The organism is Caproicibacterium argilliputei (genome assembly GCF_029211325.2).
GTDB classification, from domain to species: Bacteria; Bacillota; Clostridia; order Oscillospirales; family Acutalibacteraceae; genus Caproicibacterium; species Caproicibacterium argilliputei.
Genome location: NZ_CP135996.1, coordinates 1604585 through 1719927, shown reverse-complemented (window position 1 = coordinate 1719927; position 115343 = coordinate 1604585). Strand labels below are relative to the sequence as shown.

Below are 115343 nucleotides of genomic sequence, written 5' to 3'. Positions count from 1 at the left end.
CGTCATGGGAAAAGATACGGACTGCTGTCGCGTCATTTTCGGGGAGGCGGATCAGTTTCCCGGCTTGACCGTTGATCGTTTTGGCAGCATTCTGGTTGTGCAGACACTGTCTTTGGGATTTGAAAAAATTAAGCCTATGCTGTTTGAGATACTGTATCGCGTGCTGACACAGGACGGGCAGCGCATTGACGGCATCTATGAGCGGAATGATGTGGCCATACGCGAACTGGAAGGCTTGCAGCAGGGGAAAGGCTTCTATCCTCTGCCGGGCATTGCGCAGCCGAAAAGCACGCAGACAGAAATTACGGAAAACGGAATCCGCTATCTTGTGGATTTTGAAAATGGACAGAAAACAGGTTTCTTTCTGGACCAAAAGTACAACCGACAGGCGGTTGCGCGGCTGGCGGCAGGAAAAAATGTGCTGGATTGCTTTACGCACACAGGCTCTTTTGCACTGAACGCCGCCAAAGGCGGCGCACAGCATGTGCACGCGGTAGACATCAGCGAAGAAGCGATTGCTATGACGCGTGCCAATATTCACCGCAACGGCTTTGAGAGATTGGTCGACTGCGAGCAGGCCAATGTGTTTGACCTGTTGCCGACCCTGCAGCCGGGTCAGTATGATTTTATTATTCTGGACCCGCCGGCATTTACCAAAAGCCGCCGAACCGTGGAGCGTGCGGCGCGCGGGTATAAGGAAATCAACCTGCGCGCGATGAAGTCGCTGCCGCGCGGTGGATATCTGGCGACCTGTTCGTGTTCGCACTTCATGCCGGAACCGCTGTTCTGCAAAATGCTGCACGCTGCGGCGGCAGACGCGCAGGTTTCCCTGCGGCAGATTGAGGCACGCCAGCAGGCACCGGATCACCCGATTCTTTGGAATGTGCCGGAAACGGACTATCTGAAGTTTTACTTGTTTCAGATTGTATAAAAGGAGGCGTATGAACATCATCAAAACAGGGGAACAATTTTTGACGGCAGTGGGAGACTTCCTCCCCAGACTGCTAGCGGCCGCAGTCATATTGGTTGTTGGCTGGGCACTCAGCAAATTGGGGCACCGGCTTTGCGAAAAGGCACTGGAAAAAGCAGACCGAGACGTCGGTGTGATTGCGTTTCTTGCGTCAGGCGCGGCGATTCTGATTAAAATTATTGCTATTATCATGGCACTTTCCGCTTTGGGATTGGACACGAATGTGATTGTGGGCGCATTCAGCGCCGTGGGGTTGGGCATCAGTCTGGCGCTTAAGGAGAACATGGCAAACATCGCCTGCGGGATTCAGATGCTGTTTACCAAGCCGTTCCGCATTGGGGATTATATCGCCGCAGAGGATGTGGAGGGAACAGTGGAACGCGTTGAATTGATGTTTACCTCTTTGCGGACGTTTGATAATAAAGAAGTCGTGTTTCCAAATTCCAAGTTGGCAGACAGCGTCATCACCAATTACACCGCGCAGGAAAAGCGGCGGCTGGATATGGACTTCAGCATTGCTTACAGCGATGACCTGCAGGGTGCAAAAGCCTTGCTGCAAAAGCTTGCCGAGCAGAACAGTAAGGTGCAGCAGCAGCCGGCGCCATTGATTGCCGTGAAAGCGCAGGCAGACAGCGCCGTGGTTTTGACCGTGCGGATGTGGTGTCAAACAGAGGCGTACTGGGATCTTTATTACGAAATGCAGGAATCCGTAAAATTGGCTTTCGACGCAAATGGTTACCACATCCCGTTTCCGCAGCTTGATGTGCATACGGATAAATCCCTTGTCAGCTGAAAAATGGTGACAAGGGAAAAGCCTGTACAGAGGAGAACCCCCGTTTATACAGACTTTTTTATACCGTTTGCGCGTAAATACCCTGCACGACCACTTCACCGGAGCCAACGGTCACTGTACGGCCATTCGGCAGCTCTATCAGCAACAAACCGTCCGGTGTAATGCCCTTTGCTTTCCCTTTTAGAAAATGCCGGTCATATGTAAAGCTGACGGGCTTGCCAAGAGAAACACAAAGCTGCGCATAAGTCGGGGGCAGTGTGCCGACTTCCAGAAGCGGCTCCAGATGCTCCAAAATTCGCTGCAGAACTGCCGCGCGACTTTGCTGCTTTTTTGTTTCTAAAAGCAGAGAAGTGGCGCGGAACGCAATGCTTTCCGGGAACGAAGGATTGTTGACGTTTACGCCAATGCCAACAGCCGCCCATGCAGCTTTTCCATTTGCAAAGTCTGTTTCGGCGAGAATGCCGCAGAGTTTGCGAGCACCAACCACAATGTCGTTGGGCCATTTAATGCGTGCGTCTATCCCATAAAGTTCCCGCAGTGTTGTGCAGACCGCAAGCCCGCTGAGCAGTGTTAGGTTTGTCAGATGCTGCGGCAGGTGTGCTTCCCGGAGCAACACGGTAAAGTACAAACCGCCATCTGCCGGGCTGTGCCATGCGCGACCCAGTCTCCCCTTGCCGCCAGTTTGTCGCTCTGCGGTCACCACAGTGCCGTCTGGTGCGCCGCGTCTGGCCAGACGCTTGACTTCCTCGTTGGTTGAGTCTGTTTCCGGTAGACAGTACAGCCTTTTTCCCAGCGTGCGGGTGGAAAGTGTCTGCAGAATTTCCGTTGGCGACAGGGCTTCTGTGTTCTGCATATGTATCACTCCTTTTGCTTTCTGTTGTCCATATTACACAAAAAGGGAAAAATATTCAAGGCGTCAGCCGGGAATGGCGAGAAAATCGGGAAAGGATATTGTTTCCGGTCGGCAGGAATGTTATACTAATATCATATGTGTATTACGAAAGGAGCGGGAGTATGGACGTTCGCCCGGGTGATATTCTGCTGATGAAGAAACCGCATCCGTGCGGCGGTAGTACGTTTCTGGTTCTGCGCGCGGGCATGGATTTTAAAATCCGCTGTACTTCCTGCGGCAGGGAGATCATGCTGCCGCGGCGAAAGTGTGAAAAGAATATCCGGCGGATTACTCGCTCCGCCTCCGGCGCCGCAGACGGAACGCCGCCGCCCCGAAAGGAGTTGTAATACGGAATGTTTGAAAATCTTGTGGTTTTTGAGAAACGGTTTGAAGAATTGAGTGTCCGGCTGTGCGATCCGTCTGTAACCGCCGACCAGCGTTTATATACGGACTTGATGAAAGAATACAGCGGCTTGGAGCCGATTGTTGTGCATTACCGTCAGTACCAAAAGGCACAGGCAGATCACGCCGAAGCCCAGGAATTGCTGGCTGACAGCGGCAGCCGTGACTTGCATGAACTGGCAGCGCAGCAGCTGAAGGAAGCAGACAAGGCTTTGGAAAAACTGACCGAGGAAATCAAAATCCTGCTGTTGCCGAAAGACCCGAATGATGATAAAAATGTCATCGTGGAAATCCGCGGCGGTGCCGGTGGGGAAGAAGCCGCGCTTTTTTCCGCTGTCCTGTACCGGATGTATGTGATGTATGCGCAGATGCGCGGTTGGAATACAGAGATTCTGAATGCGAATGAGACAGAACTGGGCGGCTATAAGGAAATCAGCTTTATGGTTTCAGGGCAGGGGGCATGGTCGCGCCTGAAGTATGAAAGCGGTGTGCACCGTGTGCAGCGCGTTCCGGAAACAGAGGCGCAGGGCCGTATTCACACTTCTACTGCCACAGTTGCGGTTTTGCCGGAGGCAGACGAGGTGGATGTCCAGATTGACCCGAAGGATTTGCAGATTGACACGTTTCGTTCCAGCGGCGCCGGCGGTCAGCACATTAACAAAACCAGTTCCGCCATTCGCATTACGCACTTGCCATCCGGCTTGGTGGTGGAGTGTCAGGATGAGCGCAGCCAGTTTAAAAACAAGGACAAAGCCTTGCGGGTGTTGCGCAGCCGGCTGCTGGACATTGAGCAGCGGCGGCATGATGATGCCATCGCTTCCGAGCGTCGCAGCCAGGTGGGCACCGGCGACCGCAGCGAGCGGATTCGCACATATAACTATCCGCAGAGCCGCGTGACGGACCATCGCATCGGATTGACGCTTTATAGGCTGGAGGATATCCTGAATGGCGCGTTGGATGAGGTCGTTGACCCCTTAATTTCCGCTGAGCGCTCCAGTCAGTTGGAAGATTCCATGGAAGGGCGCGCCGGTGCGTAAAGGCAAATCCGGTTTTTTATTTTGAAGGAGGGAAATTGATGCAGACAGAATCCTTAAAGACCGATGATAAGGGATTTGCACGCGCTGCGCAGATTCTGCGGCAGGGCGGCTTGGTCGGCATCCCGACAGAAACCGTTTACGGGCTTGCGGCAAATGCGTTGGACGGCAAAGCCGCCGCGAAAATTTTTGCGGCAAAAGGCCGCCCGGCAGATAACCCCTTGATTGTGCATATTGCGAAGTTCGAGCAGATTTACGATTTGGTTACGGAAGTGCCAGAGGCGGCGAAAAAACTGGCAAAGGCATTCTGGCCCGGCCCGCTGACCATGATTTTGCCCAAAGCCCCTTGTATTCCGAATGAGGTGAGCGCAGGGCTGCCAACCGTGGCCGTTCGTTTTCCGTCTCACCCGGCGGCGCAGCGAATCATTGCGGAAAGCGGTCTGCCGCTGGCGGCGCCGTCTGCCAATACATCTGGCAGACCAAGCCCCACAACTGCGCAGCACGTTCTGCACGACCTGCGCGGAAAAATCGAGGCGGTTTTGGATGGCGGTCCCTGCGGCGTGGGTGTGGAAAGCACGGTGATTACGCTTGCCACACCCACGCCGCGGCTGCTGCGTCCCGGCGGCATTACGCTGGAGCAGCTGCGCGCAGTGCTGGGCACTGTGGAGATGGACGATGCGGTGCTGCACCCGCTGAAAGAGGGCGTGCGCGCCGCCTCTCCGGGCATGAAGTACAAGCATTATTCCCCCAAGGCAGATGTCATTATCCTGCAGGGAACAGATGCGCAGTACGCGGCATATGTCAATGCGCACAAAGGCTCCGGCGTGATGGCGCTGTGCTATAATGGGGATGATGCCCATCTGGAGGTGCCGGCGATTTGTTATGGCAGCAGTTCGGACGATGCGGCCATGGCGCACGAGCTGTTTGACGCGCTGCGTGAGTTTGACGCACGCGGTGCGCAGACGGTTTATGCTCGCTGTCCAGAGCCGAAGGGCGTGGGATTGGCAGTATACAACCGCCTGATGCGTGCCGCCGGATTTGAGGTACTTGCCCTTGCGTAGCCCGGTGATAGGCCTGACAGGGCCTACGGGCGCGGGAAAATCCACTTGGTCGGCAGCGTTCCGTGCTTTGCACTGCACCGTCATTGACTGTGACCGGCTGGCCCGCCGGGCAGTGGAGCAGCCGCAGGTCAGGCAGGCGCTTGAGCAGGCTTTTGGCGCGGAGATTTATCGGGACGGCGTGCTGAACCGCAGGCTGCTTGCCACACGCGCCTTTGCGGATGCACAGTCGGTTCAGAAGCTGAACGCGGCGACGCATCCTGCCATTCGTGCGGCCATTTTGTCGGAGCTGCACGCAGCAGAGAGAAAGTCCCGCGCAGTGATTATCGACGCACCGCAGCTTTATGAAGGCGGACTGGAAACCGTATGCACGACTGTTGCCGCTGTGCTGGCGCCAGAGCCCCTGCGGCTGGCACGGATTCTGCAGCGGGACAAAATCAGCAGAGAAGAGGCGGTTCGCCGGATGGCGTCACAGTTCGGAGAGGCGTTTTTCCGGTCGCACGCGGACTGGATTCTGGATGGAACCCTGCCGCCTGCAGAAGTGCCCGCACATGCCGAAAGGCAGCTGCGGATATGGCTGGGAGAGTGTTTATGAGCAGCAAAGTATCTGACAAAGCGTGGGCGAGAACACGCCGCAATATTGTGATTCGCAACCGAACCCTGGCAGTCATGGCGGTTGTTGTTGTTGTGTCGCTGATTGTGTATGTCTGCACACTGTCTGTCCAGAAGTCCGGGCAGCAGTTGGAGTATGCGTCCTATCCGCGCACGTATTCGGAGTATGTGGAACTGGAAAGCAAAGAGTTTCATGTGGAGCCGGCTCTGGTTTATGCGGTCATCAAGCAGGAAAGCGGGTTTGACCCCAACTGCGTTTCACAGGCCGGTGCCATTGGCTTGATGCAGATTATGCCGGATACCTTTTCGTGGCTGATCGGCACCATGGACAAAAGTGATAAAAGGCAGTATACTACAGATGACCTGTATGATCCCAAGACCAACATCCGCTTTGGGTGCAAGTACCTTTCGATTCTGCTGGAAATGTTTCCAAATCAGAACACGGCGCTTGCTGCTTACAACGCAGGCATGGGCAACGTTCGGGGATGGCTGAAAAACAAGGAATACTCTTCAGATGGCAAAACCCTGCAGAAGATTCCCTTTGCGGAAACCCGTACATATACCCGGAAGGTCGCGGCGAATTATACACAGTATAAAACATTATACGGGCAAGACAGTACATCGTCAGCAAAATGAATGGAGGACTCACTATGGCGAAAAAGTCGGAAAAACCGGATACCAAAGAGCTTGCAAAAAAGCTTTTAATTGACCGGAAGAACGGATTCTTCTCAGTCAGCGATTCCAAAGTCAAGAAAGCGGATGCTTTCTGCGAGGGATACAAGGACTTTCTTGAGAATGCGAAAACCGAGCGGGAAGCAGTGAACACCGCGCTGAAAATTGTGCAGGACGCGGGCTTTGTGCCGTTCGAGGCGGACAAGCAGTATCAGGCAGGCAGCAAGGTGTATTACAACAACCGCGGAAAATCCCTGATTCTGGCGGTAATCGGCACAGAAGGCTGCAAAAACGGCGTGCACATTGCGGCGGCGCACATCGACTGCCCGCGTCTGGACTTAAAGCCCCATCCGCTGTTTGAGCAGAACGACCTGGCGCATCTCAAAACCCATTATTACGGCGGTATTAAAAAATACCAGTGGACCACCATCCCGCTGGCAATGCATGGTCGTATCTGCCGTAAGGACGGCAGTTATGTGGATCTGCGTTTGGGCGAAGAGCCGGGCGACCCGATGTTCACCATCAGCGACCTGCTCCCGCACCTTTCTGCGGAGCAGTCCCAGAAAACTCTGGGCAAAGCCATTGAGGGAGAAAAGCTGAATGTTCTGGTTGGCAGCCGCCCCGTGCGTGATGAAGACGGCGAGCGCCTGTTTAAGCTCAATGTTATGAAGCTGCTCAACGAGCAGTACGGCATTACCGAAGAGGACTTCGTTTCTGCGGACATTGCCTTTACACCTGCGTTCCATCCCTGCGACATCGGGTTTGACCGCGCGCTGGTCGGCGCATACGGGCAGGATGACCGCTCCTGCGCTTATGCGGAGCTGATGGCTGCGGTTAAGACCAAAACGCCGAAGCGTACGGCTATTACTGTGCTGGCAGACCGTGAGGAAATCGGCAGTGTGGGCAACACCGGCCTGGACTCCAATTTCCTGCACGACTTTATCGAAGACCTTGCGGATGCAGAGGGGCTGAAAGTCCGCCATGTGCTGGCAAAGTCCCGCTGCCTGTCTGCCGACGTTACAGCGGCATTTGACCCGAACTATCCGGATGCTTACGAAGCGAACAACTCCACCTATCTGAACAATGGCGTTGGTCTTTCTAAGTACACCGGTGCGCGCGGCAAATATGATACCAGCGACGCCTGTGCAGAGTTTGTCTGCGAGATTCGCCGCCTGTTTGATGAAAATGAAGTGCTTTGGCAAATTGGCGAGCTGGGTAAGGTGGATGGCGGCGGCGGCGGAACCGTTGCAATGTATATTGCCGGTATGAACGTCGACGTTATTGATGTCGGTGTGCCGGTGCTGTCCATGCATGCACCGTTTGAAGTGGTCAGCAAGCTGGATGAATACATGACCTATCAGGGCGTAAAAGTGTTCTTTGAAGCAGAATAATTTTAGAAACAGCGGGCAGCCGGTCTGCATCCCCAAAGGCCGGTAAGGCCCGTTCTTTGTGTTGAAAAGAGGTATTGGCGAATGCAGAGTTTCGTGTATCAATGTCCTACAGAAATGGTTTTCGGTAAAGATGCGGAACTGAAAACAGCGGAAGAAATTAAGAAATACGGCGGCAGCAGGGTTTTGATTCTTTACGGCGGCGGCAGCGCGGAGCGCAGCGGGCTGATTGACCGCATTGGTTCGGTTCTGCAGCGGGGCGGCCTTGCTTTCAAAAAAATGGGCGGGGTGCATCCCAATCCGCGCCTTTCCTTTGCGCGCGAGGCTTGTGCGTGTGCGCAGGCATTCAGCGCCGATTTTGTTCTGGCAGTCGGCGGCGGCAGCGTCATCGACACTGCCAAAGCTGTAGCAATCGGTCTTGCCCATCCTGGAAAGGATATTTGGGATTTTTGGACACGCAAAGAACCGGTGACCGGCGCTTATCCGGTGGGTGTGGTTTTGACCATTCCAGCCGCCGGCAGCGAAAGCAGTGATTCCGCGGTTTTAACTGATGAGGAAAGCAAGCGCAAGCGCGGCCTCAACACGGATTTCAACCGGCCGCGGTTCGCGGTTCTGAATCCGGAGCTTACCTACACGCTGCCGCGCTTTCAGCTTTCTTGCGGGATTACCGATATGCTGATGCATACACTGGATCGCTACTTCACCATCGACCGCAATAACCAGCTTACAGACGAACTTGCAGAGGCGGTCATGCGTGTGATTATCCGCAACGGGCGGGTGGCGCACTGCGACCAGACCAATTATGATGCGATGAGCGAATTGATGTGGTGCGGCAGCATTTCGCACAACAATCTGACCGGCTTAGGCAATGAAAAGGATTTTTCCGTGCACCAGCTTGGGCATGAGCTCAGTGCGATGTTTGACGTTGCGCATGGTGCCAGCCTTTCGGCAGTTTGGGACTCCTGGGCGAATTATGTGATGCCGAGTGCACCGGAGCGCTTTGCGCGCTACGCGGAAAAGGTCTGGGGGGTTTCTGGCGGTGATACCGCAGAAAAGGCCAAGTCGGGCATTATGCTGACCGTTCGCTTCTTTCGCTCATTGGATATGCCGACGTGCTTTTCGGAGTTGCGCGGCGTTGGCATCCAGCCGGATGACGTGCTGCATAAGCTTGCTTCCAACTGTATGTACGATGGTGCACGCACCGTCGGAACTTTCTGCAAGCTGGATATTCCCGCGGCATACCGCATTTATCAAAACGCCAATTACTGAAATACATAGAAAAAAGACAGTCGGCGCAGAGCCAAAACTTGCGCCGACTGTCTTTTTTATGCCTGCGGGTTTATGCATTTGCCAGTTCCAGCAGCGTCATGCTGCGAAAAATCTGTTCCACTTTTTCATCAATCACGTTCCAGACGCAGTCAGTCAGGTAGCGGCGCAGCGGTGTCATATCTGACTCCGACTCCGATTGTGTGACAGAAAGGCTGCCTTCCAGCGCCTGCAGAACATCATAAACAGAGATCTGACTGGCGGGTCGTGCCAAGCGGTATCCGCCCTGCGCGCCGGTCACGCCCACCACCAGTCCCGCACGCTTCATTTGAGAAAAAATACTTTCCAAGTAGTTCAGTGAGAGGTTTTCTTTTTGTGCGATGGTCGAGAGAGAAACCAATTCCCTGCCGTCACGAACCAGCGCAAGCATGGCGCGCAGTCCGTACCGGCCTTTGGTAGAGATTTTCACGTTTTTTCGGCCTCGCTTTCTTTTAGGAAGCCACACCGCAGGTCTTTCAGAGTAAGGGCGTCCAGCGTGCCGGAAATGGCTTCGGCAGCTTTTACCCAAAGCGGCCGCGTGGGGCAGTCTGCCATACGGTCCGGTGCGCATTCCTCTGGATTGCTCACACAGTTTACCGGAGAAATTTCTCCATCAATTGTACGGACAATCATGCCGGCTGTGATTTCCTGCAGTGGTCGTGCCGGTACAAAACCGCCGTGGCTGCCGCGGACAGTGGCAGTAAGGCCGGCCTTTTTCAGCAGGAAAAAAATTTGTTCCAAATAAGCGGTAGAAATACCCGTTTCACGGGAAATCTCCTTTACCGGCACCGGCCTGCCTTCGCCGTAAACAGCAAGGTAAAGCATGCCTTCCAGTGCATAGCGGCTTCGGGTAGACAATTTCAATCCGGTTCCTTCTTTCTGTTTCCCGGTGTATAACCGGAAATTCCAACAATTTTGGTACACCATAACTATACCGTATTTTCGTGCAGTGTGCAAGCGTTTTGCTTTTCATCAGTCTGTGCGAAACCTTTCACGGCCTGTTCACAAACGTGCATTATGGTTATAAAAAGAAAGAAAGCGTACCGCTGACAGGGAATTGCAGACTGCGCGCCAGTGCGATATAATAGAGTAAAACCGGACGCAAGCCCTGCCTGCCGGGAGGAGGAATCAAGTATGTACCGTATTTTGGTTGTTGATGATGAGGAAAAAATCCGCCTGCTGATTAAAAAGTATGCGGAGTTTGAGGGATACGCGGTGGTGGAAGCCGAGGATGGTATGCAGGCTGTGCAGACCTGCCGGGATCATCCGCGTGATTTTGACTTGATTATTATGGATGTCATGATGCCCGAACTGGACGGCTTTTCTGCAGTGAAGGAGATTCGCAAAGTCTGTGAATCACCGGTGCTGATGCTTTCAGCCCGCGGTGAGGAGTATGACAAGATTCACGGCTTTGAACTGGGTATTGATGATTACGTGGTCAAGCCTTTTTCGCCCAAGGAACTGATGATGCGTGTCGGCGCCATCATTAAGCGTGCGCAGTCCGGCAGCGGTTCGCAGAAGGAAGTTGTGGCGCTGGAGGGGCTGAATATCGACTTCACAGCGCGTATTGTTACCGTGGATGGCGAGAAAGTGGAACTTTCCCCCAAAGAGTACGACCTGCTGTTTTACATGGTCAGCAACCGGAACATTGCGCTGACACGCGAGCAGCTGATTACCAATGTGTGGGGATATGATTTTTACGGAGATGACCGTACCCTGGATACACACATCAAGCTGCTGCGGAAAAGCCTCGGTCCTTACGCCAAGTTCATTGTAACGCTCAGAGGGGTGGGGTATCGTTTTGAAGCAGAATAACCTGCAGGTGTCGCAGCCTCCGGATGTGGACGGCACAGTGCCGAAGCCGCCCTTTTCGTTCCGTATGCTGCGTGAGCATTTGAAAAACATCAGCATCAAATGGCGTATTTTTGCGGCTTTTTCGGTGTTCGCCCTACTGATTCTGGCAGTAATCTGGCTGTTTCAGAGTGTGCTGTTTGACCGGTTTTATGAGCAGACGAAGCGTGCGGAACTGACACACGCGGCAGAAACCATCCAGGATAACCTTTACAGCCCAGACTTGCGCAATATCATCGAGGAAACTGCCCGCAGCGGCCAGATTTACGCGGTCGGCGTGCGCGCCGTTACCGGTAAGTCTTTGTTCAGCATCGACTTTTCCCCAAACCGCTTTTCGGATGTGATTCGTCCATATCTGCTGGACATTCTGCAGAAAACAGTGGCAGAGGGTGGCAAGCATTACGAAGTGATTAACAGCGGCGGCAGTGCGGATCGAGCGCAGGTTTATGCGACTGTGCAGAAAGATTCCAGCGGCAGCGCTTACATGATTTTACTGTACACCATGCTGACGCCGATGGATGCGACCACCCGCACCATTCGTACGCAGATTGTCTGGATGACCATGATTTTGCTTGCCGTGGGGGCGTTTCTGGCGCTGTATCTGTCCCGCCACATCAGTTCGCCGATGATTCAGATTACAGCAACCGCAAAAGAACTTGCTACCGGCGATTATGACGTTTCCTTTGAAGAAAACGGATACCGTGAAATTGCGCAGCTGGCGCATACACTGAATTATGCGGCGCAGGAGCTGGGAAAGGTGGAACACCTGCAGCGGGATTTGGTGGCCAACATCAGCCATGACCTGCGCACGCCGCTGACCATGATTTCGGGTTATGCGGAAATCATGCGAGATCTGCCCGGCGAAAATACGCCGGAAAATGTGCAGGTGATTATTGACGAAGCAAAGCGGCTGACTTCTTTGGTCAATGACACGTTGGATCTCAGCAAGCTGCAGTCCGGCACGCAGAAAGTAGAAAAAACAGAATTTGACCTGACGGAAACGATCCGCGGAATTCTGCACCGCTACGACAAAATGACGGATTATGTTTTGACATTTGAGGCTGCGGAAGATGTGATTGTCTACGCAGATGAACTGAAAATTTCGCAGGTTGTTTATAATTTGATAAACAATGCCATTACCTACACCGGCAAAGACCGCCGTGTCATGCTGCGGCAGATTGTGGATGGGGCACAGGTGCGGGTGGAGGTCACAGACACTGGCGAGGGCATTCCACCAGACAAGCTGAAGGATATCTGGAAGCGATATTACAAAGTTGATAAAGAACACAAGCGCGCACAGATCGGTACTGGTTTGGGGCTGTCAATCGTGAAAACGATTCTGGATATGCACGACGGGGCTTACGGTGTGCGCAGCGCACTTGGCAAGGGCAGTACGTTCTGGTTTTCGCTAACGGTGAAGGAGATGGAATCGCCTTCGGAAGCACCGCAGGGACTGCCACCGTACAGCGGCAGTCCGACACAGAAAGAGGAGGAACACGAAAAATGAATGTAACGGTATGCGGCTGCGGCCGTTGGGGAAGCTTTTTGGCGTGGTACACCGCAGAAAAGTGCGGCCATGCCGTGACGCTTTACGGGCGGGAGAGTTCCGCACGGTTTCAGCAGCTGGCACAGACCCGCAGCAATGGAATGCTGACTTTTCCGGAGTCTGTGCGGTTCAGCAGTGACCTGCACGCGGCAGTCCAGTCCGCGCAGACCGTGGTAATCTCCATCGGCGCACAGAATCTGCGCAGTTTTCTGCAGGAGCTGTCAGAGGCGGAGTGCGCCGGAAAAACATTCGTCCTCTGCATGAAGGGCATCGAGGCTTCGACCGGCCTGCGCCTGACGCAGGTGGTGCGCACATTTTTGCCGAATATAGACCTTGCTGTCTGGGTGGGGCCAGGCCATGTGCAGGATTTTCAGCAGGGCATACCGAACTGCATGGTGATTGACAGTGATTCGGATGCGGTCAAGCGCCGCGTGGTGAAAATCTTTGAAAGCCCGCTGATTCGTTTTTACTTTGGCAATGACTTGCTCGGTAATGAAGTGGGTGCCGCTGCGAAAAATGTAATCGGAATTGCTGCCGGTATGCTGGACGGTTTGAATAAAACAGCACTGAAAGGGGCTTTGATGAGCCGCGGAACGCGTGAAGTCGGTCGGCTGATCAAGGCAATGGGCGGTCAGGAAATTACCGCATATGGACTGGCACATCTGGGGGATTACGAAGCAACGGTCTTCAGCCGGTACAGCCATAACCGCCAGTTCGGGGAGGATTTTGTGCGGGGAGTTCCTTACGACAAACTTGCCGAGGGCGTTCCCACGGTGACAGCACTGCTGGAATTGGGTGAGCGCTGCAAGGTGGATCTGCCCATCTGCAAGGCAGTGGATGCAGTCATTAACGGTGGGCAGGAGCCAAATCAGGTGCTCGGCAGCCTGTTCCTGCGTTCCATTAAACGAGAATTTTAAGCTGACCGTTTTACTTGGATTTGACAAAAGTACAATTCTTCATTATGATAAATATTTGTGTACTGGAAGTTTTAGAAAATAGGAGTGATGACAATGAGCGAGTGTACGCATGACTGTGGTAACTGCGGGGAAAGCTGCGGAGAGCGAAAAGATCCGCAGAGTTTTCTGCAAGCGCCTAATGCAAAAAGCAGCATTCGAAAGGTGATTGGCGTTGTCAGCGGCAAAGGCGGCGTTGGCAAGAGCTTTATCACGTCCATGATGGCAGTGCTGCTGAACCGGCGCGGCTACCACACCGGCGTGCTGGATGCAGATATAACCGGCCCTTCCATTCCAAAAGCGTTTGGAATTCACAGCCGTGCCATGATGAAGGATGGGTGTATGCTGCCGTGTAAAACCGAAAAGGGGATTGACGTGATGAGCGTCAATCTGATTTTGGAAAATGAAACCGATCCGGTGGTTTGGCGCGGCCCGATGATTGCCAATATGGTAACGCAGTTTTGGACAGACGTGCTGTGGCAGGATGTGGACTTTTTGTTTGTGGATATGCCGCCCGGCACCGGCGATGTACCGCTCACGGTTTTCCAGTCTATTCCGCTGGACGGCATTTTGGTTGTCACTTCGCCGCAGGAACTTGTGGCAATGATTGTTTCTAAAGCGGTTACCATGGCAGGTATGATGCACGTACCGATTCTCGGTGTGGTGGAGAATATGAGCTATGTGCAGTGCCCGGACTGCGGTAAAAAAATTCCGATTTTCGGTGAAAGCCATTTGGATGAAGTTGTTCAGAAATATGCGCTGAACGTTTTGGCACGCGGTCCGTTGGATCCGCAGATTGCCGCGCAGATTGATGCCGGCTGTGCGGAATCGGCAGAAGCGCCTTGGCTTGCGGCAGCGGCGGACACAGTCGAGCAGCTGCTCAAAGCATAAAATACAGACGAAAAAACAGCTATGGTGTTTGTGACGCCATAGCTGTTTTTGCAAGTTTTCGGAGCAGCCTTAGTGTGTTTTGTAACCGAGGCATTTTTCTTTTAAAAGTTTGCGCAGGTCGTCTTCTGTTCCTTTGGTAAAGGAGTGCTTGTTGACGATGTACACGTGGTTTGCACCGAGATAAAGGTAGAAGTAGCGTTCAACTTCATAAACATGGATAATCTGTGCATAGGGGTAAACGCCGGAGTAGACTCCGGAAACGCGAAAATCTTCTTCACGGAACTGGTAGTGAACCCTGCGGCTTTTGCGTTTGCGGAAATTTCCGTCTTCCGCTTGAAAGACCTTTCGCGGAATCAGCAATGGGTGGGCAATGCAGAAAGCCGCGCAAAGCACAGCAACCACTTTTGCGGCAGTGTTGGCGGCAATGACTGCTCCGATAATTAGAATCACCGCCAGTACCAGCATGGAAATCCAGGTACCCTTGCGATTCAGCAGCAGGTCCATCCAGCTGAAGCGCTTCAGCGTTTTTTTGACGCACTTTGTGGTGTTTTCGATAAGCGTTTCTGGTTCTTCCAGAGGCCCCCCCTGTTCCTGTGCCTGTGCCGCAAGCGCTTCCTGATGCTTGCGATAGGCAGTCATGCGCTCCAGCAGCAGTGCTTTGCGTTGATTTTCACGGGAGCGGCGGACGCGGCTGAAGATGTAACCGCCGAGAACCAGAACGACGATGAGCAGCAGCGGAGAAAGCAGCAAAAAGATAGCCTTGACCGGGCTGGTCGTATCTTCTGCAGGCTTTTGAGTGTATTTCGTTACCTGCAGGCTGTCTACCAGTTCTTTCAGACTTGCTGTTTGCGCGGCGGTCAGTTTGGCATTTTCTTTGTAGGTTTCAAAGGTGTAGCCTGCACCGTTAATGATGGTAAAGTATGCGACTTCCCGTACGCTCTTTCCTTCCAATGTGCCGCTCATTTCCATGTAAAAGAACGGAACGCCGGCGGCGTTCGTATAGCGCTTGGCATTGGTCTTGATGGAAGCGGCGTCACCGGTTGCCGAGGACTGCGGCTTGCTCAGGTCGTCCATCAACGATTTGAGGTCAGCGTCAGACATGGTTTTCATGTTATAGTATTTCTGTGTAGTGGAACTGGATTTCTGCCCCAGGTTAAGGGTGTACAGTCTTTGCGGGGCGCAGACCATGAGTACCGTGTTGCGGTCCTGCATGGTTTTCTTTTCGGTCAGCCAGTCTGCAATGCCGGCTTTTGCCAGGTTTTCATCCCCCACGGCCGTGTCCTGGGTAAAGGCGTACAGTCCATCTGGAATCGTCATTTTTAGGTAGGTGTCTTTTAGGGTAAAGGCGGTGCCTTTAGCGGTAGAAGCAGCGGATGCCGTCTGTGCTTGTGAAGAAGCAGACGAAGAAGATGCGGCAAACGCCGGCACAGCGCAGACGGTGCCCACGCAGAGCAGCAGGGAGAGAAGTGCTGCCGTCAGTTTTTTCATAGTTTTGAACGCTCCTTTGTTTTGCGGTCTGTGCCGCGTTGGCATAGCTGTATTATAACACAGCGGAAAGGCGGATACAATGAAACGGAAAAGAACCGCTACTGCAAGGGGTACATACCGGCAAGAAGGTACACAAATGTACTTAGCAGGCAGAAAACTGCGCAGAGTGCCGCACAAACGCCGGTGGTCGCTTTCTGCAGGCGGCGCGGAACCTGCCGCGTACGTTCCAAAATGCTGCCCATGCCTGCTGAACCGATCAGAACGGTGGGTACAATGTACCGGAAGCTTTGGGTGCAGGCATACGGTGCAGAGAAGCAGAACCAAACATAAAACAGCAGAAACGTTACATACAGCACGGCAAAGTACAGAACTTGTACCCGCGCCGCGCCTGTGTTCCAGCCGCGCGGCAGGTGCTTTCTGCCGCGCACAGCAAAAACAGCGGTCAGCACCATGCAGACAAGCGACACCGCAACGAGCAGCAGGTTTATCCAGAAGAGCGCCTGCGCACCGAACAGACCGGGCCCATTGTTGAAAAGCGTGGCTTCGTCAAAAAGCGAAGTTTTCAGCAGCGCAATCCAGAGGTTGTACTCAAAAATATGATTCTGCCAGTCCCAGTTTTCAAAAACAGAGAGATGCTGCCAGTCGATTCCCCAAAGGCGCTGTGCGGCGCTGAATCCGCCAAGGTACTGTGGGTTATCAGTTGTCAGACCGCTGAAAGAGCCAAACGGTACGCCGAAGCGGAGCTTGCCGTAAATGTTCCACCACAGACCGAGCGGAACACACACGGCAAAAAATGCAGCGTACTGCCGCCAGAGCATCTGCCGCTGTGCCTTTTCTTTTCCCAGCTTGACCAGAAAGAGAACAGCGGCGGCCGGTGCAACCAATGCCCCGGAGGATTTTGTCATCATGGCAAGACCGATGCAAACAGCGAGCAGCAGAATGTTTTTCCGTGTGGGTGTCTGGTACCACCGCAGGGTATACAAAATAGCCGAAAGGGAAAACAGAATACAGAGCATATCGTTGTTAATGCTGCCGGCCAGAAGAATCAGCGACGGATGAAAGCAAAGCACCGCAAAGGAAACGACCAGGGCGCTGCCCTCAAACCCACAGGCACGCAGAATCTTGTAGCTGACAATCACCGCCGCGCAGGAGTAAAACAGGGTCAAAAACTGAACGTTTTCCATGGCTACCGCAGTTTCAGCGCCAAACAACAGTTGTAGTTTTACCCATAGGGCGCTGGTAAAGTAGTAAAACGGCGGATGGTAGAATTCCCAGACAGAAGTGGGGGAAAAATTCGGCAGCTGAAATGCATGGTTGACGAAATACAGAATATACGCCTGATGACCATAGTCTGTGTCAATAGGAGTAACATCGTGCTGCCGTGTCAGGTAGGTAGTATAGAGGATATATACGCCGCGCAGCAGAAAAGCGGCTGCGCCGAGCAAAATGCAGACCCAGCGCGCGTTCAGCCTGTGCCCGGTGTGCAGGTGGACGCCGATTCCCAAGAGCAGCAGCAAACCGCACAGTGTCAGAATCTCCAACTGGAAGGGACTGCTGAAATACAGATAAGCCGCGCAGAGGATACAAACGGCAATGCATAGCATCATGACAAGCCGCACGGGATCCACATCGGCAGAACGGCGGCTTTGGGGCGGCGAAAGTGCTTTTTTGCGCAAAAACACGCAGACCGCGCCGCCAGCCAGCAGTGCAGCCAAACACCCGTTGGCGCGGGCATCCAGAACATTGTTGCTGTTGCCGTTGGGAAAGAGAATATACAGCAAAAGGCAGCCAAGCAGCAGCAACAGGTAAGGATGTGAAAAAACCGCTTCGCGCTTTTTGAGACCGGTCATATCGCGCCTCCTTCGCCGGATTCATTTTTTTCTTCCTGATAGGTTTTTTCTGTGTTGACATTCCAGATGGCAGCCTTGTCGTTTTTACCGGCAAGCAGATTGTCCGCCGCCAGAAAGGCGGTCATCATGGAGTGGTCCATATTGTTGTAACGGTGCTGCCCATTGCGTCCGATGCAGAAAAGGTTTTCAAACTGGTCCAGATACGCAGTCAACTGGTCAATCTGTGCGTACGTGTCAAAATAAGCGGGATAGGCCTTTTTTACCCGCTCACGGTGTGTGTCCAGAACGTCGCTTGCTGAGGTGAGAATCCCCATGCGCAGAAGTTCCTGTGTGGCAAAGTCCGTACACTGCCGGTCGGTCATGTTCCAAAAGGAATCGCCCTCTGTGCAGAAGTATTCCAGCCCGATCCACACTGTGTCTGCCGGTTTGGCAACCATGTAAGGCGACCAGTTATTGAAAATCTGCAGGCGGCCGAGGCGTACGCCGGTGTCCTGAATATAGATCCAGCAGTCCGGCACCAATCCGCTCAGCGTGCGGATTTTGGTTTCGTTTTTCAGGTTCAGTTTTTTAACCAGCAGACCTACTGTGACAAAATCCCGATAGGGAAGCCCTGCGGCAATTTCTGCGACAGAAGAGGGAACATCGTTCATGCCGCAAACCAAGTCTTTTAGAGGCATAGAAGAAAGAAAATAGTCTCCGCGGAGTTCTTCCGTACCGCTTTCTGTCTGCACAGTCACCGAGGTGACACGCCCTTGTTCCGTGTGAACTTTCTTCACGCTACAGTTCTTACGAATGACGCCGCCCATGTTTTCAATTTCTTTGGCAGCTTCTTCCCAAAGCTGGCCGGGACCAAATTTCGGATATTGAAACTGCTCAATTAAAGAGGTTTCGTCCGCTTCCTGCTTTTTTCCTGCAGCTTTTTTCAGCATATCTTTCAGCACAGCGGAGACAGACAGTCCCTTGACGCGCTGTGAGCCCCAGTCGGCGGAAATGTCGCGCGGGTGGCGGCCCCAGAGCTTTTCGGTGTAGCCTTCAAAGAACATTCCGTAAAGCGTGCGGCCGAAGCGGTTAATATAAAAATTTTCCAAGTTGGTTTCGGGCAGTTTGTGCGCGCAGGAGGCAAGGTAGCTGCAGCCCGCTTTGGCTGTGGCGGCAAGGCCAAGGTTTCGGAAAGTCTGCGGTTTCATAGTGATGGGGTAGTCAAAAAAACGGCGGTTGTAGTAGATGCGAGAAACGCGTCGGCGCGTCAGCATGACGCGATCCTCCTTTTCCGGGTCAGGACCTCCTGCAGTCAGCGAGCATTCGCGACCAAGAGCTTTGTCGTCATAAGCAGGGGCACCCTGCGGCGGCATACGCTGCGCCCACCAGCGGTTGACACGGTCTTCTTTGGAAAAGAACCGGTGACCGCCGATGTCCATTCGGTTTCCGTGCCAGCGCACTGTGCGCGAGATACCGCCAATTTCCGCACTTTCTTCCAGAATCGTTACGGCAAACATATCTTTGGCACGCGACAGAAGCTCATGTGCCGCTGTCAAACCAGCTGGTCCGGCCCCGATGATGATGACTTGTTTCATGAAAACCTCCTGCTTTATTAGGCATTTGCCTTTTATGCAAATTCGATAATTCCTGTTTGTATTATACTGGAAAAAGGTTGGTTTGTACAGTGAAAGTCCTGTGAAGAAACCCGGCGGGGCATCCAGCGGCGCCGCGCCGCGGATTCTGCGTGCGGAAACTTGACAAAATGAAAAAATTGCGGTATAATCACAGTACTTGTAAAGCACAGCACTTTACAGGAATGGAGGCGGCGGGCTTTGGCCAAAGATTTTGAAATTTCTCTGCTGCTGGATTACTATGGCTCCATGCTTACGGAAAAGCAGAGAAATGTCATTTCGTGTTATTATAATGAAGATCTTTCTCTTTCGGAAATTGCACAGAACGAGGGCATAACCCGTCAGGGCGTGCGCGATGCCATTAAGCGCGGCGAAGCGCAGCTGAAAGAGATGGAACAGAATCTGGGGCTGCTGCAAAAGTCCCGCGAGCGCGCGGCGGCTTTTACGCAGATTCGCCAGTATGCGGAACATATCCGCGATTACAACAGCCGTTTTGTTTACGACAAATCCATCACCGAGCAGATTGATCATCTGCTTAAAATTTTAGGCAAGCTGGAAACCACAGACTGACCGAAAAGGGAGGCGCATGCATGGCATTTGAAAGTCTTTCAGATAAACTGACCGCCGCGTTCCGGCGGCTGAAAAGCAAAGGCAAGCTGACACAGGATGACGTAAAAACAGCAATGCGGGAGGTGCGCCTTGCACTGCTTGAAGCAGATGTGAACTATAAAGTTGCAAAAGAGTTTACCAAAAAGGTCAGTGAGCGCGCTGTTGGCAGCGAGGTCATGGAAAGCCTCACGCCGGGGCAGATGGTTGTCAAAATCGTCAATGAAGAGCTGACGCAGCTCATGGGCGGCGGGGAATCCCGCCTGAAAATGCCTGCTTCCGGGCCGTGTGTGGTTCTGCTGTGCGGCTTGCAGGGTGCCGGTAAAACCACCCATGCGGCAAAGCTGGGTCGCCTGCTTAAACAGCAGGGGCATCGTCCGATGCTCGTCGCCTGTGACGTTTATCGCCCCGCTGCTGTGAAGCAGCTGCAGATTGTCGGGCAGCAGGCAGGCGTGCCGGTCTTTGAGGAGGGGCAGGGCGATCCGGTGCAGATTAGCCGGGATGCCATTCGCCACGCGAAAGATTACGGCAATGATTTTGTGCTGCTTGACACCGCCGGCCGTCTGCAGATTGATGACAAGCTGATGGAGGAACTGAAGAATATCAAGGAAGCCGTGCAGCCCAGTGAAATCCTTCTGGTGGTCGACAGCATGACCGGCCAGGAAGCTGTCAACGTTTCTAAGACATTTGATGAAAAGCTGGAAATTACCGGCGTGATTTTGACAAAGCTGGACGGTGACACCCGCGGCGGCGCGGCACTGTCTGTTAAGGCGGTTACCGGAAAGCCTATTAAATTTGCCGGCATTGGTGAAAAGCTGGACGACATCGAGGTGTTTCATCCCGACCGCATGGCTTCCCGCATTCTCGGTATGGGCGACGTGCTGACGCTGATTGAAGACGCACAGACCAAGCTGGATGAAAAAGAAGCGGAAAAAACCGCCCAGCGGATGCTGCAGAATAAACTGGACTTCAACGACCTGCTGGCGCAGTTTGACCAGATTAAGAAGATGGGCCCCATGCGCGGCATTTTGGAAAAAATCGGGTTGGATACGCGCAAACTCAGCGATGACCAGCTCAACGACCGCCTGATTGACCGCCAAAAAGCTCTCATCCTTTCCATGACGCCGGAAGAACGTGAAAAGCCCGATATCATCAGCCCCGCCCGCAAGCGCCGGATTGCCGCCGGCAGCGGTACCAAGGTGGAGGATGTGAACAAGCTGCTCAAATCCATGGAGCAGATGCAGAAAATGATGAAGATGATGAAGGGCAAAAAAGGCAAGCGCCGCAGGATGCCGCCCATGGGCGGCATGCCCGGTATGCCCGGTATGCCCGGTGGAATGCCGTTTTAAGTTTGATAATTCGCGGAAGCTGCGGCTGCCGGCCGGGCTTTCGGATTTATAGATTTCATTTTAATTTTGACCGTTTACTTTGGAGGTAAAAAACATGGCAGTAAAGATTCGTCTGCGCCGCATGGGCGCAAAGAAAAACCCGTTTTACCGGATTGTTGTTGCGGATTCCCGCGACCCGCGCGATGGCCGTTTCATTGAAGAAATCGGTAGTTACAATCCGCTTAAAGAGCCAGCAGAAGTGAAAGTGGACGCGGAAAAAGCACAGACCTGGATTAAAAACGGTGCACAGCCGACCGATACGGTGAAGCGCCTTTTCAAGCAGAACGGTGTGCTCTGAGTAAAAGGAGGTTTGTTCCATGGAAGAACTTTTGATTTCCATTGCACAGGGGTTAGTCGAAGATCCGACCACTGTCAATGTTACCGTGGACGAGCCTGCCGAGGACGGTACCGTCACATATCATCTGCATGTTGCGGAAAATGATATGGGACGTGTCATCGGCAAGCAGGGCAGAATTGCAAAAGCAATTCGTGTGGTTATGCGCGCAGCGGCCACCCGGCAGGACGCCAAGGTGTCTGTGGAAATAGACTGACAAATTTCAGAACTTCTGCCGCAGGCTTTGCTGCTTGCGGCATTATTTTTTCCGAAGCAAAAAATAGGATGGGAGGACGCACATGAAAACAGCGTATCTGGAGGCCGGCCGGATTGTGGGAACACATGGCGTGCGCGGAGAGCTGCGGTTGGAGCCGTGGTGTGATTCGGCAGAGTTTCTGAAACAGTTTTCCAGGCTGTACTGGGAGAAGGATCAAACACCGGTCAAGGTGCTTTCTGCCCGTGTGCACAAGTCACTGCTCCTGCTGACGCTGGAGGGAGTCACTACCGTGGAGCAGGCAGATGCCTTGCGCGGGCGTGTTCTGTGTTTTCGACGGGAAGATGTGGAACTGCCTGCGGGAACTTACTTTCAGCAGGATTTAATTGGCTTGGCGGTGCGCGATGCACGCACCGGTGCACCATATGGCAAGCTGACGGCGGTGTATGGCACAGGCGCCAACGATGTGTATGCCGTGACGGATTCTGCCGGCAGAGAAACGCTGCTGCCCGCCATTGCGCAGGTGATACGGCGCATTTCGCTGGATGAGGGTGTGCTGGAGATTACACCGATGGAGGGGTTGTTTGATGCGGATTGATCTCATTACACTGTTTCCAGAGATGTGTGAGGCGGTTTTGGCGGAAAGCATCGTTGGCCGCGGCCGCAAGCGCGGTGCTGTGCAAATTGTCCCGCACCAGTTGCGTGATTATGCATACGACCGGCACAGCACGGTGGACGATACGGTTTTCGGCGGCGGTAAAGGAATGCTTTTAAAGGCGGAGCCGATTGCCGCCTGCTTTGACGACCTGATTCGGATGCTTGGGAAAAAACCGCATATTGTATTTATGAGTCCGCAGGGACGGCCGCTGAATCAGCCGCTGCTCAAAGAACTGAGCACCTACGAAAATCTGTGCGTGCTCTGCGGGCATTACGAGGGCGTGGATGAACGGGTTCTGGAAGCGTATGTGGACGAGGAGGTTTCCCTTGGCGACTTCGTTTTGACTGGCGGGGAACTGCCCGCCCTGTGCCTGATTGATTCGCTTGCCCGGCTGCAGCCCGGAGTTTTGGCGGCAGATGAGTGCTTTGTGGAGGAAAGTCACTACAATGGCTTGTTGGAGTATCCGCAGTACAGCCGCCCGCAGATTTGGCGCGGCAAATCTGTGCCGCCGGAGCTGATGACCGGTCACCATGCAAAGATTGCTCGCTGGCGGCGGCAGCAGAGCCTGCTGCGCACGCTGCAGAAGCGTCCCGATATGCTGCGGCAAGCGGAACTGACCGAGGATGACCGGCATTTTCTTACCAGTCATGCGGTGGAAAATGCGGCGGATTTCAGCGCGAAAACATAACAGACAGGGTTGTAAGTACAGCAGAGAGTCTAAAAATTTTCAACAAATATAGCAAATTGCACGAATATGCTTCCGTGCAAACACCTTCGGCTTAGGTATAAGTCCGAATTTTCCGCGCGGTGATTGACCGCTTTTTGAAAAGTGCTATAATACTAGGTAAATACGAAAAGTTCCGTATTCTGTTTGCCATTCATCAATTTCGGAATATTGATTTGTGATTTCAAATTTAAATGGTTAGGAGCTAATCAGAATGTGTGTTAAAGAAGTTCTCGTTCAAAATCAGGTAGGCCTGCATGCTCGTCCTGCAACATTCTTCATTCAGAAAGCGAACGAGTACAAGTCTTCCATCTGGGTTGAAAAGGAAGAGCGCCGTGTAAACGCAAAAAGCCTTCTGGGCGTTCTGTCTTTAGGCATTGTTGGCGGTACGACTATCCGCATCATTGCAGACGGTCCCGATGAAGAGGACGCCGTTGACAGCCTCGTGGATCTGGTCAAGTCTGGTTTTGCTGAGTAAAACACGGCAGGCTGCTGTCCCGTGAACACGGTCCTTTCCGTGTTGGGGGACAGCTTTTTTTGTTTTACCGAAATGCGGTTTGAAAGGAGCTGGGTGAATGCTGCAGGAGGAAAAGCGCCGGGAACTGCGAAAAAAAGCGATGAATCTTCCGCTGCATCCGGGTGTTTATATTATGCACAACAAGGCCGGCGAAATTATTTATATCGGAAAGGCCAAAGCACTGAAAAACCGTGTCAGTCAGTATTTCGGCAGTGAAAAAAATCATGAAGAAAAAGTACGGCAGATGGTGGCGCACGTCGATTGGTTCGAGTACATTCTGACCGACAGCGAATTTGAGGCGCTGGTTCTGGAAGCAAGCCTGATTAAACAGCATACGCCGAAGTACAACATTCTGCTCAAGGACGACAAAGGGTATCATTATATCCGCATTACTAGAGAAGCATGGCCGCGCTTGTCACAGGCCAAGCAGATTGCGGACGACGGCGCGACCTATCTGGGGCCTTATGTCAGTTCGTGGGCCACCAAGGAAAGCGTGGATGAAGCACTGAAAATCTTTCGTCTGCCGGACTGTAACCGCCGCTTTCCGCAGGACATCGGGAAAAAGCGACCGTGCCTGAATTACTATATCAAACAGTGTTGTGCGCCGTGTCTGGGCAAAATCAGCGAAACGGAATATCGGGAATTGGTTGACGAAGCCATTGATTTCGTGCAGGGCGGCAGTGCGCAGTCAGTGAAGCAGCTGGAAAAGAAAATGCTGGAAGCAAGCGAAAAGCTGCAGTTTGAGCGTGCGGCGCGGCTGCGCGACCGTCTGCAGGCGATTCGGCGCATGGCAGACCGGCAGAAAGTGGTTGCCAATTCTGTAGAGGAGCAGGATGTCATTGCCTTAGCGCAGGGTCCTGCCGCCGCGTGCTTTCAGGTGTTTCGGTATCAGGATGCGCGTCTCTGCGACCGGGAAAGCTTTCCCATGGGGCCAGTTGGCGAACCGGAAAGCGCCCGCCGCGAATTTCTGGAACTGTATTATTCCATCCGCAGCCGGATTCCGCCGCGCGTGACGCTGGATGCACCTGCAGAAAATATGGATTTGCTGGAGCAGTGGCTGACACAGAAGTCCGGTCATGCGGTTCACCTGGTGGTGCCGCAGAAGGGGGAGCAGGCGAAGCTTGCGGAAATGGTGCGCAGCAACGCAGCGGAACAAGTAGCGCAGACCACCGGACGCACCGTGCGGGAAACCAGTGCCCTGGATGAGCTGGGCCGCCTGCTGGGACTTAAAAATCCGCCGCAGTACATTGAGTCGTATGATATTTCTAATCTGGCTGGGGAGGACAACGTTGCCGGAATGGTCGTGTTTGAAAATGGCAGACCGCTGAAATCAGCTTACCGAAAGTTTAAAATCAAAACGGTTGCGGGGCAGGATGATTACGGCTCCATGCATGAGGTGCTGACGCGCCGTTTTCAGGAATATGTGCAGCATCAGGATGAGGGAGAGGGCTTTGGCCGCCTGCCCGATTTGATTTTGCTTGACGGCGGCAAAGGGCAGGTCAGCGCTGTGCGACCGGTTTTGGAGCAGTTTGACCTGCAGATTCCACTGTTCGGCATGGTGAAAGACAACAGCCACCGCACCCGTGCGATTACCGGAGACGGCGGTGAGATTGCCATCAATTCGCACCGCGCCGCATTTACTTTGGTGTCCGGTATTCAGGATGAAGTGCACCGTTGGGCCATCGGGTACCATCGCCAAAGCCGGAAGAAGCACGCTTTTGCCTCGTCCCTGACCCAGATTGAGGGCATCGGGGAAAAGCGTGCAAAGGCGCTGCTGCACCACTTCCGTACAGTGGCAGCCATTCAGGACGCTACTTTGGAGGAACTGGCGACCGCACCGGATATGACGCGGCCTGCCGCACAAAAGGTGTATGAGCACTTTCACCCCGCGGCAGAGTGAAAAGAAATTGTAAAATTTTCGCATCCCTTTTCGTATAAGTTGACAGATGCGCTCAGGAATGCGATAATAATACCCGTGATGTAAAAAGCGATACAACGAAAGGAGGCCGAATCCATGCGTGTCATTACCGGGACAGCTCGGGGCCGCCGGCTTCTTACGCGGGAAGGTTCCGAAACGCGTCCGACGCCGGAACGTGTGAAAGAGGCCATTTTCAGCATGATTCAGTTTCAAGTGGAGGGGCGCAGGGTGTTGGACGCCTTCGCAGGCTCCGGCCAGCTTGGCATTGAAACACTCAGCCGAGGTGCGGCGCACGCGGACTTTCTGGACAACAGCAAAGAAAGCGTGGATGTGATTCATAAAAATCTCGAAGCAACCGGACTGGCAGGGCAGGCTGCTGTGTATCAGACCGATACGCTTCTGTTTTTGCAGCGCGGGGGCGCACGCTATGACCTCTGCTTTCTGGATCCGCCGTACCGTACCGGGCTGTTGGAGCAGGCGCTGCCACTCTGTGCCGCTCTTATGAATCCCGGCGGCGTGATTCTCTGTGAGCATCCGTCTGATGAGGCGCTGCCGGAAACAGCTGGTGCGTTTGTCAGGGAACGTGCGCACCGGTACGGGAAAATTATGGTCACAACATTCGTGCATAAGGATGTGTCAAAGTGAAAGAAGAAAAAGTGGCAATTTGCCCAGGCAGCTTTGACCCGGTGACACTGGGGCATCTGGATATTATCCGGCGTTCCTGCAAATTGTTTGATCGGGTGATTGTTGCGGTTTTGGACAACCCCGAAAAAAAGACAGCCTTTACAGCAGAAGAGCGCATGGATATGCTCCGCCGCTGTACCAACGGTCTGCCGCAGGTGGAAATAGACAGTTTTCACGGTTTGCTTGCCGAATACGCACGCCAGAAAAGGGCGGTTGCGGTTGTGCGGGGTCTGCGTGCGCTGTCTGACTTTGAGTATGAGTTTCAGATGTCGCTGACAAACCGGAACCTGAACCCCAATCTGGAAACCATCTTTTTCAATACGCAGGCGGAAAATATGTTTCTCAGCTCCAGTGTGGTAAAGCAGATTGCTGTTTTCGGCGGTGATATCTCCAAGTGTGTGCCACAGTGCATTATGCAGGACATCAATGACCGAATCTATGCAGGAGGGAACAGGCATGAGTGAAGCAAATACCGTAAATGCAGAAGATTTGATTGATGAACTTTATGTAATGCTGGAAAAGGCATGGAATTTACCATTGGGGCATGGCCGCGCGGTGGTTGATGCCAATGAGGCACGTCAGGTTCTGGATGAATTGCGGGAGTGTTTGCCAAATGAAATCCGGGAGGCTCGCTCCATTGTTGGAAACCGCGAAAAGGTTCTTGCCGGTGCAAAGAAAGAAGCGGAAAGCATCGTCCACGATGCGGAGGAGCGTGCAAAGGTTTTGCTGAATCAGGAAGTGATTTTGCAGCAGGCACGCAAGCAGGCTGACGAGTTGATTGTTACTACGCAAAAACAAACGCGGGATATGCGCCATGCCAGCAGCGCTTATGTAGAGGATTTAATGCAGCGCGCGGATGAAGGGCTCACTGCCAGTTTGTCCGAACTGCGGAGTACACGGCAAAACCTGAAAGCCGCGACAATGCACAAAAAGAAAGCAAAACACTAAGTGAACAAAGAAATCATACGGGCCTCCACGCACTTTTGCGGTGGGGGCTTTTTTATGTCGGAGTTGGCGATGGTTTTCTGCTGAATATCTGTGCGGTGGTATACATAGACTGAACGGAAGAAATCCATTACAATTTTATAATCTTTTTGTAAGGTCGGGAGAAAGAATGCCCGCGCAGTTCCGGCGTGGCGCGAAGGATTTTCCCCCGGGGAAAAGCCCGTTTTCCCGCAAAAAACGACGAAATACATTCCTTTTTGCATCTTTTAGGATTTGTGCAGCGGCGTGGTTTATGGTAATATACTGGTAAGTAATTGGAGGTGAAAGAAATGGATCAGCTTATGGCGGCAATGCCGTTTGTGTGGCTGGCAGTTGTGGTGGCTGCTTCAATTCTGGAGGCAGTGACTGTGCAGTTGGTCAGCATCTGGTTTGCTGTCGGCGGGATTGCGGCTGTGATTGCCGCGGCCTGTGGCGCCAGCCTTTTTGTGCAGTTGCTTGTCTTTATCGGTGTCACTGCTGCGACCCTGCTGCTGACGCGGCCTGCGGTTAAGAAAATGACGCGTTTCCGCAAGACAGAAACTAACGCCGACCGCTACATCGGTAAAACCGGTGTGGTGACAGAAGAAATCAACAACACGGCCGGACGTGGCTTGGTGAAAGTGCTTGGCAGCGTTTGGACTGCTCGCTCGCAGGACGGCGGCGTGATTGCCGCCGGAGAGAACGTAACCGTGCAGAGCATCGAGGGTGTCAAAGTGATTGTAACACACACCTGAGGCTGCCGCCCGCAGACCAATCAACAACTGACCCGTACCGTTTCTCGGTACATGAAAGAGAGGAGAACCAGAACTTATGAGTATGAATTCCATTTCCGCAGGGCTGTTTGTGCTGATTGCCATCATTGTGATTTTGCTGCTGATTCTGATTTCTAACATTAAAATCGTACCGCAGGCGCACGCCTATGTCATTGAACGGCTGGGTGCTTATCATGTTACATGGAGCACAGGTATCCATTTTAAGATTCCGTTTATTGAAAAAATCGCAAAGAAAGTGTCTATGAAAGAACAAGTCATCGACTTTCCGCCGCAGCCTGTCATTACAAAAGACAATGTTACCATGCAGATTGATACGGTGGTGTACTTTCAAATTACAGATCCGAAGCTGTATTGCTACGGCGTGGAGCGCCCGCTTTCAGCTATCGAAAACCTTTCCGCGACAACGCTGCGTAACATCATCGGCGACTTGGAGCTGGATCACACGCTGACCAGCCGGGATTATATCAATACCAAAATCCGTACTACCTTGGACGAGGCTACCGATGCATGGGGCATTAAGGTGAACCGTGTGGAGCTGAAGAATATTCTGCCGCCGGCGGAAATTCAGGACAGCATGGAGAAGCAGATGAAGGCGGAGCGCGAACGCCGTGCCCAGATTCTGGAGGCAGAAGGACAGAAGCAAAGCACCATTCTGGTGGCGGAAGGCGAAAAGGAAAGCACCATTCTGCGTGCGGAGGCACAGAAGGAAGCGGCAATTCGGCAGGCGCAGGGACAGGCACAGGCAATTCGTGAAGTGCAGAGTGCTTATGCCGATGCCCTGAAGCTGCTCAATGAAGCCAACCCCAGTGACCGTGTGATTGCACTGAAGAGCCTGGAGGCTTTCCAAAAGGCCGCAGACGGGAAAGCGACAAAAATCATTATCCCTTCAGAAATTCAAAGTCTAGCAGGTTTGGCAACTTCCTTAAAAGAAATGATTACCGATCCGAAAGACCCGAAATAAAGGCGTTTGCTGAAATTTTATCGAAATAATCTGCGAAACCTTGCATTTCTGTTTTTTTTCCCGTACAATAGATGTATCAACAACCGACGGGGGTGGAGCAGATGCATCAGATTTTCGGCTCTCCTTGTCTGTATCAATAGGCTGTACCTTTTTAGGCGCAGCCTATTTTTCTTTTGTTTCAAAATACTGCATTACAGGAGTGGTTTCAGATGGCAACAAAAAAAGCAGCAGTCATCATGGGCAGTGACAGCGACTTTCCCACAGTCAGCAAGGCGATTCAAAAGTTTAAAGAACTGGACATTCCCTTTGAAGTTCACGTGATGAGTGCGCACCGTACGCCGGAGGCGGCGGCTTCCTTTGCACGCGGCGCCAAAGACGCCGGCTTCGGTGTGATTTTGGCGGCGGCGGGTATGGCGGCGCATTTGGCAGGTGTTCTGGCTGCCGGCACGACACTGCCGGTTATCGGGATTCCTATTTCGTCCGCGAACCTTGGCGGTTTGGAATCGCTGCTTTCCACGGTGCAGATGCCCAGCGGTATTCCGGTTGCAACCGTTGCAATCAACGGCGCGCAGAACGCCGCGATTCTGGCGGCAGAGATTTTAGCACTTTCTGACGAAAAACTTGCGGCAAAGCTGGAACAGGCAAAAATCGACATGGCAGAGGGCGTTGCCAAAAAGGATGCCGCCATTCAAGAGAAGGTCAGGGAACTGTAAGGGCAGTGAATCGTTTTTGCGTAGAAGCAGGGGTAGGCGAAACACCAACATCATTCGGAGGAATCATATGAACAAGAACAGTTACAGCAACAGCTACAAAGAGGCCGGCGTGGATGTGACTGCCGGCTACCGGTCCGTGGAACTGATGAAGCAGTATGTTGCCCGTACCAAGACCGCCGGTGTCCTCTCCGGCATCGGTGGCTTCGGCGGTCTGTTTAAACCGGACTTTTCCGGTATGCAGGAACCGGTGCTGGTCAGCGGCACAGATGGTGTCGGAACCAAGCTGAAAGTTGCGTTTTTAATGGACAAGCATGATACAGTGGGCGTTGACTGTGTCGCGATGTGCGTCAATGATGTGCTCTGCTGTGGGGCGCAGCCACTGTTCTTTCTGGATTATATTGCAACCGGCCGCAACTATCCTGAAAAGACGGCAACGATTGTCAGCGGGATTGCAGAGGGCTGCGTGCAGGCGGAAAGCGCGCTGGTTGGCGGTGAAACTGCCGAGCATCCCGGGCTGATGCCGGATGAGGAATATGACCTTGCCGGCTTTTCCGTCGGCATTGTAGACCGGGCGAAAATGATTGACGGCAGCAAAGTCAAAGCCGGCGATGTCATTGTCGGTCTGCAGTCCTCCGGCGTTCATTCCAATGGCTTTTCTCTGGTGCGCAGGGTGCTGGGCGTGGATGAAACCAGTGTTCAGCGCTATGTACCGGAACTGGGGATGACACTGGGCGAAGCGTTGCTGACACCGACAAAAATTTATGTGAAATCCATGAAACAATTGATGCATACCGTAGAGGTCAAAGCAGTTTCACACGTGACCGGCGGCGGCTTTTACGAAAATGTTCCGCGGATGCTGCAACCGGGCATGACAGCGAACATCCGCCTTTCCGCCATTGAAGAACTCCCGATTTTTTCACTGATTCAGCAGACGGGAAAAATCTCCGACCGCGATATGTATAACACATTTAACATGGGGATTGGGATGTGCTGTGTCGTTTCGCCGGAAGATGCGGATACCGCAGTGCAGACGCTTTGCGCGGCAGGGGAAAAGGCATCTGTAATCGGTGAGATTGCAGCTGGAGAGGACGGCGTCGTATTATGCTGAGAATTGCGGTTCTGGTTTCTGGCGGCGGAACCAACCTGCAGGCGCTGATTGACGCACAAAACCGGGGTGAAATTCCCAATGGCAAAATCACGCTGGTCATTTCCAGCAGGCCGGACGCTTATGCCCTGAAGCGTGCCCAAAAAGCGGGCATTGGCACCAAAGTTCTGCGCCGCAGGGAGTTTGCACAGCAGGAAGCGTATGATACTGCGTTGCTGCGGCTTTTGGATGAAAACCAGACCAGCCTGGTCATTCTGGCGGGCTTCATGACCATTATTTCCGGTCGCGTTATTCGGGCGTACGAAAACCGAATTCTCAATATTCATCCGTCACTGATTCCGGCCTTCTGCGGCGAAGGGTTTTACGGTTTGCGGGTACACGAAGCAGCGCTGGCGCGCGGCGTGCGCGTCACCGGTGCAACGGTTCACTTTGTGAATGAGATTTGTGACGGCGGCCCGATTATCCTGCAAAAAGCAGTCGAGGTGAAGCCCGGCGACACGCCGGAGCTTTTGCAGCGGCGTGTTATGGAGCAGGCAGAGTGGAAAATTCTTCCGCAGGCCGTTGCGCTTTTTTGCGGGGGCAGTCTGCAGGTGCAAAACGGCAGAGTTGAAATCAAGGAGGCAGCAGAATGAACAGCAAACCATTGGCACAGGAACTTTCTTCCTGTACGTACCCGGGCCGCGGAATTCTCCTCGGCCGTAGTGCGGACAACCAAAATGCGGTGCTTGCGTATTTTATCATGGGGCGCAGCGAAAACAGCCGCAACCGCATTTTTGTTCCGACACAGGACGGTATCCAGACCAAAGCGTTTGATGAAAGCAAAATGACAGATCCCTCTCTTATCATTTATGCGCCGGTGCGGCAGTTGGACGGCAAGACGATTGTCACCAATGGTGACCAGACTGATACCATTTACACATTTATGCAGCAGGGCAAGTGTTACCGCCATGCGCTGCTGACCCGCACATTTGAGCCGGACGCGCCCAATTTTACGCCGCGCATCAGCGGTGTTGTAAAGCCGAACGGGGACTTTAATCTTTCCATTCTCAAAAGTGATAACCAAGACCCCGAAAGCACCCTGCGGTATTTCTATGAGTATGAGAATCCCAAAGCAGGGCAGGGTCGCTACCTGCACACCTACATGGGCGACGGCAACCCGCTGCCGAGCTTTGAGGGGGAGCCGACACTAGTGACGCTTTCCGGCGATTTGGCGGATTTTACCGCTGAAGTTTGGGAAAACCTAAACGAAGCCAACAAAGTTTCGCTTTACACTTGTTTTATCAATTTGCAGACAGGACGGCATGACTGGAAAATCACAAACAAAAACGTTTGAGGAGGCAATCATGAAAGAATTGGAACTCAAGTACGGATGTAATCCGAACCAGAAACCTGCGCGGGTGTTTATGCAGCAGGGGGAGCTGCCCATTACGGTTTTAAACGGCCGCCCCGGCTATATCAATCTGCTGGATGCGCTGAATTCCTGGCAGCTGGTACGGGAACTGAAACAGGCAACCGGACTGCCCAGCGCAGCTTCCTTTAAGCACGTCAGTCCGGCTGGTGCGGCTGTGGCAACGGAGCTTTCTGAAACGCTGCAAAAAATCTATTTTGTAGACGATTTGCAGCTTTCACCACTTGCAAGTGCTTATGCGGCTGCGCGCGGTGCAGACCGGATGTCCTCCTATGGTGACTGGGCGGCTTTGTCTGATGTCTGCGACAAGGAAACAGCACTGCTGCTTAAACGAGAAGTTTCCGACGGCGTGATTGCCCCCGGCTACACGGAGGAAGCGCTGGAAATCTTAAAGGCGAAGCGCCGCGGCACCTACAATATTGTGCGGATGGACGAGGCGTACACACCTGCGCCGATTGAGCACAAAGATGTGTTCGGCGTGACTTTTGAGCAAGGCCGCAATGCCTTTCAAATTGATTATGCGCTGCTCGGAAATCTTGTTACGAAGAATAAAACGCTGCCGGAAACAGCAAAGCGCGATATGCTGATTTCGCTGATTACACTGAAGTATACCCAAAGCAACTCAGTGTGCTATGTGAAAGACGGGAAAACCATCGGTGTCGGTGCCGGTCAGCAGAGCCGGATTCACTGCACTCGTCTGGCGGGAAACAAAGCGGATGTCTGGTGGCTGCGGCAGCATCCGAAAGTGCTGGCACTTTCCTTTGCAGAGGGCATTCACCGTCCGGACCGCGACAACACCATTGACACTTATATTTCAGACGAATGGGAAGACCTGCTTGAAACCGACAACTGGAAACAGTTCCTCAAAGAAAAGCCAGAGCCGCTGACACAGGCAGAGAAAAAAGCATGGCTGGCGCAGCTTTCCGGTGTTACGCTTGGCAGCGATGCGTTTTTCCCGTTTGGCGACAATATTGAGCGCGCACATAAAAGCGGTGTGCAGTATGTTGCCGAGCCGGGCGGTTCCATCCGTGACGACCATGTGATTGATACCTGTGACAAGTATGGGATGGTCATGGCGTTTACCGGTATGCGCCTGTTTCATCACTGACGGAAAGGAAGCAGAAACATGAAAATTCTCGTAATCGGCGGCGGCGGGCGAGAGCACGCAGTCATCCGCAAATTGATGGAAAGCAAACGTGCGCAGAAGATTTACTGTGCGCCGGGAAACGGCGGCATTGGCTGCGATGCGGAAAATGTTTCGATTCCAGTCAGTGATATTTCGGGTATGGTTCGCTTTGTAAAGCAGAATGACATCGGTTTGGTTTGTGTCACACCGGACGACCCGCTGGCCGCAGGGATGGTGGATGCCTTTGCACAGGCCGGGATTCCGGCGTTTGGGCCGAACCGTGCCGCGGCGCAGATTGAGGCCAGTAAGGTGTTCAGTAAAAATTTGATGAAGAAGTACCGGATTCCCACAGCGGCGTATGCAGTCTTTGACAACCCGGCAGATACGCTTGCCTATCTCACAAAGCAGAATCACTACCCGGTCGTGATAAAAGCGGACGGCCTTGCCTTGGGGAAGGGCGTAATCATCGCGCAGAATGCGGTGGAAGCGGAGAATGCGGTAAAAACCATCATGGAGGATAAGGTGTTCGGAGCCTCTGGCAACCAGGTGGTTGTGGAAGAATTTCTGACAGGGCCTGAAGTCAGCGTGCTTGCCTTTACAGACGGAAAAACGCTCAAGCCGATGGTCAGCAGTAAGGATCATAAACGTGCTTTGGATGGCAACAAAGGCAAAAACACCGGCGGCATGGGTACCATCAGCCCCAATCCGTCTTACACCGAGGCACTTGCGGAGCAGTGCATGAAAACCATTTTCCTGCCCACGCTTGCGGCGATGAATCAGGAAGGCAGGCCGTTTCAAGGCTGCCTTTATTTCGGCTTGATGCTCACACCGGACGGTCCGAAGGTAATCGAGTATAATTCTCGCTTCGGCGATCCGGAGGCGCAGGTTGTGCTTCCACGCCTGAAAACAGATTTGGTGGATATTTTTGAAGCAACTATCAACGGCACCTTGGATCAATTGGATATCGAGTGGAAAGACGATGCCTGTGCCTGCGTGGTTCTGGCAAGCGGCGGGTATCCGGAGCACTATGAAAAAGGCAAAGAAATCCACGGCCTGGACGTAAACGGTCAGGTGGAGGGCGCAACCGTTTACCATGCCGGTACGGTGAAACGGGACGGCCGTTTTTACACCAACGGCGGGCGTGTTCTGGATGTGACCTGCACCGGGCAGACACTGGACGAAGCACTTCAAAAAGCCTATGAAGCGGTCGATAAGATTTCTTGGGACGGGATGCAGTATCGCCATGATATTGGCAGAATCTAATAAAAGAAGAAAAGCAAAATAAAAAATCACTTTCCGTGTACGCCCATCGGAAAGTGATTTTTTCAGTAAAGACGCTGTCATGTTCTACAAATGAAAGTAAAGGATTGTCAAGCAAAAAGCGAGCGCAGGTCTTAGCAACCTGTGCCCGCTTTTTCAGAAACTTGTTATTCAGCCAGTGCGCGGGAAAGCCACACATCTGCAATATCCATAGCCAGGTACAGCCCTGCCTTTTCACTGGTCTTGACAATCTGCTTTTGGGCACGGATGGCGGGGTCGGTTAGCATTAACTGAATCGCAACCTTATCAGCCACTTCCATATCCTTTACTTTTTTCTTGCTTTTTACTTCCAGTCGGCAGACATATTTGTCTTTCATACTGCCGTAGTATAGGACATCGCCGCTGCGCACCAGCGGCTTGCCTTTGTACATAGGAAACTGTGGTTCTTTCGTATTGTTTTCGCTCATAGGAGTCCTCCTTTTCGGGTGGCAGCCGGGCGCTCAGGACTGCAGGTAGGATTTCACCAAAACCTGCAGCAGCTCGTCCCTGTCGATTCTGCGGATAAGGCTGCGTGCATTGTTGTGGGTTGTGATGTATGTCGGATCCTCGGAAAGAATGTAACCGACAATCTGGCTAATCGGATTATATCCCTTTTCCTGCAGAGCAGCATACACCGTGCTCATGACTTTTTTGATGTCCTCTTCCCGGTTGCCGCCAATGGAAAAGGTCATGGTCTTATCCTGCATAGGATCACCTCCTGATATAGATTCATCATACATCAGTCAAGGGTGGAATGCAAGGGAGAATTTGTGAATCCGTGGGTGCCCGCCTTAAAATGACGGGATTCTGTGCTGCTTTTTTGGGAAAATCCATCACACGCGCAGAGAAGCGCCTACATTTTCAAGTTCTTTGATGGCCTTGTTGATGGCGTTGCTGATTTGCTCGTCTGTCAGGGTTGCGTCAGCGCTGCGCAGAACCAGATTGAAAGCCACACTTTTTTTGCCGCGCGCAATCTGCTCGCCGCGGTAAACGTCAAATACCTGGATGCTTTCGAGCAGCTTTCCGGCACCGCGCTTAATGGCTTTTTCCAGATCCAGTACCGGCACTTCCGCATCGCAAATGAGCGCCAGGTCACGTGTCACTGCCGGAAATTTCGGCAGCGATTTGTAGGTGCGGTGGGTGTGGGCGTGCTGCATTAGGACGGCGACATCCAGGGTGAAGGAGTAAACACGGGTTTCAATGTCGTAGTTTTCTGCGGCAGCCGGGTGAATTTCACCGATAATTCCCAACTCCTCGTCGCCAGCATAAAGCTTGGCGCAGCGACCGGGGTGGTAGCTGTAAGCGTCCTTGCAGGCTGCAATATCCCAGTCGTCAATGCCCAGACGGAGCAACAGCGCCTCTACCATGCCTTTGGCGGTAAAGAAGTCGCAGTCCTCGCCGTACATTCCACAGATGAGCACCGGCTTTTCTAGCGGGAGTTTGTCCGGCTGGGTTGGGTGATACTCGCACGCCAGCTCATATAAGCAGGCTTTGGGGTTCCGGTTGTTGTAGTTGCGCGAAATGACTTGCAGCATGGAGGGCAGGGCTGTGGTGCGCATGATGCTGGTATCCTCGCCGAGCGGGTTACGAATGACCAGCGAATTGCGCTGCGGGTCGGCGGCGGGCATCAAAATTTTATCGTAATCCTTGGGCGAGAAGAAGGAGTAGGTCATGATTTCATCTGCGCCGAGCGCCAGCATATATCGGTGCAGTGAGCGCACGAACTGCTGCTTCTCCGTAATAATGCCTTCAGCGCCGCCGGGCAGTTTCTTGCTCGGAATTTTATTATAGCCGTAAAAACGTGCAATTTCTTCGGCAATGTCCGCCTTGTGAACTAGGTCGGGGCGGAAGGTTGGCACCAAAATTTCGTCGCCGTCAAATTCGCATTCCAGTTTCGCCAGAATCGTTTTCATTTCTTCTGTGGAAATGTTGGTATGCAGGAAGCGGTTAGTCCACTCCGGCTCCAAACGAATGCGGTGCTTTTCCTTGCTGGAATGGTCATCTTTGATGATTCCATCCATTACATCACCGGCATCCAACAGCTCCACCAGCTCGCAGGCACGGTTAATGGCTGGAATGCAATTGTTGGGGTCAAGCCCTTTTTCATAGCGCCCGGAAGCCTCGGTGCGCATCCCCTGGTCGCGCGCGGTTGTGCGCACACTGGTTCCGTTAAAGCAGGCAGATTCAAAAACAATGGTGGTGGTATCATCCTGAATCCCACTGAACTCACCGCCCATGACGCCGGCAATCGCAATTGGTTTTTGGCTGTCGGCAATAATCAGCTGCTTTTCAGTCAGCTTGTGCTCCACACCATCCAGCGTGGTGATGGCTTCCCCGGCATTTGCCCGGCGAATGCGGATGGTACTGTCTGTCACACTGCGCAGGTCAAAGGCGTGCATTGGCTGACCGTATTCCAGCATGACATAGTTCGTAATATCGACAATGTTGTTAATGGGGCGCACGCCCATGGCGCGCAGCCGCTCGCGCATCCAGCGAGGTGAGGGCTTGACACGTACATTCTTGACAATGCGGTTGGTGTAAATGGGGCACAACTCCGGTGCTTCGATTTTAACATCCAGCAGACCGGTGCAGTCACCGGCGCCGCCCTTGACCACCGGCGTGTGCAGCTTGAGCGGCAGGTCAAAGGTGGCGGCGGCTTCGCGTGCCAGACCAATGACCGAGAAGCAGTCCGGCCGGTTGGAGGTGATTTCAAATTCGACCGTTGTGTCGTTAAAACCGAGCGCCTCGTGAATGTCCAGACCCAGCTCCAGCTTACAGCCATCCGCTTCGGTTAGCACCATGATACCGTCTTCAATGGTGGAGGGGAAGTCGTGTGTGGTCAGACCCAATTCGGTAATGCCGCAGAGCATACCGTTGCTCTCCACACCGCGCAGCTTGCCTTTTTTAATTTTTTTGTCGCCGGGCAGGGTGCTGCCGTGCAGCGCAACCGGAACATAGTCGCCGACTTGCAGGTTCTGCGCACCAGTGACGATCTGCAGCGGCTCTTCCGCTTCGTTTACAGTTATTTTTGTAATCCAGAGATGGTCGCTGTCGGGGTGGTGCTCCAGAGAAAGCACCTTCCCAACCACGACTTTCGAGATTTCTTCGCCTTCCGTGCTCCAGCTTTCCACTTTGCAGCCGCTCAGTGTGATGGCTTCCGTAAAGTCACGCAGAGGCATTTCGGGCAGATCGACAAATTCTTTTAACCAACGCTTTGAAAGGTTCATTTTATGATTGCTCCCACACTTTCCAGTAATAAATCTATACGAACGCCTGCTTAGAACTGCTCTAGAAAACGCACATCGTTTTCGTAGTAAAGACGCATATCGTCCACATTAAATTGCCGCTGGGCAATGCGTTCCAGACCGATGCCAAACGCAAATCCAGCGTATTCTTCCGGGTCAATGCCGCAGTTTGAAAGCACCTTCGGGTGCACCATGCCGCAGCCGAGGATTTCAATCCAACCCTCGCCCTTGCAGATACGGCAGCCCGTTCCGTGGCAATGAAAGCACTGCATATCCACTTCCGCGCTGGGCTCGGTAAAGGGGAAGTGGTGCGGACGGAAGCGGACAACACTATCTTCGCCATAAAGGCGCTTGATGAACGTTTCCAGCGTGCCTTTTAAGTCTGCAAAAGTGATGCCTTTGTCCACAACCAAGCCTTCCACCTGATGAAACAGGGGAGAATGCGTCGCGTCCACTGCGTCGCTGCGGTAAACACGTCCCGGCGCGATAATGCGGATCGGCGGCTTCTGCTTTTCCATGGTGCGCACCTGCACCGGGCTGGTTTGTGAGCGCAGCAGGATGTTGTCTGTAATATAAAAGGTGTCCTGATCATCGCGAGCCGGGTGGTCTTTCGGAATGTTTAACGCTTCAAAATTATAGTAGTCATATTCTACTTCGGGGCCTTCTGCAATGCTGAAGCCCATACCCAAAAAAATTTCCTCCAGGTTTTCCAGAGTGACGGACAGCGGGTGCCGGTGCCCAATCTCCTGCTTGGGACCAGGCATGGTCACATCAATAGACTCTGCCTGCAGCCGGTGTTCCAGTTCCAGTTTTTTCAGTTCTTCCGCGCGGTCAGCGAGTGCCGATTCGATGTTGGTGCGCACTTCATTTGCCAGCTTGCCCACGACAGGCCGCTCTTCATTGGAAAGCGCCTTCATCTGCTTGAGAATGGAGGTCAGCGAGCCTTTTTTGCCGAGATAGCGTACGCGCAGTTCCTCCAGAAGCTTCTGCGTGTCAGCGCTGTGCAGTTCCTGCAGCGCTTTGCTGCCAATCGCCTGCAGTTCATCTTTTAACATTTACAATCTTCATCCTTTCATTTGCCAATCAAAAAGCCTCCGCCCCCATAAAAAGGGGCGAAGGCTATGACTTCGCGGTACCACCCTGTATTTTCACTTCTGCGGCTGTTAACGGAGCCCTGCCGTCTTCGCCTACTTCCCGGTCAGCACGGGTGGTTCAGCGAAGCCGCTCAGAAGGGAACTTCACAGTCCCGCTGCGGGCAAGTATGCTTTCAGCCGGTGACATACTCTCTCTGTGCCTGCGTTTGGGTGCTACTTCCTTCCTCACAGCGTTTGTATCTGTCTGGAATAGAATTTTTTTCATTATAACACGCACACAGCGGAATTGCAAGGCTCGAAATACAGAATTCGCTGCGATGGTTTTTATAAAATTCCCAATTCCCTGCAGGAATTTTGTTTGTAATTGTGCGGTTTCTATGCTACAATAAAGAAAAATCGAATTCAGGGCATCGGAGGAAACATTGGTAATGGACATTTTCTGCGAACAGATAATCAAACGAAAGATGAGCGGGAAGGATATCGCCATCATGGCGGCCGCCATGGTAGGCGCTCTGCTGGTCTTGACGCTGACCATGATGATTAAGGAACTTATTATGTTCGGTTTGCTGATTCTGGTGGGAATCTGCGTCGGCCTTTACTATATCATCACTTCGCTGGACTGGGAGTTTGAGTACAGCATTACAAACGGAGATTTCACCTGCGATAAAATCATTCACCGCCGCAAGCGCAAGCGCCAGTTTTCCATTGACCTGCATGATGTGGAGGAAGTCGGGCAGTATGACGCACAGAAGCTTGCCGGCCGCCACTTTGACGCAACCTATCAGGTGGGAGTTACCGCCGGCGGCGCAGGCGGTGAGTGGTACTTGACCGGTCATTTTGATAAGTACGGTACGGCACTGGTTGTCTTCAGTCCGGACGAGCGGGTTATGAATGCGGTCAGGACTTCCTTAAAGCGCACTGTAGATGTTTCTGCGCTTCCGAAGGTACAGCAGCACAAATGACAGCGGTTGGAATTGATCTGTGTGAAATTCCCCGCATTCGGCGTTCTATGCGAAATCCGCGTTTTTGCAGCAGAATCCTGGGCAGGCAGGAGTATGCGCAGCTGCAAAAGCGCGGATTTCCTGCACAAAGCGTAGCGGCTTCCTTTTGTGCAAAGGAGGCGTTTGCAAAAGCCATGGGTACCGGTCTGCGCGGCTTTCTTTTGTCTGAGGTGGAACTGCTCCGTGCGGAAAGCGGCGCGCCGTATCTGCACCTTTCCGGTCGAGCGGCAGTACTGGCAGCGGATTGGACGTTTTCTGTCAGTGTGACGCATACAGCCGGCTTGGCGGCGGCGGTCGTTGTGGGCGAGCAAAAGGAAGGGGAAAGGCACAGTGGAACAGATCTCTTGGGAGATGGCGGCATCGGTCGTACCCGAACGCCCGAAAGAAAGCAATAAAGGCACTTTTGGCAGACTGCTATGCGTCTGCGGCAGCACAGGAATGGCGGGGGCGGCAATGCTCTGCGCCGGTGCTGCTCTGCGCTGTGGCGCCGGTTTGGTGGATGCGGCGCTGCCGGCAGGCATTTATCCGATTGTGGCGGCGCGCCTGCCAGAGCCAGTCTACACAGTTTATCAAGAGGATTTTTCACCGGTTTTACAGGCCTTGAAGAAAGCGACTGCCTGTGTCTTCGGTTGCGGCTTTTCCACCAAACATCTGGAGTGGGTGCGGCAATTGCTTTCTCAGGTTCAGGTGCCGCTGGTTCTGGATGCGGACGCGCTGAGCTGCATTGCTGAAGATGTTTCGGTATTAGATACCCTTTCCGTACCGGCGGTTCTAACGCCACATCCCGGTGAAATGGCACGGCTGCTCGACTGTACGGTGCAGCAGGTGCAGGCAGACCGGGCGGGCACTGCTGCGCGGTTTGCCAAGCAGCACGGTGTGGTTCTGGTCTTAAAGGGTGCTGGTACGCTCGTTGCAGCGCCAGACGGAAGCATTCTGCAAAACCCAACCGGCAATCCCGGCATGGCGCGTGGCGGAAGCGGTGATTTGCTTGCGGGAATGCTGGGTGCGTTTCTTGCACAGAAAGCAGATCCGTTTGTTGCAGCCTGCGCCGCTGTTTACCTGCACGGACTTGCAGGGGACCGCTGTGCCGCGCGTCTGTCACAGCAGGCAATGCTTCCGCACGACCTGCTGGACGAACTTCCAGAGATTTTCTTGGAGATAGAGCGCTGCCGGTAGCGGTTGCTTCAATTCTGGAAGAATCGCCAAAATCCACAGAATTGCATACACTGAGGGCAAAGGATACAGATGTATAAAATCTGGTATTTGTGCCAATGATATCTGCAGAAAATCAATGCGGAGCGTGAGTGTTATGCAAGTCAAACGTGGAGACATTTTTTACGCGGATTTAAGTCCGGTCGTCGGCTCAGAGCAGGGCGGCGTAAGGCCGGTGCTGATTATTCAGAATGACGTGGGAAACCGTTTCAGCCCCACGGTGATTGCCGCGGCAATCACCAGCCAGCGCGGAAAAACGGAACTGCCCACGCATATTCACCTGAACGCCGCCGCCACAGGGCTCTCTCGGGACAGTATTGTCCTGCTGGAGCAGGTTCGTACTTTAGATAAACATCGCCTGCGCGAACATATGGGGCGTCTTGGTGAGGAGGGCATGGCGGCAGTTGACCGCGCCCTTTCTGTCAGCTTCGGATTGACAGAACAGCCGAATCACCGTACAATGGATTTGCCGTCGGCAGCAGCACAGGTTTCTCATGGAGCTGCTACATAAAGCGCTCCTGCATGTGCTGCAGGCGGCCGGTCTGCAATCAAAAAACGACCGATAGGAGGCGAGAACCTCCAATCGGTCGTTTCTTTATACACAGAAAGCTGTTAGCTTACTTTTTTGCGGTGACCGGTGCTTTTTCCACACCGTTATAAACAATGCCGCGGTCAGAGTCCAGCGTTACGGTTACGCCGCTGCGCAGAATCTTGGTCGCGTTTTCTGCGCCGACAATTACGGGTTTGTTCAGCGAAAGCCCCACAATTGCTGCATGCGAGTTCATGCCCTGCTCCTCAGTGATAATACCGGAAGCCTTCCGCATATATTTCATGATGTCGTTGCTGGTACTTGGCACAACGATGATGTCGCCGGTGTGAAAATTCTGTGCAAGCTCCGCCTGGTTTTTGCAAACGCAGAGGTTGCTGCATATGGAGCCCAGGGAAATGCCGGCGCCGGTTACCAGAACGTCACCAACCAGCTGTACCTTGACCAGATTTGTGGTGCCGGAAATGCCCAGCGGGACGCCCGCGGTAATGACGGTCAGGTCGCCGTCCTTGACCAGCCCCTGTTTGCGTGCGATGTTTACAACATGGTCGAAAAGCTCGTCTGTGTTCTTCTTTTCGTCAACCATGATCGGAATTACACCCCAGGAAAGGTTCATCTGGTACCAAACCTTGCGGCTTGTGGTGCCGCTGATGATGGGGCAGGCTGGGCGGTACTTGGAAATGGTGCGTGCTGTCCGACCGGATTTCGTAACGGTCATGATGGCGGCGGCACCGAGGTCATGTGCGGTTGTGCAGGTCGCGTGCGAAATGGCGGAAGTTACATCGCTCTTTTCCGTCCAGGTGCTGGTGCGGAAGCGGCGGGTATAGTCAATGCTACGCTCGGTGCGCTCAGCAATGCGTGCCATGGTTTTGACTGCTTCCACCGGGTATTTGCCCGCGGCTGTTTCGCCGGAGAGCATGATAGCGCTGGTGCCGTCATAAACAGCATTGGCAACGTCGGTTGCTTCCGCACGGGTCGGGCGCGGATGCTGAATCATGGAGTCCAGCATCTGGGTGGCTGTTATCGCCAACTTGCCGGCAGCAAAAACTTTGCTGATAATTTCTTTTTGCAGAACCGGTACTTCTTCCATGGGAACTTCTACACCGAGGTCGCCGCGTGCAACCATGATACCGTCGGAAACACGGATGATATCGTCAATGTTTTCTACGCCGCCGGTGCTTTCAATCTTGCTGATGACCTGCATATCGTGGTTCCCGTTTTTCTCCAATTCGCTGCGCAGGCTGATAATGTCGTCTGCACACCGGACAAAGGAAGCGGCAATCATATCAAAATCTTGCTCAACGCCAAACGCAATGTCGGACTTGTCCTGCTCGCTCAGGAAAGGCAACGAAAGGTTAACACCCGGAATGTTGATGCCCTTATGCTTGTTGATGCGGCCACCGTTCATGACTGTGCAAAACACTTCCGTGTTTGTTGCTTCGTCAACGCGCAGCTCAACCAGACCGTCGTCAATCAGGATGCGGGTGCCGGGGAACACTTCATTGGGCAGGTTTTTGAAGGTGATGCCGCAGCGGGTGTTGTCACCCGGCACATCTTCGGTTGTTAAAATGTATTTCTGACCGTCCACCAGATCAACCGGCTTGGGGAAGTCAAGCGTACGGATTTCGGGACCTTTGGTATCCAGCAGAAGTGCCACCGGAAGTCCCAGTTCTTCACGCAGTTCTTTCACCGTGTCAATCCGCACCTGATGTTCCTCATGGGAACCGTGCGAAAAGTTGACACGAGCCACATCCATTCCGGCGAGCATCAGCCCGCGCAGAACGTTTTTGTCGTCAGTGGCAGGTCCAAGCGTACAAATGATTTTTGTTTTACGCATACAATATGACCTCGATTCTAAAAAATCAATTCATCAGGCGCAAAGCAGAAACCGCGAAACAATAGGGTGACGTTCATCTGCCGCATAAACTCTTCAAATGATATGCAAATTTTCCGCACAGCGTTTCTGATCGCAATCAAGCGGAGCAGGAACGTTTGAGAGGGGGCAGCCGCAGAGGAAACGCAGATATTGTTGAGGCGCTTTCAAAATTTTGCCCATATTATATTACAGCAAAATATTCAAAAATGCAACCACTTTTTTAGCAGAATATATGTGCACCTCTCACAATCCCTTGCAATCGGGCGGGATGTGGCTTAAAATAGAAATCAAAGAGTAGATTTTGATAGATAAGGAGTCGCTTTATGCATAAACATCGTCAGGAACGTGTCCTTTCTGATACGGCGCCGCGCGGCGGCACCGCAGCGGGGCTGCAGCGGCTGCGGCGATGGATGACTGTGCTGCTGGCGGCAATCCTACTGCTTTCTGTTCTGCTGGGGATTGCTGTATGGAAAGCATGGAAACCTCTGGACGGCAGTGCTTCTTCCTCTGCTTCGGGAGCATCGACAGGCTCACAGGATTCGGGGACGCTGCCGGTGCCTGACAACAGCTGGGCGCTGACAGTGGTTTCTCCCAGTGAGAAAATCAGCAGCAGCTTTCAGCCGCAGCTGACAACTTATGGCAGTGTACAGGTAGACAAGCGGATTGTGCCGGCGCTTGAACGGATGCTGGCGGACGCGAAAGCAGCAGGTTACACGCTGCAGGTGACCGGCGGCTACGTGGATGCCCAGACGCAGGAAAAACTCTATCAGAAAAAAATACAGGCGTATATGCAGCAAGGCGGCAAAACGCGCGCAGTTGCGGAAAGCGAAGCTGCCGCTGTCACGCCGCCGGGCGGATACAGCGAAAACCAGACCGGCATGGCAGTGACGTTTCCGTCCGATGCATCCTTTCTGGCTTCTGACGGCTACCACTGGCTGCTGAACCATTGCGTCGATTACGGCTTTGTGCGCCGCTATACAGATGATAAAGAAGGACGCACCGGCTTGCAGGATGATCCGAGCCACTTCCGCTATGTGGGAACCTATAATGCGCAGACCATGCGCAAGCTGGGTCTGTGTCTGGAAGAATATGTGCTTTATCGGCACAATCAATCGGTCAGCAACTGATTGAATTCTATAAAAAACTTGCTTTTCGTCCGCGTTTGTGTTAAAATGCGAATGTTTAGAGCCCGTTTGCGCCGTACTGCGCCTTTCCGGGTGCCTGTGCAGGCGGGCTGTTATGCTGCAGCTTTTGCTGAAAGAGGTGACAACCCATGAAAAAAGGTATCCATCCTGCGTATAAGGATACAACCATCACATGTGCCTGTGGCAATGTGATTCACACTCGTTCCACGAAAGAGAACATCCGCGTTGAAATCTGCTCCAAATGCCATCCGTTCTTTACCGGCAAGCAGAAGCTGGTGGACAGCAGCGGCCGTGTTGATATGTTCAAAAAGCGTTACGGCATGTCAAAGTGATTCGCTTTTCTCTGGAATGCTGAGGACTGCTGCATAACAGGACTGGTTTTACAGCCTTGCGTTGCAGCGGCCCTTTTTCTTTATGCGGGAGGTTATGACAGAAATGAAGGAATACCTGACGCTGAAAGAGACAGGCACAGACGCATTTGTCGAGAAAAAGTCCCGCTTTCTCGGTACGGCGGCGCCGGTTCACACACGGGAAGAGGCAGAAGCCTTTGCCACACAGGTAAAAAAACAGTATTGGGACGCAAAGCACAACGTTTCCGCTTATGTTCTGCGTACAGGTGAGCAGCACTGCTCGGATGACGGCGAACCGCAGGGGACTGCGGGCGTTCCAGTGCTGAATGTCCTTTTAAAAAACAATGTGACCGACGCTGCGGTGGTGGTGACCCGTTACTTCGGTGGTGTCCTGCTGGGAACCGGCGGATTGGTGCGGGCATACTCGCACGGCGCGTCGATTGCACTGCAGCGCGCGAAAATTCTGCGTATGAAGCCGTGCCTGCTGCTGCAGGCGGCGTGCACATACAGCCAGTACGGCAGGGCAGCGGCGCTTGTGGCAGAAGCCGGAGCTGTGGTGGATGATACTCGGTTCACCGATTCCGTAACCCTGCAGTTCCACATGGAAGCCGAAAAGCTGCTGGCCTTGGAAACGGCGCTTGCCAATGCCACTGCAGGCAGCGTGCAAGTGCAACAGTATGGAGAGGATTTTTTTCCGCTGGAGGTGCCTTTTTAGGAAACAAAACTGTGAACAATTTTTGAATATTCACATTCTTTCGCCGGGTTTGCAGGGGAAACCGCTTTTTTTGCGTATAACATATAAGTAAGAAATGTTTTTCTATGCAGCTGGGAAACCGCAGAGGGCGGCTTTCAGAAAGGAGATACCTTTGAATATTCGGGAACAGACAGAAAAAATCGAGCAGACAATCCTTTCGCCCTTGGCAACGCTTGCCTGCAGAACGGCCGGCCGCCAGTATCCGGAAGAGGAGGACGACCTGCGAACAGCGTTTCAACGCGACCGCGACCGCATTATTCACTGTAAGTCCTTTCGCCGCTTAAAGCATAAGACGCAGGTGTTCCTTTCGCCAGAGGGCGACCACTACCGCACACGGTTGACACATACGCTGGAGGTTGCACAGATTGCCCGCACCATTGCCCGCTGCCTGCGGCTGAACGAAGACTTGACCGAAGCCATCTCCCTTGCGCATGATTTGGGGCACACGCCGTTCGGTCATGCCGGTGAGCACGCGCTCAATGAGATCTGCAGCGTTTCTCCGATGGAGGATGGCAGCAGCGGCTTCCGCCATTATGAGCAGAGCGTACGGATTGTGGAGCGATTGGAAAAAAACGGGCATGGCTTGAACTTGACGGCGGAAGTGCGCGACGGCATTTTGTGCCACACTTGCGGTGCGCAGGCAAAAACACCGGAAGGCCGCATTGTTCGCGTAGCAGACCGCATTGCATACATAAATCATGACATCGAAGACTCGGAACGTGCGGGGATTCTGCGAGAAGACCAGCTGCCGGAAAGCGTGACAGCTGTGCTTGGCCACTCCAAGCGAGAGCGGATTGACCGTCTGGTGCGTTCGGTTGTCCGGTGCAGCACAGATGGCGTGATGCGCATGGAGCCGGAAATTCAAAAGGCGTTTGATGATTTGCACGCTTTTATGTATGCATCGGTTTATGTCAATCCCCATGCCAAGTCGGAAGAGAAAAAAATTCCGTTGGTCATCGAAAAACTGTATGAATACGCGCAGGTTTCGGAGCATTTGCCGGAGGATATGCGCAGAATTGCGAAAGAAGACGGTGTGCGTCGCGCTGCGGTCGATTATATTGCGGGCATGACAGACCCGTATGCCGTGGAACTGTTTGAACGTGTATACGTGCCGCACGCTTGGCAGCACCGGTGAACCGGCCGCGTTGCCGCAAAAGCAGCCGCTGAAAAGGGGGAAACAGGGTTTTGCCGCTTCCGCAGGAGTTTATCGAGGAATTAAAGGCTCGCAGCAGCATTGAAGACGTCGTTTCCAGTTACGTCGGTTTAAAGCGGCGCGGGCGTACTTTCGTGGGGCTGTGCCCGTTTCACAGCGAAAAAACGCCTTCCTTTACCGTTTATCCGGACAATGGTTCTTTTTATTGCTTTGGCTGCGGTGCAGGCGGAGATGTCATTACGTTTGTGGAGAAAATTGAAAATCTGGATTACTTGGAGTCTGTGCGTTCGTTAGCGCAACGTGCCGGGATTACTGTGCCGGAGAGTGACGCGGACCGCGGCCTTGCCAAACTGCGAATGCGGCTGTATGAGATGAACCGAGAGACAGCACGCTACTACCACGGGATTTTGCTTTCACCCCAGGGAAGCGCAGGCATGGAATACTTTGCCCGGCGCGGCCTTTCACCGAAAACTATCAGCCGCTTTGGTTTGGGCTATGCACCGCCGGACCGCTTTTCGTTGGTTGACTATTTGCGGAAGAAAGGATTTTCTGAGCAGGAGATGATTCAGGGAAACGTGGCGTTTGCCAGCCGCAGCGGCCGTGCGATTGACCGCTTTCATGAGCGTGTGATGTTTCCGATTATTGACCTGCGCGGAAATGTGATTGCGTTTGGCGGACGTATCCTGGGGCAGGGGGAGCCAAAATATCTGAACACCAGTGACACGCCGGTGTTCAGTAAGGGCCGCAGCCTGTTTGCTCTGAACTTTGCAAAGGAGCACGCTCAGCCGTACTTGATTCTGTGCGAAGGGTATATGGATGTAATTGCCTTGCATCAGGCGGGCTTTCCGAATGCGGTCGCGGGGCTTGGAACAGCCCTGACGCCGGAGCAGGCGCGGCTGATCGCGCATTATACAAAGGAAGTAGTGGCTTCCTATGATGCGGACGCGGCGGGGCAGAAAGCCGCTTCTCGCAGCATTCCACTGCTGCGGGAAGCGGGACTGACTGTTCGGATTCTGGTGGTACCAGACGGAAAGGATCCTGATGAATTTATCCGTTCACACGGTGAAAGCGGACATGCCCGCTTTCAACAGCTTCTGGACAGCTGCGGCAACGATGTGGAGTATCGGCTGACGAAACTCAAGCAGGAAATTCATGTTCAGACACCAGAGGGCAAGGTGCGCTATCTGAATGAAGCCTGTGGCGTGCTGGCAGCATTGGACAGTGAACTGGAGCGGGAGGTTTATGCCGGAAAGCTTGCCGAAGAGGCGGGCGTACAGCGCACAGCTGTTTTGCAGCAGGTGCGGCGGCTCCTTGAAAAAAAGCAACGGACGCGTCGGCAGAAAGACTTCCGTACCTTTCGCCGGCAGACAGCCGGTGCACAGGATAAAGTCAACCCGGAAAAAAAGCAGAATTTGCGCGCAGCCCGTGCTGAAGAGGCAATTTTGGGGGTTATGATTGATTATCCTGAAACTTCCGCGTATATCGTTGCAAAATTACTGCCGGAAAAGTTCATAACGGCCTTCAACCGCCGTGTATATTGCATAATCATGGGTAAAATGAAAGATGGCAAGGTTGTTAGCCTTACAGATTTGGCAGACAGCCTTTCTCAAAGCGAGATGGGGCTTGTGGCCGGGTACTGCGCCCGGCACGCAGGAATGCACGCAGGCACGCAGGAAGTGGATTCCTATATCTGCGTGCTCCTGAAGGAAAATGATAAGAACAGCGCACAGAACAGCAGCGATGAGGAAATTCAGCGTTACTTCGAACAGCTGCGCGCGGAGAAAAAATAAGGGGGTTTTCAGATGGCAGCAACTGCTACACCAGATAAGAAAACAGTTTTGCGGGATTTGATTGAACAGGGAAAGACGAAGGGCTCTCTTTCTACCAAGGACATTCTGGATGCAATCGGAGAGATGGACTTTGAACCGGAGCAGATTGAAAAGTTTTATGATATGCTTGAGGGTTTGGGCATTGAGATTGTGGAGGATCTTGGTGAAGACACGCTCAACGACCTGCAGCTGACGCCCCCAAAAGAGAATGCCGACGAGGGTCTGGACGTTGCCGTAAACACCGAGGGAATCGCCATTGATGATCCGGTGAAAGTCTATCTGAAAGAAATCGGTCGTGTTCCGCTGCTGACGCCGGAAGAGGAAATTGATCTGGCTGTGCGGATTAAAGACGGCGATGAAGCCGCGAAAAAGCGTTTGGCAGAGGCAAACCTGCGTCTGGTGGTCAGCATTGCCAAGCGGTATTTGGGCCGCGGTATGCAGTTTTTGGACTTGATTCAGGAGGGAAATCTCGGCTTAATCAAAGCGGTCGAAAAGTTTGATTATACCAAAGGATTTAAATTCTCTACGTATGCAACCTGGTGGATTCGTCAGGCCATTACGCGCGCCATTGCGGATCAGGCTCGTACTATCCGCATCCCCGTGCACATGGTGGAAACAATCAATAAGGTAAAAAAAGTATCGAGCCAGCTGCTGCATACCAACGGTCATGAGCCTTCCGCTGACGAAATCAGCGATGAGTTGGGTATGCCGGTCGATAAAGTGCGCGAAATTCTGCGAGTGGCGCAGGAACCGGTTTCTTTGGAAACACCTATCGGCGAGGAGGAAGACAGCCATCTGGGTGACTTCATTCCGGATGATGACGCGCCGGCTCCGCAGGATGCGGCATCGCACACACTGCTAAAAGAGCAGCTGAACGAAGTGCTGGATACCCTGACGCCGCGCGAAGAAAAGGTGCTGCGCCTTCGCTTTGGCTTGGAGGACGGCCGCTCCCGTACGCTGGAGGAAGTGGGAAAAGAGTTTAATGTCACCCGTGAGCGAATCCGCCAGATTGAAGCAAAGGCTCTGCGCAAGCTGCGTCATCCCAGCCGCAGCAAAAAACTAAAGGATTTCTTAGACTAAGGGGCGCTTTCATGGTCATTACACTGGAAACAGATTATGCCGTGCGTATCGTGGAACTTCTGACCCGTGCAGAAGGGAAAACGGACGCCCGCACCATTGCGGAAAAAACGCTGGTGACACAGCGTTTTACTCTGAAAATTCTGCACAAGCTGGTCAATGCCGGTTTGGTCACTTCTTTTAAGGGCGCGCACGGCGGTTATATGCTGGCACGTCCACCAGAAAAAATTACGCTGCTGCAGGTCATTGAGGCGGTGGAAGGTCCGTATATGTTCAGCCGCTGTCAGCAGGAAACATACAACTGTAACCATAGCTGCACCACAAGCTGCCGGTTTCATGAGATCTATGACGAAGTGACTGTTATGGTGCGGGACAAGCTTCGTTCCTATACATTTGCCGAAACGGATGCCTGCGACTGAAAGCAGGTTTTCACAAAAAAACTCTGCCTTCCTTTCGGAAAGGGCAGAGTTTTTTTGGCGCTTAAAGGCGGATACCCTGAATTAACAGGGAAACGGTTCCGTCCGGATTGTGAATGAACTGCACGCCATCACCACTGTGGTAAACTTCAAGCGGTATTTTAATTTCAATACCGTTTTCCGCCTTAAAAGACTGCTTTTTCATGCGGTTTGCGGCAGTGGGAGAAACATGAACCGTGTCTGACATCTGCAGATTCTTCTGCGCAACAGCACGGGAAAATTCTTCTTTCACTTCTGCAGGGGGGTCTTCATAAATGGAGTCACATAAATTCTCTAAGGTTGCCGCATCGTCATTTTCCGCCTGCTCACACAGAACGGCGGCCACGTGCGCTTTGATTTCCTGTTTGTTTTCATAGAACTTTTCATTTACGGTTTCCACTGCTTTTTGCACAGCGTCCAATTTTTGCTTTTCAGAGATGCCGAAGCTGCACTCCAGAATCTGTTCCGATAAATAGCAGCGTTTTTTGCCGTCAATCTCATATCGCTTTTCCAGCAGACGGACTTCATCCTGCTTCAGGGCAATCAGCGCGCCTTCGTCCGGTTTAGCTTTTGGCTGCGGCAGGGTAATGCGCTGTCGCAGAATGGCGTTGCTGTGTTCGTTTCCATCCGGACAGCTGCAGGCGTGGATATAACTGTCCCGATAATTCAGCTTTAGCAGCACCAAATAAGGCTCCTCTTCAATTTCTGCGCAGGCAAAGAGCAGATCCCCAGCAGGAATATCCGGATTCTGTTTTAAAACGGTAAAAATGGTGCCGGCGGTTTCCCGCGAAAAGGCAAGAAACTGTTCTTCACAGTGGGCTGCGGCAGTTTGAAATTTGCTGCCGGGTATAAAATGGCACAGCTTACAGTCGTCACTGGCATAGAGGTGTTCGATATGGCTGCTCAAAAAGGCCTCCGTTTCCGGATCCAGTGTTAGCAGCGTGTCCGAAAGTACCGGAAAGTCAATGTTTGTGTCCAAAATATGCAGGACAGCTTGGGTAATTGAAACCATGGTTTTGTCCCCTTTCTCTGTTGTATTGTAACATAAAGGGGGCAAAGGTCAAGAAAAAGGTCTGTTTTTGGCGGGTGATTTTACAAAAAACCATCTCGGTTTAAAAAGAAGAAGAGGGTATAGCGACCCCATTCCGGATGAGAGGCGGTGCCGGCATAAACCTCTAAGAAGTGCGTACTGCCGTCTGCACACCGCAGATGAAATAGAAAGTGAACATTTCCACAGGACTGGTAATCCTGCTGTGCGGTCAGAAATACGGGGAAGTCATTTGGCTCTCCGAATTGCTGCATCCAGGCTTCCCAACCGGAGATGGAAAACAGGGCATCAGACGGCAGACCAGTCAGCTCCTGCAGACTGTCAGAGGCAAAAAGCAGACGACCGCTTTGCGTGTCAAACCCGGCGAGGGCACCCGGCACAACCCGGAACAGTATGTCCGTCAGCAGGGAGTCGTGCGGAATACCGGCAGTGGGAGCGGAGCTGGTTTCTACTGGGAACGTACCGTCACTTTGTTCCAGCAGTCGGTCAAATGCACAGCAAGGCAACGGCTTTGAAAAGTAATATCCCTGCACAATGTGGCAGCCCATTTTTTTAAGGTATTCACATTCCTCTTTCGTTTCTGCTCCCTCGCAGAGCACCTCCATCTGCAGCTGGTTCGCAGTGCGAATCAGATTGGGAAGCAGTGCATCGTTTCGTGGCTTAACAAATGGGTCGTGTGAAAGAAACCGCTTGTCTAACTTTAAAATATCGAAGTCCAGTTCCTGCCAAAGGTTCAAACCCGCATAGCCAGAGCCAAAGTCATCAATGGAAACTTTGTAACCATAGCTGCGCAGTTCATCAATCAAACGCTTTGCCTGCTTGAATTCATCTAAAAACAGCGTTTCGGTAAGCTCAAACTCCAGTAGTTCCGGCGGAATTCCATAGGTTTCAGCAATGGTGTGCAGCGCTTTGGCAGTACCGCTGCGCTGGGTGTGCAGGCGGGAAAGGTTGACGGAGATCGTTACAGTCGGAAGTTGCATTTTTAAGCGATGCGATAAATAGATGCATACTTTTTCGAAAATGAGAAAATCCATTTCAATAATGGAACCATTATGCTCCAGAAACGGGACAAAGCTATCCGGGTAAAGCAGGGAACCGTCAGTACGGATGCCCCGCGCCAGTGCCTCAGCGCCGACGATTCTGCCCGACTGCAGGTTTACCTTGGGCTGTAGGTAGAAGCAATATCGCTTTTCACGCAAGGCAGCCTGTGCAAGGGATGCCGCGTCTTTTTTTAGGATGATTTCCTGCTTGAAAGCAGCGTCAAACCAGACAACTGTGGTTTTGCTGTGTGATTTCAGATATTTTCTTGCCGTATTGGCACGGCTGATTGCAGCAATGAGACCTGCGCCGCTGACGCTGCAGAGTCCACAGGCAGCATGCACGCGGCAGTTTGGGTGAAAGGGCAGTTGCTCCTGCAGGAATGTTTTTAGCAAGCGGCACATCTGCTCTGTTGACGCCGTGCGCCCCTGCGGGGCAGATGACACCTGTATCAGACAGAGAAAGTGGTCGGCAAACACGCGATGCGAGCAACACACGCCGGGAAAATTTTTCCAAAAATTTGCAAAGGCGCTGAGAAAGCGATCCCCCTCCGCATAGCCGTAAAGTAAATTTACGCTTTGAAATTCCACGATGTCTGTATAAAGAACGATATAACCGTAATTTTCAGCTGTGTGGTCTAAAAACGGGCGGCTTTTTTCCAAAAACGCACGGTAATCGTCAAGACCGTGCGGCAGCTCAGCTGGTGCAAACTCTGAGAGGGATTGAGCCGGTGCAGCATCATATTCGTTTTCCATAAGTAAGCCTCGATTTATCCATCCATTGATTTTTGTATAAATTCCTTTTTTTCGAAGGCAGGGAAAGGAAGCTGTATGACAGAAAAATCTGATTCTATCCGGAAGACAAGAAAATTGAAAATTAGATTTATAATAATATAAATTTCCTATCGAATTACAGACGTCTGCGCAAACTTCCTTTACATGGGAAGTATTATAGAATATTTTTTCAGATTAGTCAATAAAGTGTAATAATAATTCAAAAAACATCGAAAAAACAAAACTGATTTCAAATAATTTGAAATTTTATTCCAAATCACGCGCCATCTGCGCTAACACAGAAACGAAAAAATATAAAATTACAGCGAAGTATCTAATCGTGTTGTAAAGGAATGCTTGCTCTATTTCTGCGTTTAAGAAACGAACACCTATCTTTTTTCATCCGGTCGGCAGGAAAAGAATCAAAAATCCGTATAAAAAGAAAAAAGCCAAGGCAAACCGTCATAATTGCCTTGACAAACCTATCAAAAAGGAATAGAATATTAAACTGCATCATCATAGAGAAGTGCACCTATCTCTTGCAGTTTCTATCATAACACATCAATTTCGAAAAGGCAAGAGGCTTTGTGCAGGGAATGTGATGAATAAGGACGTACGCGGCTAAGCGGCTCTTTAAAAAAAGGATTGGAGTGATTGAGCCAATGGTGAATGTCAAACCGGTGAAGGTGGGCAAAAACACACGCATGAGCTTTTCCAAAATCGACGAGGTACTGCAGATGCCAAACCTCATCGAAATCCAGAGGAACTCATACGAATGGTTTTTGAACGAGGGCCTCAAGGAGGTCTTTAAAGATGTCTCCGGCATTACCGACTACACAGGCAACCTGGTCCTGGACTTCGTTGACTATAAATTGGATGTGGACAAACCAAATTATTCAGTCATGGAGTGCAAGGTGCGGGATGCCACTTATGCGGCTCCCCTTCGTGTAACGGCGCGTCTGCTTAACAAAGAAAGCGGCGAAATCAAAGAATCCGAAGTTTTTATGGGGGATTTCCCGCTGATGACGGAAAGCGGCACCTTTGTCATTAACGGTGCTGAGCGCGTCATTGTATCCCAGCTCGTCCGTTCGCCGGGCGTTTATTATAAGATGGAGTATGACAAAACCGGCAAGGAACTGTACAGCGCCACCGTGATACCGAACCGCGGCGCATGGCTGGAATATGAGAACGATGCCAATGATGTTTTCTATGTTCGTATCGACAAAAACCGCAAGTTGCCAATTACCGTTTTTATCCGCGCACTCGGTCTGGGCAGCGACACGGAAATCCGCGAATACTTCGGCAGCAGCGCGCTGATTGATGCAACACTGGAAAAAGATCCTTGCAAAAACGCGGAAGAAGCACTTTTTGAGGTTTACAAAAAACTGCGCCCAAGCGAGCCACCCACCCTGGACAGCGCGCAGTCGCACATCAACGGACTGTTCTTTGACTCCCGCCGTTATGATCTTTCCCGTGTCGGCCGTTATAAATACAATAAAAAGTTAAATCTTGCAGGCCGAATTACCGGTCAGGTGCTCAGCCGCCCGGTTGTGAACCCCTCCACGGGGGAACTGATGGCGGAGGCGGGGCAGGCTGTTTCGCACGAACTGGCACGTCAGATGGACGATGCCGGTGTTTCAATTGCATATGTCACGGTCAATGAGGAAGAGGTCAAAGTAATCTCTAACGGAATGGTAGACATTCGCAATTATGTCAACTTTGACGCTGAGGCAGAGTGCGGCATTCGGGAGCGTGTGCGTTACTCGGTGCTGGTGGATATGCTCGAGAAAAACGGCGATAATGAAGAGGCTTTGAAAGAGGAAATCCGCACCCATGTTGAAGAACTGGTGCCGAAGCATATTATCATTGATGATATTTTTGCTTCTGTCAGTTATATGTGCAACCTGCAGGTTGGTCTTGGCACGATTGATGACATTGACCACCTGGGGAACCGCCGTATTCGCTCGGTCGGCGAATTGCTGCAGAACCAGTTCCGCATTGGTTTTTCGCGTTTGGAGCGTGTGATTCGCGAGCGTATGACCCTGCAGGCGCAGGACCTTGAGGTCTTGACCCCACATTCGCTGATCAATATCCGTCCGGTTGTGGCGGCCATTAAGGAATTTTTCGGTTCCTCTCCGCTGTCACAGTTTATGGATCAGACAAACCCGCTGGCAGAACTGACGCATAAGCGCCGTCTGTCTGCCTTGGGGCCGGGCGGTCTGTCCCGTGACCGTGCTGGATTTGAGGTTCGCGACGTGCACTATACGCATTACGGCCGTATGTGCCCGATTGAAACGCCGGAAGGCCCGAACATCGGTCTGATTTCGTACTTGGCTACCTTTGCGCGCATCAATGAATATGGCTTTATTGAAGCACCGTACCGCCGCGTTGATAAAGCAACCGGTGTGGTGACCCGCGATGTGGTTTACATGACAGCGGATGTGGAAGATAACTACATCGTTGCGCAGGCAAACGAGCCGCTGAATGAGGAAGGCCATTTTCAGAACGCACGTGTCAACGGCCGTCACCGTGACCAGTTTGTGGTTGTGGAACGCGAAAAAGTCGATTTCATGGATGTATCGCCACGCATGGTTGTGTCTGTTGCAACAGCCATGATTCCGTTTTTGGAAAATGACGACACGAACCGTGCATTGATGGGCTCCAATATGCAGCGGCAGGCTGTGCCGCTGATCAAAACTGAATCGCCGATTGTCGGCACCGGCATGGAGTACAAAGCAGGTGTTGACTCCGGTGCCTGCGTGCTGTGCAAGCGAGCCGGTGCTGTCAAGAGCGTCAGTGCAGATGAAGTGCGCGTCATTACGGATGACGGGGATATTGATGTTTATCCGATTATCAAGTTCCTGCGTTCGAACTCCGGCACTTGCTTTAATCAGGTTCCGGTTGTGAACCGCAACGACCGTGTCAATGTCGGTGACGTGATTGCAGATGGCCCGGCAACAAAAGACGGCGAAATTTCCCTTGGTAAAAATGCCTTGATCGGCTTTATGACTTGGGAAGGCTACAATTACGAAGATGCGGTTCTGATTAGCGAAAAAGTGGTGCGTGACGATGTGTTTACCTCTATTCACATTGAGGAGCATGAAGTGGAAGCACGTGACACCAAGCTTGGGCCGGAGGAAATTACTCGCGACATTCCTAACGTCAATGAGGATATGCTGCGCGATTTGGATGAAAGCGGCATTATCCGCGTCGGTGCGGAAGTGCACGCCGGCGATATTTTGGTCGGTAAGGTAACCCCGAAAGGCGAAACCGAGCTGACCGCAGAGGATCGCCTGCTGCGCGCCATCTTCGGTGAAAAGGCACGTGAAGTGCGTGATACCTCTCTGCGCGTTCCGCATGGTGAGTACGGTATTGTGGTGGATGTCAAAATCTTCACCCGCGAAAATAGCCGTGATGAGTTGAGCCCGGGCGTTAATAAAGTGGTTCGCTGCTACATTGCGCAGAAACGTAAAATTTCCGTTGGCGACAAGATGGCTGGCCGTCACGGCAACAAGGGCGTTGTTTCCCGCATTCTGCCGGTAGAGGATATGCCTTATCTGCCGGATGGCACGCCGCTGGATATCGTTTTGAATCCGCTGGGCGTACCTTCCCGAATGAATATCGGGCAGGTACTGGAAGTGCATTTGGGCATGGCGGCACGTGCGCTTGGCTGGAAAATTATGACGCCTGTTTTTGACGGTGCACATGAAGAGGATATTCGCGCTGCGTTCCGCGAGGCGCATATGAGTGAAGACGGCAAGTTCCCGCTGCGGGATGGCCGTACCGGCGAATATTTTGACAATTCGGTTACCGTTGGCATTATGTATTACCTCAAGCTGCATCATCTGGTTGATGATAAGATGCACGCGCGTTCCACCGGTCCTTATTCACTGGTTACGCAGCAGCCTTTGGGCGGCAAGGCGCAGTTTGGTGGACAGCGCTTCGGCGAAATGGAAGTTTGGGCACTGGAAGCATACGGCGCTGCTTATACCCTGCAGGAAATTTTGACTGTGAAGTCGGATGATGTGGTCGGTCGTGTCAAAACGTACGAAGCCATTGTCAAAGGGCAGAACATTCCGAAGCCGGGTGTACCAGAATCCTTTAAGGTGCTGATTAAGGAACTGCAGAGCCTTGGCTTGGACATGAAAGTGCTGGATAAGGATAACCAGGAAATCGACCTGCGCCAGTCCTTTGATGATGATGACGATATGGGTTTCTCACCGAACGGCGGCAACTTTGATGAGCCGGATGTTGCTGATAATTTGGAGGGCTATTCCGTGGATGAAGCGGATGAAGCACTGTATGACGGCCCCGACAGCTATGTGGAGGACAGCAGCAGTGATGAGCCGGAAGAGGAAGCGGACAGCGGTTTGGACATTTCACTGGATGATATTGATACGGCAGACTGACAGGGGGATTTTGCTACATGGAATTTAATACGCTGGAATCAATCAAAATTGGCCTTGCTTCTCCCGAAAAAATCCGCGAGTGGTCCCACGGCGAAGTAAAAAAGCCGGAAACCATCAATTACCGTACCTTAAAGCCCGAACGGGACGGTTTGTTCTGCGAGCGCATTTTTGGGCCGACAAAGGACTGGGAGTGCCATTGCGGCAAGTACAAGCGGATTCGTTACAAGGGCAAAATCTGTGACCGCTGCGGCGTTGAAGTGACGCGCGCAAAAGTCCGTCGCGAGCGCATGGGGCACATTGAGCTTGCGGCTCCGGTATCACACATTTGGTACTTTAAGGGAATTCCGTCCCGCATGGGATTGATCCTGGACATTTCTCCGCGTATGCTTGAGAAAGTTCTGTATTTTGCCAGCTATATTGTGACCGATCCTGGCGACGTGCGGGAGCTGCAGAAGAAACAACTGCTGACAGAAAAGGAATTCCGCGATTTGCGTGAAAAGTACGAGGACGACTTTCACGCAGGCATGGGCGCGGAAGCAATCAAGACACTTTTGGAAGAAATTGACCTCAACAAAGAGTCCAAAGAACTGAAAGCGGAGTTGGAAACCGCGACCGGACAAAAGCGTGTACGCATTTTGAAGCGGTTGGAAGTCGTGGAAGCGTTCCGTCAGTCCGGCAATCGTCCTGAATGGATGATTCTCGATGTCATTCCGGTTATTCCGCCGGATCTGCGTCCTATGGTACAGCTGGACGGCGGCCGCTTTGCGACTTCAGATTTGAATGATCTGTACCGCCGTGTGATTAACCGAAACAATCGTCTGGCGCGGCTGTTGGAGCTGCACGCACCGGATATCATCGTTCGCAACGAAAAGCGGATGCTGCAGGAAGCGGTGGATGCCCTGATTGACAACGGCCGTCGCGGCCGACCAGTGACGGGCCCGAACAACCGCCCGCTGAAGTCTTTGTCTGATTTGCTCAAAGGTAAGCAGGGGCGTTTCCGTCAGAACTTGCTGGGCAAACGTGTTGACTACTCCGGCCGTTCTGTTATTGCCGTTGGTCCGGAACTGAAAATGTACCAGTGCGGTTTGCCGAAGGAAATGGCGCTGGAGCTCTTTAAGCCTTTTGTTATGAAGCGCTTGGTGGAAACCGGAACGGAAGGTAATATCAAGGCGGCACGTAAGGCTGTTGAACGCGCAAAACCGGAAGTTTGGGACGCGCTTGAAATTGTCATCAAGAACCATCCGGTTCTTCTGAACCGTGCGCCGACGCTGCACCGCTTGGGTATTCAGGCGTTTGAGCCGGTGCTGGTGGAAGGCCGTGCCATGAAACTGCATCCGCTTGCCTGTACCGCATACAATGCGGACTTTGACGGCGACCAGATGGCTGTGCATGTGCCGCTTTCCAGTGAAGCACAGGCAGAAGCACGCTTCCTGATGCTGGCGGCAGGCAACCTGTTGAAGCCTTCTGACGGCAAGCCGGTTACGGTGCCGACACAGGATATGATCCTGGGCTCCTACTGGCTGACACTGGATCGTGACGGGGAAAAGGGCGAAGGCAAAATCTTCAAGGATGTGGATGAAGCGATTATGGCTTATGACGCAAAGGCCATTGAGCTGCACGCGAAGATTAAGGTTCGCCGCGTTTTGGAGATTAACGGGGAAATGCAGGAGGCACTGACCGATACTACAGTCGGCCAGATTATCTTCAACCGTCCCATCCCGCAGGATTTGGGCTTCATTGACCGCTCAAAGCCGGAAAATCTCTTTAAGTTTGAGATTGACTTCCTGGTTGGCAAAAAGCAGTTGGGCAAGATCATAGAGAAGTGCATTAAGAAGCACGGTACCGCAAGAACCAGTGAAGTGCTGGATGCCATTAAAGCACAGGGCTACAAGTACTCTGCGCTGTCCGGCATTACGGTTGCTGTCTGCGATGCGACGATTCCGCCGCAGAAAAAAGAAATTCTGCAGAAAACGGAAGAACGTGTCGACTTGATTTCCGACCAGTACAAGAACGGCTTCCTGTCGGATGCAGAGCGCCATGCGGCGGTTATCAGCACTTGGAACAAGGCAACGGATGAAGTTTCTGAAGCACTGCAGAAGAACCTGGATCGCTACAATCCCATTTTTATGATGGCGGATTCCGGCGCGCGTGGTTCCATGAGCCAGATTCGTCAGCTGGCAGGTATGCGCGGCTTGATTGCAAATACCTCCGGTGAAACAATCGAAGTCCCGATTCGCGCCAATTATCGTGAAGGCCTGAACATTCTGGAATACTTCATCTCTTCGCGCGGTGCTCGAAAGGGTTTGACAGATACTGCACTGCGTACAGCTGACTCTGGTTACCTGACCCGTCGTTTGGTTGATGTTTCTCAGGAAGTCATTATCCGTGAGAACGACTGCGGCACAACAGAAGGACTGGAGATTTACGACATCAAAGAGGGCAACGAAGTTATTGAGTCGTTGCATGAGCGTTTGGTGGGGCGCTACCTGCTGGAAGACTTTGTAGACGAGAAGACCGGCGAGGTTTTGGTCAGCAAAGACAAAATGATGAATGATGCGGATGCGGATATCATTGTTTCACACGGCGTTGAGCGTATTAAAATTCGTTCGATTCTGGCGTGTCACGCGAAGCACGGTGTCTGTAAGAAGTGCTATGGCCTGAATTTGGCTACTGGTACGGAAGTGACCGTAGGCGAAGCGGTTGGTATTGTGGCGGCACAGTCTATTGGTGAGCCTGGCACACAGCTGACGATGCGAAACTTCCACACCGGCGGTATTGCGAACGCAGAAGATATTACACAGGGTCTTCCGCGTGTTGAAGAATTGTTTGAAGGGCGCAAGCCGAAGCACCTTGCCATTATCAGCGAAATTGACGGTAAAGTTACTTTTGAGGAAATCAAGAAAAACCGTCATGTGGTGGTTACCGGCGACGACGGCCAGTCTAAGAGTTATCTGATTCCGTTTGGTTCCCGTGTAACTGTGCAGGAAGGACAGAATATCAAGGCCGGCACACGCATTACCGAGGGCTCTGTGAATCCGCATGACGTACTGGCAATCAGCGGCGTTGAAGCGGTACAGGATTACCTGATTGAAGAAGTGCAGCGCGTTTACCGCCTGCAGGGCGTGGATATCAATGATAAGCACATTGAGGTCATTGTGCGGCAGATGATGAAGAAAGTCCGCGTGGAAGACGCGGGAGATACAAATTTGCTGCCGAGCTCCATGATGGAAAAATCAGAGTTTCAGGCTGCCAACAGGGAAATCCGCGACCGCATTGCGGCAGGTGAAACAGGGCTGCGTGAAGCAACCTGCACACCAACCCTGCTTGGTATTACCAAAGCTTCTTTGGCAACAGATTCGTTCCTGTCCGCTGCTTCTTTCCAGGAAACAACCCGTGTGCTGACCGATGCTGCCATCAAGGGCAAAATCGACCCGCTCATGGGCCTCAAGGAAAATGTTATCATCGGCAAGCTGATTCCGGCCGGCACAGGCATGAAGCATTACGCCAATGTGCAGCTTGAAGAGAAAAATTCGGAAAGCAGAGAAGAAAGCTTGACAAATACGGCAGTCTAGCTGTATAATAATCAATTGTGATGGTTTGACTCGTTTTTCCTGTTACGCCGTCGTAAATTGCATACTTTCCCACCTTTGCGGAATGCGGGGTGGGATTTGGTGTGTTCTCTGGATGTTACGCGGTCAATGCCGCTTAACATAAATGTTGGAAATCTGAGTTAGGAGGTGTACTATGCCCACATTTAACCAATTGGTTCATACCGGACGTGAAGTCGCCGAAAAGAAGGCAAAGGCTCCGGCACTGCTGAAAGGCTGGAATGCAAAGAAGCGCATGGCGATTGACCAGAATTCTCCGCAAAAGCGCGGTGTTTGCACTGCAGTTAAAACTGCAACCCCGAAAAAGCCGAACTCTGCTCTGCGGAAGATTGCTCGTGTGCGTCTTTCCAATGGAATGGAAGTTACAGCTTATATCCCCGGTGTTGGCCACAATCTGCAGGAGCACTCCGTCGTGATGGTTCGCGGCGGCCGTGTAAAGGATCTGCCTGGTGTGCGTTACCATATCATTCGCGGCACACTGGATGCGCAGGGCGTTGCAAAACGGATGCAGGCTCGCTCCAAGTACGGCGCAAAGCGCCCGAAGCCGGGCAAGGCTGCAAAGTAAGACAGGACTGAAACTGACGAAAACCTTACGGCTGCGGGCTTTTTTACAAAAGCTCTGTGCGGCGTTTTTATAAAACGCCTCTTGCAGGCCTGACGGGAAGCTTCATTTTCGAGTACCTATGATATCATTTATGTGAAGGAGGGAAGTAAAGTGCCAAGAAGAGGCAATATTGCGAAGCGGGACGTACTGCCCGATCCGCTGTATAATTCAAAGTTAGTCACACGTCTCGTGAATAATATCATGATTGACGGTAAGAAGGGCGTAGCCCAGAAGATCGTTTATGGCGCTTTCGATATTATCAAAGAAAAAACCGGAAAAGAACCTCTGGAGGTTTTTGAGGCTGCCATGGAAAACGTGATGCCTTCTCTGGAAGTCAAGGCCCGCCGTGTCGGCGGTGCTACGTATCAGGTTCCTATGGAAGTCCGCCCGGAGCGGCGGCAGACACTGGGACTGCGCTGGATGACAACGTACTCCCGCCAGCGTTCTGAGCGTACCATGAAAGAGCGTCTTGCAGGTGAAATTCTCGATGCTGTAAATGGTACGGGCGGCGCAGCCAAGAAGCGTGACGATACGCATAAGATGGCTGAGGCCAACAGAGCGTTTGCACACTACAGATGGTAGTGCTACAGGCGTTTGCAGAACGAATGGAGGGTAATTAATGCCTAGGCAGGTAACACTTGATCACACTCGTAACATCGGCATTATGGCGCATATTGATGCCGGTAAAACGACAACAACTGAACGTATCCTGTACTACACCGGTGTCAACCACAAGATCGGTGAAGTGCATGACGGCGCGGCCACCATGGACTGGATGGCACAGGAGCAGGAGCGCGGCATTACAATTACTTCCGCTGCAACGACCTGCTTTTGGACACACAGTGAATACTTTGGCGACCCCGACAAAAACAGAGATTACCGAATCAACATCATCGATACTCCCGGCCATGTGGATTTCACCGTGGAAGTGGAGCGCTCCCTGCGTGTGCTGGACGGTTCTGTAACCGTCTTTGCTGCAAAGGGTGGTGTTGAACCGCAGTCTGAAACCGTTTGGCGTCAGGCTGAGGAATACGGCGTTCCGCGTATGGCCTATGTCAACAAAATGGACATCATGGGCGCTGATTTCTACAACGTGATTGATATGATGAAGGACCGTTTGAACTGCACCCCGGTTCCGATTCAGCTTCCGATTGGTGCGGAAGATTCTTTCCGTGGTATTATTGACCTTGTCGCCATGACAGCAGATGTTTATTATGATGAAATGGGCAAGGATATGCGCGTGGAAGAAATTCCGGAAGATATGCGCGAAAAAGCCGAGGAATACCATACAGCACTGATTGAGCACGTTGCAGAGCAAGACGATGCACTGATGGAAAAATATCTGTCCGGTGAGGAAATCACCAAAGATGAGATTGTTTCCACGCTGCGCAAGGCGACTATTGCCAACAAACTGGTGGTTGTCACCTGTGGTACGTCCTACAAAAACAAAGGTGTTCAGAAACTTCTGGACGCAATCGTGGACTATATGCCGGCTCCGACCGATATTCCGGCTATCCGCGGTACAAATGTTGACACCGGCGAGGAAGAGGATCGTCATGCTTCTGATGATGAGCCGTTCTCTGCACTGGCGTTCAAGATTGCGACAGACCCGTTTGTGGGTAAGCTGTGCTACTTCCGCGTTTACTCCGGTAAAATGAATGCCGGCGATACTGTCTACAATTCCACAAAGGACTGTGACGAACGTATCGGCCGTATTCTGCAGATGCACGCAAATCATCGTCAGGATTTGGAAACCGTTTATGCAGGCGATATCGCCGCAGCAATCGGCGTTAAGAACACGACGACAGGCGATACGCTCTGTGATGAGAAGCATCCGGTCATTCTGGAGTCCATGGAGTTCCCGGATCCGGTTATCCGCGTTGCAATTGAGCCGAAGACAAAGGCCGGTCAGGAAAAGATGACGATTGCGCTGGCAAAACTGGCGGAAGAGGATCCGACCTTCAAGGCTTACACCGATGAGGAAACCGGTCAGACAATTATTGCTGGCATGGGTGAACTTCACTTGGAAATTATCGTTGACCGCTTGATGCGTGAATTCCATGTGGAAGCCAATGTCGGTAAGCCGCAGGTTGCTTACAAGGAAACTATCCGCAAGCCCGCTGACGTGGACTGCAAGTATGTTCGTCAGTCCGGTGGTAAAGGACAGTACGGTCATGTTAAGATTCGTGTGTTCCCGAATCCCGGCGAAGGCTACGAATTTGACAATGTTACCGTTGGCGGTTCCATTCCGAAGGAGTATATTCCGGCGGTTGACACCGGTATCCAGGGCGCAATGCTCAGCGGCGTTGTGGCTGGCTACAACGTTGTGGATGTCAAGGTTGAACTGTATGATGGCTCTTATCATGAAGTTGACTCCTCTGAAATGGCATTTAAGATTGCCGGTTCTATGGCGTTTAAGGATGCCATGCGCAAGGCGGATCCGGTCATTATGGAGCCGATTATGAAGGTTACCGTTACGGTGCCGGACGAGTATATGGGCGATGTGATTGGCGATTTGAACTCTCGCCGCGGCATGATTGAGGGCATGGACGCCATTCACGGCGCACAGCAGATTCATGCTATGGTTCCGCTTTCAGAGATGTTTGGCTATGCAACGGATATGCGTTCCAAAACGCAGGGGCGTGGTCAGTTCACAATGGAGCCGGATCACTACGCTGAAGTGCCGAAAAACATTTCCGAAAAGATTATTTCTGCCCGTACGAAAAAGGAAGAGTAATCATAAATACTGCTTGATTTTTCCCTGTATTCTTGATAAAATAGAATTGATTCTGAATAGGGAAACAACGATTGAAAAATAAAGGAGGAACTTCCAATGGCTAAGGAAAAATTCGACAGATCCAAGCCTCATGTAAACATCGGCACCATTGGTCATGTTGACCATGGCAAAACTACTTTGACCGCTGCGATCACCAAAGTGCTCAGCTTCGCGGGTGATGCGGAATTCAAAGATTACTCCAACATTGACTCCGCTCCTGAAGAGCGTGAGCGCGGCATTACCATTAACACCGCTCATGTTGAGTATCAGACCGAAACGCGCCATTACGCGCATGTTGACTGCCCCGGCCATGCTGACTACGTTAAGAACATGATCACCGGTGCTGCACAGATGGATGGTGCAATTCTGGTTGTTTCCGCTGCTGATGGCCCGATGCCGCAGACACGTGAGCACATCCTGCTGTCCCGTCAGGTTGGCGTGCCGTATATCGTTGTATTCATGAACAAGTGCGACCAGGTTGACGATCCGGAACTGCTGGATCTCGTCGAAATGGAAATTCGCGACCTGCTCAATGAATATGACTTCCCGGGCGATGACACCCCGATTATTCGTGGTTCCGCTCTGAAGGCTCTGGAGAGCACTTCCACAGATATCAATGCACCGGAGTATAAGTGCATTGTCGATCTGATGAAAGCTGTCGATGAGTATATCCCGACTCCTGACCGTAAGGCTGACCAGCCGTTCCTGATGCCGGTTGAGGATGTGTTCACCATCACCGGCCGCGGCACAGTTGCTACAGGCCGTGTGGAGCGTGGCACTGCGAAGATTGGCGAAGAAGTTGAAATCATCGGTTTGACCGACGAGCGCAAGAAGAGCGTTATCACCGGTCTGGAGATGTTCCGCAAGACTTTGGATTATGCGCAGGCTGGCGATAACGTCGGTGTTCTGCTGCGTGGTATTCAGCGTGAGGACATCGAGCGCGGTCAGGTCCTTTCCAAGCCGGGCACGATTCATCCGCATACAAAGTTTAAGGGTCAGGTTTACGTCCTGACAAAGGATGAAGGCGGCCGTCATACGCCGTTCTTCAACAACTATCGCCCGCAGTTTTACTTCCGCACAACGGATGTAACCGGCGTGATTAATCTGCCAGAAGGCACAGAGATGTGCATGCCTGGCGATAACGTTGAGATGGACGTTGAACTGATTGCTCCAATCGCTATTGAGGAAGGTCTGCGCTTCTCCATTCGTGAAGGCGGCCACACCGTTGGTTCCGGTGTTGTTTCCAAGATTAACGAGTAATTGCAAACAAATTGAGGTTCTGCCCCCTGTGGGTAGAACCTTTTTTGTGTGCAACCCTCTTGACAATTTGCCTAGGTTCGCATATACTAAATGTAGGAATTGAATAATTCTTCGGGGCGGGGTGCAATTCCCCACCGGCGGTAATACAGCAGCTGCTGTTAGCCCGCGAGCGTTTGTCAAACGCAGATTCCGGTTGGATTCCGGAGCCGACGGTGATAGTCCGGATGGTAGAAGATATGGAATTAGAGTGCCCCGGTGACGTTTATTACCGGGGCACTCTTAAATTTTGTTCCATGTCTCAGAAGGAGAAACCATGGCAAGTCAAACAAAAACTTTCAAAAACGCGAAGGTAGCCAATGTCCGTACCATTGCGGTCATTGGTGTGCTGGGTGCGCTTGCGGGCGTTGTAATGATGCTGGAAGTACCGCTGCCGTTTCTGCCGCCGTTTTATAAGCTGGATTTCAGTGAAGTGCCGGTGCTGCTGGGCGGTTTTGCGTTCGGTCCGGCTGTCGCAGCGGCGGTTGAAGCTATCAAAGTGGTTCTGCATATGTTGCTCAGCGGCGGCACGCAAACCGCTGGAGTCGGGGAGGCAGCCAATTTCCTCTTTGGTTGTGCGTTCGTTGTTCCGGCATCAATTATTTACCGCCTGCATAAAACCCGCAAAACTGCGCTTGCCGGCATGGCGGTCGGCGGAGCGGCTATGACGGTAGTCGGTGCCTTGGGAAATGCGTTTGTGCTGCTGCCGGTTTACGCGGTAGCTTTTCATATGCCCATGACGGCATTGATTCAAATGGGCAGCAGTGTTAACAGCAGCATTACAAACTTGACCACTTTTGTTTTGCTTGCAACAACACCGCTCAATTTGATTAAGGCGGTTTCTGTTTCTGTGCTCACATTCCTTTTGTATAAGCATGTCAGCCCGGTGCTGCATGGGCGGGTAAAATAAATTGCGAATGCGGAACTTTGTCTTGATTTTTGACAAATCTCTAATTTTGTTTATTTACATACCTTCAGTTTTTATGCTATACTGCTCACTGTAGAAAAAATCAATAATATCACCCTTATCAAGAGTGACGGAGGGAACAGGCCCGATGATGTCCGGCAACCTACGCAAGTAAGGTGCCAAGTCCTGCGGTGAAGCCGATAGATGAGGTATCGAAAGATAAAGCGCTGTCCGCATTTCATCGGGCCGCGCCTTTTTCACGCTCGGGGCATTTTAAGTAGGAGGAATTTCAATTGGCGAAGCATTTCTTTACTTCTGAATCCGTTACCGAAGGGCATCCTGACAAGGTTTGCGACCAGATTGCTGACGCAATTTTGGACAACATTCTGGAAAAGGACCCGAATGCGCACGTGGCCTGCGAGGTGACTGCCTGCACCGGTGTCGTACATGTGATGGGCGAGATTTCTACAGACTGCTATGTGGATATTCCGGCAGTGGCACGCAGTGTCGTGAAGGAAATTGGATACGATAATCCGGCTTATGGTTTTGACGGCAGCACCTGTGGCGTTTTGACTTCGATTGATGCGCAGTCACCGGATATCGCCATGGGCGTCAACGAATCTTTCGAAGTGAAAAACGGCGCTTCTGATGCGGACGATAAAATCGGCGCCGGCGACCAAGGCATGATGTTTGGTTTTGCCTGTGATGAAACTGAGGAAAAAATGCCGCTTGCGATTTCTTTGGCACACAAACTGGCTAAAAAATTGGCGGCAGTGCGCAAGAACGGCAGTATTCCTTACCTGCGCCCGGATGGGAAAACGCAGGTGACTGTGGAGTATGACGGCGACGCACCGGTGCGTGTGGATGCTGTTGTGCTTTCAACCCAGCATGATGACAACGTTACTTTGGAGCAAATTCGCAAGGATATGGTTGAAAAGGTTATTAAGGCGACCATTCCGGCAAAGTGGCTGGACGGAAACACCAAATATTATGTAAACCCGACCGGCCGCTTTGTGATTGGCGGGCCGGTCGGCGATTCGGGTCTGACCGGTCGGAAAATCATTGTGGATACATACGGCGGATATGGTCGTCACGGCGGTGGTGCATTCTCTGGCAAAGATCCGACCAAGGTAGATCGTTCCGCAGCGTATGCGGCGCGCTGGGTGGCAAAGAACATTGTGGCGGCAGGCCTTGCAAAGAAGTGCGAGGTACAGCTGGCCTACGCCATTGGCGTAGCACATCCGGTGTCCATTATGGTGGATACATTCGGAACGTCCCAGTATTCCAATGACCGTCTTGCTGCTGCGGTTGAGAAGGTCTTTGACCTGCGCCCGGCTGCGATTATCCGCTCCTTGGATTTGCGCAAACCAATTTACCGCAACCTTGCCAGTTACGGGCAGATGGGTCGCGAGGATCTGGGTGTTTCCTGGGAAAAGACAGACCGTGTTGATGAACTGAAAAAGGCGCTTGCATAAAATTTCTTTTCCAGAAGGATTGCAGTGCGCATTCCACACCTCTTTGCATACATTGTAAAGAGGTGATTTTTATGGGCGCGGGTCAAGTAATCATTGTTTTGCTGGCAGTCGTGGGGCTGTGCAGCTTGATGCAGTGGCTGATGCACCTGCTGTACCGCACAGGGGGACAGACGGGCACGCTGGTTCTGGTTTTGCATCTTTCGGAGCATCGGGAAGATGTGGAGTATGTGCTGCGCTGTGCACGCAATCAGCTGCGTGAAGCAGAAGGTTTTTCTAAGAAGCAGCTGGTCGTGGTGGATGACGGTATGGACAGCCAGACCAAACGCCTTTGCACGCTGTTTCTGCACGACAAACCCGGCGCCGTTATCTGCAGTGCGGAAAGATTTGCAAACATGGAAGAAATGCTGTATACTGATAGGAAATAAGACGTACATATGTACGGAATCGGTCCGGAGGGAGTCCAATGGAAAAGCAAACGCTGCTGGAAATGGCAGGAACCGTGGAGCGGATTACTTTTCGAAATGAGAAGAATGGATACACGGTGATGGAACTGAATAATGGGGAGGAACTGGTAACCGTTGTCGGTTCTCTGCCGACAGCGGAGGCGGGGGACGAGCTGCACGTGGTCGGTACTTGGACGGAGCATCCATCGTTCGGGCGGCAATTCAGCGCGCAAATTTATGAGCGGATGCAGCCTGCCACTTCGGAGGCAATTTTGCTGTATCTCTCTTCCGGTTCTCTGAAAGGAATCGGTCGCTCTACAGCAAAGCGGATTGTCGAAACATTTGGGAAACATTCACTGGAAATTTTAGAAAATGATCCGGACAGGCTTTCGCAGGTCAGCGGAATTTCCAAGCGCAAGGCGCAGCAAATTTCTGAGGAGTACCGCAGAAAGCAGGGAATCCGCGAAGTGATTCTCGGCCTAAAAGAGTTTGGTGTGACCCCGGAAGAGGCGGTTCGGGTTTACCGGGTGTTTGGACCGGAGTCGGTAGAGCACGTGCGGCAGGATCCATACTGCCTCTGTGTAGAGGATGTGGATCTGGGGTTTCAGCGGGCTGACGCGATTGCAGAGTCGCTGGAGCGACCGGCGGATGATCCCTGTCGCATCCGGGCGGGGATCCTTTTTATTTTGCAGCACAATGTGAACAATGGGCATACCTATCTGCCTAAGGAGAAACTTTTGACCACATCCGCGGCGCTGCTCAGTGTTGCGCAGCAAATGGTACAGGAAGCGTTTGACGAACTGGAGCGTGAAGGCAGTGTTATCACTTGTCTGGTGCGTGGTTGCACGGCGGTTTATCTGCCGCGGCTGTATCACGCGGAGCTTTTTTCTGCGGCCCGCCTGCAGATGATGATGGACTACCCCAGCCAGCCGATTCCGGGGGCGGAAGTGGCTGTGGATACCTTTGAAGAGTCATTGGGCATTGCGTACGCACCGGAACAAAAGGAAGCCATTCTTGCAGCACTTTCTAACGGTCTGTTGATTTTGACCGGCGGACCGGGTACCGGCAAAACGACGACTTTGGATGCAATTATCCGCATTCTGAAAAAGAAAGGGGAAAAAGTGCTGCTTGCGGCGCCGACTGGACGGGCGGCAAAACGAATGAGCGAGCTGACCGGAGAAGAGGCAAAAACTCTGCATCGGCTGCTGCAGGTGGAGTGGGACGAAACAGACAGCCCAGTTTTCGCCCGCAACGAGCAGAAGCCGCTGGAGTGTGACGCTTTAATCATTGACGAACTTTCTATGGTAGATATTTCTCTGTTTGAGGCGGTGCTGCGCGCGCTGCCAGTGGGCTGCCGCCTGGTGCTGGTGGGAGATTGCGACCAGCTGCCAAGCGTTGGGCCGGGCAACGTGCTGGGGGATTTAATTGCGTCTGAAATGCTTCCGGTGGTACAGCTGCGCCACATTTTTCGGCAAAGTATGCAAAGCTTGATTGTGACCAACGCGCATAGAATTATCGCTGGCGAAATGCCACTGTTGAATGACCCGAAAAATGATTTCTTCTTTATGCACCGTACAGACCCGCAGGAGATTTCCCGAACCATTCAGGAACTTTGCAGCACCCGTTTGCCCGCAACTTATGAATTTTCCCCATTCACGGATATTCAGGTGCTGTCTCCCAGCAGGAAAGGGGAGCTGGGCACGATTCAGCTGAATACGGTTCTGCAGGGGGTGCTGAACCCCCATGCGTCCGGCAGGAAAGAGCTGAAGGTGAATGGACGCTTGTTTCGTGAGGGTGATAAGGTTATGCAGGTAAAAAACAACTATACGCTTAGTTGGGAAAAAGAGGACGGCACGGTGGGCGACGGCGTCTTCAACGGGGACATTGGCATCATTCGGGAAATCGATAAGAGCGCTTCCCTGTTGACGGTGGACATGGACGGCCGATTGGTTACTTATGAGCTGGAAACAGCGGCAGAGCTGGAACTTGCATATGCCATGACGGTACATAAGAGTCAGGGCAGTGAATTTCCGGCGGTAGTCATGCCGATGTATCCCGGCCCCAAACCGCTGTATTACCGCAATTTGTTTTATACGGCGATCACACGCGCAAAGCAGCTGTTGGTTCTGGTGGGTACGCAGCAAACCGTGCGCATGATGGTCGAAAACACCCGCCGTACCCGCCGGTATTCCGGTCTGCGGGAGTTTTTAACCGGCGAGGCGGTTTATCATGAGGAAGCCTGACGGTTCTTTCTGGATGGATCTGGTGTTTCCGCCACGCTGCCCGTTCTGTGGGGAACTGATGAAGCATGGGGAACAAACCTGCAAAAACTGCCGCACGGTGCTGCCGTCTGTTTTTCAGAAAGAGCTTTTCTGTGTGCCGGAAACCGTGGTTCCTTGCTATGCGCCGTATGCGTATGCCGGAAAAGTACGGGATGCGATTCTGCGCTTTAAGTTTGAGCAGGAGCCGTCCGTAGGTGTATTTTTCGGGCGGCAGATGGCAATACTGCTGAAGAGCCTTTCCAATCTGCCGCCCTTAGATGCGGTTGCAGCGGTTCCCATGACGCGCTGGCATCGTATGCGGCGCGGTTACAACCAAAGTGAGCTGCTGGCAAAGACAGCTGCGGCACAGCTAAAGCTGCCTTATCTGCGCTTGCTGCGCAAGGTTAAACACAGCCGGGTGCAGCATTCGCTCCCCGCGCAGGCTCGATTTGGGAACGTACAAGGCGTTTACGCGGCCCGTCCTGCGGCAGTCGGTAGAAAAATCCTGCTTATTGACGACATTGTTACCACCGGTGCAACCTTGACAGCCTGTGCGGAAGAGCTGCTCCATGCGGGCGCTTCAGAAGTTGTCTGCGCTGCCGCGGCACAGGCGCAGTCTGTGACAGATAAGGATTGAAAATGCCTGGGGATTATATTATAATAAACTGTACGGCGAAAAAGAAAGATGGCTTTTCTGCGCGGAATTTGTCCGGGAGAATATGTGCAGTCATTCCGCGCGGCGGCGCATTGGAATTTACAGATTGGATGTGATTATGTGCTCGGTACCGATATTGCAATCGACCTTGGTACATATGCGATCAAAGTCTATGTCGAAGGGAAGGGCATGGTTGTCAACGAACCGTCGGTGGTTGCGGTTCGCGCAGATACAGAAGAGGTGCTGGCAGTCGGCAGCGAGGCGTTTGCCATGCTGGGACGCACCGGCGACAAAATTAAGGTGATTCACCCGCTGGTCATGGGGGTGATTTCCAACTTTGAATTGGCACGCTATATGGTCAATTATTATATTCAGCGTTTGGGTGGAAGCAAGATCATGCATACGCACGTGATGCCGCGCGCGGTGGTCAGCCTGCCGTGTCAGATTACCGGGGTAGAGCGGCGCGCTATTGTCAACTCAGTCAGCCGTGCGCGGGTGCGCCGCGTATATTCCATCGATGAACCGGTGGCGGCGGCCATGGGCGCCGGTGTGGATGTTGCCAATCCGCACGGCTCGCTGATTATTGATGTGGGTGCCGGTGCAACCGACATGGGCGTCATTTCCCTGGGTGGCCTGTCTATCGCGCGTTCCATTAAAGTGGCAGGCTTTGCGTTTGACCAGGCGATTATTCGATATGTGCGCAGTAAATATGACTTGATTATCGGTGACCGAATGGCGGAAAGCTGCAAAATCGCCGTCGGCGGCGTGATGCAGCGTCCCGAACCGATTATCTGCCGCATTAAGGGGCGTGACGCGAACACAGGGCTGCCGGCGTGGATTGACGTTACAAGTGAGGAACTGGTAGCGCCGCTACTGGATCCTGCGGCGGAAATTTCGCATATCCTACAGGAAATGCTGGAAAAAACACCGCCGGAGCTTCTGGGCGATATTTATGTGGACGGTATCGTGATGACTGGCGGTTCTGCAAAGCTCTTCGGTCTTAGTGATTACCTTTCCGACAAAGTGAAAATGCCGGTGCATATCGCGGAAGATGCGGATATCTGCGTGGCCTTGGGTGCAGGGAAAGCCATTTCCTTTATGGACGACGCGGAGAACAAAGAATATGGCGTGATTAACCCGTTGAGCGCTGTGTATTGATTTTTTCTCTGACCATGAAAAAGCTGCCGAGTGTGTGTTGTATAGCACATTCGGCAGCTTTTTGTGTTCAATTAGTCAAAGATTATTTTGCGCGGGCTTTATACCGACCGACAATCAGGTTTGCGCATTGGTAGATGTTTCCGCCGCCCATGGTCAGGATTAGGTCGCCGGACTTCGCGCGTTCCATCACATAGTCTGCAATTTCTTCAAAAGTTTTGCGGTAAACGGCGCCGGGCACCTTTTTCACTAAATCCTCCGCGTAAACGTTGTAGGTGTTGGTTTCACGCACAGCGAGGATTTCCGAAACAACGGCATGGTCGGGAATCGTCAGCGCCTTTGCAAAGTCATCCAGCAGCAGCGCGGTGCGGCTGTAGGTGTGCGGCTGGAAGATGGTCCAAACCTCCCGAAAGCCCATCTGCATGGCGGCAGTCAGCGTGGCGGTCAGTTCTGTGGGGTGATGTGCAAAGTCGTCTGCAATGGTAATGCCCTCATATTTGCCAAGCATTTCAAAGCGGCGGTGCACACCAGTAAAAGCGTGCAGGCTCTTTTTTAGCTGCTCAGTGGGTACACCGAAGTAGTCGCAAACGGCAAACGCGGCAAGCGCGTTGTAGATATTGTGCTTGCCCGGAATGGAAAGCGTCACATTGCAGAGGATTTTTCCGTCTTTCATCACGTCAAAGTTTTCGCGGGCTTCTTTGGTGTCTGAAATGTTCACTGCGCGGTAGTTGCAGTCTTTGCCCTGACCAAATGTGATGATTTTTGCGTGCTCCAGCCCTGCCACAGCTTTCTGTGTGTTCGCGTCATCTCCATTTACCACCAAAACTCCGGAAGTTTGGGTCGCAAACTGACGGAAGGAGCGGATAATATTATCCAGATTTTTAAAGTAATCCAAATGGTCGGCGTCAATGTTCAGAATGACCGCGAGGTAGGGGTGCAGGTGCAGAAACGTGTCTACGTATTCGCAGGCTTCCACAACAATTTTATCCGAAGAGCCGGCACGTCCGTTGGTACCGATGCGGGGCAGCTTTCCGCCAATGACAGCAGAAGGGTCTGCACCGGCGTCCAACAGGACAGAGGTAATCAGGCCGGTTGTCGTGGTTTTGCCGTGCGTTCCGGATACACAGATGCTTTTGGGATAGCGGCTAGTAACCATGCCCAGCATAACGCTGCGTTCCACACAGGGAATGCCAAGCTCCTTGGCAGCAACCAGTTCCGGATTATCCGCTTTGATTGCCGCAGAGTAAACGACCAGTTCCCGTCCCTGTACATTTTCGGCGCACTGCCCCATAAAAATCGGAATCCCGTAAGAACGCATACGCTGCAGCGTGTCGGATTCTGCATTGTCAGAACCGGAAACCTCGTACCCACGGTGAATCAGAATTTCCGCAATCGGGCACATTCCACTGCCGCCAATCCCCACAAAATGTATTTTTTTCACGCGGGATAAAATATCGTTCATATCGAACAACTCCTTAATTAAAAACGCAAAAACAGCGTCGCTTATTTTTAGCTAACTGTACCTATCATAATCATTTTTTTCTCTGAATGCAAGCCATACCGGCAAAAAGACGGTAATTCCTTTTTTTCGCGGGCACAACCTTTCCGTGTCTTCCATAGTATGGTACATGAAATTTGGAGGTAATCAGCTATGCTTATCAATCGGAACAGCTTTGGCATCATAGGTGGGGATCGCCGACAGCTGGCTTTGGCGGAGTCGATTGCCGGAGACGGCTTTTTGGTGTATGCCTGCGGGTTTGAGAAAGCAGAATTTGGAGAAGCGGTGCAGAAAGCGGATTTGAAAAAAACAGCGGCTGCCTGTGCGACGATTCTGCTGCCTCTACCGATAACTGCGGATGGGGTTTCCCTGAAAGCGGAATATGCGGAGCATCCGATTTTACTAAATGAAAGTTTTGCAGAATTGCTGCAGAATCACCGCGTCTATGCAGGAATGCCGGAAAGAGCCGTGCGGGTGTGCCCTGCGCTGGCACAAGTCGGGATGCAGGATTACAGTGCGCGCGAAGATTTTGCCTTGCGGAACGCCGCTGTTACAGCAGAAGGGGCCATTGAATGTGCCATGCGGGAGTTTCCGGGTACCATCTGCGGCAGCAGGTGCCTGATTGCCGGTTTCGGGCGCATCGGCAGCCAACTCGCGCCGCGTCTGCGCGCGCTGGGTGCGGCAGTTTCTGTAACGGTGCGCAGAGCAGAAAGTGCGGCTGCTGTTGAAGCCGCAGGATGCCGCGCGGTTCCCCTTGTCAAGCTGGGGGACGGTGGGGAGTATGATTTCCTTTTTAATACAGTTCCCGATGTTTTGTTTACGCAGAAGGTTTTATCAGTTTATCCGCGTGGCACCTTGCTGATTGACCTGTCTTCCGCACCCGGCGGTGTGGATATGGAGGCGGCGAAAAAGCTGGGTATCCGCGCAATTCATGCATTTTCGCTGCCTGCAAAGGTTGCGCCGCGCACAGCAGGGGAAATTATCAAGCAGACAGTTTATCACATGATGAGGGAGTGACGGAAATGAATAAAACAACTTTGGGGTTTGCAATGTGCGGCTCCTTTTGTACATTTGACCGAGCCATTCAGCAGATGCGTGCCCTGCGGGAGATGGGGTACGAAATCTTGCCGGTTATCAGTGAAACGGCTGCGTCTACGGACACACGCTTTGGCAGGGCAGCGGACTTTCTGTGGGAGATTGAAGATATTGCAGACCGCCCCGCAATCCGCACGATTGTCGGCGCGGAACCCATCGGGCCTAAGAAAATGGTTGATTTAATGATTGTGGCGCCCTGTACAGGCAATACGCTTGCGAAACTCGCACACGGTATTACGGACACCTGCGTGACGATGGCGGTGAAATCAAATTTGCGGGCGCAAAGACCGGTGCTGCTGCATATTGCCACAAACGATGCGCTTGCGGCATCCGCACAGAATCTGGGGAGACTTCTAAATGTGAAAAACATTTATTTTACCCCGATGAGGCAGGATGACTCGGTGCAGAAACCGACTTCCTTGGTAGCAGACTTTTCTCTGCTGCCTAGCGCTGTGGAAGCCGCGCTGCAGGGCAGACAGTTGCAGCCACTTTTGCTGGCGCCGCAGGGCAGAGACTGACGGTACCTCACAGACATAAAAAACCCGCATGAATGCCTGCGTACTCCATTCATGCGGGTTTTTGTAGTAGTATAAAAAAGACGAACCGAAAAATGAACGGTTCATCTTTTTACAATTTGGTGGACCCGAACGGGATCGAACCGTCGACCTCCGCGTTGCGAACGCGGCGCTCTCCCAGCTGAGCTACGAGCCCATAGCGACTAATTTCCTGCTGCACTTCTAAAATACAACTCAGATGCAACGTGGACTATTATCGCATAAACGGTGTATTTTGTCAAGACTTTTTTCTGAAAAATCAGAAAAAAGGAGAAAGAACGATTAAAATAGGAATCGTTCGACTGCCTTCGCCAGCCCATCTTCATCGCAGGAGGCAGTTTCGTATCGTGCGTGTCGTTTCACGTTTATATCAGCGTTTCCCATCGCAACGCTGATACCCGCCCAGTCCAGCATGGTCAGGTCATTCAGACCGTCACCTACCGCCATCACCGCATCCTGCGGAATATGCAGATGCGCCGCGAGCGCCTGAAGCCCGCCGCCCTTTGTTGCAGTCACATTGGTTACTTCGATGGCGTTGGGGATGGAGTTGGTCACAGCCAGATCAGGCTGTGCACAGAGCACGTCCCAGCACGTTTTGTGCTCGGTAGTGTTCAAGAAAATCGAGAAGATTTTTTCCGGCTGCAGCTGCTTTTGTCGAATCAGATCCGGCAGACTTTTTACCGGAATGCGGGACGCCAGAAATGTTTTGATATGCAGGGCATCCACACCGAATCGCAGCGGTGCCTGATAACGGTCGATGGTTGTGTAGGCTTTGCCGGCTATGTAAACATCGGTCACCGCACTTTCCCAGCGGCTGATTTCCGCGAGGGCGCGCAAAGCCTGACTGGGCTGCATCAGGTCGCAATGCAGAATTTTTTCTTCCTGCCGGTCGAAGACAACGGCGCCATTGCTGCACAGGTAATAGCGGATGCCGTGAACTGCTTCCAACTCAGGCGGCAGACCGGAAAACTGTCTTCCAGTGGCGGGCACCACCAGAATGCCTGCGTCCGCCGCACGCTGCAGCGCGTTGCGTGTGGCTGGCGAAAGGGTGTTCTTTCTATTTAATGTGGTTCCGTCCATATCAATGGCAAGCAGTTGTATGTTCATGAGGACTCCTCCCGGTACGAATCTTTTTTGTGCGGCAGAACAAAGTTTTTAGGATTTCGTATGTTCCTCTGGCTGTGCTGCATAAGTATTACAGAACTCGTGCATACAGCATTGGGCGCATTTAGGGCTGCGTGCGGTGCAGACGGCCCTGCCGTGCAGAACCAATCGGTGGCAAAAAGCGCTGCCTTCCTCCAGAGGAAGAATGTTTCGCAGTTGCAGTTCCACTTTCCGCGGGTCCTTTCCTTCGGAAAGTCCCAGTCTGCCGCAGATACGGATACAGTGCGTATCCGTTACAACGGCGGGTTTGTGGTAGATGTCACCGACAATCAGATTGGCGGTTTTGCGGCCCACGCCGGGCAATTTTGTCAATTCTTCGATGCTGTCCGGCACAATGCCATCAAACGTTTCCTTGAGCATACGGCACATGGCGCAGATGTCGCGCGCTTTGGTTTTGTACAGGCCGCAGGAGTGAATGTAGGTACCGACTTCCTCCGGTGTGGCTTGGCAGAACGCTTCCAGTGTGGGGAAGCGTGCAAACAGTGCGGGTGTCACCAGATTGACTCGGGCATCCGTGCATTGTGCGGAAAGCCGTGTGGCAATCAACAGCTGCAGCGGGTCTGTGTAGGTCAGGGAGCAGGCTGCGTCCGGATATTCCTTTTTCAGTGCGTCCACCGCCAGCAGGGCCTGCGCTTGTTTTGTCATGGAGGTCATCCGCCTTTCAAGAAAGAGAATACTTGTATTTTATCGCAAAAGCGGAAAATAGTAAAGGAAAGGCAGACTTTTGCAGGAATCCGACGTACGCCATGCATTTCTTGCGGTACAGTGTTGTATTTTCAAACGTGAAACGGTATAATGAAAAAAACTGACAGCAAGGAGAATGCGGAAATGTACAAGGATATGATGGACACAATCGGATTTGTCAGCCAGGCAGACCCGGAGGTCGGCAGCGCCATGCAGGAGGAACTTGCCCGTCAGCGCCGGAATCTGGAACTCATTGCTTCTGAAAATATTGTTTCCCCAGCTGTGATGGCGGCCATGGGCAGTGTACTGACCAATAAGTATGCCGAGGGTTATCCGGGCAAACGGTATTACGGCGGCTGTCAGTATGTGGATGTGGTTGAGGAGCTTGCCCGTCAGCGCGCCTGCAAGCTTTTCGGCGCAGAGCACGCCAATGTGCAGCCGCACTCCGGTGCACAGGCAAACACGGCAGTTTACTTTGCACTGCTCAAGCCCGGTGATACCGTGATGGGTATGAACCTTGCAGAGGGTGGACATCTGACGCACGGTTCACCAGTCAATATTTCCGGCACTTATTTTCACTTTGTACCTTACGGGGTTGACCCTGCAACCGGACGCATTGATTATGACCAGCTTATTGCGCAGGCGAAGCATGTGAAGCCGAAGATGATTGTCGGCGGTGCCAGTGCGTATCCGCGTACCATTGACTTTCAGAAGTTCCGCGAGGCGGCAGATGCCTGCGGCGCGCTGCTAATGATCGACATGGCGCACATCGCCGGTCTGGTCGCGGCGGGGCTGCATCCCAATCCGGTACCGTATGCGGATATCGTGACGACCACCACACACAAAACGCTGCGCGGCCCGCGCGGCGGTATGATCCTGTGTAAAGAGCAGTATGCTAAGGCAATTGATAAGGCAATTTTTCCCGGAACGCAGGGCGGCCCGTTGATGCACGTGATTGCAGGCAAGGCTGTCTGCCTGGGCGAAGCACTGAAACCGGAGTTTCAAGTGTATGCAAAAAAGATTATTGAAAATGCGCAGGCATTGGCAAAGGGACTGCTTGACCGCGGCGTGAAGCTGGTTTCGGGCGGCACCGATAACCACCTGATGCTGGTTGATTTGACCGGCATGGAACTGACCGGAAAGGATTTGGAAACACGTCTGGACAGCATCCGAATTACCGCAAACAAGAACACCGTACCCGGCGAGCAGCGCAGCCCGTTCAAAACTTCCGGTGTGCGTCTGGGCACACCGGCGGTCACGACACGCGGTTTGCAACCGGCGGATATGGATGTGATTGCGTCCTGTATCGCGGACAGCATCCGCGACTTTGCAGGTACCAAAGAAGCCTCACTTGCCAAAGTGGAAGCGCTGTGCGCGCAGTATCCGCTGTACGAATAAGCAGGAAAGGGAGAGTCCCCATGAAAAGGAGTACGACTTTTTTTCTGTGTACCACCATGCTGCTGCTCGGTGCGGTTTTTGGCTTCTTAATGGCTCCCGCAAAAGAAGGCATTTGCATCGGCTCTAATAATTCCAATAATGGGAATCATCATGCGGTGGAGAAGAAACCTTAAGCAGTGCAGACGGAAGGAGGAATTTCATGGCAGCACCACTGGCAGACCGAATCCGCCCGAACACGCTTGACGAGATTGTCGGGCAACAGCATCTGTTGGGTGAAGGTCGGCCACTGCGTCGTATTATCGAAAGCGGTGAAATTCCCAATCTGGTGTTTTACGGCCCTTCCGGAGTCGGCAAAACCACCTTGGCATCCATCATTGCAAAGCGCACCAAAAAACATCTGTGCAAATTGAACGGCACTTCTGCTTCTACAGCGGACATCCGTGAAATTATCGGAAAAGTGGGAACTTTGGAGGCAGTCAATGGCATTCTGCTGTATCTGGATGAAATTCAGTACTTCAATAAAAAGCAGCAGCAAACACTGCTGGAGTTTATTGAGAACGGCGATATTACGTTGATTGCTTCCACGACAGAAAATCCGTATTTTTATGTGTACAATGCGATTCTCAGCCGTTCAACCGTTTTTGAATTCAAAGCAGTTGAGTCCAAAGAAATCGTCCCAGCTGTGGAGCGCGCTTTCCAGATCCTTGCTGAGGAGCAGGGGGCACCCGTGCAGGCACAGCCTGCAGCCGTGCGGCGGATTGCCTTTGGATGCGGTGGGGACGTGCGCAAAGCCATGAACGCGGCAGAACTTTGCGTGCTGGCTGCGCCGAAGGTAAACGGCGTGCTTTCGGTGTCGGAGCAACTTGCCTCAGAACTGACACAGAGCAGTGCGCCGCGCTATGACCGCGAGGGTGACGAGCATTATGATTTGGTTTCTGCTTACCAGAAGTCAATGCGCGGTTCTGACCCGGATGCGGCGCTGCATTATTTGGCACGTCTGTTGGCTGCCGGCGATCTGCCGTCCGCTTGCCGTCGGCTGATGGTTTGTGCCTGCGAAGATGTGGGACTTGCGTATCCGCAGATTATCCCGATTGTCAAGGCGGCGGTGGATGCCGCTCAGATGGTTGGTCTGCCAGAGGCGCGCATTCCGCTTGCGGATGCAGTGATTTTGGTTTGTCAGGCACCGAAAAGCAATACCGGAGAAGCCGCTATTGATGCGGCGCTGGCGGACGTACAGGCAGGAAAAGTCGGTGCCGTACCGCGCCAACTGCAGAATAAACACTACGATGGGGCGGACGCGGTGCGCAAAGGACAGTTTTACAAATATCCGCACAGCTTCCCGAACCATTGGGTTGCACAGCAGTACCTGCCGGATCTTTTGCAGGGGACAGTGTACTACACGCCCGGAGACAACAAAAATGAGCAGTCCTTTGCTGCTTACTGGAATTACATCAAAGGCAAGTAAGAGCGTTTCGGAAAAGTCCGGCGAATGGGAGGTGCAGTATGAAGAACGAAGTGCTTTACAGCTTCACGTACGGGATGTATGCGGTCGGTGTTACAGATGGCAAGCAGCCCTCCGCGTGCATTGTCAATACTGTTACACAGGCGGCAGGCCAGCCGAATATGCTTACAGTGAGCATAAACCGGAAGAATTACAGTTATGCGTGTATTCACCGCACCGGTTTGTTTACCGTCAGTGTGCTTAGCGAAGATACGTCCGGCGCGGTGATTGGTGCGCTTGGCTTTCAATCCGGGCGTGCAGGGAATAAATTGGAGAATATCCGTTACAAAATGCTGCAGGAGGGTGTTCCGGTCATTAAGGAAAACAGCTGCTGTTGGTTCTTGTGCAAAGTGGTAGATAAAATGGAGACGCCGACACATACTGTATTTTTAGCCGAGATTTTAGCTGGAAGTGACCGCATGGTCGGCAAACCCATGACGTATGCGTACTACCATCAAGTCATTAAAGGGAGCGCGCCGAAAAACGCACCCACTTATCAGAAGCCGACGCCGGACTTGGCAGGCAACGACGGCGAAAGTTTTATCTGCCGCATCTGCCGGTATGTGTATGAAGATCAGATTGTGCCGTTTGAAGAACTTCCGGATGACTGGGTCTGTCCGGTCTGCGGGGCGCCGAAGTCGGCGTTTCAGCGGCAGCTCCGCGCAAAATAATGTGTTTGCAAAAGCTGGGTGTGTGTTTTTGCGCATCCGGCTTTTTTGGTGTTTCAGGTTGTCTGGCGGAATTTTGACAGAGCAGGGTGCCTTATGGTTTCTGTGCGGTGTACTTTTTTAAAGAGGCAGAGGAGTTTTTCTATGCGGAAATTGGCAGTGTATTTAAAAAAATATCGGATATTTATGATTCTGGGTCCGGTATTTAAACTGATTGAGGCTGTTTTTGAACTAATTGTGCCGCTGGTAGTAGCGGATATGATTGACAACGGCGTACGTAAACGCAATTTGCCGTATGTCTATCACCAGGGTACGGTGTTGCTGATTTTGGCAGTGGTTGGGTTGTGCAGCGCTTTGGTGTGCCAGCGCATGGCTTCTTACGCTTCTCAGGGATTCGGAACCTCACTGCGCAGTGCGATGTACGAACAAATCAATCGTTTTTCGCACAAAGAAATTGATGCGTTCGGCACACCCTCTTTGATTACCCGCATTACCAATGATGTTAATCAGCTGCAGGTGGCAGTGGCCATGTTGGTGCGATTGGTGATTCGTGCGCCGTTTCTCGCAATTGGTTCTGTGGTGATGGCAATTTCGATTGACTGGAAGCTGGGATTGATTTTTCTGGTCGCGACACCGCTGATCGGCTTGACGCTGTACCTGATTATGAGCCGCAGTGTGCCGTATTTTCGCGTGATGCAGAAAAAGCTGGATCAAATTTCCTTGGTTTCGCGGGAAGGACTTTCCGGTGTGCGTGTGATTCGTGCGTTTGCACGCGAAAAAACGGAAGAACAGCGGTTTGATGCGGCGGCTGATGAGCAAGCGGACATCGCGGTGCGCGTCGGTAAGCTTTCTGCCTTGCTAAATCCGGCCACATACTTGATTATGAATTTTTCGGTTGCGGCCATTCTTTGGTTTGGCGGCACGCAGGTCAACACCGGTAGCCTGACGCAGGGGCAGGTGATGGCGTTTGTCAATTATATGAGTCAGACGCTGCTGGCTCTGATGGTGGTGGCAAATCTAGTTGTCGTCTTCACAAAAGCTTCCGCTTCTGCTACCCGTGTCACAGAAGTGCTGGAAACCGTGCCTGCAATTCAGGAGAAGCAGGACAAGCCTGTGCGGCCGGTACCGGATTCGCCAAAGGCAGAGTTCCGCGAGGTTTCTTTTTCGTATGACGGCAGTGAGAAATATGCGCTGGAAAATGTCAGTTTGCGTATTGAAAGGGGGCAGACCATCGGTGTTATCGGCGGCACTGGATGTGGGAAAAGCACTCTGGTTAGTTTGATTCCGCGTTTGTATGAAGCCACAAAAGGGCAAGTCCTGGTGGACGGTGTTCCTGTGCAGGATTATCCTTTCGCACAACTGCGGCGTTTGGTTGGTGTAGTGCCGCAGGAGGCGCGCCTGTTTTCCGGCACCATCCGCAGCAATCTGTGCTGGCGGAAAGCGGACGCTTCCGAAGCAGAGTTACAGAAAGCCCTGCGGGTTTCGCAGGCAGCGGAGTTTGTCAGCTGTTTGCCGCAGGGATTGGACAGCCCAGTGGAAGCCGGCGGCAAAAACTTTTCCGGCGGCCAGCGCCAGCGGCTGACCATTGCACGCGCTTTAGTTGGGGAGCCGCAGATTTTGATTCTGGATGATTCCGCCAGCGCGCTGGATTTTGCAACGGATGCAGCCCTGCGGCGGGCCATCCGGGAAGAAACCCGCGAGCTGACGGTGATATTGGTTTCTCAGCGTGCCAATACGATTCGGTCGGCAGACCGAATTGTTGTACTGGATGAGGGGTGCGTGGCCGGAACCGGCACCCATGCTGAGCTGATGCAGACCTGTGCAGTATATCGGGAAATCTGTCTGAGTCAGATGAGCAGAGAGGAGGCGGGCCTATCATGAAAAAACCGATTTTGAAACGGCTGATTCGGTATATGAAGCCGTATCTGCCAATTTTAACGGGCGCTTTTGTTTCAGCTGTTATCAATGTACTGCTGACACTGTATGGCCCGATTCTGGTAGGGCACGCCATTGACCAGATTCTCGGTGCGGGAAAAGTGGATTTTGAGGCGCTACTGCCCATTCTGGTACAGCTGCTGCTGACAGTGGTCGGCAGTGCGCTGTTTCAGTGGGTGCAGGCGTACTGTACCAATAAATCTGCATACGAAACGGTGCGGGATCTGCGCATTCAGACGTATCGGAAAATCAACACGCTGCCGCTGTCGTATATAGATGCCCATTCGCATGGCGATATCATCAGCCGCCTTGTAAATGATGTGGATCAGGTCAGTGACGGTTTGCTGCAGGGAACCACGCAGTTCTTTACCGGAATTGTTACTATCCTTGGTACATTGCTGTTTATGCTTTCCATTAGTCCTGCGATTGCTCTGGCAGTTGTGCTGATTACGCCGCTTTCCATCTTTGTGGCAGCCATGATTGCACGGCTGTGTCACAAACAGTTTATCAGACAGCAGGCGGCACAGGGAGAACTGACCGGCTTTGTGGAGGAACACATCAGCGGACAGAAAATCGTTAAAACCTTTGCGTTCGAAAAGCGTGCGCAGGAAACCTTTGAAGCAATCAACGGCAGGTTGTACGAATCCGGCGTAAAGGCGCAGTTTTATTCCTCCCTCTCTAATCCGAGTACGCGGTTTGTCAACAATCTGGTTTATGCGGCAGTGGCGATTCTTGGCTCTGTTTGTGTGATTACCGGTATGCCGGCGGCGCTCACGGTAGGGCAGGTGCAGAGTTTTTTGGCTTATGCCAATCAATATACGAAGCCGTTCAATGATGTTACAGCGGTGATTACGCAAATCCAGACGGCATTTGCTTCGGCACGCCGCTTGTTTGACTTTTTGGATGAGGCAGAGGAAACGTCAGACTCTCCGGCTGCAGCGGTGCTGCATGGCGCAGCGGGGCAGGTGGATGTAAACAACCTTGGCTTTTCTTACAGCAAAGAAAGCCGCTTGATTGAAAATCTCAGCTTTCACGCAGAACCCGGTTCGCACATTGCCATTGTCGGGCCGACCGGCTGCGGGAAAACGACAATCATCAATTTGCTGATGCGCTTTTACGATGCTGACCGCGGCACAATCCTGATAGATGGGAAGGACGTACGCACGGTAACGCGCGCCAGTCTGCGCGGCGTTTTCGGCATGGTTCTGCAGGACAGCTGGCTGTTTTCCGGCACCGTGCGGGAAAACATTGCTTATGGTAGGCCAAATGCTTCTTTGGAGCAGGTCACTGCCGCAGCAAAGGCTGCGCATGTGCACAGCTTTATCATGCGTTTGCCGCAGGGCTATGACACGGTGATTCGGGAGGACGGCAGCAACTTTTCACAGGGGCAGCGGCAGCTTTTGTGCATTGCACGCGTGATGCTGGTGGATCCGCCAATTTTCATTTTAGACGAGGCAACCAGTTCCATTGACACCCGCACGGAAGTGCACATCCAGCACGCTTTTGACCGAATGATTCAGGGGCGCACCAGTTTCATTGTGGCACACCGGCTTTCCACCATTCAAAATGCAGACTGCATTCTTGTGATGAATCAAGGCCACATTGTGGAACAGGGAACACACACAGAGCTTCTGCGCAAAAACGGCTTTTATGCCAAGCTGTACAAAAGCCAGTTTGCAGGCGCGCAGATTTAAGCAAAGCAGAAACTTGTTCCGAAAATTGGTATTGCTTTTTAGTTGCGCTTTCTGAAAATTAGTCGTGCCCGAGCCTTGTAAGGGCAATTCCGATAGAGTATAATAAGAACGTACGGATTCGGAAAACTCATCAGGAGGGATATCATGAACAGCACTGAAAAAACAGCACTGAAAGTTACCGCATGCAAAGTCCGCATGGGCGTGATTGAAGGTGTTTATCACGCAAAATCCGGTCATCCCGGCGGCTCGCTTTCTGCTGCCGATATTTTCACTTACCTGTACTTTAAGGAAATGCGGATTGACCCGAAGAATGCAAAAAATCCTGACCGCGACCGCTTTGTCTTGAGCAAAGGTCACACCTGCCCCGGTCTTTACGCTGCGCTGGCTGAGCGTGGGTACTTTCCGAAAGAGGAGCTGAAGTCTCTGCGCCATATTGGCGCAATGCTGCAGGGGCACCCAGACATGAAGCACACGCCCGGCATTGATATGAGCTCCGGCTCGCTCGGGCAGGGCATTTCCGCCGCGTGCGGTATGGCGTTGGCCGGAAAATTGGACAAAAAGGCATATCGTGTTTACACGCTGCTCGGTGACGGCGAACTGGAAGAGGGTCAGGTGTGGGAGGCTTCCATGTTTGCGGGGCACCACAACCTGGACAATCTGTGCGTACTGGTGGATTCCAATGGCCTGCAGATTGACGGTCCTGTGGCAGAAGTTGGCGGACCGGCTCCAATTGACAAAAAGTTTGAGGCGTTCGGCTTTGATGTGCAGACCATTGACGGTCATGATTTTGATGCGATGGAAAAAGCTTTCGCACATGCACGTGGGGTGCAGGGCAAACCCTCCTGCATTATTTTGCAGACAGTGAAAGGCAAGGGCGTGTCCTACATGGAAAATGCGGTCGGCTGGCATGGCAAGGCACCGAACGACGAGGAGTACCGGCAGGCTATGACAGAACTGAAGGCATCACTCGCTGGATTGGAGGCATAAAGAATGGCTGAGATGGTTAAAAAAGCAACGCGTGAATCGTTTGGCATGGCAGTCACGGCGGCTGCCAAGGAAAATCCGAACATTGTTGTGCTGGATGCAGACCTTGCGGCTGCAACAAAAACCGCAATATTTAAGAAAGAATTTCCGGAACGCTTTATTGATGTCGGTATTGCTGAGTGTAACATGATTGGCATTGCAGCCGGTTTGGCAACCTGCGGAAAAATTCCGTTTGCTGCAAGTTTCGCCATGTTCAGCGCGGGTCGCGCATTTGAACAGGTTCGCAATTCGGTTGGGTATCCGCACCTCAATGTAAAAATCGTTGGTTCCCATGCGGGCATTTCTGTCGGGGAAGACGGTGCAACCCATCAGTGCCTGGAAGATATTGCTTTGATGCGCACCATTCCGGGCATGGTTGTGCTGAACCCCTCTGACCATTATGAGATGATGGCGGCGGTTAAGGCAGCTGCGGCTTACGCGGGGCCCTGTTATATTCGCTTGGGGCGTTTGGCGGTAGAAAGCTTCAATAACAACGATGACTTCCACTTTGAAATTGGCAAGGGGCTTACGCTGCGTGAAGGCAGTGACATCACGATTGCAGCGACCGGACTCATGGTTAGCGAGGCACTGAAAGCAGCAGATGCGCTGAAAGCAGAGGGAATCGCTGCCCGTGTGCTGGACATTCATACAATCAAACCGCTTGATCGTGAGCTGATTGTCAAGGCAGCCAAAGAAACGGGGAAGATTGTTACCGTTGAGGAACACAACATCATCGGCGGTCTCGGTGAGGCAGTTTGCAGCACGCTGTGCGAGGAGTATCCGGCACCGGTTGTTCGGATGGGCACGCACGACTGCTTCGGGCACTCCGGCCCGGCGGTGGATTTGCTCAAAGAGTTCGGACTTTGTGCAGAGGGCATTATAAAGACTGTCAAGCAGACTTTGGACAAGTAAAAAGTTCTGACTTTATTTTTAAACACCAGCTGTCAAACGGATGCGTTTGCGGCTGGTGATTTTTTATAAAAGAATTGAATAAATGTGCGTAATAGCGTAAGAAGATGAGCGAATTATTTCGTTAAAAAGTGAACAAGGATATATAAGAATTGCATAAAATAGGACTGCATTGAGATGCGAAAAAAGTGGTTATGCAGTAATTCTTCGTGCTTAAAATCAGAAAAATAGATGAATCCTATTATCAAGTGCATAAAAAATAATGGAAAACAACAGTTCTGCAAAGAATGCTTGACAATGCGAAAAAAAGAAGTAAGATACTATCTATGACTTTTGAATATGCGAAAGCGGTGTGAACTTTCTGCAGGAAGCAAAAGATTGGTTTTTGTAAAAGGATATTTGTTAAGGGAGCATCTATATGCGTGCAAAATTAAGATCTGTCCTACTTGGAAAAGCAATTAAAAGCGCGGAGAGTGAAAGTCAAAAGTATTCCGCTTTCTGGGGTTTGCCAATTCTGTCCAGTGATGCGGTTTCCTCGGTGGCCTATGCCGGCGAAGAAGTGCTTCTTGTCTTGATTCCGGTTCTCGGTGCGGCATCTTACAAACCGCTGCTTGGCGTGGCTGCTGCGATTGTTGCTCTGCTGACCATTCTGGTTTTTTCGTATCGGCAGACGATTGACTGCTACCCGCAGGGGGGCGGCTCTTACAGTGTTGCCAGCGATAATTTAGGCAGACTGCCGGGCTTGGTGGCAGCCGCTTCTTTATCCATTGACTATGTTTTGACAGTTGCGGTTAGTGTCAGCGCGGGTACTGCGGCGGTGACATCGGCTGTTCCGGGACTGCTGCCGTTTAAAGTTTACATTGCACTGCTTTTAGTGGCTTTTCTGACGTTGGGAAATCTGCGCGGTCTGCGCGAGTCTTCCATTCTGTTTGGTGTGCCGACCTACCTGTTCATTGTCAGCGTGATCGTCATGATTTTGGCCGGGCTGGTCAAAGTGCTGATTTTTCATGATGTGCCGGCACAGACAGCCGCAATGCTACCCCGTGAGACAGGCGGTCTTTCTGTTTTACTGCTTTTGAAAGCCTTTGCTTCCGGCTGCACGGCACTGACCGGTGTGGAAGCGGTCAGTAACGGGGTTCCGAATTTTAAGAATCCTGCCCAAAAGAATGCTAAAAAAGTCTTGCTGCTGCTTGCTTTGTTGGTGCTGACAGTTTTTGTGGGAATCTGTACTTTGATTGCTCTTTATCAGGTGGTGCCGGGCAGCAGCGAAACGGTGGTTTCCAAACTTGCGACCAATGTGTTCGGGACCGGCAGCGTGATGTACTACGTGATTCAGGCAACGACCACCTTGATTCTGGTGATGGCTGCCAACACTTCGTTTTCCGGGTTGCCACAACTGCTTTCTATTTTGGCGCGTGACAGTTATGTGGCAAGAAGCTTTGCAGATCGTGGCCTGCGCTTGAATTATTCAAACGGCATTTTGCTGCTATCGGTTCTTTCTGCGGGTTTGGTTGTGATTTTTCAGGGCGACACGCACCACTTGCTGCCGCTGTATGCGGTGGGCGTTTTCCTTTCTTTTACACTTTCCCAAACAGGCATGGTTCTTCATTGGCGGAAAGTACGCGGTGAGCGTTGGAAACACAAAGCGGTGATTAACGGCATCGGCGCGGTGACCACTGCGGTTACCTGTGTCATCATTGCAGCTACAAAGTTTATCAATGGGGCTTGGATCGTTTTAATCTGCATTCCGGTGCTGGTTTTGCTGATGCTCGCCATACGTAAGCATTACGATCATGTTCGGGCTAATCTGGCAGTGACACAGGACGCAGGGGCACTGGTTTTATCCCATTCCGTAAAAGCTAAAATTCTTCTTCCCATTCAGTCCGTCAACAAATCCTTTATTAAGGCGCTCAATTATGCACTGTCGCTGGATGGTGATCTGGAGATTTATCACGTCAGCACGGATGCATCAGTCACCGAAAAACTGTTGAATCAATACGCGACTCTAGGCTTAAAAGAAAAAATTGTTGTGGAAGAGGCGCCCTACCGCAATGTGAATGAACTGCTGATTCATCACGTGGATGCCATGGAGAAAAAACTTGGCGCGCATGAAATGCTGACCGTAGTTCTGCCACAGTTCATTATTCCGAAATGGTGGCACAATATTTTACACAATCAGACGTCAATACGGCTGCGTGCGTCCTTACTGCATCGGCGTAACGTGGTAGTTGTTTCGATTCCGTATATAATTAATGAATAAAAGAAATCACGCTTGCAAAGCAGGCAGAATCCCGATACAATAAATCAAAGTGCTTTTTGTGTGGGGATTTGTTTTCACCTGTTCCTTTTCCCCAATCCGTTCGCGCCCTGCGGGGCACAAAATGAATTGTATGATGGAGGAAACGCTGTGACTTTTGAATTGCTCATGGATATTGTTCTGCATTTGGACAAGTACCTGAATGTGCTAATCAGCCAGTACAATGTGCTTGCGTACGTCGTTTTGTTTGTTGCCATTTTTATTGAAACGGGATTGGTGGTCACGCCGTTTCTGCCCGGTGACTCCCTGATTTTTGCAACCGGCGCGATTGCGGCGGTCGGCAGTGCCATTTCCGCGCCGCTGATGCTTTTGCTTTTTTACGTGGCAGCCATCGGCGGGGATACCATGAATTATCACATTGGGCATATGCTGCGGGAAAGGATTCATCGAAAGGAGCATATCCCGCTCATTAAGATGGAGTATATTGACAAGACACACGCTTTCTTTGAGCGTCACGGTGGGAAAGCTATTACGATTGCTCGGTTCGTTCCCATTATCCGCACATTTGCACCATTTGTAGCGGGTGTGGGGGAGATGACTTACCGGCATTTTCTTCGATACAATTTTATCGGCGGATTCCTGTGGGTATCGCTGATGTTTGGCATTGGCTTTTTCTTTGGCAATATCAGCTTTGTGAAAACGCATTTCAGCCTCATTGTGATTGCAATCATTTTCATCTCTGTGCTTCCTGCCGCAGTTGCATTTCTTCACAGCAAGGCGCACGCTTCCGCAAAGGATGAAGCAGATGCATAAAATTGGATAATCCGAAAAAAGTAGTTTCTTCGATGAAGAAGCTATTTTTTAGGCTTTAATCACAATGTATTGTGTAAAAAATCCTCGATTTTACAAAGAAAAGATTGACAGCTAAAGAACAATTAGATACAATGTAACCATACAAACACAAAAATGTAGAGGATATGTATCATAATGTGGAAGAGAATTAAAAAGAAGTAGCTTTTATGCTGATTATCAGCGTAATGGCAATAGTAACAGCAATGCCTATTCATGCCGCCACAGCAGACAAAACAAAATTGCAAAATCAACGTACGAATGTAACACAAATTTCGCAGATACAGCGTGACTTACCTAGTAATACTCCTAATGTGAATATTACTGAATTCGTAACGACGTTTAGTAACGGTACCATTAGTAAAGATACTGTTATTGAAACAACAGTTCAAAATACGGATTTCTTGGCAACATCACTGCTTAGCGGTTATACTACAAAAAAGTTTATGAAATCGTACGTGATGTTCAAACAGATCAGGGCTTAACATGGGCAGGACAGGTTCGAGTACAGGGGACATTTTACATTAACAAGGCTGCAAAGAAAGTTTATTGCAGTACCACATATGGAACCGATGTTACAAAACATGCCGGATTTTACCGCTCGGATTTTAATGATTATGCTAAGGGTTTAATTAGCAACCCACAACCGGAAGCATTTGCTGGAATAAGCTATAGGTTTTATCAAAATAAAACTGGTATGTGTGAGTCTTCTGGATGGGTTGAAGTTGGTTGCAATTACAATGGGCAGAAACTTTTGAAGTTTAGTTTTATGGGTTGAGCCATAAATATAACGCGCCTTAATGATTACGTTTGGGAGGAGTAAACATGAAAAAGAAGAGCGGAAAACAGACTTACATTATGGCATCTATAATTCTAACTGCAATAGTGCTTGGGATGGCTGGATGTGCAGGAGCACAGACCAACAGTCAGACATCGCAAATAACTTCCGCAGCCTCTGACAAGGCAGGTTCCGGTGAAACAACGTCTGCCGTTGCGGCGGGGATGCACAACCTCGCAAAAATCAAATTTCAATGGATGCTTTGGACACCCCGTGAGGGAGAGGCGGAAACCGGTGGCACCCATGTAACGCATATGATTTTGCAGAAAAATGCATCCTCTAAGGAATTGGTGTTGGATCTGCCTTGGCAGGTGCATGAGGTGGCAAGCAAGCTGAAGGATTGCACGCTGACCTATCAGCGCAAACAGCAGAAAACATCGAATGCGCCGGTGCTGCGCTTTACGGATGACACATTGGGAAATGTCGGTGAAGCCGCGCGGCAGGACGCTGCTTGGTATAGCTGGGAACAGCATGATTTTTCAAGCAAAGGCATCAGAAAAGACGACAGTGCTTATGCTTTGTGGCCGCTGGGCGTGTATGACTCGCCAAAAGCGGATCAAGTGATTGCCGAGGAATACGATAGGCTCCTTTCCGCACCAAAGGCGGATGCTTATTCTCCGAAAGAAACTACTTTTGGAAAAATTTTTGGCACATCTGACTGGCAGGTTGAAAAAATCATGCTGCAAAAGTGCAAACGCAACGCTGAAATCAATGCGGATGAGGATGACGGTACTCACACATTGACCGATTCTGCAGAAATCGCGGCACTTTTGTCGAAGCTTCAGTCATGCAAGTTGGAAAGGAAAGAGGCTAGCGACAGCGAAAATACATATGGGCTGTACTTTTTCATCAAAGGGAAAGCAGGCAGTTACTGCTGGGAAGATAATCAATGGACCACTTCACTTGGCTTTGAGCCAAAGCAGGGAATGCCCATTGGGCCTTATGTATCCTCATCGGCAGAGCGGGTGATTGATAGTTATACGTCTTGACGATGGGTAGGATACATAAGAAACAGGCACCGAGGTCTGCAGAACAATTGCAGACTTCGGTGCCTGTTTCATGAGCTGCAATCAAAACAGAAGTTTGCTTCTTCCTCTTTTGCAGCGCTTTTGCAAATAAATTAGGGCGTTGACACAGGGGAACAGGCATAGCGCAAGCGCCTTTTTGATATCCTTAGATAGGAAGAATATCGGAAAGGGCGTGTGAGCAACGGAAATTCCACTTGTCGAAGCACAGCCAAACCCCAGCAGTTCCGATCGGTATCAGTTGTTGGAACAGGCGCTGACAGAGGGCGGTCATCCGGAAGATTTTTGGAATATTGTGAACCTGCTGAATCCGCCGAATTCGATTCTAAAATTGGCAACGCCGGCGCTGTGTAAAGGGAAAAAGGCAGCTATAATCGGGGCAGGTCTTGCGGGGCTTTCTGCTGCATTTGAGCTGCGCAAACTGGGATTTGACATTACGGTTTTTGAGAAGCAAAAAGAGCGCATCGGCGGCAGGGTTTACACCTATTATTTCGATAAGGGGAAATCCCTTTACGGAGAACTGGGCGGCGCTGTGGTACCGGTGGCACACCAAACGGTGTGGCACTATGTGGATTTATTCCACCTGAAAACCCGTCCCTGTGCTTCAGCGGTAAGCGGATATATCTATGACCGGGGCATCCGGATTCGCAATGATCCGCTGGGTTTGGGGGTGAAAGCCTATCTGTACCCACAGTATCGGTTGACCAAATGTGAAAAAGGACTGCCGTGGGAGCAGTGGATGCAGGTTTATGTACACCATGATTTACTGCGCCTGCTTCCGGAAGAACGACGTGAAATTCTGCAGATTAAGCAGCAGTACTGTGACCGGTATTGGCAGTATGACCATCTCAGCCTGCGCCAGATTTTGGAGAAGAATCGTTTGAGCAACGGTGGCATGGAATTGCTTTCTACTTTGGCGCTGCACAATGCGGCATGGAACAACTGCAGCTGCAACTGGAGCCGGAGCTATTTGGAAACAGATTCCTGCTTGTATCAAATCGAGGGCGGTGCAAGTAGTCTGCCCGAGGCGTTCCAACGTTCGCTGGCAATGCCGAATCCGCCAGAATACCAGCCGTTTGAGCGAAAAAGACTTGGCAATGTGTGTTTTCGGCAGGGGGCGGCCGTTGTTCGAATCGAGGGCGGCTTCCCCGACCGCGTGCGGCTGTTTTTTCGGGAGCAGGGGCAGTCTGCAGAGGAACTGCAGGATTTTGATTATGTAATTTCCACGGTTCCCTTTCCCGCCCTGCGAACTCTGCAGATTTCGCCGGCGTTCAGTCCAGAAAAGATGCAGGTCATTCGGGAGGTGCAGAGTATGCCGGCACAAAAGACCCTGTTTCTCTGCAAAACGCCGTTTTGGTGCGAAGACGGTATTCACGGCGGGCGTTCCGTTACGGATCTGCCGGTGCAGACTGTGTGGTATCCGAATGGTCCGGTTCCCAGCGGTGACGTACCCACAGATATTCGTGTTTTGACGGCATCTGTTAGCTTTGGACAGGATGCGGTGGTGCTTGGCGCTGTGCCCGCAGCGCAGCGCGCAGCATGGACGAAGCGCCAGATAGAGCGGATTCACGGATTGGCAGAACACGAACTGGACCCTGTGGTTTTGCGATGCAAAACGCTTTGTTGGGCTGACGAGGCTGGCTTTTACGGTGCGTTTCCACGTTTTGCGCCGGGGCAGCGAACTGCATTTGCACTTGCTGCCGCACAACCGGAATATGACGGCCGCGTTTTATTTGCAGGCGACGCCGTATCCACGCAACCGGGGTGGATGCAGGGAGCCCTGCAAAGCGGCATGCTGGCGGCAAATGAAGTGGCGTGTCAGGCAGTTCTGCATCCGTTTCCCGACTAAACACAGCGAATGTGTCGGTGCGAAATCTGCTGCAAATTCATGCGGAAAACCTTGTGAACCGACAGAATTCGGCGTATAATAAAATGTATTAAAGAAAATTTGCAGAGAGTCAGCAAACGGAGGTGCCCTATGCGGTATTGTGCGAACTGCCATGTGCTTTGCGAAAAAGAATGTCCGGTGTGCGGCAATCGCCGGCTGGAAGAACCGCAGGCAGAGACACCGGTGCGCCTTGCTACCGCACAGGGAGCAAAATCCGGTATGCTGGAGGGATTGCTGCAGGATCATGGCGTTCCTTATGAAAAACGACCGGCGGTTTCTGCGGGCAATACCGGTGCGGAAGTGTACAATTTTTATGTGCCCTGCTGCCGTTGGCGCGAGGCAGAGGAACTGCGAAACGTGGTGTTTCCATCACCGGAAACGGAGGCTGCGCCGGATCAGTCGCTAGAACCGGAAGGAAAGCCGCAGACTTACCGTGTCAAAGGAGAAGTGTTCGAAGTCATGCCGCGCCGAAAGCGGATGTTCTGGCGGGCTTTCTCTGCAATTCTGTTTATTTTGTTGGTCGCGGGGGTCGTTTTTGCTTCTGATGCAGCTGCTGGCTGGTTGAAAGGCTTTTTTGCCTGAGCGGAATTTGTCATTTCATGCCCGAAAACGGGCTTCTTAATACGAACAAGGAAGTGCAGAAAATGGATCAATCTTACAGGCCGGATACTGCGTGTATCCATTCTGGCTATACGCCGAAAAGCGGGGAACCGCAAGTTCTTCCCATTGTGCAGAGTACCACTTTTTACTATGACAATGCAGAGGAAATGGGTCGTCTATTCAATTTGGAAGACGACGGTTACTTTTACACGCGAATTTCCAACCCCACCATCGATGCAGTGGAAAAGAAAATTGCTGCTTTGGAAGGTGGCGTTGGCTGTGTCGCAACCTCTTCCGGAATGTCTGCAATCTTTATTGCGGTTCTCAACATTTGCAAAGCAGGGGATCATATTGTCAGCAGCAGCGCCATTTACGGCGGTGCATTTAATCTCTTTAACAAAACCATGCGTGATATGGGCATTGATGTAACTTTTGTCGCGCCGGATGCCGCGGAAGCAGAACTGGAAGCCGCCATGCAGCCGAACACCCGTGTGGTTTACTGTGAGACACTGGCAAATCCAGCCCTGGTCGTTACGGATTTGGAACTGTACGCGAAAGTTGCACATGCACACGGCGTTCCGCTGATTGTAGACAATACATTCCCGACCCCGATTAACTGCAGGCCGTTTCAGTTTGGTGCTGATGTTGTGGTTCACTCCACAACGAAGTATATGGATGGTCATGCCGTGCAGATTGGCGGTGCCATTGTAGACAGCGGCCGGTTTGATTGGACCAACGGCAACTTCCCGATGTTGACAGAACCGGATGCGTCCTACCATGGGATGGTTTACACAGAGCGTTTTGGCAAGGCAGCTTATATTGTGAAGGCACGTGTGCACCTAATGCGGGATCTGGGCTGCCAGGCTGCGCCGGAAAACGCGTTTCTCTTAAATCTTGGGTTGGAAACCTTGGCGCTGCGCATGGAACGGCATTGTGCCAATGCGCAGAAAGTGGCAGAGTTCCTGGAGAAGGATTCACGCATCAGCTGGGTCAATTATCCAGGCCTTGCAAGTAGTCCGTATTATCAGCTGGCGCAGAAGTATATGCCGCATGGTTCCTGTGGGGTCATTTCGTTTGGCGTGAAAGGCGGGCGCGCCGCCGCAGCGAAGTTCATGGAATCGCTAAAACTGGCGTCCATGGTGATTCATGTGGCTGATCTTCGTACCAGTGTTTTGCACCCGGCAAGTACCACGCACCGTCAGCTGACGGATGCGCAGCTGCTTGATGCCGGTATCAGTGCGGATATGATTCGGATGTCGGTTGGCATTGAAAACATCGAGGATATTTTGGCTGATATTCGGCAGGCGTTAGAAAAAGTGAAAGCATAACGTGACCCGCCGGCTTGTGTAGCTGGCGGTTTTTTCTGCCAAAGGGCTTTCTTCCTTTGTTCTGTGGCGTTTTTCTGTTATAATGAGTGGCGAATGAATTTTGAACGGAGTGATTTCCTTGAAAAGGCAGGACTATATTTCCTGGGATGAATATTTCATGGGTGTTGCGCTTTTGGCGGCAATGCGCAGCAAGGACCCCCACACACAGGTCGGGGCTTGCATTGTCAACCGGCAGCACATTATCCTTTCGACAGGCTATAATGGTTTTCCGGTCGGCTGTTCCGATGATGAATACCCATGGGAACGAGAAGGGGAGCCAGCCGGAACCAAGTACCCGTTTGTGGTGCATGCAGAGCTGAACGCGATTCTCAATTCCGGCGGAAAATCACTGACTGGTGCTTCCATTTATGTCGATTTGTTCCCGTGCAATGAGTGTGCAAAAGCGATCATCCAGTCTGGCATTAAAGAGGTGGTGTATCTTTCGGATAAGTACGCGGATGCACCCAGCACTCAGGCGAGCAAGCGGATGCTGCGCAGCGCGGGAATTGCGGTTCGGCAGCTGAAGCCCGAGAAAAAAGAAATTACACTGCATTACAAACATGAGTAAAAAGGCAAAGAAATGCCGTCCGTACAGAAGCGGACGGCATTTATCGTTTCTTGTCTTTGGAATTGTGCAAGATGGAAAGAAGCAGATACGCACACAAGATAAAAGCAATCAGAAAGCCCAGCAGACCAAGCGCAGGAAGCCCGAAAATCTGCGGCTTCATGTTGGTATTGCAGAGGATACTGGAACCCAGCAGCAGGGAAGCGGCGATCAAACAGACAACCAACTTGTTAATCATGCGGTCCAGTTTGTCCAGCAGTTCTTCTGAACCGACAATTTCCAGGTTCAGCTTCGTGTGTCCTTTTGCATAAGTTTTTAAAGCGTTTGCCAGATAGGTCGGCAAACGCAGGCCGCTGTGCAGACTCCCGTAAAGTGCTTTGCCAGCGTGAAGCAGTTCCTGCTTCACATCAATTTGCCTGGTAAATTCCCCTGCAAGATGTGTGGTAATGATGTCTGTCAGACTGACTGTCGGGCAGCATTTTGCAATGACACCCTCCAAAGTCAAAACACCGCGCCCCAACATGGTGAAACCAGAGGGAATGGCAATCTCAAATGCGGTAGCCAGCTGAAAAAGCTCCTGCAGTGCCTTGCCAAGGTCGATTTCAGAAAGGTCAGTGTCTCCGTATTTGCGCAGCAGTTCATCCAGTGCATCGTAAAGCCGCGCGTGGTCAATTCGCCGACGGGCAGTGCCAATGGTCAGCAGTCCCTCTTCCAGACGGTGGACGTCATGCTCGGCAACAGCACGAAACATACTGCGCAGAATCTGTTGGTCGTGCCTGGTAATGCGGCCAATCATGCCGAAGTCTAAAAATACAATTTTTCCTCCGCAAATCCAGACATTTCCCGGATGCGGGTCTGCATGAAAGAATGCATCATCCAAAACCTGTTTGGAAAAATTCTCTACCAGCTTGGTCCCGATTTCTTCCATGTCGTATCCTAGCTGTGTCAGGCGTTCGGTACTGTCCACGGGGATGCCATCGATATATTCCATAACCAGAACGCGTTCGGTGCTCAGGCGGCGGTTGACCTGCGGGCAGGTGACATAGGCAATTTCCCGGTTCAGGCGGGAAAATTCCTGCATATGCTCTGCTTCCTGCAGAAAATTCATTTCCTGCTGCGCCACTGCCCACATTTCGTCAATCACAGCGTTAAAGTCCAGCGGGCTGTGTGCGGCAGCCCCCATGCGGTTCAGCAGGCGCACTGCCTTGTGCATCAGCCGGACATCCTGCTGCATGGTGTCGTGAATGCCGGGGCGCTGCACTTTGACAACAACTTTCTGACCGGTTTCTTTGAGAACTGCTTTGTAAACTTGCGCGATGGAGGCGGAACCGAGTGGCGTTTCATCCATATTGGAAAAAATTTGCGAAATCGGACAGCCGTATTCTTGCCGGAGCATTTCTGAGATTTCTGAAAAGGGCACCGGGTGCACCGTTGCCCGCAGTTTTTCCAACTCTTTGCAGTATTCACGAGGCAGAATATCGCTTCGCATGGACATAATCTGTCCCAGCTTCACATAGGTGGGGCCCAAGTCTTCCAGAATCCGACGCAGCGTTTCGGGCGTTAAGCCATGCAGTACATTATGCCGCCGCAGGACGTTGAGCAGTTCCCGCAGCCGTGCAGAACTGCTGCCAGAGGAAGTGTTCATTCGTCTGTATCAAGCTGTTCCAGCTTTGCCTTGAGAGTAGCACGCTGTTCCGGTGTCAGGGTGTCAACGGCATCCAGAATTTGGCTGGCGGCCTGTTCTGCTTTTTGCGCGTCGGCAGTTTCCTTTTTTTCGGTTGCGCGGCGCTTTAATTCTTCGTTAATTACTTTGCCTTGCGCAACGGTGAGCTCACCCTTTTCCACCAGAGAATCGACAATTTCCTTGCTCTTTTCGCAGGTGACTGCGGCAGCACCGATGCCTGCCAAAACGATTTTTTTCAGATCTTCACTGATACTCATGAAAGATACCTCCTTTTTTCATAGAATAGCACAGGTTGTAAAAAATATAAAGTCAAAATCATAAAATTCAGAAACTGTACACAAACGAAGGTGACTTTGACGAAACGCACGATTTGTGTTATGATTTTCTGCAGAAAATGGATGTTCTCCGGAAAGGAACTGAATTGTGGAGAAAAAGCTGAATATTCTGGACCTTTATGAAGAACCGGCATATACAGAAGAAAGTTGGGAGCATACACAGCCGGCAGTGTATGAAAAGCGCGCATTTTCCATTTTGAATCTGCTTTTTTCAGTGGTTTGCTTAGTTCCCGCGTTTACAGCGATGAGCATGGGACATATCTACTGGTATCTGTATCTGCTGTTTTATGTGTTAGGGGCGGCGATGCTGCAAATGGGGCTGGTGCACCTTCTGTATCCCATTTTGCGCCGGGACGGAGCGGATTTGGTTGGGGTAAGCTGCGGCTTGCTGCCCAAAGAGCACCGGATTCCGCACCGCGCACTGAAAAATATTCTGGCACAGCCAGCGGTTGGTACCAAAACATACTCTAAATTTCTGCGCTATTATATTGAGTTGTATCCTGTATCGGGCAAAACCATTCAGCTTGGCGAGCGGCATCTTCTGGAGGAGGACACTTTGACTTTGGACGAATACCTTGTCCCAGAAGATTTGCAGACGGAACAACCGGAACGAATCTCTGTGATTCGTCCCATGCTGATTTTGGATCTGGCGCTGCTGGCAGTCGGCGTGCTTGGTTTCATCGTCAATCTGGCGCTTTAAAACAAAAGGATAAAACAGGAATGTATAAGTGGGGCACCTCTGTGCAAAGTATTGTACGGAGGTGTTATTTTATGAGTCCAAAAGAATTAACCTATATCGAAGATGCACTTTCTCATGAGCAGTTCTTGCAGAAACAGTGCGAGAATGCGGCTTCTTCCATTACAGACCCGCAGCTCAAGCAGTGCGTCAAGCAGATGGGCAACAAACATCAGCAGATTTTTAAACAGTTCTACGACTTGGTTTAAGGAGAAACAGAATATGGATGACAGAAACACCATGCAGGACTTGCTTACCACCGAAAAAAACGCCTGCGACTTGTATTTGCACGGCAGCATTGAATCCGGTACGCAAAATGTAAATCAAGCGTTTACAAGAGCGCTGCAGGATTCTCTCACAATGCAGGGAGATATATACAAGAAGATGTCTGATAAGGGCTGGTACACTACCCAGCAGGCACCCCAGCAGCAAATGCAGCAGATTAAACAAAAGTTTTCCTGCTCTCAGCAGCAGTAAAAACAAAAGCCGAAGCAACCTTTTCCTTCAGTTGCCTCGGCTTTTTACTGTAAATGCACAAGCGGAATCTATTACGCATATTCTAGCAAAGAAACAAAGCGGAAAGGGGTAAACAAAATGTGTGGAATTGCCGGATGGATTGATTCACAGCGGTATCTGCCGGACCAGCAGACGGCACTGGATGCGATGTCCCGAACTCTGGAGCGCCGCGGGCCGGATGACCACGGCCAGTATATGGAGCCGAACGCCTGCCTGCTGCACCGGCGGCTGGCAGTGGTCGACCCGGAAAACGGCCATCAGCCAATGCAGGCGCACACCGAGGAGGAAACGTACGTCCTGGTTTACAACGGGGAGCTTTACAATACTGATGACCTGCGGCAGCGTTTGGAAGCGCTGGGGTGCCGGTTTCAGTCGCACAGTGACACGGAAGTTTTGCTGCAAGCGTATGGAATGTGGGGGGAGAACTGTCTGCAGGAACTGAACGGCATTTTTGCTTTTGCTGTCTGGGAAAAAAATGCACAGCGGCTGTTTGCCGCGCGCGACCGTTTGGGGGTAAAGCCGTTTTATTATTATGCGTACTCAGACGGGTTTCTTTTCGGCTCGGAAATCAAAGCGCTGCTTGCCAACCCTTTGGTAGAACCGATTGTCGATTCGCAAGGCCTCAACCAGATTTTTCTTTTGGGGCCGGGTGCCATCCCCGGCAAAGCGGTTTACCGGGGGATGCAGGAACTGGCGCCGGGGTGCTGCCTGACTTACCGGAAGGGGCAGGCACCGCAGGTTCGGCGCTGGTGGAAATTAACGGCGCGGGAACATACAGAAGATGAGAAGACATCCGTTGCGCACGTGCGCAGCCTTCTGATTGACAGCATCCGCCGCCAGCTGGTTTCGGATGTACCGCTGTGCACGTTGCTTTCCGGCGGTTTGGACAGCTCCATTATTTCCGCCGTGGCTGCGCAAGAGTACAAGGAGCAGGGACGCAGGCTTTCTACCTATTCTGTAGATTATATTGACAATGCAAAATATTTTCAGCGCAATCTGTTTCAGCCGGCGCCGGACAGTGAGTTTATCGGGGAAATGGCGGAGGCGATTGGCTCTGACCATCATAACATTGTTCTGGAAAATGCGGCGCAGGCTGATGCACTGGTGGATGCGGTGCGTGCGCGGGATTATCCTGGTATGGCAGATATTGATTCCTCTCTGCTGCTATTTTGCCGTGCGATTAAGCCGGATTATACCGTGGGACTTTCCGGTGAGTGCGCAGATGAAATTTTCGGAGGATATCCATGGTACCATCGGGAAGAAATCCTGTTTGAAGACACCTTCCCATGGTCGCGCTCAGTTAATTTGCGCAAGAGCATTTTGCAGCCAGATGTGCTCAAAGGGGATAGTGCCGAGTATGTGCGCGCCGAGTATCTAAAAACGCTGGCAGATACGGATAAACTGCCCGATGAAAGCAAAAAGGAAGCGCGGATGCGGGAGATGTTCCGGCTCAACACCGATTGGTTTATGCAGACGCTTTTAACGAGAAAAGATCGAATGTCGATGTACAGCGGGGTGGAAATGCGTGTGCCGTTCTGTGATCACCGCCTGGTGGAGTACGCTTATAATCTGCCGTGGGAGTTAAAGAGTCTGCACGGCAGGGAAAAGGGCATCCTGCGCGAAGCATTCAGCGATCTGCTGCCGGAGCGGATTGCATGGCGAAAAAAGAGTCCGTACCCGCGCACGTTCAGCCCGGTTTACTTTGACCGCGTCATGGCGCTGTTCCTGCAGGCGATGGAGGAGGGGAGTCCGCTTAAAGATTTATTGGACTTTGACCGGCTGCGTGACCTTGCGGAGCATCCCAACGATTTGAAAGAGCCATGGTATGGGCAGCTGATGCGTGTGCCGCAAATCTTTGCCTATCTTTTGCAGATTCACTGGTGGATGAAAGAGAACCACGTTCGGATTATGTAGCGCTATAAAAATAGCCGGATAGGAAAAGCAGCGTCTGAAACGCATTTTGTGTTCCAGACGCTGTTTTTAATTTTCCGTCAAGCGGTTTTTCTGCCGGAAGGAGTATATCCACAGAACGGCTATTATGAGGATAGCTATACCGCCAAATACGGCATAGAATCGCCCGATTTTCTGCCGATCCAACGCAACTCCTATGATTGGGTCTGCCAAAATGCTGAGAATACTGGTGGCCATACTCTGGTACGACATCACTGTTGCCCTGATTTCCGATTTCAAAAGGCGGTTAGATTTCTTAGTTAAAATCGGCCAAAGCATTCCATTGGAAAAACGGTAGACAGCAAGAACTGCGATGCTGCCGGGTAAGCTAAAAATCCCACTGCACACCGTACAGAGGCCAAGTGTAATGGCAATAAGATAGTGCATATGCGGAACCTGTATTTTTTGGAAATATTCGCACCCAGAGCCATTAGAAAATTGTATCCGAGCATCAGGAATCCGAGCAGCTTTAGGTTCATTCCTTTGGATAATAAAAGCGGCTGCGTATAAGAATTTACCGTCATAATGGTAAGTGTACATACGGTCATTAACAATAGAACATTGCATAAGCTTGGACAGTTCTGAATATGCAGCAGTGCTTTTTTATGAAAGCTCCAAAAGGCAGGTTCCTTATACAACCTTCAACCGAAAATGTTGGCAATGATTTTTGATTTCCATAAGTTGCGGCAATATATTGCTTTACTTGCTTGTCCAATTGTGATATCTCAAGAAGTGTATGAGCACATTGCATGTTTGGATTATTTTTAATATTAGAATAATTAGCAACGGAATATCTAGAAATACCTTTTTCTACACAATAATTATATACTTTCAAAATTCGTTCTTAAAGATTGGAGTGTATATACGCTATTTATATGAACATCTTTTTTGTGTGCTATACATTCGTCTATAAAATCACATCCCATTAATTGATAGTTAAGATTATCCAATGATTGCAAAGAGATTACAGGTGTTATGTATTTGAATTCAATAATATTTGTTTCGTGCTTTTTCTTAAGCATAGACAATTCGTTGTCATTACAGTGTTTATTTTTAACTGGTCGCATTTGGTTAATAAGGCATCAATGTCAAAATAAAGTGCTGATTCTCCACCCAAAATTGAAATACTTAACGTACCATGTTTTTTAGCATACGATATTAGTTTTCCCCATTGTTGAGCATCGTATATAGTCATATCTTTCTTGCTTTCAAGAAAACAGAATTTGCAGTTTAGATTACAATACATACTTGATGATTGACGATATTGCTTCCTAAACGAACATTTTGGAACTCAACGCAACGGTAGAAGCGGCGCGTGCCGGCGATGCGGGAAAGGGTTTCTCTTTTGTTGCAGAGGAAAGCGCGGCAGCCAGTGAGGAACTGCTCAATCAAACACAAGTTTTAAATCGTATGGTAACCGCGTTTCATTTTGAAGAAAATGCAAGTGACTAAGAATGGTTCTTAATAAACCCCTGAAGGGTGCAGAAGACGTTGGCTGCCCTTCCGAGGGATTTTTTGTGCGCAATTTAATTTCCTTTTTACAAAAATAAAAGGTTTCTGTAATCCACACAGCGGTTCAGTTTGCTAAAATAAAACACGTTGGCAGTTCTTGCGTTAAGAAAGGAGAATCACTTCATGCAGAACTCAATGGAAGCAAAGCTGATGTTGCAGCAGGCAAAGCCCGCTGCGCGGATGGCGGCAAAGCAAGCGCGCAAAAAATGGACTAAATTTTTATTTCCCTACTTGTGCCTGCTGCCGGCATTTCTCTGTTTTGCCGTTTTTCAATTCTTTCCGTTTTTCCGAACGCTGTATTTAAGTTTTTTTCTGACTGACAGTGAAGGTCGCGCAAAGGCATTTCGCGGTCTAAAAAATTTTACGATGCTGTTTCTTTCGGAAAATTATCGACAGGTTATGCAGAATACGTTTTTGTTTGCAGGAATCGTTATTGTCTTTTCGCTGTTCCTGGGATTTTTGACAGCCAACCTGGCCAATATCAAAGGGCGCGGGTTCCGAATGTTCCCCATGCTGTTTACTATGCCTGTTGCTGCTGCGGCGGGTTCGGTTTCACTGCTGTTTGAAAAGATGTTTGATCCGACTATGGGGATTGTCAATAAGCTACTGCATACGGATATTCGATGGTTTTCAGATCCAAACATTGCACTGTACACGGTGGCGGCAATTACGGTGTGGATGATGTCCGGCAGTAATTTTTTGTACCTCTACGCTGGTTTAAAAAATGTACCGAAAGAACTGCTGGAGAGTGCGGAAGTTGACGGCGCCGGGGGATTTGTAAAGATTTTACACATAACACTGCCCTGCCTGTCGCCAATGGTTTTCTTTGTGCTGATTACCGATATCATTGCCGCGTTTCAGGCATTTACACAGGTGCAGGTAATTACGCAGGGGGGGCCGGGTAATGCCACCAGTGTGATGGTTTACAGTATTTATCGCGATGCGTTTTTCAATTTTCGGTTTGGCCCTGCCGCCGCGCAGTCCGTGCTGCTATTCGCAATCATTTTTGTCATTACGCTGATTCAGTTTAAAAATGAAAAAAGGATGGTGCATTACGAATGAGCAAAGCGGCATTTTTCAAAAAAAGCGGGTTGTGGGTGCTGACCGCTCTGCTGGCAGTTTTTCTGGTTTTTCCGTTTTACTATATGCTGGTGATGAGTATAACGCCTGATGCCGATATTCTTTCTACAAATATTCGGTTGATTCCACGTGCGGTTTCCTTTGACAATTTATTCAAGGCGTTGACGCAGACCATGTTGGTGCGGCAGTTTCTCAACACGGTATTGGTTGCGTTTGGTATTCTGATTTTGCAAACGCTGACATCTTTGCTGGCTGCGTATGCATTTGCATTTTTGAATTTCACAGGAAAGAAAGTGCTTTTCCTGATTTTTCTCTCTACCATGATGATGCCGGGAGAAACGACGATCGTTGCCAATTATCTGCAAGTCAGCTCATGGCATTGGCTGGATACTTATCAGGTCTTGATTTTGCCCTTTGCGGCATCTGCACTTGGTATTTTCCTGTTTCGTCAGCATTTTCTCACAGTTGCTCAAGAAATTCGGGAGGCAGCCATGATGGATGGATGTGGGGAAAGCCGTTTCTTGTGGCAAATTGCCGCGCCGCTGGCACGTCCTGTTGCTGCGGCATTCGGCGTGACCTCTTTTTTGAGCTCTTGGGGTATGTATATGTGGCCTCTTTTGGTAACCAGCAAGGATGAAATGCGCGTGGTGCAGGTCGGCATCAATTCCCTGCAGGATGCGGATTCTACATTATCGCTGGGATTGGTTCTTGCCAGCATTGCGTTAATCACGCTGCCCTCTTTACTGGTGTTCCTTTTCGGGCATAAGCAACTGGTCGAGGGGATGATGTCCGGTGCGGTAAAAGGGTAAGGCATACTTGGTAAATATGTTGAAATTAAATTTGGAGGGTAAAAACATGAAAACGAACAAACGAACCGCGCTGCTTTCTGTACTTTGCGCTTTTGCGGTCGCCGGAACCGGCTGTACCGCCCTAGGAGGAAGCAGCAGTGCAGAGAAGGTAACCACGGCATCGGCAACAACTGTGCAAAGCGCAGAAACAGCAGATACAAAAGACAACGGAGGAGTCCAACTCGTTTTCTGGCATTCCATGGGAGGAACCAACGGAAAAGCTTTGGAAAAGATGGTGAGCGACTTTAATCAGGAAAATCGCGGAAAAATTCAGGTCAAGGCAGTCTATCAGGGCGACTACGACACCGCCCTGAACAAATTTAAAAGCGCGATGGTCGCAAAAAATGGGCCTGACATTTTGCAGAGCTATGAATTGGGCACCCGTTACTTGATTGACAGCGGTTTTACCGACACGGTACAAGACTATGCGGAGAATGACCATTGGGATTTGCAGCAGATTGACAAAAACATTGCCGCTTACTATACTGTAGGCGGAAAGCTGCATTCCATGCCGTTTAATTCGTCTACTCCTATTTTGTACTACAATAAAGACCTTTTTAAGAAAGCTGGCATTACAGAGGTGCCAAAAACTCTTTCAGAAATTGCAGCGCTTGCGCCGAAACTCACGAAAAAGGATGCTTCTGGAAATGTGACGCAAGGAACTATTGGAATGTTTGTGTACGGCTGGTGGCTGGATGAATCACTGAATAAAATGAATCTGCCGTCCTTTGACAATGGAAACGGTCGGCAGGCGGCGCCAACCAAAGTCGCTTTTGATTCCAATGGTGGTGGGCAGGCTTTTATCAGTGCCTATCATAAACTAATCACAAGTGGGGCGATGCCCGCTTATGCGCTGAAAAGCGACAGTGCCGACTCTGCCTTTGTCAATGGAAAATTGGCTATGTATACCAACAGCACCGCCAGTTTGGCCAGCTTGCTGAAAGGCATTAACGGAAAGTTTGAACTTGGTGCCGCATATTTTCCGGGAATTGATGAACGTTCTGTCGGCGGCGTTTCTGTTGGCGGGGCCTCCCTTTGGATGATGAAGAACAGCGATGAAAAAGTGCAGCAGGCAAAGTGGAAATTCATCAAGTATTTGGTTTCGCCAAAAGAACAGGCGTATTGGAATACGCAGACCGGTTATTTTCCGGTCAACACAAAGGCCTATGACGAGCAGGTCTTTAAGGACAATGTGAAGAAGTATCCGCAGTTTCAAGTAGCCATCAATCAACTGCACGCTTCCAGTGAAAAATCCATCGGCGGCTTGTGCGCGGTTTATACACAGGCGCGAAAAATTGAAGAGGAAGAATTGCAGAAAATGATGAACGGTCAGGAAAGTGAAAGCGATACACTAAAGAATATGACAGACCGTATCAACAGTGCACTGCAGGATTACAATGCTGCAAACGGCTAAGGAGGAAAAGCAAAATGACACAAATTATTGCGCACCGCGGGGCTTCTTGCGCAGCACCGGAAAATACACTGGCTGCTTTTGAGCAAGCGATTTCCGCGCGGGCAGATGGAGTCGAGTTGGATGTGCATTTGACAGCAGACGGATCGGTTGTGGTGATTCATGATGATGCCGTGGATCGCACAACGAACGGAAGCGGTGCCGTGCACGAGATGACACTGGAGCAGGTGCAAGGTTTGGATGCATCCATGGGGCAGGCGGGCTTTGCAGGTATAAAAATTCCAACACTGGCAGAAGTGTATGCACTGCTGCAAAAGACGAATCTCACCGTCAATGTGGAGTTAAAGGAAAATGCATATCACAATGGCTTTGCGGTAATTCCAAAAGTTTTAGAGTTGGAAGAACAGTACGGAATGAGCGGAAAAGTTTATTATTCCTCGTTTAATCATTATGTTTTACGTGAGTTAAAACACCGATCTGGACAGATACAGACAGGAATTTTGTATGGCGAACCGCTGGTGGATGTTTGGGACTATGCAGAAGCGGTGCCGGCGGATGCAGTTCATCCAAATTATCAAGTCCTTCAGGATGCGAATGTAGTTCGCCAGTGCCATGCGCTTGGCATAGCGGTGCGTCCGTGGACAGTTAATCAGGAGCACGATTTGCAGGAGATGTTCGTGCAAAAGGTGGATGCTGTGATTACGAATGATCCGGCGCTGGCGCGGGCCATTCGGTAGCAGCTTGCGTTAGGTGTTTCACGAGCATAAAAAATATCGACTCAGGAATTTTCCTAAGCCGATATTTTTTTATGCTTATCAAATTGCCGCGGCAAAACCGCCGGGGAAGAAGTGATAACGCACATTTTCTGCTGTGTTCGTCTTTGGGCCATTTGGTGGAGCATAGCGGGTTCGAACCGCTGACCTCCACACTGCCAGTGTGGCGCTCTCCCAAAGTATCGGGTGTGCACCACCACAAAACCCAACCCGCATATGTAGATATTTACTCAGCTGCAGAGAGTTTATTGAAGCTGTAGTAATTTACGACGCCACCGCAGGGTGCGATTCTTCATTGCCGCTGATGCTGTCAAGACCATTCAGAAATTGCTGCACATTCAGGTTCAGCTCGATGTCCAGTTTATAGCCTTTGAATACGTTGACTCTCTTGATGATGTAGTTCGCGATCATCTTCTTGACTTCCATATCGCTGCCATCGAAAATCTCCGACCATGTGCGGATGCGGGAAAGCTCAGACCTCATTTCGCTGACCCTCGCGTTGCCACGCTCCAGCTCAGCCGTTAACGCGGTCAGGTGATCGCTGGTGGCAATCACCTTATCGCGGCACTCATTTACAACCTCCGACAATACATCCTTGGGCATATCACTCTTGCCGAGGACGACCTTTATCATCTCGGCCTTCATGGATTCGTACTCGGTGGTAGCCTTGCTGTTCTCGGCCTTAGCCCGTTTAACCTCAGCTCGCAGTTCCGCCATACGGCGATCCTCCGTACTTCCAAGGATCATACTATCGGATGCCGAATTCATGCGGTCAAAAATTCGATGCAGGATCTGAGTCACCGCATCGTCAAGGATATGCATAGTATACCCGGTTTGGCCATCGCAGTCAAGGCGGCGCCTCGTTTTGTTGTAGCAGATATAGCGGATACGTTTGACGCCTTTCTTTTCGCCGTTCGCAAGCCTGACTACTTTGCCGTTGGTGGTCAGGATCAGGCGCCCGCCGCAATGCCCACAGAAAACATTTCCGGAAAGAAGCGATTGGCCTGCAGTGTTTAGCGGAACCGTTCTCTCGTTTTTCTTCTCGTTAACCCGCTCAGTCATGAGCCTTTGCGCTAAATTAAAAGTAGAGGGGTCAACAATTTGAAGTTCCTCGAACGGCTCTGAAAAGGAGGTGCCGCTCCGGAGGACGCCCTTGTACATCACGTTGTGCAGGATCGCGCCTACCGATGCGTCATGCCAATTTGTTCCCTTGCGGGTCTTGATCCCTTTATCATTTAGGAACATGGCAAGCCGCCAGCGTCCGTAACCTGCCGATACGCATAAATTAAACATCATGCGTACCACTTCGGCTTTTTCCTCATCGATGACCAATTTGTTGACTTCATGTTTACGCTTGTTGATGATGCCGCTTTTCTCGAGGCGATACCCATATGGAGCTGTACCGCCGCGGAAGCGTCCCTCCTGAACCATCTGCCCGAGGGCAGTTCTGGTTCTGATGGAAGTTTTCTGACTTTCGCCGTCAGCCTGCCAGAAGCGAATGTAGTTTGTCAAACGGTCGGTATGGGACTCAAACCGTTGCTCACCTTCATTGACGCTCCATACTCTGATACCCTTTTTTGCAAACCACTCCACGACAAAGGGAGTTTCATCGGCTTTCCTGCCGAGCCTGTCGAACATAAAGACCAGAAGGATATCAAATTTGCCTTGTTCGGCATGTTCTCTTATGAGCTGGATTTTGTCACGCTGCGCGGCACTGACTTTATAGCCGGAAACGCCGTCTTCCTGTTCTTCATGAACGATGGTCCAGCCCATGCGGTCTGCAAATTCGTGGCAAGCTTTGCGCTGCATGGGGATGTCGGCCTGATTCTGTTCGTCATGGTCTACCTGCTTTGCAGTAGATACTCTGTATAAACAATAAACTCTTTCAGCCATTTGTATCCGTCCTCTCATATCGTTGGTGTTTTGTGTGAGAGACCGGACACTTGATCTATTCAATTGTCAAGGAGCAGTTGGCTTTTTGCCAACGCCATTATCTCACACAAAGCAGGGAAAAGCTATATAAATAGCTGATTTTTCGCATATTACATATTACATTAGAAAAAACCGCCTTTAAATTGTATTTTGGGATTATGCTGTCTTAATTACGTAAGCATTTATCAAAGCCTTTTTTATGAAATCAGCCGCTTCCTTGTTCGGCTCCGCAGTAAAAAACAATGTGACAGATATCCCGTTTATTTGTATCTCTATGGTTTCTGTCTTTCTATCCAACTGTTTTGTTTTCATGACGGGACCTCCCCTTTCACGTCCATCGTGAGCCTATGGATCGCATGGATGTCTTTGAACAGCCCGATTTCGCCTTCCAGGGGTGAATAAAGCCTGATATTCGATTGTTCCAGCTTCCGGAGAAAATCCAGCGTTTGTGCCGAGTCTCTCCCGAGGCGGCTCAGTTGTTTTACCAATAAGACGTCCATCCTGCCTTGTTCAGCGACATGTTCGACTTCAATCAGGCCGGGGCGATTATATTTCAGGCCGCCTCCCAAATCCTCGGAACAGCCAACAACGATGAATCCCATCTGATCCGCATAGTCATAGAGTCCTTTTTTCTGGCCTTTCAGCATACCGTGGGCATCCTCCGGCGCGTCAATGCGGCAATACAGCCACGCTCTTTTTTTCTGTTCCATATAAAGCCCCCTGTTTCTGAATGATGCGGTTTGACCTCACAAGGGCGCGGCAGGGCGCAATTGTCCTGCCGCGTAGTTTCTAAGTTCAAACAACTTGCTTGTTCTTCATTTCAATGCTTCTATTCGGCACTGCTTCCCGAAGCGAGGGCGGCGGCATAAACGGTTTGCCGGTCAGGCAAACGCCATAGGAATTTCACCTCTCCCAGGATCTCTGCGAGCCGCCCCCATTGCTTGAATCTGTGGCTGGACGGAAGTAGCGTTGGCACTGTCCGTTTCATTGCGAAACAACCCACCGCAGGCTGTTTTATAACCGGGCTTTGCCGCTCGTCGCCTTCGATGCCATCGGTTCGACGGATGTCTGTCACCCATCCGCAGGTAGTCCTGGCGCGCCCGTCAATGTCGCTGCCGCTCATCACGGCCGGACAGCTCATGTATTTATGCTGCCGGATATAAATTTTTTCAAAGAACAAAGAAGAGGAAACCCCCTCACTTATTTCCACGTTGAGCGAGGGGGTTGAGCGGAAAAATTTTCACTTTTCCATAAGTTTTTTTAATTTCGTCAAGACTTTTGTCTTTCTGTCGTGGATCGTCCGCTGAGGTATACCGGTTTCTCTGGATAGCTGACGCTCGCTTTTGTCTTTGAAAAACAAAGCGGCGATCAGTAATTGTTCCTCCGGAGCAAGACTTTTGAGGCAGTTCAGCATCTTTTCGATCATCACAGCTTTCACCGCGGCCTCGTCCACACTCTCGCCTGCAGCGGCGAACTGCCTGTTTTCTTCCAGAAGCCGTTCATAGGAGTCCTCCCGGCTGGGGATGTATGTAATGGTGCCGCCAGTATAATCGATCCTGCACCGTTCGACTTTGATGTCGTACTGCTGGTACTCCATCAGGCGGTCGCTTCTCTCCAAGACCTCAATGATCTCTTTGCTCACGTCGGGATATTTTTCCCGGTAATTTTCCTTTTTCTGATACTTCGCCATAGGCTTGTCCTCCATTTCGTGATTGTTGAAATCCGGAAATGAAGAACAAGCGGAGGAGATCGGCAATGCCGATTTGGCACACTTCTACGAGAAGAAAAGGGCTTAAAATCGAAACTGTTCTTTAACGGTCGAGGCAGAGTTTTTGTTGTCGAAAATAAAAAATCAGCACTTTGCCGTCCCGGGCAAAATGCTGATTTTTGAATATATTTAGTTAATGGAGGCGAGTCTGTACGGAATTCGCCGTCTTTATTTCAGCCTCCGGAAGAGGAAGGAGTAAAGAATACTCATGGTTTCCCCTTTCGCCAAGGAACATAGCAGGGCCATAAATGATCTTTGCTCAAATTATCCGTTAGAAGCTATGAAAACGATGAAAGCCTGGCCCGTAAAAGGACAGGTTTACAGGTTGCGACTTCCGGCAGCCAGGCTGTCATAGCGCGCTTTACGCACTTTAGACCCTATGGCTTTGCGTCCCCATCGTTAAATGGGTTTGCCCTTGGCTTGACTCTTTTGTTGTTTTAACGTCTTTTGGCTTGTGCTTCCGTATGATAGGCGCACATGACTTGCAGGGAGTGGGGGATTCTATATTACTGTTTCCATCAACAGCAGCATGACTGATCGTCCTGAATGGTCAACTCACCATTTTCCGCTGCAAGTGTCACAACCTCTGTCCTTGTTTGAGTCTGGTCATCCATCATAACAGGGACCCCGTCAATGAAGATGGACTTCTCGCCTCCTTGTAATTTGATCAGTTCAAATTGCAAGGAGGTGCCGCAGCAGGATTGCTGCTGTGATACTTTTAAACAGTCACAATCATTGGAATCAAATGCCGCCTGAATCAAAGATTTTGCTTCTTCTGTAATTTTCATCTTTCATTTCTCCAGTTCTATTATTTTATGATATCTTTATAATGACACCATCGTCCAATTGGAAAGTGCTGGCTTATATTGTAAGCAGCTTATCTCCTTTGATTTCCTCAGCACTCCATGCAATTACCGCAAAATTCCCCTTAGAATGTTCATCCACCTTGTTGATCCACTCGATTTCGTTGCTCACCTTTGCGGAAAGTATTTGATTTGTTGTACCGGTCCGATAGAAGGACGAATTGATGACCCACCATTTCACTTCGATGCCGGCGCGCTTTAAATCTTCCTCCAAGCGCAGTGCTTCATAGACGGGCGTATCCTCGGCCAAAGTCACAATAATGACCTCGGTTTCATCAGGATTGCGGAGGCGCGGCAGAAGCTTCCGTGCGGATTCGGGGATTTCGCCCTGGGAGCGTTTGATCTCCTGATTGTAGCTTTGTGTGGAATCCAGCAACAAAAGGGTATGTCCTGTCGGAGCGGTATCGATCACGACGGTCTGGTTTTCCGCTTTCTCTACAACTTCGGCAAAAGCCCGGAATACCGCGATTTCCTGCGTACAGGGAGAACGTAGATCCTCCTCGATATAAGCGATATCATCAGCGGACATGGTCTTTTTTGCCTTGGAAAGTACTTCTTCCTGATATTTTTTCAGTTCGGCTTGTTCATCAATACGGCTCATGGTGATGCCGCTGGCCTCGCTGATTACAGATTTCAGGTGTCCGGCCGGGTCCGTCGTAGTCAGATGAACCTTCCTTCCTCTTTTTGAAAGGCCCAGTGCAATCGCAGCCGCAACAGTGGTTTTCCCGACACCGCCTTTCCCCATGGTAAAGATGACCTTTTTATTCGTGCGATACAGATCGTCAATGACATCTTCCAGATGAGGAATCGATTTAGCCCTGACTTTTTCATCGCGGACCTTATACTGATCCTGGGTCAGAAAAGCCCTGACATTATTAATTCCGGTGATGTTATAAGCCCGCAGCGGAATTCGGTATGTGGCCAAATTTTTCAAACCTTGTGGTATACTCCGAAGCGCATCCTGTTGTTTCCGATACAGGCTCTCGGAAACGCTGTCGTCATAGGAAGTCAGCACGCCGTTGATCACCAGTGTCTGATTTTTGATTCCGATCTCCGCCAGTTCTCTGGATGCCCGTTCCGCTTCTTTCAAAGGCGCTTCTTCCGGACGTGAAACAAGAATCAGCGTCGTCAGCTTTCCATCGGACAGGGTTTCAACGGCTTTTTTGTAAACTGCTTTTTTACTTTCCAATCCCGAAAGCTGGCCTAAACAGGAAGCCCCGTGTGTGTTTTCGCTGATGAAATTACTCCACGCAGACGGCAGTTGCAACATCCGGAGGGTATGCCCTGTCGGGGCGGTGTCAAACAGGATATGGTCATATTCTTTCTGCACCGTTTCATCCGTAATGAATTTTGAAAATTCATTAAAAGCAGCGATCTCTACCGTACACGAACCGGATAGCTGTTCCTCCATATTTCTGATTACAACATCGGGCAGCTTGCCGCGATAAGGATCGATGACACTTTCTCTGTATTCAGCTGCTGCCTGTATAGGATCAAGATTAGAAACAATCAAATTGGGGACCTCTTTAATTGCAACCCCTTTGTTTGTAAGCTCCGTATGGAAAACGTCCTGTAAATTCGAGGCGGGGTCCGTGCTGATTAAAAGGGCCTTTTTTCCGCTATCCGCAAGGGTAACGGCCGTAGCACACGCCGTCGATGTTTTTCCAACTCCACCTTTTCCCGTGTAAAATAGATATTTTGTCAACCTGATCGATTGTGGATTAAAATTCTCCATGATGATAACCTCCAATTTTCGATAAAAAGATAAGGAGCATCCTCGTCCCTTGTGAAAAATTCACATAACTGATTCGGGAAGATATGCTCCTATCATCTTGTTAAAAGTGCCAAATCTCTTTCTCAGCAGAAAGTATGAACCAAATCAGCAGCACTTTCCTCCCGAGCAACCGCATCCGCCCGACCTTCTCGGAGTGACCTTGACAGTCTTCGGCTTTCCGCCGAACAGAGTTTCCGGAACTCCGAGCAGGTCGGCGAACTCTTCATTGGTCGGATACCGGCCCGCAATCACGATTTCTCCGTCCAAAACAGTGACGGGCAGCCCATCAACGCCCTTTGTGTTGATAAAGTGGTTGACGGCCCTGTTGCTCATGAATTGCTGCGGCGCGCTGGACAGATTAAATCTTTCGACCGTAACCCCGTTTTTCTTGAGCGTGTTCAGCACGGTGGAAACCCTGAGCAGTTCGGGGTCGACCCCAACGCCGCACAGCCCGGTCGGGCAGCACATGGCAGGCTCAAAAATCTGCATTTTTTTCATATCAGACATCTCCTGAAATAAAATTAGTTGTGAACGGCAGGTTTAGAATGCCAGCCTTTGTAATACCAGTCTTTGGTTTTCGTAATGATTCTGACAAGCATCAGCATCACAGGGACTTCCGTAAGGACGCCGACGGTGCAGGCCAGCACGACCGGCGAGTTTGGGCCGAACAGCGAGATTGCTACCGCGACTGAAAGTTCAAAGAAGTCGGAAGCGGCAATCAGGGATGCCGGCGCCGCTATATTGTGCGGCTGTTTTGTCCATTTGCACAGCAAATAGGTAAACGTAGAGGAGATAAGATTCTGGAGGATCAGCGGTACGGCAATCATCAGAACATAAAGCGGTTTTTCCAAGAGAATGTTGCCTTGGAATGAAAAAATGATGATTAAAGTCAGCAGCAGGCCCAGCGTCGTTACATTGTCAAACTTGGAAACGAATTTTTCATTGAAAGCCGTTTCTCCCATTTTTTTGATCATTGTAACTCGTGTAACAGCGCCGCCGACCAAGGGGACCACGACGAAAAGCACGACTGAGAAAACAAGGGTATTCCAGGGGATCTGAACGTTGTTTACGCCGAGCAGGAAAGAAACCAGTGGGACAAACAGAACAAGAATCAGCAGATCATTGACCGAAACCTGTACAAGGGTGTGCGCCGGGTCGCCTTTGGCGAGATTGCTCCAGACAAACACCATCGCAGTGCAGGGAGCCGTCCCCAACAGGACCGCGCCTGTAACAAAATTTTGCGCCAGGGCGGCGGGGATAAAGGCGCTGAATACGATTTTAAGAAAGAGAGTCGCCAGCCCCAGCATCAGGAATGGTTTGATCGCCCAACTGCTCCCGCTCGATATGAGGATACCGAGGGGATGCTTTCCCACGTTTTTGATGGATTGGAAATTGATCTTCAGCATCATGGGATAAATCATGATCCAGATCAGAATCGCGATCGGAATATTCTGTTGCGCGTACTGAAGTTTTTCCAGAAATGCAGGAATTACCGGCAGAAATTTACTGATCAGAATGCCCGCCGCCATACAGAGAAGCACCCAAACCGTCAGATATTTCTCAAAGAAACCAATGCCTTGTGTTTTTTCATCACTCATCAATCATTGCCCCCAAATCAGCGTAAATATTTGGACTCACAGTTTTTTAAGCCCTTGTTGTGGAGTGATACAATCACATAGATTTTGACTATCATACTTTTTATATGCCTCCTGATCGGCCTGATAGGTCGGAAGTTC

Annotated in this window: 112 protein-coding genes, 1 tRNA gene and 3 riboswitches (2 of these 116 running past the window's edge); of the genes, 82 read left to right on the top strand and 31 right to left on the bottom strand. The window is 51.4% G+C overall.

Translation table 11 applies throughout. From position 1 onward, the window contains the following. Positions 1–931: the 3' portion of a class I SAM-dependent rRNA methyltransferase gene (locus PXC00_RS08400; protein WP_275843949.1), read on the top strand. Its footprint begins 287 nt before the window's first position; only the last 931 of its 1218 coding nucleotides appear in the window; its start codon lies off the left edge, out of view; its stop codon occupies positions 929–931. Between the two features lie 10 nt (positions 932–941). Then, positions 942–1763 (top strand): mechanosensitive ion channel family protein, encoded by an 822-nt coding sequence (locus tag PXC00_RS08395; protein ID WP_275843950.1) that lies wholly within the window; start codon positions 942–944, stop codon positions 1761–1763. A 58-nt stretch (positions 1764–1821) separates the two neighbouring features. Here the strand turns inward: PXC00_RS08395 and PXC00_RS08390 are convergent, their stop codons facing one another. Next, positions 1822–2616, bottom strand: coding sequence for a biotin--[acetyl-CoA-carboxylase] ligase (locus PXC00_RS08390; RefSeq protein WP_275843951.1), 795 nt, complete (start codon positions 2614–2616; stop codon positions 1822–1824). A gap of 161 nt (positions 2617–2777) precedes the next feature. Between PXC00_RS08390 and PXC00_RS08385 the strand changes: the two genes are divergently transcribed. From PXC00_RS08385 to PXC00_RS08355, 7 genes are all read left to right on the top strand, one after another. Beyond that, positions 2778–3002, top strand: a complete 225-nt coding sequence (locus tag PXC00_RS08385; protein WP_275843952.1) for a DUF951 domain-containing protein — start codon at positions 2778–2780, stop codon at positions 3000–3002. Positions 3003–3008: 6 nt separating this feature from the next. After that, positions 3009–4094 (top strand): peptide chain release factor 1, encoded by a 1086-nt coding sequence (gene prfA, locus PXC00_RS08380; protein WP_275843953.1) that lies wholly within the window; start codon positions 3009–3011, stop codon positions 4092–4094. A 38-nt stretch (positions 4095–4132) separates the two neighbouring features. Then, positions 4133–5152 (top strand): L-threonylcarbamoyladenylate synthase, encoded by a 1020-nt coding sequence (locus PXC00_RS08375; RefSeq protein WP_275843954.1) that lies wholly within the window; start codon positions 4133–4135, stop codon positions 5150–5152. Then, a complete protein-coding gene (gene coaE / locus PXC00_RS08370; protein WP_316934911.1) occupies positions 5145–5744 on the top strand; it encodes a dephospho-CoA kinase in 600 nt (199 codons plus the stop codon). Before PXC00_RS08375 ends, coaE begins: the two co-directional genes overlap by 8 nt. Next, positions 5741–6397: a lytic transglycosylase domain-containing protein gene (locus PXC00_RS08365; protein WP_275843956.1), complete on the top strand. Its 657-nt coding sequence runs from the start codon at positions 5741–5743 to the stop codon at positions 6395–6397. Before coaE ends, PXC00_RS08365 begins: the two co-directional genes overlap by 4 nt. 14 nt (positions 6398–6411) lie before the next feature. Continuing rightward, positions 6412–7824, top strand: a complete 1413-nt coding sequence (locus PXC00_RS08360) for an aminopeptidase (RefSeq protein WP_275843957.1) — start codon at positions 6412–6414, stop codon at positions 7822–7824. 81 nt (positions 7825–7905) lie between these two features. After that, a complete protein-coding gene (locus PXC00_RS08355) occupies positions 7906–9090 on the top strand; it encodes an iron-containing alcohol dehydrogenase (protein WP_275843958.1) in 1185 nt (394 codons plus the stop codon). Positions 9091–9160: 70 nt separating this feature from the next. On the opposite strand, the gene PXC00_RS08350 is transcribed toward PXC00_RS08355, so the two are convergent. Continuing rightward, positions 9161–9556 carry an RrF2 family transcriptional regulator gene (locus tag PXC00_RS08350; RefSeq protein WP_275843959.1) on the bottom strand — a complete coding sequence of 132 codons (396 nt, stop codon included), beginning with the start codon at positions 9554–9556 and terminating at the stop codon, positions 9161–9163. Beyond that, positions 9553–9990, bottom strand: coding sequence for an RrF2 family transcriptional regulator (locus PXC00_RS08345; protein WP_275843960.1), 438 nt, complete (start codon positions 9988–9990; stop codon positions 9553–9555). Before PXC00_RS08345 ends, PXC00_RS08350 begins: the two co-directional genes overlap by 4 nt. Before the next feature lie 270 nt (positions 9991–10260). Here PXC00_RS08345 and PXC00_RS08340 point away from each other — a divergent pair, with 270 nt between their 5' ends. The 4 genes from PXC00_RS08340 (at position 10261) to PXC00_RS08325 (ending at position 14367) form a co-directional block, all read left to right on the top strand. Then, positions 10261–10941, top strand: a complete 681-nt coding sequence (locus PXC00_RS08340; RefSeq protein ID WP_275843961.1) for a response regulator transcription factor — start codon at positions 10261–10263, stop codon at positions 10939–10941. Continuing rightward, positions 10928–12484 (top strand): sensor histidine kinase, encoded by a 1557-nt coding sequence (locus tag PXC00_RS08335; protein WP_275843962.1) that lies wholly within the window; start codon positions 10928–10930, stop codon positions 12482–12484. The genes PXC00_RS08340 and PXC00_RS08335 overlap by 14 nt, the downstream gene beginning before the upstream one ends. Further along, positions 12481–13440, top strand: a complete 960-nt coding sequence (locus PXC00_RS08330) for an NAD(P)H-dependent glycerol-3-phosphate dehydrogenase (protein WP_275843963.1) — start codon at positions 12481–12483, stop codon at positions 13438–13440. The genes PXC00_RS08335 and PXC00_RS08330 overlap by 4 nt, the downstream gene beginning before the upstream one ends. Before the next feature lie 93 nt (positions 13441–13533). Continuing rightward, on the top strand, positions 13534–14367 hold the full coding sequence (locus tag PXC00_RS08325; RefSeq protein WP_275843964.1) for an Mrp/NBP35 family ATP-binding protein: 834 nt from the start codon (positions 13534–13536) through the stop codon (positions 14365–14367). A gap of 69 nt (positions 14368–14436) precedes the next feature. Here PXC00_RS08325 and PXC00_RS08320 read toward each other — a convergent pair whose 3' ends face one another. From PXC00_RS08320 to PXC00_RS08310, 3 genes are all read right to left on the bottom strand, one after another. Next, positions 14437–15855 (bottom strand): YcxB family protein, encoded by a 1419-nt coding sequence (locus PXC00_RS08320; RefSeq protein WP_275843965.1) that lies wholly within the window; start codon positions 15853–15855, stop codon positions 14437–14439. Positions 15856–15953: 98 nt separating this feature from the next. Next, complete coding sequence (locus PXC00_RS08315) at positions 15954–17705, bottom strand: ArnT family glycosyltransferase (protein ID WP_275843966.1); 1752 nt, start codon at positions 17703–17705, stop codon at positions 15954–15956. Continuing rightward, the gene (locus PXC00_RS08310) at positions 17702–19279 is read right to left on the bottom strand and encodes an NAD(P)/FAD-dependent oxidoreductase (RefSeq protein ID WP_275843967.1); all 1578 of its coding nucleotides are present in this window, start codon (positions 19277–19279) and stop codon (positions 17702–17704) included. Before PXC00_RS08310 ends, PXC00_RS08315 begins: the two co-directional genes overlap by 4 nt. 237 nt (positions 19280–19516) lie before the next feature. Here PXC00_RS08310 and ylxM point away from each other — a divergent pair, with 237 nt between their 5' ends. The 19 genes from ylxM to purD all read left to right on the top strand — a co-directional run bounded on the left by ylxM (position 19517) and on the right by purD (position 34691). Further along, positions 19517–19885: a YlxM family DNA-binding protein gene (ylxM, locus tag PXC00_RS08305; protein ID WP_275843968.1), complete on the top strand. Its 369-nt coding sequence runs from the start codon at positions 19517–19519 to the stop codon at positions 19883–19885. 20 nt (positions 19886–19905) lie between these two features. Beyond that, on the top strand, positions 19906–21270 hold the full coding sequence (gene ffh, locus PXC00_RS08300) for a signal recognition particle protein (RefSeq protein ID WP_275843969.1): 1365 nt from the start codon (positions 19906–19908) through the stop codon (positions 21268–21270). 94 nt (positions 21271–21364) lie between these two features. Beyond that, the gene (gene rpsP, locus PXC00_RS08295) at positions 21365–21607 is read left to right on the top strand and encodes a 30S ribosomal protein S16 (RefSeq protein ID WP_275843970.1); all 243 of its coding nucleotides are present in this window, start codon (positions 21365–21367) and stop codon (positions 21605–21607) included. Positions 21608–21626: 19 nt separating this feature from the next. Next, entirely contained in the window at positions 21627–21860 is a 234-nt protein-coding gene (locus PXC00_RS08290; protein WP_275843971.1) for a KH domain-containing protein, read from the top strand. Positions 21861–21942: 82 nt separating this feature from the next. After that, on the top strand, positions 21943–22455 hold the full coding sequence (gene rimM, locus PXC00_RS08285) for a ribosome maturation factor RimM (RefSeq protein ID WP_275843972.1): 513 nt from the start codon (positions 21943–21945) through the stop codon (positions 22453–22455). Next, positions 22445–23203, top strand: a complete 759-nt coding sequence (gene trmD, locus PXC00_RS08280; protein ID WP_275843973.1) for a tRNA (guanosine(37)-N1)-methyltransferase TrmD — start codon at positions 22445–22447, stop codon at positions 23201–23203. The genes rimM and trmD overlap by 11 nt, the downstream gene beginning before the upstream one ends. 250 nt (positions 23204–23453) lie before the next feature. After that, on the top strand, positions 23454–23717 hold the full coding sequence (locus PXC00_RS08275; RefSeq protein ID WP_275843974.1) for an HPr family phosphocarrier protein: 264 nt from the start codon (positions 23454–23456) through the stop codon (positions 23715–23717). A gap of 97 nt (positions 23718–23814) precedes the next feature. Further along, a complete protein-coding gene (gene uvrC / locus PXC00_RS08270) occupies positions 23815–25656 on the top strand; it encodes an excinuclease ABC subunit UvrC (protein WP_275843975.1) in 1842 nt (613 codons plus the stop codon). A gap of 90 nt (positions 25657–25746) precedes the next feature. After that, positions 25747–26319: a 16S rRNA (guanine(966)-N(2))-methyltransferase RsmD gene (gene rsmD, locus PXC00_RS08265; RefSeq protein ID WP_275844065.1), complete on the top strand. Its 573-nt coding sequence runs from the start codon at positions 25747–25749 to the stop codon at positions 26317–26319. After that, positions 26316–26822 carry a pantetheine-phosphate adenylyltransferase gene (coaD, locus tag PXC00_RS08260; RefSeq protein ID WP_275843976.1) on the top strand — a complete coding sequence of 169 codons (507 nt, stop codon included), beginning with the start codon at positions 26316–26318 and terminating at the stop codon, positions 26820–26822. Before rsmD ends, coaD begins: the two co-directional genes overlap by 4 nt. Beyond that, entirely contained in the window at positions 26815–27306 is a 492-nt protein-coding gene (locus PXC00_RS08255; protein WP_275843977.1) for an ATP synthase subunit B family protein, read from the top strand. Before coaD ends, PXC00_RS08255 begins: the two co-directional genes overlap by 8 nt. A gap of 326 nt (positions 27307–27632) precedes the next feature. Beyond that, positions 27633–28076 carry an NfeD family protein gene (locus tag PXC00_RS08250; protein WP_275843979.1) on the top strand — a complete coding sequence of 148 codons (444 nt, stop codon included), beginning with the start codon at positions 27633–27635 and terminating at the stop codon, positions 28074–28076. 82 nt (positions 28077–28158) lie between these two features. Continuing rightward, positions 28159–29076, top strand: a complete 918-nt coding sequence (locus PXC00_RS08245) for an SPFH domain-containing protein (RefSeq protein ID WP_275844066.1) — start codon at positions 28159–28161, stop codon at positions 29074–29076. A 209-nt stretch (positions 29077–29285) separates the two neighbouring features. Further along, positions 29286–29789 (top strand): 5-(carboxyamino)imidazole ribonucleotide mutase, encoded by a 504-nt coding sequence (gene purE, locus PXC00_RS08240; protein WP_275843980.1) that lies wholly within the window; start codon positions 29286–29288, stop codon positions 29787–29789. Between the two features lie 67 nt (positions 29790–29856). Further along, complete coding sequence (purM, locus tag PXC00_RS08235; protein ID WP_275843981.1) at positions 29857–30897, top strand: phosphoribosylformylglycinamidine cyclo-ligase; 1041 nt, start codon at positions 29857–29859, stop codon at positions 30895–30897. Next, positions 30891–31526: a phosphoribosylglycinamide formyltransferase gene (gene purN, locus PXC00_RS08230; RefSeq protein ID WP_275843982.1), complete on the top strand. Its 636-nt coding sequence runs from the start codon at positions 30891–30893 to the stop codon at positions 31524–31526. Before purM ends, purN begins: the two co-directional genes overlap by 7 nt. After that, the gene (locus PXC00_RS08225; RefSeq protein ID WP_275843983.1) at positions 31523–32227 is read left to right on the top strand and encodes an IMP cyclohydrolase; all 705 of its coding nucleotides are present in this window, start codon (positions 31523–31525) and stop codon (positions 32225–32227) included. The genes purN and PXC00_RS08225 overlap by 4 nt, the downstream gene beginning before the upstream one ends. A 10-nt stretch (positions 32228–32237) precedes the next feature. After that, positions 32238–33410, top strand: coding sequence for a phosphoribosylaminoimidazolecarboxamide formyltransferase (locus PXC00_RS08220; protein WP_275843984.1), 1173 nt, complete (start codon positions 32238–32240; stop codon positions 33408–33410). 18 nt (positions 33411–33428) lie between these two features. Further along, positions 33429–34691, top strand: a complete 1263-nt coding sequence (gene purD / locus PXC00_RS08215; RefSeq protein ID WP_275843985.1) for a phosphoribosylamine--glycine ligase — start codon at positions 33429–33431, stop codon at positions 34689–34691. Positions 34692–34855: 164 nt separating this feature from the next. On the opposite strand, the gene PXC00_RS08210 is transcribed toward purD, so the two are convergent. From PXC00_RS08210 to pheS, 4 genes are all read right to left on the bottom strand, one after another. Continuing rightward, positions 34856–35155 (bottom strand): hypothetical protein, encoded by a 300-nt coding sequence (locus tag PXC00_RS08210; protein WP_275843986.1) that lies wholly within the window; start codon positions 35153–35155, stop codon positions 34856–34858. Between the two features lie 33 nt (positions 35156–35188). Next, positions 35189–35434 carry an IreB family regulatory phosphoprotein gene (locus PXC00_RS08205; protein WP_275843987.1) on the bottom strand — a complete coding sequence of 82 codons (246 nt, stop codon included), beginning with the start codon at positions 35432–35434 and terminating at the stop codon, positions 35189–35191. A 126-nt stretch (positions 35435–35560) separates the two neighbouring features. Then, positions 35561–37954, bottom strand: a complete 2394-nt coding sequence (gene pheT / locus PXC00_RS08200; RefSeq protein ID WP_275843988.1) for a phenylalanine--tRNA ligase subunit beta — start codon at positions 37952–37954, stop codon at positions 35561–35563. 50 nt (positions 37955–38004) lie between these two features. Beyond that, on the bottom strand, positions 38005–39027 hold the full coding sequence (gene pheS / locus PXC00_RS08195; RefSeq protein WP_275843989.1) for a phenylalanine--tRNA ligase subunit alpha: 1023 nt from the start codon (positions 39025–39027) through the stop codon (positions 38005–38007). A 467-nt stretch (positions 39028–39494) separates the two neighbouring features. On the opposite strand from pheS, the gene PXC00_RS08190 reads away from it, so the two are divergent. The 4 genes from PXC00_RS08190 to PXC00_RS08175 all read left to right on the top strand — a co-directional run bounded on the left by PXC00_RS08190 (position 39495) and on the right by PXC00_RS08175 (position 41790). Next, entirely contained in the window at positions 39495–40028 is a 534-nt protein-coding gene (locus tag PXC00_RS08190; protein WP_275843990.1) for a DUF6106 family protein, read from the top strand. Then, entirely contained in the window at positions 40025–40462 is a 438-nt protein-coding gene (gene acpS, locus PXC00_RS08185; RefSeq protein WP_275843991.1) for a holo-ACP synthase, read from the top strand. The genes PXC00_RS08190 and acpS overlap by 4 nt, the downstream gene beginning before the upstream one ends. After that, the gene (locus PXC00_RS08180; RefSeq protein WP_275843992.1) at positions 40398–41243 is read left to right on the top strand and encodes an NAD(P)H-hydrate dehydratase; all 846 of its coding nucleotides are present in this window, start codon (positions 40398–40400) and stop codon (positions 41241–41243) included. The genes acpS and PXC00_RS08180 overlap by 65 nt, the downstream gene beginning before the upstream one ends. Before the next feature lie 133 nt (positions 41244–41376). After that, a complete protein-coding gene (locus PXC00_RS08175; protein WP_275843993.1) occupies positions 41377–41790 on the top strand; it encodes a type II toxin-antitoxin system PemK/MazF family toxin in 414 nt (137 codons plus the stop codon). A gap of 106 nt (positions 41791–41896) precedes the next feature. Here the strand turns inward: PXC00_RS08175 and pyk are convergent, their stop codons facing one another. Then, positions 41897–43663 (bottom strand): pyruvate kinase, encoded by a 1767-nt coding sequence (gene pyk / locus PXC00_RS08170; RefSeq protein ID WP_275843994.1) that lies wholly within the window; start codon positions 43661–43663, stop codon positions 41897–41899. Between the two features lie 362 nt (positions 43664–44025). Between pyk and PXC00_RS08165 the strand changes: the two genes are divergently transcribed. The 7 genes from PXC00_RS08165 (at position 44026) to PXC00_RS08135 (ending at position 50429) form a co-directional block, all read left to right on the top strand. Continuing rightward, the gene (locus PXC00_RS08165) at positions 44026–44829 is read left to right on the top strand and encodes a M15 family metallopeptidase (protein ID WP_275843995.1); all 804 of its coding nucleotides are present in this window, start codon (positions 44026–44028) and stop codon (positions 44827–44829) included. A gap of 146 nt (positions 44830–44975) precedes the next feature. Next, entirely contained in the window at positions 44976–45179 is a 204-nt protein-coding gene (gene rpmE / locus PXC00_RS08160; protein ID WP_275843996.1) for a 50S ribosomal protein L31, read from the top strand. A gap of 94 nt (positions 45180–45273) precedes the next feature. Then, complete coding sequence (locus PXC00_RS08155; RefSeq protein ID WP_275843997.1) at positions 45274–45912, top strand: YigZ family protein; 639 nt, start codon at positions 45274–45276, stop codon at positions 45910–45912. Positions 45913–46063: 151 nt separating this feature from the next. Next, positions 46064–47086, top strand: a complete 1023-nt coding sequence (locus PXC00_RS08150; protein WP_275843998.1) for a deoxyguanosinetriphosphate triphosphohydrolase — start codon at positions 46064–46066, stop codon at positions 47084–47086. A gap of 50 nt (positions 47087–47136) precedes the next feature. Then, positions 47137–48894 carry a DNA primase gene (gene dnaG / locus PXC00_RS08145; protein ID WP_275843999.1) on the top strand — a complete coding sequence of 586 codons (1758 nt, stop codon included), beginning with the start codon at positions 47137–47139 and terminating at the stop codon, positions 48892–48894. Positions 48895–48906: 12 nt separating this feature from the next. Continuing rightward, entirely contained in the window at positions 48907–50013 is a 1107-nt protein-coding gene (gene rpoD, locus PXC00_RS08140) for an RNA polymerase sigma factor RpoD (RefSeq protein ID WP_275844000.1), read from the top strand. Between the two features lie 11 nt (positions 50014–50024). Further along, complete coding sequence (locus PXC00_RS08135) at positions 50025–50429, top strand: RrF2 family transcriptional regulator (RefSeq protein WP_275844001.1); 405 nt, start codon at positions 50025–50027, stop codon at positions 50427–50429. A 61-nt stretch (positions 50430–50490) separates the two neighbouring features. On the opposite strand, the gene PXC00_RS08130 is transcribed toward PXC00_RS08135, so the two are convergent. Both PXC00_RS08130 and PXC00_RS08125 read right to left on the bottom strand, forming a co-directional pair. Then, a complete protein-coding gene (locus PXC00_RS08130; RefSeq protein WP_275844002.1) occupies positions 50491–51477 on the bottom strand; it encodes a nucleoid-associated protein in 987 nt (328 codons plus the stop codon). Between the two features lie 80 nt (positions 51478–51557). After that, a complete protein-coding gene (locus PXC00_RS08125; RefSeq protein ID WP_275844003.1) occupies positions 51558–53306 on the bottom strand; it encodes a bifunctional diguanylate cyclase/phosphodiesterase in 1749 nt (582 codons plus the stop codon). Between the two features lie 680 nt (positions 53307–53986). Here PXC00_RS08125 and rpoB point away from each other — a divergent pair. The 12 genes from rpoB (at position 53987) to mreB (ending at position 72916) form a co-directional block, all read left to right on the top strand. Next, complete coding sequence (gene rpoB, locus PXC00_RS08120; protein ID WP_275844004.1) at positions 53987–57733, top strand: DNA-directed RNA polymerase subunit beta; 3747 nt, start codon at positions 53987–53989, stop codon at positions 57731–57733. Positions 57734–57750: 17 nt separating this feature from the next. After that, positions 57751–61305, top strand: a complete 3555-nt coding sequence (rpoC, locus tag PXC00_RS08115) for a DNA-directed RNA polymerase subunit beta' (RefSeq protein ID WP_275844005.1) — start codon at positions 57751–57753, stop codon at positions 61303–61305. Positions 61306–61477: 172 nt separating this feature from the next. Beyond that, the gene (rpsL, locus tag PXC00_RS08110; RefSeq protein WP_275844006.1) at positions 61478–61906 is read left to right on the top strand and encodes a 30S ribosomal protein S12; all 429 of its coding nucleotides are present in this window, start codon (positions 61478–61480) and stop codon (positions 61904–61906) included. A gap of 150 nt (positions 61907–62056) precedes the next feature. Further along, on the top strand, positions 62057–62527 hold the full coding sequence (gene rpsG, locus PXC00_RS08105) for a 30S ribosomal protein S7 (protein WP_275844007.1): 471 nt from the start codon (positions 62057–62059) through the stop codon (positions 62525–62527). Positions 62528–62564: 37 nt separating this feature from the next. Beyond that, entirely contained in the window at positions 62565–64682 is a 2118-nt protein-coding gene (gene fusA / locus PXC00_RS08100) for an elongation factor G (protein WP_275844008.1), read from the top strand. A 96-nt stretch (positions 64683–64778) separates the two neighbouring features. Next, positions 64779–65981, top strand: coding sequence for an elongation factor Tu (gene tuf / locus PXC00_RS08095; RefSeq protein WP_275844009.1), 1203 nt, complete (start codon positions 64779–64781; stop codon positions 65979–65981). A 103-nt stretch (positions 65982–66084) separates the two neighbouring features. Beyond that, positions 66085–66221: riboswitch (FMN riboswitch) on the top strand. A 73-nt stretch (positions 66222–66294) separates the two neighbouring features. Further along, positions 66295–66927: an ECF transporter S component gene (locus PXC00_RS08090; protein ID WP_275844010.1), complete on the top strand. Its 633-nt coding sequence runs from the start codon at positions 66295–66297 to the stop codon at positions 66925–66927. Between the two features lie 112 nt (positions 66928–67039). Then, positions 67040–67135, top strand: a riboswitch (SAM riboswitch). An 82-nt stretch (positions 67136–67217) separates the two neighbouring features. Beyond that, entirely contained in the window at positions 67218–68399 is a 1182-nt protein-coding gene (gene metK, locus PXC00_RS08085) for a methionine adenosyltransferase (protein ID WP_275844011.1), read from the top strand. A gap of 71 nt (positions 68400–68470) precedes the next feature. Next, positions 68471–68824 (top strand): hypothetical protein, encoded by a 354-nt coding sequence (locus PXC00_RS08080; RefSeq protein ID WP_275844012.1) that lies wholly within the window; start codon positions 68471–68473, stop codon positions 68822–68824. Positions 68825–68862: 38 nt separating this feature from the next. Next, entirely contained in the window at positions 68863–71085 is a 2223-nt protein-coding gene (recD2, locus tag PXC00_RS08075) for an SF1B family DNA helicase RecD2 (RefSeq protein WP_275844013.1), read from the top strand. Then, positions 71072–71740, top strand: a complete 669-nt coding sequence (locus tag PXC00_RS08070; protein ID WP_275844014.1) for a ComF family protein — start codon at positions 71072–71074, stop codon at positions 71738–71740. The genes recD2 and PXC00_RS08070 overlap by 14 nt, the downstream gene beginning before the upstream one ends. Positions 71741–71824: 84 nt before the next feature. After that, positions 71825–72916, top strand: a complete 1092-nt coding sequence (gene mreB, locus PXC00_RS08065; RefSeq protein WP_316934910.1) for a rod shape-determining protein — start codon at positions 71825–71827, stop codon at positions 72914–72916. Positions 72917–72998: 82 nt separating this feature from the next. Here mreB and murC read toward each other — a convergent pair whose 3' ends face one another. Further along, entirely contained in the window at positions 72999–74375 is a 1377-nt protein-coding gene (gene murC / locus PXC00_RS08060; protein ID WP_275844016.1) for a UDP-N-acetylmuramate--L-alanine ligase, read from the bottom strand. A gap of 189 nt (positions 74376–74564) precedes the next feature. Between murC and PXC00_RS08055 the strand changes: the two genes are divergently transcribed. Both PXC00_RS08055 and PXC00_RS08050 read left to right on the top strand, forming a co-directional pair. Beyond that, positions 74565–75428 (top strand): dipicolinate synthase subunit DpsA, encoded by an 864-nt coding sequence (locus PXC00_RS08055; RefSeq protein WP_275844017.1) that lies wholly within the window; start codon positions 74565–74567, stop codon positions 75426–75428. Between the two features lie 5 nt (positions 75429–75433). Further along, positions 75434–76024 (top strand): dipicolinate synthase subunit B, encoded by a 591-nt coding sequence (locus PXC00_RS08050; protein ID WP_275844018.1) that lies wholly within the window; start codon positions 75434–75436, stop codon positions 76022–76024. Positions 76025–76141: 117 nt separating this feature from the next. Here PXC00_RS08050 and PXC00_RS08045 read toward each other — a convergent pair. From PXC00_RS08045 to nth, 3 genes are all read right to left on the bottom strand, one after another. Further along, positions 76142–76217: transfer RNA gene (locus tag PXC00_RS08045), tRNA-Ala, on the bottom strand. Positions 76218–76342: 125 nt separating this feature from the next. Then, positions 76343–77167, bottom strand: a complete 825-nt coding sequence (locus PXC00_RS08040; protein ID WP_275844019.1) for a Cof-type HAD-IIB family hydrolase — start codon at positions 77165–77167, stop codon at positions 76343–76345. Positions 77168–77215: 48 nt separating this feature from the next. Then, positions 77216–77869 carry an endonuclease III gene (nth, locus tag PXC00_RS08035; RefSeq protein WP_275844020.1) on the bottom strand — a complete coding sequence of 218 codons (654 nt, stop codon included), beginning with the start codon at positions 77867–77869 and terminating at the stop codon, positions 77216–77218. A gap of 183 nt (positions 77870–78052) precedes the next feature. On the opposite strand from nth, the gene PXC00_RS08030 reads away from it, so the two are divergent. The 16 genes from PXC00_RS08030 (at position 78053) to PXC00_RS07955 (ending at position 96428) form a co-directional block, all read left to right on the top strand. Beyond that, on the top strand, positions 78053–79306 hold the full coding sequence (locus PXC00_RS08030) for a serine hydroxymethyltransferase (RefSeq protein ID WP_275844021.1): 1254 nt from the start codon (positions 78053–78055) through the stop codon (positions 79304–79306). A gap of 20 nt (positions 79307–79326) precedes the next feature. After that, a complete protein-coding gene (locus PXC00_RS08025; RefSeq protein ID WP_275844022.1) occupies positions 79327–79479 on the top strand; it encodes a hypothetical protein in 153 nt (50 codons plus the stop codon). 26 nt (positions 79480–79505) lie between these two features. Further along, the gene (locus PXC00_RS08020) at positions 79506–80771 is read left to right on the top strand and encodes a replication-associated recombination protein A (protein WP_275844023.1); all 1266 of its coding nucleotides are present in this window, start codon (positions 79506–79508) and stop codon (positions 80769–80771) included. 38 nt (positions 80772–80809) lie between these two features. After that, positions 80810–81478 carry a flavin reductase gene (locus PXC00_RS08015; protein WP_275844024.1) on the top strand — a complete coding sequence of 223 codons (669 nt, stop codon included), beginning with the start codon at positions 80810–80812 and terminating at the stop codon, positions 81476–81478. Between the two features lie 141 nt (positions 81479–81619). Next, positions 81620–83356, top strand: coding sequence for an ABC transporter ATP-binding protein (locus PXC00_RS08010; RefSeq protein WP_275844025.1), 1737 nt, complete (start codon positions 81620–81622; stop codon positions 83354–83356). Next, positions 83353–85104 carry an ABC transporter ATP-binding protein gene (locus PXC00_RS08005; protein ID WP_275844026.1) on the top strand — a complete coding sequence of 584 codons (1752 nt, stop codon included), beginning with the start codon at positions 83353–83355 and terminating at the stop codon, positions 85102–85104. The genes PXC00_RS08010 and PXC00_RS08005 overlap by 4 nt, the downstream gene beginning before the upstream one ends. A gap of 144 nt (positions 85105–85248) precedes the next feature. Continuing rightward, entirely contained in the window at positions 85249–86091 is an 843-nt protein-coding gene (locus PXC00_RS08000; protein WP_275844027.1) for a transketolase, read from the top strand. Positions 86092–86094: 3 nt separating this feature from the next. Beyond that, a complete protein-coding gene (locus PXC00_RS07995; protein WP_275844028.1) occupies positions 86095–87039 on the top strand; it encodes a transketolase family protein in 945 nt (314 codons plus the stop codon). A gap of 415 nt (positions 87040–87454) precedes the next feature. Next, positions 87455–89296: an APC family permease gene (locus tag PXC00_RS07990; protein ID WP_275844029.1), complete on the top strand. Its 1842-nt coding sequence runs from the start codon at positions 87455–87457 to the stop codon at positions 89294–89296. A gap of 165 nt (positions 89297–89461) precedes the next feature. After that, positions 89462–90106, top strand: coding sequence for a VTT domain-containing protein (locus PXC00_RS07985; protein WP_275844067.1), 645 nt, complete (start codon positions 89462–89464; stop codon positions 90104–90106). A gap of 206 nt (positions 90107–90312) precedes the next feature. Then, on the top strand, positions 90313–90627 hold the full coding sequence (locus tag PXC00_RS07980) for a hypothetical protein (protein ID WP_275844030.1): 315 nt from the start codon (positions 90313–90315) through the stop codon (positions 90625–90627). 340 nt (positions 90628–90967) lie between these two features. After that, positions 90968–91969, top strand: a complete 1002-nt coding sequence (locus PXC00_RS07975; RefSeq protein WP_275844031.1) for a hypothetical protein — start codon at positions 90968–90970, stop codon at positions 91967–91969. A gap of 280 nt (positions 91970–92249) precedes the next feature. Next, entirely contained in the window at positions 92250–93854 is a 1605-nt protein-coding gene (locus tag PXC00_RS07970; protein WP_275844032.1) for a flavin monoamine oxidase family protein, read from the top strand. Between the two features lie 129 nt (positions 93855–93983). Then, positions 93984–94475, top strand: a complete 492-nt coding sequence (locus tag PXC00_RS07965) for a hypothetical protein (RefSeq protein ID WP_275844033.1) — start codon at positions 93984–93986, stop codon at positions 94473–94475. A 62-nt stretch (positions 94476–94537) separates the two neighbouring features. Then, positions 94538–95821 carry an O-acetylhomoserine aminocarboxypropyltransferase/cysteine synthase family protein gene (locus PXC00_RS07960; protein ID WP_275844034.1) on the top strand — a complete coding sequence of 428 codons (1284 nt, stop codon included), beginning with the start codon at positions 94538–94540 and terminating at the stop codon, positions 95819–95821. Positions 95822–95939: 118 nt separating this feature from the next. Next, the gene (locus tag PXC00_RS07955) at positions 95940–96428 is read left to right on the top strand and encodes a deoxycytidylate deaminase (RefSeq protein ID WP_275844035.1); all 489 of its coding nucleotides are present in this window, start codon (positions 95940–95942) and stop codon (positions 96426–96428) included. Positions 96429–96468: 40 nt separating this feature from the next. Here the strand turns inward: PXC00_RS07955 and PXC00_RS07950 are convergent, their stop codons facing one another. After that, on the bottom strand, positions 96469–98070 hold the full coding sequence (locus PXC00_RS07950) for an ABC1 kinase family protein (RefSeq protein WP_275844036.1): 1602 nt from the start codon (positions 98068–98070) through the stop codon (positions 96469–96471). Then, positions 98067–98366 (bottom strand): phasin family protein, encoded by a 300-nt coding sequence (locus PXC00_RS07945; protein WP_275844037.1) that lies wholly within the window; start codon positions 98364–98366, stop codon positions 98067–98069. Before PXC00_RS07945 ends, PXC00_RS07950 begins: the two co-directional genes overlap by 4 nt. Before the next feature lie 166 nt (positions 98367–98532). Between PXC00_RS07945 and PXC00_RS07940 the strand changes: the two genes are divergently transcribed. The 4 genes from PXC00_RS07940 to asnB all read left to right on the top strand — a co-directional run bounded on the left by PXC00_RS07940 (position 98533) and on the right by asnB (position 101610). Continuing rightward, positions 98533–99144 carry a hypothetical protein gene (locus tag PXC00_RS07940; protein ID WP_275844038.1) on the top strand — a complete coding sequence of 204 codons (612 nt, stop codon included), beginning with the start codon at positions 98533–98535 and terminating at the stop codon, positions 99142–99144. A gap of 71 nt (positions 99145–99215) precedes the next feature. Then, positions 99216–99389: a hypothetical protein gene (locus PXC00_RS07935; RefSeq protein WP_275844039.1), complete on the top strand. Its 174-nt coding sequence runs from the start codon at positions 99216–99218 to the stop codon at positions 99387–99389. Positions 99390–99402: 13 nt separating this feature from the next. Beyond that, a complete protein-coding gene (locus PXC00_RS07930) occupies positions 99403–99657 on the top strand; it encodes a spore coat protein (protein ID WP_275844040.1) in 255 nt (84 codons plus the stop codon). A gap of 117 nt (positions 99658–99774) precedes the next feature. Continuing rightward, entirely contained in the window at positions 99775–101610 is a 1836-nt protein-coding gene (gene asnB, locus PXC00_RS07925) for an asparagine synthase (glutamine-hydrolyzing) (protein ID WP_275844041.1), read from the top strand. Positions 101611–101676: 66 nt separating this feature from the next. On the opposite strand, the gene PXC00_RS07920 is transcribed toward asnB, so the two are convergent. Both PXC00_RS07920 and PXC00_RS14130 read right to left on the bottom strand, forming a co-directional pair. Further along, entirely contained in the window at positions 101677–102213 is a 537-nt protein-coding gene (locus tag PXC00_RS07920) for an MFS transporter (protein WP_275844042.1), read from the bottom strand. 406 nt (positions 102214–102619) lie between these two features. Beyond that, the gene (locus tag PXC00_RS14130; protein WP_407654266.1) at positions 102620–102892 is read right to left on the bottom strand and encodes a radical SAM protein; all 273 of its coding nucleotides are present in this window, start codon (positions 102890–102892) and stop codon (positions 102620–102622) included. Positions 102893–102930: 38 nt separating this feature from the next. Between PXC00_RS14130 and PXC00_RS07915 the strand changes: the two genes are divergently transcribed. The 5 genes from PXC00_RS07915 (at position 102931) to PXC00_RS07895 (ending at position 107234) form a co-directional block, all read left to right on the top strand. After that, on the top strand, positions 102931–103098 hold the full coding sequence (locus tag PXC00_RS07915; RefSeq protein ID WP_407654265.1) for a methyl-accepting chemotaxis protein: 168 nt from the start codon (positions 102931–102933) through the stop codon (positions 103096–103098). A 183-nt stretch (positions 103099–103281) separates the two neighbouring features. Next, entirely contained in the window at positions 103282–104220 is a 939-nt protein-coding gene (locus PXC00_RS07910) for a carbohydrate ABC transporter permease (protein WP_275844043.1), read from the top strand. Beyond that, positions 104217–105047: a carbohydrate ABC transporter permease gene (locus tag PXC00_RS07905; RefSeq protein WP_275844044.1), complete on the top strand. Its 831-nt coding sequence runs from the start codon at positions 104217–104219 to the stop codon at positions 105045–105047. Before PXC00_RS07910 ends, PXC00_RS07905 begins: the two co-directional genes overlap by 4 nt. A 46-nt stretch (positions 105048–105093) precedes the next feature. Beyond that, a complete protein-coding gene (locus PXC00_RS07900; RefSeq protein ID WP_275844045.1) occupies positions 105094–106500 on the top strand; it encodes an ABC transporter substrate-binding protein in 1407 nt (468 codons plus the stop codon). Positions 106501–106514: 14 nt separating this feature from the next. Further along, positions 106515–107234 (top strand): glycerophosphodiester phosphodiesterase, encoded by a 720-nt coding sequence (locus PXC00_RS07895; RefSeq protein ID WP_275844046.1) that lies wholly within the window; start codon positions 106515–106517, stop codon positions 107232–107234. A gap of 300 nt (positions 107235–107534) precedes the next feature. Here the strand turns inward: PXC00_RS07895 and PXC00_RS07890 are convergent, their stop codons facing one another. The 10 genes from PXC00_RS07890 to PXC00_RS07845 all read right to left on the bottom strand — a co-directional run. Further along, positions 107535–109163, bottom strand: coding sequence for a recombinase family protein (locus PXC00_RS07890; RefSeq protein WP_275844047.1), 1629 nt, complete (start codon positions 109161–109163; stop codon positions 107535–107537). Positions 109164–109358: 195 nt separating this feature from the next. After that, on the bottom strand, positions 109359–109514 hold the full coding sequence (locus PXC00_RS07885; protein ID WP_175391774.1) for a hypothetical protein: 156 nt from the start codon (positions 109512–109514) through the stop codon (positions 109359–109361). Beyond that, complete coding sequence (locus tag PXC00_RS07880) at positions 109511–109912, bottom strand: recombinase family protein (protein WP_066648750.1); 402 nt, start codon at positions 109910–109912, stop codon at positions 109511–109513. Before PXC00_RS07880 ends, PXC00_RS07885 begins: the two co-directional genes overlap by 4 nt. Before the next feature lie 119 nt (positions 109913–110031). Continuing rightward, positions 110032–110382: a hypothetical protein gene (locus tag PXC00_RS07875; protein ID WP_275844048.1), complete on the bottom strand. Its 351-nt coding sequence runs from the start codon at positions 110380–110382 to the stop codon at positions 110032–110034. A 60-nt stretch (positions 110383–110442) separates the two neighbouring features. Beyond that, positions 110443–110892 carry a sigma factor-like helix-turn-helix DNA-binding protein gene (locus PXC00_RS07870; protein WP_066648744.1) on the bottom strand — a complete coding sequence of 150 codons (450 nt, stop codon included), beginning with the start codon at positions 110890–110892 and terminating at the stop codon, positions 110443–110445. Positions 110893–111303: 411 nt separating this feature from the next. After that, a riboswitch (cyclic di-GMP riboswitch) is annotated at positions 111304–111394 on the bottom strand. Between the two features lie 94 nt (positions 111395–111488). Then, a complete protein-coding gene (locus PXC00_RS07865) occupies positions 111489–111758 on the bottom strand; it encodes a hypothetical protein (protein ID WP_066648741.1) in 270 nt (89 codons plus the stop codon). A gap of 73 nt (positions 111759–111831) precedes the next feature. Further along, positions 111832–113568 (bottom strand): arsenical pump-driving ATPase, encoded by a 1737-nt coding sequence (gene arsA, locus PXC00_RS07860; RefSeq protein WP_275844049.1) that lies wholly within the window; start codon positions 113566–113568, stop codon positions 111832–111834. Between the two features lie 144 nt (positions 113569–113712). Continuing rightward, positions 113713–114105, bottom strand: a complete 393-nt coding sequence (arsD, locus tag PXC00_RS07855) for an arsenite efflux transporter metallochaperone ArsD (protein WP_275844050.1) — start codon at positions 114103–114105, stop codon at positions 113713–113715. A gap of 23 nt (positions 114106–114128) precedes the next feature. Beyond that, positions 114129–115205 (bottom strand): ACR3 family arsenite efflux transporter, encoded by a 1077-nt coding sequence (gene arsB / locus PXC00_RS07850; protein WP_086035584.1) that lies wholly within the window; start codon positions 115203–115205, stop codon positions 114129–114131. 36 nt (positions 115206–115241) lie between these two features. Beyond that, a protein-coding gene (locus PXC00_RS07845; protein WP_086035585.1) for a metalloregulator ArsR/SmtB family transcription factor crosses the window boundary here: on the bottom strand, positions 115242–115343 show its end. It continues 261 nt past the right edge of the window; 102 of the gene's 363 nt are visible here — the last part of the coding sequence; its start codon lies off the right edge, out of view; its stop codon occupies positions 115242–115244.

Excerpts from the sequence above, each read along its gene's own strand:
- PXC00_RS08395 (WP_275843950.1), top strand. The coding sequence starts at position 942 with ATGAACATCATCAAAACAGGGGAACAATTTTTGACGGCAGTGGGAGAC.
- PXC00_RS08390 (WP_275843951.1), bottom strand. The coding sequence starts at position 2,616 with ATGCAGAACACAGAAGCCCTGTCGCCAACGGAAATTCTGCAGACACTT.
- PXC00_RS08385 (WP_275843952.1), top strand. The coding sequence starts at position 2,778 with ATGGACGTTCGCCCGGGTGATATTCTGCTGATGAAGAAACCGCATCCG.
- prfA (WP_275843953.1), top strand. The coding sequence starts at position 3,009 with ATGTTTGAAAATCTTGTGGTTTTTGAGAAACGGTTTGAAGAATTGAGT.
- PXC00_RS08375 (WP_275843954.1), top strand. The coding sequence starts at position 4,133 with ATGCAGACAGAATCCTTAAAGACCGATGATAAGGGATTTGCACGCGCT.
- PXC00_RS08365 (WP_275843956.1), top strand. The coding sequence starts at position 5,741 with ATGAGCAGCAAAGTATCTGACAAAGCGTGGGCGAGAACACGCCGCAAT.
- PXC00_RS08360 (WP_275843957.1), top strand. The coding sequence starts at position 6,412 with ATGGCGAAAAAGTCGGAAAAACCGGATACCAAAGAGCTTGCAAAAAAG.
- PXC00_RS08355 (WP_275843958.1), top strand. The coding sequence starts at position 7,906 with ATGCAGAGTTTCGTGTATCAATGTCCTACAGAAATGGTTTTCGGTAAA.
- PXC00_RS08340 (WP_275843961.1), top strand. The coding sequence starts at position 10,261 with ATGTACCGTATTTTGGTTGTTGATGATGAGGAAAAAATCCGCCTGCTG.
- PXC00_RS08330 (WP_275843963.1), top strand. The coding sequence starts at position 12,481 with ATGAATGTAACGGTATGCGGCTGCGGCCGTTGGGGAAGCTTTTTGGCG.
- PXC00_RS08325 (WP_275843964.1), top strand. The coding sequence starts at position 13,534 with ATGAGCGAGTGTACGCATGACTGTGGTAACTGCGGGGAAAGCTGCGGA.
- PXC00_RS08320 (WP_275843965.1), bottom strand. The coding sequence starts at position 15,855 with ATGAAAAAACTGACGGCAGCACTTCTCTCCCTGCTGCTCTGCGTGGGC.
- PXC00_RS08315 (WP_275843966.1), bottom strand. The coding sequence starts at position 17,705 with ATGACCGGTCTCAAAAAGCGCGAAGCGGTTTTTTCACATCCTTACCTG.
- PXC00_RS08310 (WP_275843967.1), bottom strand. The coding sequence starts at position 19,279 with ATGAAACAAGTCATCATCATCGGGGCCGGACCAGCTGGTTTGACAGCG.
- ffh (WP_275843969.1), top strand. The coding sequence starts at position 19,906 with ATGGCATTTGAAAGTCTTTCAGATAAACTGACCGCCGCGTTCCGGCGG.
- rpsP (WP_275843970.1), top strand. The coding sequence starts at position 21,365 with ATGGCAGTAAAGATTCGTCTGCGCCGCATGGGCGCAAAGAAAAACCCG.
- PXC00_RS08290 (WP_275843971.1), top strand. The coding sequence starts at position 21,627 with ATGGAAGAACTTTTGATTTCCATTGCACAGGGGTTAGTCGAAGATCCG.
- rimM (WP_275843972.1), top strand. The coding sequence starts at position 21,943 with ATGAAAACAGCGTATCTGGAGGCCGGCCGGATTGTGGGAACACATGGC.
- trmD (WP_275843973.1), top strand. The coding sequence starts at position 22,445 with ATGCGGATTGATCTCATTACACTGTTTCCAGAGATGTGTGAGGCGGTT.
- PXC00_RS08275 (WP_275843974.1), top strand. The coding sequence starts at position 23,454 with ATGTGTGTTAAAGAAGTTCTCGTTCAAAATCAGGTAGGCCTGCATGCT.
- uvrC (WP_275843975.1), top strand. The coding sequence starts at position 23,815 with ATGCTGCAGGAGGAAAAGCGCCGGGAACTGCGAAAAAAAGCGATGAAT.
- PXC00_RS08255 (WP_275843977.1), top strand. The coding sequence starts at position 26,815 with ATGAGTGAAGCAAATACCGTAAATGCAGAAGATTTGATTGATGAACTT.
- PXC00_RS08250 (WP_275843979.1), top strand. The coding sequence starts at position 27,633 with ATGGATCAGCTTATGGCGGCAATGCCGTTTGTGTGGCTGGCAGTTGTG.
- PXC00_RS08245 (WP_275844066.1), top strand. The coding sequence starts at position 28,159 with ATGAATTCCATTTCCGCAGGGCTGTTTGTGCTGATTGCCATCATTGTG.
- purE (WP_275843980.1), top strand. The coding sequence starts at position 29,286 with ATGGCAACAAAAAAAGCAGCAGTCATCATGGGCAGTGACAGCGACTTT.
- purM (WP_275843981.1), top strand. The coding sequence starts at position 29,857 with ATGAACAAGAACAGTTACAGCAACAGCTACAAAGAGGCCGGCGTGGAT.
- purN (WP_275843982.1), top strand. The coding sequence starts at position 30,891 with ATGCTGAGAATTGCGGTTCTGGTTTCTGGCGGCGGAACCAACCTGCAG.
- PXC00_RS08225 (WP_275843983.1), top strand. The coding sequence starts at position 31,523 with ATGAACAGCAAACCATTGGCACAGGAACTTTCTTCCTGTACGTACCCG.
- PXC00_RS08220 (WP_275843984.1), top strand. The coding sequence starts at position 32,238 with ATGAAAGAATTGGAACTCAAGTACGGATGTAATCCGAACCAGAAACCT.
- purD (WP_275843985.1), top strand. The coding sequence starts at position 33,429 with ATGAAAATTCTCGTAATCGGCGGCGGCGGGCGAGAGCACGCAGTCATC.
- PXC00_RS08210 (WP_275843986.1), bottom strand. The coding sequence starts at position 35,155 with ATGAGCGAAAACAATACGAAAGAACCACAGTTTCCTATGTACAAAGGC.
- PXC00_RS08205 (WP_275843987.1), bottom strand. The coding sequence starts at position 35,434 with ATGCAGGATAAGACCATGACCTTTTCCATTGGCGGCAACCGGGAAGAG.
- pheT (WP_275843988.1), bottom strand. The coding sequence starts at position 37,954 with ATGAACCTTTCAAAGCGTTGGTTAAAAGAATTTGTCGATCTGCCCGAA.
- pheS (WP_275843989.1), bottom strand. The coding sequence starts at position 39,027 with ATGTTAAAAGATGAACTGCAGGCGATTGGCAGCAAAGCGCTGCAGGAA.
- PXC00_RS08190 (WP_275843990.1), top strand. The coding sequence starts at position 39,495 with ATGGACATTTTCTGCGAACAGATAATCAAACGAAAGATGAGCGGGAAG.
- acpS (WP_275843991.1), top strand. The coding sequence starts at position 40,025 with ATGACAGCGGTTGGAATTGATCTGTGTGAAATTCCCCGCATTCGGCGT.
- PXC00_RS08175 (WP_275843993.1), top strand. The coding sequence starts at position 41,377 with ATGCAAGTCAAACGTGGAGACATTTTTTACGCGGATTTAAGTCCGGTC.
- pyk (WP_275843994.1), bottom strand. The coding sequence starts at position 43,663 with ATGCGTAAAACAAAAATCATTTGTACGCTTGGACCTGCCACTGACGAC.
- PXC00_RS08165 (WP_275843995.1), top strand. The coding sequence starts at position 44,026 with ATGCATAAACATCGTCAGGAACGTGTCCTTTCTGATACGGCGCCGCGC.
- rpmE (WP_275843996.1), top strand. The coding sequence starts at position 44,976 with ATGAAAAAAGGTATCCATCCTGCGTATAAGGATACAACCATCACATGT.
- PXC00_RS08155 (WP_275843997.1), top strand. The coding sequence starts at position 45,274 with ATGACAGAAATGAAGGAATACCTGACGCTGAAAGAGACAGGCACAGAC.
- rpoD (WP_275844000.1), top strand. The coding sequence starts at position 48,907 with ATGGCAGCAACTGCTACACCAGATAAGAAAACAGTTTTGCGGGATTTG.
- PXC00_RS08135 (WP_275844001.1), top strand. The coding sequence starts at position 50,025 with ATGGTCATTACACTGGAAACAGATTATGCCGTGCGTATCGTGGAACTT.
- PXC00_RS08130 (WP_275844002.1), bottom strand. The coding sequence starts at position 51,477 with ATGGTTTCAATTACCCAAGCTGTCCTGCATATTTTGGACACAAACATT.
- PXC00_RS08125 (WP_275844003.1), bottom strand. The coding sequence starts at position 53,306 with ATGGAAAACGAATATGATGCTGCACCGGCTCAATCCCTCTCAGAGTTT.
- rpoB (WP_275844004.1), top strand. The coding sequence starts at position 53,987 with ATGGTGAATGTCAAACCGGTGAAGGTGGGCAAAAACACACGCATGAGC.
- rpoC (WP_275844005.1), top strand. The coding sequence starts at position 57,751 with ATGGAATTTAATACGCTGGAATCAATCAAAATTGGCCTTGCTTCTCCC.
- rpsL (WP_275844006.1), top strand. The coding sequence starts at position 61,478 with ATGCCCACATTTAACCAATTGGTTCATACCGGACGTGAAGTCGCCGAA.
- fusA (WP_275844008.1), top strand. The coding sequence starts at position 62,565 with ATGCCTAGGCAGGTAACACTTGATCACACTCGTAACATCGGCATTATG.
- tuf (WP_275844009.1), top strand. The coding sequence starts at position 64,779 with ATGGCTAAGGAAAAATTCGACAGATCCAAGCCTCATGTAAACATCGGC.
- PXC00_RS08090 (WP_275844010.1), top strand. The coding sequence starts at position 66,295 with ATGGCAAGTCAAACAAAAACTTTCAAAAACGCGAAGGTAGCCAATGTC.
- PXC00_RS08080 (WP_275844012.1), top strand. The coding sequence starts at position 68,471 with ATGGGCGCGGGTCAAGTAATCATTGTTTTGCTGGCAGTCGTGGGGCTG.
- recD2 (WP_275844013.1), top strand. The coding sequence starts at position 68,863 with ATGGAAAAGCAAACGCTGCTGGAAATGGCAGGAACCGTGGAGCGGATT.
- PXC00_RS08070 (WP_275844014.1), top strand. The coding sequence starts at position 71,072 with ATGAGGAAGCCTGACGGTTCTTTCTGGATGGATCTGGTGTTTCCGCCA.
- murC (WP_275844016.1), bottom strand. The coding sequence starts at position 74,375 with ATGAACGATATTTTATCCCGCGTGAAAAAAATACATTTTGTGGGGATT.
- PXC00_RS08055 (WP_275844017.1), top strand. The coding sequence starts at position 74,565 with ATGCTTATCAATCGGAACAGCTTTGGCATCATAGGTGGGGATCGCCGA.
- PXC00_RS08050 (WP_275844018.1), top strand. The coding sequence starts at position 75,434 with ATGAATAAAACAACTTTGGGGTTTGCAATGTGCGGCTCCTTTTGTACA.
- PXC00_RS08040 (WP_275844019.1), bottom strand. The coding sequence starts at position 77,167 with ATGAACATACAACTGCTTGCCATTGATATGGACGGAACCACATTAAAT.
- nth (WP_275844020.1), bottom strand. The coding sequence starts at position 77,869 with ATGACAAAACAAGCGCAGGCCCTGCTGGCGGTGGACGCACTGAAAAAG.
- PXC00_RS08030 (WP_275844021.1), top strand. The coding sequence starts at position 78,053 with ATGTACAAGGATATGATGGACACAATCGGATTTGTCAGCCAGGCAGAC.
- PXC00_RS08025 (WP_275844022.1), top strand. The coding sequence starts at position 79,327 with ATGAAAAGGAGTACGACTTTTTTTCTGTGTACCACCATGCTGCTGCTC.
- PXC00_RS08020 (WP_275844023.1), top strand. The coding sequence starts at position 79,506 with ATGGCAGCACCACTGGCAGACCGAATCCGCCCGAACACGCTTGACGAG.
- PXC00_RS08015 (WP_275844024.1), top strand. The coding sequence starts at position 80,810 with ATGAAGAACGAAGTGCTTTACAGCTTCACGTACGGGATGTATGCGGTC.
- PXC00_RS08010 (WP_275844025.1), top strand. The coding sequence starts at position 81,620 with ATGCGGAAATTGGCAGTGTATTTAAAAAAATATCGGATATTTATGATT.
- PXC00_RS08005 (WP_275844026.1), top strand. The coding sequence starts at position 83,353 with ATGAAAAAACCGATTTTGAAACGGCTGATTCGGTATATGAAGCCGTAT.
- PXC00_RS08000 (WP_275844027.1), top strand. The coding sequence starts at position 85,249 with ATGAACAGCACTGAAAAAACAGCACTGAAAGTTACCGCATGCAAAGTC.
- PXC00_RS07995 (WP_275844028.1), top strand. The coding sequence starts at position 86,095 with ATGGCTGAGATGGTTAAAAAAGCAACGCGTGAATCGTTTGGCATGGCA.
- PXC00_RS07990 (WP_275844029.1), top strand. The coding sequence starts at position 87,455 with ATGCGTGCAAAATTAAGATCTGTCCTACTTGGAAAAGCAATTAAAAGC.
- PXC00_RS07985 (WP_275844067.1), top strand. The coding sequence starts at position 89,462 with ATGGATATTGTTCTGCATTTGGACAAGTACCTGAATGTGCTAATCAGC.
- PXC00_RS07980 (WP_275844030.1), top strand. The coding sequence starts at position 90,313 with ATGCTGATTATCAGCGTAATGGCAATAGTAACAGCAATGCCTATTCAT.
- PXC00_RS07975 (WP_275844031.1), top strand. The coding sequence starts at position 90,968 with ATGAAAAAGAAGAGCGGAAAACAGACTTACATTATGGCATCTATAATT.
- PXC00_RS07965 (WP_275844033.1), top strand. The coding sequence starts at position 93,984 with ATGCGGTATTGTGCGAACTGCCATGTGCTTTGCGAAAAAGAATGTCCG.
- PXC00_RS07960 (WP_275844034.1), top strand. The coding sequence starts at position 94,538 with ATGGATCAATCTTACAGGCCGGATACTGCGTGTATCCATTCTGGCTAT.
- PXC00_RS07950 (WP_275844036.1), bottom strand. The coding sequence starts at position 98,070 with ATGAACACTTCCTCTGGCAGCAGTTCTGCACGGCTGCGGGAACTGCTC.
- PXC00_RS07945 (WP_275844037.1), bottom strand. The coding sequence starts at position 98,366 with ATGAGTATCAGTGAAGATCTGAAAAAAATCGTTTTGGCAGGCATCGGT.
- PXC00_RS07935 (WP_275844039.1), top strand. The coding sequence starts at position 99,216 with ATGAGTCCAAAAGAATTAACCTATATCGAAGATGCACTTTCTCATGAG.
- PXC00_RS07930 (WP_275844040.1), top strand. The coding sequence starts at position 99,403 with ATGGATGACAGAAACACCATGCAGGACTTGCTTACCACCGAAAAAAAC.
- asnB (WP_275844041.1), top strand. The coding sequence starts at position 99,775 with ATGTGTGGAATTGCCGGATGGATTGATTCACAGCGGTATCTGCCGGAC.
- PXC00_RS07920 (WP_275844042.1), bottom strand. The coding sequence starts at position 102,213 with ATGCAATGTTCTATTGTTAATGACCGTATGTACACTTACCATTATGAC.
- PXC00_RS14130 (WP_407654266.1), bottom strand. The coding sequence starts at position 102,892 with ATGTATTGTAATCTAAACTGCAAATTCTGTTTTCTTGAAAGCAAGAAA.
- PXC00_RS07910 (WP_275844043.1), top strand. The coding sequence starts at position 103,282 with ATGCAGAACTCAATGGAAGCAAAGCTGATGTTGCAGCAGGCAAAGCCC.
- PXC00_RS07905 (WP_275844044.1), top strand. The coding sequence starts at position 104,217 with ATGAGCAAAGCGGCATTTTTCAAAAAAAGCGGGTTGTGGGTGCTGACC.
- PXC00_RS07900 (WP_275844045.1), top strand. The coding sequence starts at position 105,094 with ATGAAAACGAACAAACGAACCGCGCTGCTTTCTGTACTTTGCGCTTTT.
- PXC00_RS07895 (WP_275844046.1), top strand. The coding sequence starts at position 106,515 with ATGACACAAATTATTGCGCACCGCGGGGCTTCTTGCGCAGCACCGGAA.
- PXC00_RS07890 (WP_275844047.1), bottom strand. The coding sequence starts at position 109,163 with ATGGCTGAAAGAGTTTATTGTTTATACAGAGTATCTACTGCAAAGCAG.
- PXC00_RS07885 (WP_175391774.1), bottom strand. The coding sequence starts at position 109,514 with ATGAAAACAAAACAGTTGGATAGAAAGACAGAAACCATAGAGATACAA.
- PXC00_RS07880 (WP_066648750.1), bottom strand. The coding sequence starts at position 109,912 with ATGGAACAGAAAAAAAGAGCGTGGCTGTATTGCCGCATTGACGCGCCG.
- PXC00_RS07870 (WP_066648744.1), bottom strand. The coding sequence starts at position 110,892 with ATGGCGAAGTATCAGAAAAAGGAAAATTACCGGGAAAAATATCCCGAC.
- PXC00_RS07865 (WP_066648741.1), bottom strand. The coding sequence starts at position 111,758 with ATGAAAATTACAGAAGAAGCAAAATCTTTGATTCAGGCGGCATTTGAT.
- arsA (WP_275844049.1), bottom strand. The coding sequence starts at position 113,568 with ATGGAGAATTTTAATCCACAATCGATCAGGTTGACAAAATATCTATTT.
- arsD (WP_275844050.1), bottom strand. The coding sequence starts at position 114,105 with ATGAAAAAAATGCAGATTTTTGAGCCTGCCATGTGCTGCCCGACCGGG.
- arsB (WP_086035584.1), bottom strand. The coding sequence starts at position 115,205 with ATGAGTGATGAAAAAACACAAGGCATTGGTTTCTTTGAGAAATATCTG.